Genomic DNA, 109,215 nt, shown 5'->3' with positions numbered 1-109,215 from the left:
GTTTTTGAGCTCGATGAGCTATCCTGACCATAATACGATCAACCGGTTCAGGGGTGTGCGTTTGAAAGATGCATTGCGGAAAATTTTTGAAGAAGTGGTGCTGTTATTGGCTCAGGAAGGGCTTTTAAGCATTGAGGAGGTCTACACAGATGGGACTAAGATTGAAGCGAATGCCAATAAGTACACTTTCGTGTGGCGGAAGGCAATTGCCACTAATAAGGAAAAGATCAAGAAGCAGTTAGCCCACATCTGGGAATACGCCCAAAGCGTGGCCACGGCCGAAGATAGCCTTCCCGATCCGCCCGATTTCACTACGATCAGCAAGGAAAAGGTCCAGGATACAGTTGATAAGCTCAATCAGGTGTTGGGCAAAAAGGAGAATATTGACAAGAAGATGAAGGCCAAACTGGGATATGTGACCAAGCATTACCCATTCAACATCGCCCGCTATGAGCAGCAGGAGGCTATTTTAGGTGATCGGAACAGTTATAGCAAGACCGACCCTGACGCTACATTTATGAGGTTAAAAGAAGATCATATGCGTAATGGCCAGCTCAAACCAGCCTACAATGTGCAGATATCAACCTCCAACCAGTTCATTGTAAATTATTCCTTACATGCTAACCCGACCGACACCAACACGCTGGCTGCACATCTTGACCAATATGAAAACAGCTTTGGCAGTTCGCTAAGATCAATAACGGCCGATGCCGGCTACGGATCGGAAGAGAACTACACGCTGCTGGAAGAGAAGCAAATCGCTGCTTATGTTAAGTATGGCCTCTTTGACAAGCGGCAGCATAACAGCTTTAACAAAAAGCATCCGTTCAGCGCCGACAAGCTTCACTACAATCCTCATGGCGATCATTACATCTGTCCAATGGGCCAGAAAATGCGATACATTGGCAACAAGATCAACAGGACTGCAACCGGCTTTGTGCAAAGTGCCCGGATGTACAAGGCTAGCAACTGCGGTAAATGTCCTTTGAACGGCGCTTGCCATAAATCCAAAGGCGACCGAATTATCCAGGTCAATGTCAATCTGCAAAGGCAAAAACAACAAGCGGACGAATTACTGAAAAGCGAAGAGGGAATCCAGAAACGAAAGAAACGATGCTTCGATGTCGAACCTGTCTTCGGTAACATAAAGCACAACCACAACTTTCGCCGGTTCATGCTTCGCGGTAAGCAAAAGGTTGAGATCGAATGGGGCTTGATTGCAATAGCACAGAATATCAGGAAAAAGGCAGCCTAGATAGGCTTGCTTGCCCTACTAGCAGCCCGCTCCGATCAACTTGCCCATAACTTCACAAAATTCAGAAAACGAATTTTCTATAAGGGGCTAAAAACAAAAGACCGCCCCAAATTGATTTGAGACGGCCTCTTTTATCTTTTTACTTAAAATAACTTTTACAGTACAGCATTCTCAAACCGTACCGATTCGATCGAAAACAGTGGTTTGGTGCCTGCTTCTGCATTTTTGAATACAAAGTATACCTTGTGCAGCTTGCCGTCGGCCGGTGCTTTCACGGGGATGCTGATGGTTTCGGATTTATCCACTTTGCCTTCGCCGATCTTCGCCCCTGTTGCGCCGTCGAGGCGAACTTCCAGTGTTCCTCCGGCCGAACGGCCTGCATTGCTTCCAACAACCACAGCGAGTTTGGAAATCTCGGTCAGGTCGATGTCGTCGAATGCGATGAAACCGCCGTCTTTCATGCCGATCACCATTTCGTTACCATTGTCGCCTTTGTATTTGAAGGTGCTTCTGGTCGTGTCGGCGGTGTTTGCCATCAATGTGGAAGGACGTAGTGCAACGGTTTTCGAACCGGTTAATGGGCCCATCGCGCCATTTCCTTTGTCGGTATAGCTGGCGGTGAAGATGTAAGAACCGTCTTTCTTTTTAGCCTCCGTCACATATGAGCTTTTCAACGGCTTTTTGTCAACGGCTTTTGTATTGTTCAAATCCAGAATGTACTTCACCATTTCCTCGATTTCCTCCGGCTTGTGCTGCGGGTGGCCCGGCATTGCCTGCTCGCCCCAAACGCCGCTTCCGCCTTTCAACACCTTGTCGGTAAGTGTTTTCAACGAGTTGCGTTCGCTGGCGTATTTCTTTGCTACTTCACGGTAGGCCGGGCCAATCGATTTTTTATCAATCGAATGGCAAGCCTTGCAATCGCTCAGTTCGATCATACGCTTACCGGTTTCGAAGCCGGTATTGGCCTGATGACCTTGCGCGAGTTGCGTTTTGTCAAATCCTTCAAGGTAGTTAATGGTCAGTGTAACCTCGTCTTCCGGGATTTTTTTAGTAGCCAAACTACCGTCTTCTTTATCGGAGACAGAAACTTCGTAGTTCACAGGTTTGTCATTCCAATAAAATGTCTTGTTGCCTTTAATGGCCACGTCCACCTTCGGGATCGCATTACCCACGCGCACGATCACTTCCGAGGTGTTGGAATTCCCTGCGTTATCGGTCACTTTCAAAATTGCCGTGTATTCGCCTGGCTTAGCGTACGTGTAGCTTGGGTTAGCAACCGTGCTTTTCGCCAGGCCTTTTCCAAACAACCATTCATATTTGATCGGGTCGCCATCGTAGTCCAATGAGCCTTTGGAAGAGAAATTCACTTTCAAAGGAGTCGCACCGGTAGTATTGGTAGCGGTTGCGACGGCCACCGGCACGCGGTTACCTGCATTGAATGTAATGTGGGAAAGGCTTGCTTCGTCGTTTTGGGCAAACCAGTTGGGGCCGTATTCCAATGTGTACAATGAACCGTCCTTCGCAAACTGCATGTCGATCGGGTGGCTGAACTTCGTGCCCGGCATAAACCGCTCGATGCTTTGCAGATCACCCTTTTCGTTCATGGTCACGATGTTGATATAATCGCGAATCCAGTCGTAGGCGAAGAATTTGCCGTTGTAGTACGAAGGAAATTTAACTTTACTATCCTGAAAATCAGTAGCATAATATACCGGTCCAGCCATTGCATTACGTCCGCCTTTGCCGACGATCGCCCCGAATTCAGGTGAATCGGCATAAGGATAGTAAATGAATGCAGGCTGAGCAGGCGGCAGTTCCTGTATACCGGTGTTGTGCGGTGAATTATTGATCGGTTTCAAAGGATCAAACGGCTTGCCGGAAGTACTGTCGGCGAAGTTGAAATCGATGTACGGCCTGTTGTTACCGATAAATAACGGATATCCGAAGTAACCCGCTTTTCTCGCCTGATTTACTTCGTCATAGCCTCTCGGACCACGTTTCGGATCGTCGTTCGACGCATCCGGCCCTACATCACCCCAATACAGATAGCCCGTGTGCTGATCCACCGAAATGCGGTAAGGGTTACGGGTACCCATTACGTAAATTTCCGGGCGGGTCTTGTCGGTTCCGGGAGGGAAGAGGTTGCCTTCCGGAATGTCGTACAGGTTGGTACCACCCGGCATATTCGCGCGGCGGTCGCCGTAACGCGGCTTGATGCGCAACACCTTTCCTCTCAATGAATTGGTGTTGGAGGAGGTATGCTGGCCATCCCAGCCTTCACGTCCCGGACGCTCGTCAATGGGGCCGTAGCCATTCGATTGGAACGGGTTCACATCGTCGCCGGTAGAAAGGTAAAGGTTACCCTTGGCGTCCCAGGCAATAGAACCGCCCGTGTGGCAGCAATCGGTGCGTTTTACGGGTACTGTTAAAAGTACCTCCTCGGTGCTCAACAGCACGGTATCCTTCACATCGTCATACTTAAATCTCGACAAATGCTGCGCTGTATCCTTCTCCGTCGATGGCGGCGAATAATACATATAGATGAGCTTGTTGGTTTTGAAGTTCGGGTCGATATTCAAGCCCATTAACCCATATTCCTGTTTGGTATAAACGGGTACTTCACCGACGAGCTTCACTTTACCGGTTTTAGGATTGAAAAGCTTCACTTTACCCTTACGCTCAGTGAAAAGTACACGTTGATCATCGAGAACAACCAGTTCCGTCGGCTCATCGAGCTTGGTAGCGAGTACTTTTTTGGTGAAACGGTTTTCTTCCGGACGTGATTTGGCATAATCCAGTTTCGAAGCCATTGCCCAGTTTAATCCGCCTGTGAGGTGTTTTACAAAAACCGGGTTCACAAACGTCGCATCTTCATGCCCGAAATTGGTATAGAATGCTTTCCCGCCATCGAACTCGTGGTACCAGGACATCGGGTGATTATCACCCATTTTGCCATCCTTGTAAGTTTTTTCATCAATCTTGACAAGGACATTCACCTTATCGTTGAAGTTCTTAAAATCGTAAAATTCGTCCTTGATCTTCCATTTTTTTGGAAAACCATCCATGGACGGGTGCTGATCGTTCACGACAAACGCCTCACCTTCCTGCACGTTGGGGTTGCCCGGGTGGCTCAGGAATTGCGCGCCTGCGAGTTTGTTGTACCATTGCCAGTCGTATTCGGTGTCGGTTGCGGCGTGGATGCCCACGTAACCGCCGCCTGCCTGGATGTAACGCTCGAATGCGTCCTGCTGCTTGTCGCTCAGTACATTGCCGGTAGTGTTCAGGAAGATGACGGCGCTGTATTTTTGCAGGTTTTTGTTCGTAAAAACAGCCGAATTTTCGGTCGTATCTACCGCGAAACCGGTTTCTTTACCCAGTTTCAGGATTGCAGTTTTCCCTGCCGGGATGGAAGAGTGCCGGAAGCCGACCGTCTTCGAGAATACCAACACGCGCTTTTCCGGCGTCACCGTCTGGGCCGTAGCCATCAGACTGCAACATGCCAGGGCCGCCACGCCGGCAATCCTGAAACGTTTCAATACTTTTTGAAAAGGGGATTCACTCATTATGATGATTGGTTACCATGGAAAAACCTATCTTCCAAAAGGAAGACAGGTTTTCAATATACTTGTACGATTGACAATTATAGGCCTAATACCTTACGGTTAAATGCCTCATCTGCACCGGTTCCCGCGAAATCATCGAATGCTTTTGTGGTCACTTCGATGATGTGGCTTTCGATGAACGGTGCACCTTCGGCCGCGCCTTGGACGGGCGATTTAATGCAGCATTCCCATTCCAGAACCGCCCAGCTGTCGTAATCGTATTGGGACAGTTTGGAGAAAATTCCACCGAAATCCACCTGGCCATCGCCCAATGAGCGGAAACGTCCGGCGCGATCGGCCCAGCCTGCGAAGCCGCTGTAAACGCCCTGCTTGCCGCTAGGGTTAAATTCCGCGTCTTTTACATGGAATGCTTTGATGCGGTCGTGGTAGAGGTCGATGAATTGGAGGTAATCCAATTGCTGCAACACGAAATGGCTCGGGTCGTAGTTGATGTTCGCACGGGTGTGGCCATCGAGGTAATCGACGAACATTTCGAAAGTAGTACCGTCGAACAGGTCTTCGCCGGGGTGCAGTTCGTACGCTACGTCCACGCCGTTTTCGTCATAAACATCCAGGATAGGCTTCCAGCGGGTAGCGAGTTCTTTGAAAGCGGTTTCTACCAGTCCGGCAGGGCGTTGTGGCCATGGGTACAGAAATGGCCAGGCCAATGCACCGGAGAATGTTGCCGAAGCTTTCAGTCCCAATCTGCGGCTGGCTTGCGCTACATATTTCAAATGCTGCGTAGCCCATTCCGCACGTGCTTTCGGGTTGTTACGAACCTCTGGAACGGCAAAGCCATCATACATTTCATCATAAACCGGGTGCGAAGCCACCAACTGACCGATAATGTGTGATGCCAATTCAGTGATTTCAAGGCCTTTGTCGGCCAGTTTACCTTTCAATTCGTCCGCATAAGTCTGCGATTCCGCAGCTTGCTTCACGTCGATCACACGCGGGTCCCAGGTAGGGAGTTGGAGGCCTTTGTAGCCAAGCCCCGCCATGTAGTCTGCAATTGTATCCAATGAGTTGAACGGAGCTTCGTCGCCAAGGAATTGGGCGAGGAAGATACCGGGGCCTTTAATTGTCTTCATATTGTTAATGATTGATTGAATGGATATAGATTCAAAAACAATGAGTGAATGGCCGTCAAGCTCATTCACTCATTCGCTCATTCAAAATTAGATTGTTACCCAAGCCTCTTTCTTGTTGCTTTCCAAAATCTTCTCGCAAATCAGCAACTCGCGGTATCCGTCTGCAAACGTTGGGAATGTTGGGTTTTCTGGTTGCTTGCCGGCAGCGATGGCGGCGTATACTTCCTTGAACATTTGTTTTGAAGTATCGGGGAAGCCTTCGTTGTGACCGCCTGGGAAAGTGATCGTCGAACGTACGTCTTCGTTTACGAGCGATGGGTCGCGGAGGAGTACTTCGTTCGCTTTATCGCGGTTACCGATCCACATTTCGTTCGGCGATTCGGAGCACCAGCTGAATGTCTTTTTAGAACCGGAAATTTCCAGCGACATACGGTTTTTACGACCAGCGGAAACCTGTGAAACGGTGATTACCCCTTTGTTTCCATTGTCGAAACGGAGCAACACGTTTGCGTGGTCTTCTGTGCTAATGGGTACATCGGCGTAGTCTTCCGGTTGGAGCATTTTACCCGAGTAAGTCTCAACGGCTTTCAAAGGCTTCTTGCGGGTTTTGTGAACGGTATTGAAGTCCGCAAAAACAGCAACGGTTTTCAGGCCGGTAATGTATTCCAGGATGTCCATGAGGTGGGAACCGATGTCCGCGATTGCGCGTGAATCGCCGGATTTGTCCGGTTCGAGGCGCCAGTTATAGTCGGTGTTGTAGAACAGCCAGTCTTGCAGGTAAGAACCGATGAACGAATAAATTTCGCCCAGTTCGCCTTTTTCGCGCATGGATTTCATCTGGCGAGCCAGTGGGTAGTAACGCAGGTTGAAGTGAACCGCATTCACCAGACCGGTTTTCGCGGCCAATTCCACGAGCTCTTCCGCTTCTGCGAGGTCTTTCGCCAATGGTTTTTCACAAATCACGTGTTTGCCGGCCAACAATGCGGCTTTCGACTGTGAGTAGTGCAGGAAGTTAGGCGTACAAATGTGGATAGCCTGGATGTCATCCTGTTTCAACAGTTCATCGAATGTGTAGGAACGTGCAATGCCAAGCGCGTCAGCTTTTTCCTTGGCCAGTTCTGCGGTCACTTCGCAAAGTGCGGCAACTTCTACATTAGGAAGACGTCTCAGTGCTTCAATATGTGCGGGGCCAATGAAGCCTGTTCCGACAACGCCAACTTTGATTTTGTTCATAAATGGGTATGGAATGATTGGTGAAAAACAGTCCGCTCTCGCGGGTTAAATTGAGATGTACAGTAATAAAAAGTGAGTATTCAGGATCAGAAATCGGTCCATTTGGTCTCCGTCTTGTTGGAAGCAATGACGGCGTCGATGAACTTCATACCCCTCAAACCATCCTGTGCAGTAGGGAAGTCGTAAACCGGATCGGCCTTTTTGCCTTCCCAGTACGCCCTCAGGTGGATCGCGAAGTTGCGGTAGAGGTTGGCGAAGGCTTCGAAGTAGCCTTCGGGGTGGCCGGCGGGGATGCGGGTATGCACCTGCGCGGCTTTGGACAGGTTGCCCACGCCCGTACGGATGATGCGTGTGCCCTGGTTGGTTTTGTGGATCAGCGTGTTAGGCTCCATTTGCTTCCATTGCAGGCCGCCTGTTTCGCCGTAGACGCGAATGTTGAGGTCGTTTTCCTCTCCGTTGGCGATCTGACTGTTTTGCAAAATACCTTTTGCGCCGTTGTCGAAGCGAAGTAGAATATTAGCATCATCATCCAGCAAACGGCCTTCCACAAATATTGTAAGGTCGGCGCAAATCTGGGTGATTTTAAGCCCGGTGATGTATTCGGCCAGGTTTTCGGCGTGGGTACCGATGTCGCCGAGCCCTCCCGCAGCCCCCGAACGCTTCGGATCGGTGCGCCATGCGGCCTGTTTGTTACCCGTAACTTCCACCAAAGTTGCCAGCCAGCCCTGCGGATATTCCACAATGACCTTTCTGACTTCGCCAATGGCGCCTGAGGCGATCATCTGGCGGGCTTCCTTTACCATAGGGTAGCCGGTGTAGTTGTGGGTAAGGCAGAAGACGAGGCCGGTTTTTTCTACCAGGGCCACTATTTCTTCCGCTTCTTCGGTGTTCAGTGTGATAGGTTTATCGCATACCACGTGGAAGCCGTTTTCGAGCGCGAGCTTCGTAGGTGCTGCGTGTACGTGGTTAGGTGTGACGATGGCAACAAAATCCATGCGTTCGCCCTCGGGTAGCTGCTTTTCTTTCAGGATCATCTCCTCAAAGTCGTTATAAACCCTGTTTTCAGGCAGATATAAGGCTTTTCCGGTTTCCTTAGATTTGGCTGGATCGGAGCTGAAAACTCCGCAAACCAGCTCAATTTCTCCATCCATGATCGCTGCACGGCGATGGACCCCACCAATAAATGCATCGAGGGAGCCGCCTACCATGCCCATTCTGATCTTTCTTGACATTCCAGTTGGTTTAAGGTTTTTGAAATAGATTATACAGGTAAGAAAGAGCCTTCGGAAAGACTCTTACTTCCTACAAATATAAATTTAAGACATAAAAAACATTGCTTAGGAATAGCGAAAAGCAGTAGAAATCCCCGGAGTTTGTTTTTTTTGTGAAATCTTTGGAAAAAAATAGTATCCCGAAATCAATCATCTAATTCAAATAATCAAACCCATTTAATCACATGTCCCAATCAGTTAACAGCGGAAGGCTCTTCAATGCAAGTTGTTTTGCGCTCATAACCACTGCATTCTCATTCAGTATCCGTGCAGGGATTCTGCCCCAGCTGGGCACCGAATTCAACCTCTCGGCCGAGCAACTGGGCTTTATCAACTCGATGTGGTTCTTCGGGTTCCCGCTCGCGATGATCATCGGCGGGCTCGTGTACCACACTATCGGTCCGAAAACGATCATGCAGGTGGCCTTCGTCTGCCACGCGATTGGTATCATCATGACGATTTATTCCGGCGGTTACACCGGCCTTTTGATTTCCACATTCCTCATCGGGGTAGGTAACGGCTGTACCGAGGCTGCGTGTAACCCGATGATCGCCGACTCTTACTCCGGCCTTCAAATGAGCAAAATGCTCAACCGCTTCCACATGTGGTTCCCCGGTGGTATCGTAGTAGGTGCGTTGATCTCGAATTTCATGACGCAGGCCAACCTCGGCTGGCAGGCGCAAATCTGGGTAATCCTTATCCCGACATTCATTTATGCATTCCTTTTCTGGGGACAGGCATTTCCTAAGCCTCACGTTGACGGTGTAACTTCAATCGGTGAAAACGTGAAAGCGATGTTCACGCCGCTCTTCATCTTCATCTTCGTTTGTATGGCATTCACCGCGATCAGCGAGTTCGGTCCGCAGCAATGGACAGGTTTGATCATGAGCAAAAGCGGTGCCAGCCCGATGTTGATCCTTGCATTGGTAACAGGTCTGATGGCGATCGCACGCTTCTTCGCGCACCCGATCGTGGCGGCTATCGGTCAGACCGGTATCCTTTGGGCATCTTCGATCCTCGCAGCCATCGGTATTTACCTGTTCAGCACGGTGACTGGTCCTGCGGCTTATGCAGCAGCGGTGATCTTCGCGATGGGCGTAGCGTTGTTCTGGCCGACGATGATCGGTTTCGTGGCGCAGAACGTGCCGTTGAGCGGTGCATTGGGTATGTCAATCGTCGGTGGTGTCGGCATGTTCTCAACGGCTATCTGGCAACCGTTTATCGGTAAGTGGCTGGATGATGCCAAAGCTGAAAAAGCGGCAGCGGGCCTTACCGGTGACGAAATGGAACTCGCCGCAGGGCAGGCGACGCTGAGCACGATGGTGATGTTCCCTGCGTTGCTGATCGTAGCATTCGCGATCCTGTATTTCTGGATGAAAGGACGTAAAACCGTAGCTACTTCTTCGGCAGCGGTTCACTGATCTATCTAATATGTTAATGCGAAACGGGCGCTCATTGAGCGCCCGTTTCGCATTGGTAGTATTTCAAAAAGACATCAACGAAGCTTCACGATCGTCACGCCCGCGCCTCCGCGATCCGCGTGCTCATCGTACATGCCTGCTACCTGCTTGTACCCGCGCAGGTGGTTGCGTACGAGCGTGCGCAGGATGCCGTCGCCCTTGCCGTGCACAATGCGGAGTTCGTCGTAACCGAGCATGATGGCATTGTCCATAAACTGATCCACCAGCCCTAATGCTTCCTCGCCGCGTTTGCCGCGCATATCGAGGTTAAAGCTGAAATTGAGCATCCGCTCGTTTATATCGACACCCTTGGAAACGGTTTTCAAACCTTTTTCGCCGGTAGCGGCACGGTAAGTTTTGCGCGAAACCTTTTCAAGGCGGTTCAGTTTTACATTCGATTTCAGGTCGCCAATGCGGATTTCGGCGTCTTTGCCTTTCAGGGAAAGTACTTCACCAATGGCCGTCTGCCCGCTGATGCGCACGTAGCTGCCAGGTACAATGTCGCCGCCTTCCGGTTCGTATTCTTCTTCCTCAGGTTGTTTTTCAGTTACTTCCGCCAGTTTCAGGTTGTTTTTACCAAAATTTTCAAGGGTAGTTCGTACCGTTTTGGTCTTCTCCTTCTCGGCTTTGTTTTCCTTGATTTCACGAATGGTATTCTCAATCAGCTGATTCGCGTCGGCAAGCAGGTTTTTGGCCTTTTGCTTCGCTTCATTGACGATCTTCTTCTCGTTGTTATCGAGCTTTTCCTTTAATGCGGTATAATCGGCAACCTGCTTGGTCAGCTTGCGCTCCTTAATGCCTATTTCAATGTTTTTCTCCGCAAATACGCGCCGTTCGATATCGAGCTCTTTCAGCAGCTTCTCAAAATTCACCTGCTGCGTACCCAATTTGTCTTTCGCACGGGCGACAACCGCCTTTGGTAAACCGATTTTCGAAGCGATTTCAAAAGCGAATGAGCTACCCGGACGACCGATTTCCAGCTGGTACAGCGGCTCCAAATGCTCACCGTCGAAGCGCATTGCCCCATTTACGAGTCCCTCGGTCTTATCCGCAAGTACTTTCAAATTGGTATAATGCGTGTTAATCATCCCGAATGCGCCCGATTTGGTCAGGTTTTCGAGAATGGCTTCCGCAATGGCGCCGCCGAGGCCCGGCTCGGTACCGGTACCAAACTCGTCGATCAGGAAAAGCGTCTTTTTATTCGCCATTGACAGGAAATGGCGCATATTGGTCAAATGCGAGCTGTACGTACTCAAATCGTTTTCCAAAGACTGCTCGTCACCGATATCGATAAAAATATTCTGAAAAAAGCCCATCGAAGAGCCTTCCAGCATCGGTACCAGCAGCCCGCATTGAAACATGTATTGAATGAGTCCCACAGTTTTCAGCGCAACGGATTTACCACCGGCATTCGGCCCGGAAACGATGAGAATGCGCTGTTTTTCCTGCAATTCGATATTCAGCGGGATCACCTTTTTGCCCTGTTTCTGGAATGACAAATGCAGCAGCGGATGCCGCGCCTCGCGCCAATCAATAAACTGCCGGTTTTCAAACGGCGGGTTAATGGCACCCATTTCACCGGCCAATCTTGCTTTCGCACGCAGGAAATCCATTAATCCCAGGAAGCCGTAAGCCTTCTGCAAATCAGGCACGAATGGCCTGATGTAGGCCGTCAGTTCAAGCAGAATGCGGTTAATCTCCCGGCGTTCCTCATATTCGAGCTCGCGGATTTCATTATTGGATTCAAAAACATCCGTCGGCTCGATGAATACCGTCTGGCCGGTCGCTGATTCGTCGTGAATGAACCCACGGAGCTTCCGCTTGTGCTCGGCGGCTACGGGAATTACCATACGGCCATTGCGGACGGTCAACGACACGTCGTCGCCGATCCAGCCGTTGCTTCTCGCGGATTTAAGGATGGTATCGAGCTTTTTACGGATGCCGGCCTGCTCCGAAATCAATTTTTTTCGAATACGCGAAAGCTCTGGTGATGCCGAATCACGGATCTGCCCGCGGTCGTCGATAATGCGGTCGATAGCGTCGGTAACGGCCTTTTCGACCCGGATCGTTTTGGCATATTCGCCCAGGATAGGGAATGCATCGGCCTCCTGGCTTTCGAAAAAGCGCAGGCAAAGGCGGATAGTCAGCAGCGACACTTTCAGGTCCGAAAACTCGGGCTGCGTCAACAGCATACCTTCGATAGCTGCCCGTTTCAAATAGGGTGTCGCGTCGATGTAATTCTGGGAAGGGAAGTTCTCGCCCAGTTCGAGTATACGCTGCATTTCGGCGGTCTGGCTTACCAGCTTCTCGACCATGCCGAAATTCTCTGAAAACCGGATTTTTTCGACAAATGCCTGTCCCAAAGAGCTGATACATAGCTCTTTCAGGCGTTCTCGCAGTTTATCAAATCCCAGTTTTTGTTCTAATGTATTGGGGTAAAGCATTTTCGTTGTCTGGTGCCGGCGGTTTATTGCCGGGCTTGGATATTGTTGATGTAAATTTTTGACCGCCGACGGCCGACCGCTGACCGCCGATTGATGCGCCTGCGGCGGACGATAGACGATGGTCTTTGGTCTCTTCCTTCTGTCCACGGTCGCATTCCGCACCGCCCCACATTACCGCGATCGGCGGTCGGTCGTCGGCGGTCAGCGGTCAGGCCGCAGGCCTAAAACACCCCGCGTATCTCCTCCTTCAAAACCTTCAACGCGTGCGTCGATGGCTGGATTTCTTTCTCGATCACGTGGGAGAATACCTTTTTGGCCAGGTCGGCGGCCGGGGCTTCGGCGCTTACTTCCGCGGCGGCCTGGTTCACGATTGCCACGGTTTCGTTCATCGCATTCACGATCTGTTCCCAGGCGTGCGTGCTGATGTAGAGCTGTTGCGCAACATTATGATTGTATTCCTCGCGAACCTCGTGGAGAATGATCGTTTGCAGCTCCAACGCGCTCATTGCCGAAGGTGCTAGCCGAAGTAACAGGTTATTAGGGGTAATACGTTCCAGAAACAGGCACATACGCTCATACGCCTGCAAGCGCAGGGGCAATGTGATCTCCACATTTTTGCTCCGCACATCGATGCGCTGTTTTTCCAAAAACTTGTCCGCAACGGTGTTCAGCATGACGCCTAATGCAAGTGTGAGGACAAGTCCGACCGCCAGAACTCCGAGTATCAATGTGTATTCCATGGTGTGAAATGGTAATTTTATGCCAAAATGAGGCACAAAACTAATCGATTAGCCGCATTTGGCAGATATTTATTTCAAAACGCGAATGGAACGGCGGGAGTTTGTGTTAACTGATTTATCGCAATCAAGAATAATGAGCAGGATGAATAACCCGATCCAACTAACCGAGGCAGCAAAGCTGGAAATCAGATCGACACTGGAAGCCAACAAAATTCCCGATACCTACGGGCTCAGGGTGGGGTTAAGAGGGGGTGCGTGCAGCGGATCTTTTCTGCTGGGGTTCGACACAGCCACAGAGCATGACCAGACATACCTCATCGAAGGAATTAAGGTACTGATAGACAAGCGCCATCTCATGTACGTGATCGGCGTGTCGGTGGACTTTGAAGAGGGTGCGAACGGCAGCGGTTATACGGTTTCCGCCGCTGAAAAACTCAAATAAGTACTTGGATCAATCTTCAACGGTTACATGCTTCCAGTTCTCGCCTGAACGGATACGGTTAAGCTGCGTGTGCGTAATCCCGAATTGCTTCGCGATCATTTTCAAACGGTTATTATCGTTTTTCAAAAGCTTCTTAATGATCCGGACTTTGCTTTCCGTCAGCTTGTAATTTTTCGTACGGCGAGGAATCACCCGATTGATGAATGCAGGGTTTTCACGGTTGTGGTCGATCATTTCCGCTTTCGTCACCCATTTCAGGTTTTCGTAGTGATTGTTTTGCTTATCGAAATCCAGGTGGATCACGAAGTTATGATCGGCATCTGGCTTGTCTGCAAAATGCTCTGCTACCAGCTTGTGCACGTAGCGGTTGATGGTTTTCCCGCCTGCCACACGGATATTCAATGATCTATAACCTTGAATGACAGACCCTTTGATGACAGCGCCCTCCTTGGGATTGTTCTGGAAGCTCTTCAATCTGCCATAGTTGGATACTTCGTAATGGGGAGCGTTCTCGATCTCGTCGAATAAAATTTTTGCCCACTTTTCGTTCCAGAAGCTCCGGCTTACATTTGATTCATTCATTTTTTTAAAAGCTATTATTACAGGTTATTACGGCGTACAGTTGGTCGTGGGCCCGTTCGCAAGGGAATCGGGAACGATCTTTTGGTGTTTCAAAAGCGTGTGTTATTAAATTGATTTGGCATGAAACGTACACTCATCATAGGAGCAACTTCAAACCCATCCAGATACGCTTACCTGGCTGCACAGAAACTCAGGCATTATGGTCATCCCATTTTGCTCATCGGACGCAGGAAAAGTTTTGCATTAGGAGAAGAAATCAACACAGACAAAACTGACTGGAAAGACGTAGATACGGTTACTTTGTATATCAATCCGAGCCACCAACCTGAATACTACGATTATATCGTTTCTCTAAATCCTAAACGCGTTATCTTCAACCCTGGTACAGAGAATCCTGAATTTAAGGATATTTTAATTGATAAAAATATCATACCAATCGAGGGGTGCACATTGGTAATGCTGTCGACCGGACAATTCTGACAGAATACCTTACCACCTGATCAGCGCGGAGGCCCATGTGAACCCGCTTCCGAAAGCCGCAAGGCAAACCAGGTCTCCTTCCTTCACTCTTCCCGTTTCCCATGCTTCGGTAAGCGCGATCGGGATGGACGCGGCCGTTGTGTTCCCAAAACGCTGTAAGTTATTGATAACCTGCGATTCAGCAAGACCAAGTTGCTGGCGGACGTAGTCGCTGATCCGGATGTTTGCCTGGTGTGGAACGAGCAAATCGATGTCGCCGGCAGCATATCCATTGGCTTCCAAAGCCTCGTGGATTACCTCGCCAAAGCGGATGATCGCGTGCTTGAAAACGGCATTTCCGTTCATATATACATTATGTCCTCCGCCTTCGATCACTTCCTGGCTCACCGGACGGCCCTCGCGGCTGCTGCCCGGATCTTTTACAAAAAGCTCCTCCGCGAACCGGCCGTCGGCGTGGAGGTGTGTAGATAATATACAATGTTGGGGATCGTCCGTGGCGCAAACCACAGCTGCGCCCGCGCCATCCCCAAAAATTACGGCGGTATTGCGGCCAGCCGTGCTCTTGTCGATCCACGACGACTGTATTTCCGAACCGACCACCAATGCCGTTTTGTACATACCCGATTTGATGAACTGGTCGGCAATGGAAAGCGCATACACAAAGCCCGAGCATTGCTCCCGGATGTCGATTACCGGCTTGCCGTCCATTCCCAATTCGCGCTGCATCAGGAATGCCGAGCCGGGGAAAAAATAATCCGGCGTGATGGTAGCATACACGATCACGTCGACGTCGTTCGGCGTTAGCCCCGCACGTTCCAATGCCTGCCGCGACGCTGCCGCAGCCATGCTGTAATTGGTATCTTTCCCGTATTCGAAATACCTGCGCTCCTGAATCCCGGTCCGCTCGCGGATCCATTCATCGGAAGTCTCCATCCATTGGGTAAGGTCGTCGTTGGTAATGATATTGTCTGGAACGTAAAAGCCGAGGCCTGTAATGCGGGAGAATGCCATGCTAGTGGGGATGGTTCGAAACTGCTGAGGGTTAAAGGCAGCAATGAACGGTATTTAATCTAAAATGATAATAATAAGCAACATACGTTGCCGGAAAGACTGCAAAAATGCAAAAAAATGATTGGGTTACCAATTCAGGCCTGCTTTTTCCTGGCGTTCGCAGCAATGGAAAGAAACACGTACACGATCAGAATGGCCGGTACTGCCAGGAATTTCAGGGTCGCAAGCAGCACAAGAGTGACACCGATCAATATGAACCGCGCTTCATTCCCCTTCCAGCCGAAATGCTTGAATTTAAGTGCGATCAGCGGAAGCTCCATCACCAGCGCATAAGACATCACCACACTTAATATCAGCAGGTTGTTGGTATTGATAATAATGTCTTTCCAAAAGTCGCTTTCGGTATGGACGATCAGCGGAAGCGAGGCGATCAGCATCGCATTCGCGGGAGTGGGCACGCCTATGAAAGAATCGGATTGCCTGGGATCATTATTGAACTTCGCGAGCCGGATCGCCGAGAAAATCGCGATGATGAATGCCGGATAGGCTTTCCAGATACCCAACAAATCGGGAATGCTTTGCATCAGCAACTGGTACAGTATAATCGCCGGCAAAAGCCCGAACGTAACCATATCAGCCAGCGAATCGAGATCGCGGCCGATGGGCGAGGTGACTTTCAGCAGACGGGCGATAAATCCGTCCAGAAAGTCGAATATCAGGGCAATTCCAATGAGTATGCAGGAAAGCAGCAGGTTATTGTGGAATGCTTCCACCACGCCAATGCAGCCACAAAGCAAATTTCCGCAGGTGAGGGCATTGGGGATGTTGCGACGGATCATAAGGCGCTATTTGAAGAAGGGATTATTTCTTTTCTCAAAACCAATGGTAGTGGGCTCCATATGGCCGGCGTACACGGTATAATCCTCGGGCAATGTAAACATTTGTTCCCGGATGCTTCGCAGCAATGTACCGTGGTCGCCGCCGGGGAGGTCGGTGCGGCCGATGCTCATACGGAACAGCACATCCCCGCCGATCACAAACTTGTCGGCATCGTTCACAAATGCCACGTGCCCAGGCGCGTGGCCGGGTACGAAGATGATTTTCAACGAGCTATTGCCAAACTCAACAGTTTCTCCTTCCTTGATAAAGCCATCGATCTCCGGCTCTTCAAATGCAGAAAAGCCATAGTTGGAAGCATAAGTCTTGACGGCTTTTAAAAGCGGCTCGTCGAGCTTATGCAATACAAATGGAATGTTATACTTCCTTTTGAGTGCCGCCACGCCAAGTACGTGGTCGATATGTGCGTGGGTGTTCACGATGCGAACGGGTTTCAGGCCGTGTTCTTCAACAAAAGCAGCGAGCTCGCTCACTTCGGAGCGGTCGTAGCATCCGGGATCGATGATGATCGCTTCGCCGGTCTCATCGTAAAGCAAATAAGTATTTTCAGAAAATGGATTAAAAACAAACGTCTGGACCTGTACCATTCCGGTAGGGATATTGTGGGTTAATGAATGGGCGCGAATTTACAAAACACTTTACAGTTCTTTGAACCGGGCAATGATGCGGTCAAAGTAAAATACCGTGGTATCCTTATAGTCCGAATCGGTTCCGGCATAGAACCATAGCTCGCCCTTTTCGTTGGAGGTAAGCGTAACGGGTTGTCCGTCATTGGAATACCTTAATATTGTATAATAGCGGCTATCGGGATTGGTACTGGTGATGTTCCCGCTGAGCAATACATCCTTTCCAACCTGGGTGCCGGTACCTTTATCGAGGTTAAATGCATAAATACCCGAGGTAAGCTTCGTCGTTACCGGTTCGATCCTGGATACACCCGCTTTAAAGGTAACCTTGTCGACAATGGCGCTTGCGCTGTATCTCGTCGCCAGATCCACTTGGAACGTCATTTCGTAAGATTTGTTGGGTGTGAAACCGCTTACCCGCTTTTTGAGATACGCGAACATATTGCCTTTGGAATACCTGGACAGGATGCGGTAACCGTATTGCGTGGTGTCAAGGCCGCGCGGCAGCAGCGCTGTCGCAGCCACCGTGTCCAACTGGGTGGTATCGGCTGTTGCCGCGTATCCCGCATATCCATGTATCCAGCCATCGCGACCCACGGCTGAGCTCTGGAAGTTGGAGTCCACGGTAATGCTGGCATCCAGGCTGTCCTCGTTACAGCTCCACAACCCCGCCGCTGCCAGAATGGCTATCAGAATGTATTTTTTCAAAGTGAATGCAGTTTACAAAAAGAACGAAAGACAGGCCGATATCCTTCTGCGCTGTAACCGGTAAAGTTAAGACAGCATTCATCAAATGTCTATCCGATCAGGAAAATCGCAGGGATTTTATGCAGATCGGGCTTTTGCGCCTTCCATTTGCGGACCGGCATGGTCCGGATCAGCTCGTCGGGCGCGGTTACGTTCGCGGCAATGCACAATGCGAGGTCGGGCGAGCAGGCTTCGATCACCGCTTCGAGCAACTGGTTGTTGCGGAAAGGCGTTTCCATGAATATCTGCGTCTGCTGGTACTGCCGCGCATTTCGTTCGAGGCTCTGCAATGCCTTTTTACGCTGCATTTTATCAATCGGCAGGTAGCCGTGAAAGGCAAACGACTGCCCGCTCATGCCCGAGGCCATCAATGCGAGCAAGATAGACGATGGCCCTACCAGCGGTACCACACGTATGCCCAACTCGTGCGCAATGCGCACAGCCACGGCCCCGGGATCGGCTACGCCCGGGCAGCCCGCTTCCGAGATGATACCGGCACTTTTCGAAAGGCTTCGCAACGATGCAACTGTCTCCGTTTCGGGCGTATCCTTATTCAGTTCAATGAATGTGAGCTCGTCGATGACCTTGCCGAGTTTCAGACTGCTGATGAAGCGCCTTGCCGTGCGGATATTTTCCACGAAGAAAACATCCAGGTGCTGCACGGCATCTTTGATTTGCGGCGAAAGGACATCGTTTTGGGTGCCTTCGGCCAGTATCGTAGGGATTAAGTACAGGGAAATCCCGGAATCGTTCATAGGTGTCTCATTTTTTTATTTTGTTCCAACCAAAAGACCTGATTGTGAATCTTCGGAGTAAATAAAATTATTTAATAAGTATGAAAAGACTATTATACATACCCCTCATTTTGGTGTGGTTATTGTCTTGTAAAAAGGATAGCTTCGACGATCTGGCTCCCAACGCCGCTTTCTCGGGCGTAACAGGCGTCTGGCACGCTATTGAAATCGAGCGGTCATCACTGGACAACAAAAGTACCTGGGAGCCCATTGCAGCTGCAAAGTCCGATTCACTGATATTCCGCGGCGACGGCGTGGTGCTCAATGTGGACGGAACTCCCCGCTGCTGCGCACCAGCCACCATGATCATCAACGGCCAGCTGGTGGACGTGAAGCCGCAGACAGCACTGCCGAATAATGCGCAATGCGAAAAACTGAATTGCGTTACCTGCCCTACCTGGGAAATATCCCTCAGCGACGACCAGCTCATCATAGGTACATGCAATGCGCCGCGAATGAAATACGTCAGATAGCCCCATTCAGGAATTCCAGCAGGGTGCTGACAAACGCCTTCGGCTGCTCAGCCTGCACCCAGTGCCCTGCTCCCTCGATCGTTTTTAGTTGTGCATTCGGAAACAGGTCGAGCATGCCTTCCAGGTCTTCATCCAGTACATAATTCGAATTTTCTCCCCGCATGAACAGCGTCGGGGTATCAATCGGTGCGTCGGATTTGATCTGCGCGCCCACATTAGCCATGTCGGTTGTAAGCAGCGGCAGGTTAAAGCGCCATGCGAAACCGCCCTCATCCTTTCTGTATAAGTTTTTAAGCAAAAATTGCCTCACACCCAGCAGTGGCTCGTACTCGCTCAGGATCTCGTCGGCCTGGTTGCGGTTTTCGATCTGGTCGATCGGGATCGCATTCAGGCCTTTGAGGATTTTGGTATGATGAATAGGGTAGGCTTTTGGGCCGATGTCGACCACCACCAATGCATCGAAAGTGCCCGGATAGATCACCGCATATTCCATCACTGTTTTTCCGCCCATCGAATGGCCGATCAGGATCGGTGATTCGATGTTTTGATGGTCCAGCAATTCCTTCAAATCGGCTGCGAGCGTGGGGAAGTTGAGCGGCGCTTCGTGCGGCGAGCGGCCGTGGTTGCGCTGATCGACGAGGTAAACGCGATAACCATGTTCCGAAATGGTTTTCCCAATCGTAAGCCAGTTGTCGAGAAAGCCGAAAACACCGTGGAGGATGATCAGCGGCTTACCCGTGTCGCCTATTTGTTTAAAGTTGAGTTGCATGGGGTTGTTGAATGGTAACGTTTTTTTGACGGCCGACCACCGACCGCTGACCGCCGATCGGTAGTAGACCATGGACGATGGACCATCGCCAGTCTATGGTCTTACTGTCCATCTTCGGTGGTCGGCCGTCCCTTTTGAAACATCGCAAAGGTTGTAAGGATTTCCGGGAAGGAAAAAATCCTGTATTGCTAAAATTTAACAATTTGGTAAACGCCGGTTACCTCGTGGTATAATAATTGCTGCCGGACAGATAAAAAATCTTTTTTTCTCCCTCAAATCTGCCATTCAAAAGCTTGCGGCCCTTCTCTCGATTTGTTAATAATTTGGTAAAATAGAAAATATTGAAGTATTGGTACACGAATGTGCATTATTCCAATAGATCAGCTAGTTATGAAGATTAGTATTGTATTTTAGTAGGATTTAGGCTTTTGCTTGTGAACCTAAAAACCTATTATTTTGCATCAATTATTCATCCTGCTAGAATGAATCCGCTAGTATTCTTACAAACCAAATCACCAAATTTATGAACGGGAAAAGTTTACTCTTCCGGGCGGTGTGCCTCGCGGTTACCGCATTTCTATTCTCTCTATTTGGACCGGCGGCGCAAGCCCAGGTTACTTCATCAGCAATTACGGGACGTGTTGCGGACGGCAAAGGAGAACTCCTTCCGGGCGCCACAGTCGTAGCGGTACACGAGCCGTCGGGAACAAAATACGGCTCGGTAACCAACGAGCAAGGACTCTACACCATCCCGGGCGTACGCGTGGGTGGACCTTACAAAGTGACGGTAAGCTTCGTGGGATTCAACGAGCAGTCGCAGGAAAACATCTTCGCTAACCTCGGTACCGCGGCCAACGTCAACTTCGAATTGAAGGACGGTTCCACCGAATTGCAGGAAGTAGTGGTTACCGGTGCCGGAAACGACATTTTCAGCTCCGACCGCACAGGTGCCGCCACGACATTCAACAAAGGCCTCATTACAAGCCTTCCTACACTCGGACGTACGCTGAACGACATTACCAAGTACAATGCGTACAGCAACGGCCGCTCTTTCGGCGGGCAGGACAGTCGTTACAACAACTTTACAATCGATGGCTCCGTGTTCAACAACGGCTTCGGTTTGGGTAGCGAGGCGCAGGCCGGTGGTCGTACCGGTTCTACGGCGATTTCCCTTGATGCGATCGAAGAGGTGCAGATCAACATCGCTCCTTATGATGTGCGCCAGTCGGGCTTCGCGGGCGCGGGTATCAACGCGGTAACGCGCTCAGGTACGAACGAATTCTCGGGTTCGGCATTCCATTTCTTCAAAAACAAGAGCCTGGCAGGAAAGAAAATCGACGGTACTGATTTCAAAGTTGCCGAGTTCAATGAAAAAACGACCGGTTTCCGTCTCGGCGGTCCGATCATCAAAAACAAACTGTTCTTTTTTGTGAATGGTGAGTTTGTAAAACGTTCCAGCCCTGCACTCGACTACGTGCTGAACCGCGGCCAGGGATCAGGTGGCAACATTTCACGCACCACACTGGCAGATATGGAAGACCTGTCTTCCTTCATGAAAGAGAAGTTTGGCTATGACGTGGGCGCATTGGACGGCTTCAACAACGAGAACACCAGCAAGAAATTCCTCGGCCGCATCGACTATAACATCAGCGACAAGCACAAGCTGACATTGCGTTACTCGCACCACGATTCGGATTCAGACGTACTGATCAGCCAGAGCAGCAGCTCCAACACGGCGGGTTTCGGTAACCGTACCAACTCGGCCCTCGCGATTTCTCCGCAAAACACAGGTTATATCATTCAGGACAACACCCGTTCATTCGTAGCGGAATTGAACTCGAACTTCGGCGGTAAATTCGCCAACAACCTGATCGCTACCTATAACAAGCAGATCGAAGACCGTAAATACAAAGCACCGATCTTCCCGACCATCGAAATCCAGAAAGACGGATCTACCTACACGACCATCGGTTCGGATCCATTTACACCGAACAACCGACTCGATTACTCGACGCTTAACATCACCGATAACCTGACTTATTTTGCAGGAAAACACACGCTTACGGTCGGTGCATCTTACGAATACTTCAAGTCGAACAACTTGTTTTTCCCCACGTCGAATGGTGTTTGGGTATTCAAATCGATCCAGGATTTCAAGAATGCGGCCAATGCATACCTGGCTAACAAGGACCTGACAACCGCTCCTGATACCGTGGTGCGTTTCAACTATCGTTTCTCATTGCTTCCGGGCGGTGCTGCTCCATGGCAGGTGTTTAAAACACAGACGATCAGCTTGTACGCGCAGGACGAGTTCCAGGCTACGCCTAATTTCAAGTTGACAGTAGGCCTTCGTGGCGACCTGATCACCATTCCTAACACTTCGGAGCAGTACTTCAACCCGGATGTAGCAAAAATCGATTTCCGCGATCCGGCTGGTGAAGTGTATAAAGTAAATACAGGCAATGTTCCGAAAGCCCGGGTTTACCTGTCACCGCGTATCGGCTTCAACTGGGATGTGAAAGGTGACCGTACTACACAGGTGCGCGGTGGAACCGGGTTGTTTTTGTCTCGCATTCCTTATGTGTTGATTTCCAATCAGTTGGGTACAAATGGCGTGAATTCTGCTACGGTCGCAAGAAACAACACGACCGAGTTTCCATTTACATTGGATCCAAGCCGCTACAATCCCAAAGATGCGGGACCGCTGACAGGCTACCAGGTGAATGCTTCGGATGAAAACCTGAAACTCCCCCAAATCTGGAAAAGCAATATCGGTATCGATCAGCAACTGGGCTGGGGTGTAGTGGCGACTGTGGAAGGTATTTTCAACAAAAACTACAACTCGCTTCGCTACATCGACGTGAACCTGAAAGCACCTAATGCGCAGTTCACAGGCCCTGACAGCCGCGACCGTTTCCCGGCTTCCGGCTTGCCGAGCGCGCAGGTGAATGCGGCCCGTCTGGTAAATGACCAGGTTTCTAACGTGTACGTGTTGACCAACACCAACAAAGGGTATTCCTACTCTTTGACAGGTAAACTGGAAAAAGCGGCTACAAACGGCCTCGGTGGAATGGTGGGTTATACTTACGGTATGGCGAAGGATGTCGCTTCGGTATCTTCTACCGTGGAAGGCAATGTGCCGGGTGTGAATGGTTTGAATTATCTCGACCTGGCTTACTCGGGTAACGACGTTCGTCACCGCTTTGTAGGCTACGTTTCTTACCGCAAGGAATATGGCGGTAAATTCGGTGGAGCTACGATGGTAACATTGGGTGGTGTTTCTTCAAGCGGTACTAAAATCTCTTACGCCAGCGCCACGGATTTGAACGGCGACGGTCAGAACAACGACCTGATCTTTGTGCCGAACAAAGCAAGCGACCTTACATTCCAGACGCTGACTACGGTTGTCGACAAGAAAACTTACACATTCTCGCCTGAGCAGCAGACAGAGGCATTCCAGAAGTACATAGACAATCACCCTTATTTGAAAGAAAGAAAGGGCAAATATGCCGAGCGTAATGGCGGTGCATATCCATGGCTGACCCGTTTCGATCTTACCGTAGAGCAGGATTTCTACGTAAAAGTGGGTAAGAAGGACAAGAAGAATATCATCCGCCTCCGTGCCGATATTTTCAACCTGGGTAACCTGATCAACAGCAAATGGGGCGTAGCCAACCAGGTAACTGCTGCGGCAAACACCACAACGTCCAACCCGCTCAACTTCGCCAGCGTAACCCAGGACGGAACGCCAACCTACCGCATGGGTACGCAGATTGTAAATGGCGAACCTGTTCTGTTGCGCGACGCATTCGTGAAGTCAAGAACGATCAACGATGTTTGGCAAGCACAGTTGGGTATTCGTTATATCTTTAACTAGGAATAGGCAGGCTTCTAATAGTAAAATGTCAGCCTGAGCAGACCGGGCCGCCGGAGCGGTCGAAGGTGTCCGGTATGGATGCCTTCGACTCCGCTTAGGCTGACATCTTTTCCTTCCCTTCCTTCCTTTCCTCCCTACGCGGATCGCCCTTTCAATCCTTCTTATAAAAAATACTCTGCACCAAAATCGGGTTATCCGTGCAAATAATGTCCGGCCCGCCCGTATCCCAGATCTTCTGGTACAATGGCCGCGATTCGGTGGTTTGGAGCGTGTCGATATTACCGTTGGTGCCCAGTGACGAGGCTACATTCAGGTCGTGAATGCGCTGGTAAAAGGGGCCGTCCTGCAATTCACGCGGGGTTAGGGCTACAAGCTGTTCCAATGGCAGTCCCGATTGTTCGACGGCATCGATGTGCTCGGGGCTGTTGAATCCGACCGCCAGCATGAGCTGCGGCGCGAGTTTGTGTGCCAGTTGCGCTTCTTTCAATGAGTAGCAGATCAGCACCGATTTGTAGAGATTACCCGTTCCTTGCAGCATTTTAATGGTTTGGGTAATGCTGGTTTCCGGCTTTTTGTCGACAATCAGTACCAGGTTTTTACCTGCCGACCAGTTCAATACATCCTGAAATGTGGGGAGTGCGTACTCCGTCATCGAGCCATAGGAATCTTTCAGCCTCAATTTGCTGACATCTTTCCACTTCTTTTTACTTAATAATCCCTTACCATTGGTTTTCAATGCGAGGTCGTCGTCGTGGGAAATGACCAGCAGGCTGTCTGCGGTAGCGCGGACGTCGATTTCCAGCAGTACGCAAGGTACTTTGGAATACGTGCGTTCAAATGTGGCCATGCTGTTGCCGGGAAAGCCGTCTTCGGTGCCGCCCTGATGCGCCATGATCAGCGGCTTGGTGCGCTTGCCGGGTTTCAGGTAGCTTTTCAGGGCCTCGGCGTCTTTAAACCGGCAATCGCCGGTTTGGGCCTGGACAGTGTGTGACAGGGCAGCGAGCAACAATGCTGTGCATATCTGCCGGGTTTGGTTTTTCATTCTTATGTGACATTGTTTGGTTCGGTGTGTACAGACCCATTTAGGGCCGGGCCGCGTTCGGCCGGGCCGCGTTCAGTCCGGCTGGTGGCTGCCGGAGGCGTAATTGCCGAGTCTCCGCCTTTTTCGGCATTCAAAATCGATTCCACGCCCGCTTTATAGCCTTCGATGATCAGCCGGGAAATGTCTTCGGAATTGAAGTGCTGCAAGTCGAGGAACAGCGGTGTTAATGGCCTTACCACAGTCATTTTCATGGGCTTGCCACGCAAATTGGAGCGATCCACGTACGATTCGGCCCATTGGATATTGTTGTTCACGATCTGGTTCACGGTAATGTCCCTTACGCGCTCAATTAGGGTGATCAGGTTGCGGGTATTGATGCCTTCCGGCTGGTAGAGCAGGGGAGAATGGCAGCCGATGAGGATTATTTCCGTCGCGCCGTCTTCGATGGCCTCACGTATGGGCGCCACCTCGCGCAAGCCGCCATCGAGGTACAGATGGTCGTTGATTTCCACTGCCGGCATCAGCATTGGAATGGACGAGCTGGCATACACAAAGTCCACATAATGCGGGTCCTGCGTGGATACGTATTTCATTTCACCGGTTTCGATATTCACGGCCCCGGCTTTTACCTTAATGGGGGTATCGCGGAGGTAATCGTCGTGCAGGTGCTTGCGGATGAGCTGGTGCAGCGGCGAGGGGTCGACGATGCCATCAAAACGGCTCATTAATGTATTCATTCCGAGCATTACCCGGGAGCGCAATGTGGAAATATCCTGTGGCTGAGTGATATTCTTGATCCAGAATTCGAGCAGCTTGCGGCCAGCCAGCGGCCAGTCTATCTTCTTATTTTCGGCCATTTGCTTGCCGGTTTCGTTCGCAAGGAACGTGGCATTGAGCGAGCCTACTGAAATTCCGTACACCATTTCAGGCTCGAAGCCGTTTTCCAGGACTGCCTGGATCACACCTACCTGAAATGCGCCTTTCATGGATCCTCCGCCAAGAACGAGTGCTTTCATATCGACTGGTTTACGTGGTTTAGTTTGTAATCCGGCCATCGGCCGTCGGGTTTCAGGCGTTTTGGACGCCCTTGCCTTTGTTCAATTCTAAACATTTTCGGTTTAAAATTGATATAAACAGAAGATTTTATTCCAAATTTGAAGATCAGAGTTCAGAGGGTAAAACGAACATATTCATAAACTCATGCCCCTGTCCGCTTCCTTTTAATATCAGGAGGGACCTTGAAGCCCTCGCACATGAATATGACCCTTTCAATAAAGGATATCCAGGCTCCTATTGCGGATGAAATGAAAGCTTTCGAGCAGAAGTTTCGCCAGTTTATGAAAAGCGAAGTAATGCTTTTGGACCAGATCATGAACTACATCGTGAGGCGGAAAGGTAAGCAGCTGCGCCCGATGTTCGTGTTCCTTTCCGCGGGAGTTTGTGGGGATATTTCCGAATCGACCTACCGCGGCGGCGCGATGATCGAGCTCCTGCATACCGCTACCCTCGTGCACGACGACGTGGTGGACGATTCCAACTACCGCCGGGGCTTTTTCTCCGTCAATGCTTTATGGAAAAACAAGATCGCCGTACTCGTGGGCGACTACCTGCTCTCGCGTGGTCTGCTGCTTTCGGTCGATCACGAGGAGTTCAAAATACTTAAAATCGTATCTACGGCCGTCCGCGAGCTAAGCGAAGGTGAACTGCTGCAAATTGAAAAGGCCCGCAGGCTGGACATTAATGAAGAGGTTTATTACGAAATCATCCGCCAGAAAACCGCCTCGCTGATTGCTTCCTGCTGTGCCGCCGGGGCAAGCTCGGTAGGTGCCGCCAAGGAAGTGGTGGACAAGATGCATGCATTCGGAGAAAAGGTAGGAATGGCATTCCAGATCAAAGACGACCTTTTCGACTACGGCGAGGACGAGATCGGCAAGCCGCTCGGCATCGATATCAAGGAAAAGAAAATGACGCTTCCGCTCATTTACGCCCTCAACCACGCCCCCTGGCTCGAAAAACGCCGCATTATCAACATTATCCGCAACGAAAGCCACAAACCCAACAAGGTAAGCGAAGTAATCGCATTCGTAAAAGAATCGGGCGGCCTGCGTTACGCGCAGGAAGTAATGGAAAGGTATGTGAAGGAAGCGCTCGCATTGCTCAACGAATTTGCAGACTCCCCCCACCGCCGCTCATTGGAGCAGTTGGTTCAATATACGATTGAGAGGAGTAAGTAATGAGCCGCCGTGGAATGAGTGAATGTGTGAATGTGTGAATGAGCCGCCGTGGAACGGGGAATGTGTGAATAATTTTGAATGACCGAATGATTGAATGATTGAATAGGCGGCCGTGGAACGGGGGATGATTTAATCGCGTAGCAATGTAATATCGGTAGCAAATGATGGCCGTGTGTTTTCAAAATCCCGTCAGGGATGCAACAACAATAATGACCGCAGGAGCATTGTTGTTACATGCCTGACGGCATTTGAACCTCATTTGCGACGATTTGCTACCAATATTACATGCCCAACGGCATTTATCTCATACAAGTCCCCACACATTCCCCGTGCCACGGCGGCTAATTCACTCATTGAAAATTCACTCATTCAATCATTCAATCATTCAATCATTCAATCATTCAAAATTACCTCGGATAGAAAATATATAAGTAAGTATAATAATATAACTAGCCTTTTAGTTATGTTTGTGTATTCACTTAATACTGCCTGTCATGAAAATATTCCTAACTGTTTTTCTTGTTGTTACGGGCCTTAACTTGTTGGCCCAGCCGGTTGTGTTAGTGCAAAAAGATGTTTCCAAAGAGCTCGCCCGGAAGCTTGAAAGGGAATACCCCACTATCGAAGGGCAGGTGCGAGAAAAGCCGCATAGCGTGCAGACGAAATTTGAAAAGGCTTACGAACAGGTCCTTCAAACGGATAAGTTCAAGGACTATACGATCTGGAACACGCTTTGCCTGAATGCAGAAGGAAAGATTGACTACCTGATGTTGACCGTCACACGTGGTTTCCGTGTTGCAGACGGTAAGCAGAAAGAAGATACCTCCGTGGCCGACTCGCTGGCAGCGATTATTTCCACTCGAATTGCGCCGCATCTCGCGGATTTCGTCTCGCGGAGGACCGTCGGTTCCCAAATGTCCATGGAAGTGTATGTAAGCTTTTATACCCGGGCGATTACCAAGCCGCATACAAAGAAGGATAGTGTGGTAAATGGCCTGGCCGAGGCATTGGCTACCAAAGACAGTTTAAAAGTGAAGACGCTTGGCCTTGCGCAAAATTTGCTCACGACCCTTCCGCAAGTAATATACCGCTTCCCTAATTTGGAGGAACTGTTTTTGTCCGACAACGATATCGAATCCATCGATCTCGATATGGCACGTCTGCCTAAATTGCGATACCTTGATCTGAGCAAAAATATACTGCGGGATAACAGCATCCGCATTGGTAAAAACAAATCACTGCAACTCCTTAACCTGCAAAGCAACCTCATTACCAACATTCCGCGAGCGGCACGCAGCTGCAAAAAACTGGAAACGCTGTGGCTAGGTAACAACCGGATGACCGGCCTGACCAATGCCAGTTTTCGGAAACTGAAACCCGTGAAGGACATCAATTTTTACAAAGCCGAACTCACCGCGTTACCCAAAGGCATCGGCAAGATGCGTCGTCTGGAAGTTTTGGATGTTTATTATAACAAACTCGAAGCCCTGCCGAAATCGATTACAAAACTGAAACGCCTGACGCATTTTGCAGTTTCGCACAACAATATCACCGAATTGCCGAAGCGCATTGATAAGCTGAAACGTGTGCACACGCTCTACGCGCATCATAACCATTTGAGCAAGCTGCCCGATCGCATCACGCGTATGAAAGAGTTGCGGATTGTCGATCTCGGCTACAACTGGCTGACTACATTCCCATCGCAGCTCGTAGCATTCACCAATTTGCAGGAGCTGGATTTATCGGGGAACAACTTCCCTGACTTTCCCGTGCAGCTTTTGCAGATCCGCAAGCTCGACAAGCTGCATTTACGCGGCAACCCGTTTTTGGGACAGGATGCCGAGCGTAAATACAGCGAGCAGTTGAGCCAGCTCAAACAAAAGAATATCGAAGTGTTTTATTAGAGATTCCACCAGTAGGTGAATTTCAGCACGATCGCCCGGTTTTTGACCTTAAAGTTTTCCGGAAGATAATTGTCGGTATAGACGATAAAAAGATCGGAAGCGGGCTTATAGCGCCATTGCAGACGGGCATTCAGGTTGATATTGTCAGCCTGATTGTTGTACTGCATGAATGTTGTGAAAAACAGGCTGTTGGTGAATGTCACGTCCACGCGCGGGCCCACGAGCCAGAGCTGGGTGCGTTTCCACGGTTCGGGCAGGCGGATATCGTTGTAGTTACCGGCCATCGTAATGGCGACGTAAGGCTGCACACGGTAACCAAGTTCCGCTTTGAGGTTGTTGCGCTTGCCATTCTGATAATAGCCACCCAAAATACCTGATGCGAGGTAGGTAAGCCGGTTCTGCGGGCCGGAAACAATGTCGAAACCGACGGCTTTCCAGTTATGCTCAGTACCGGTTGCCAACGTGGCGCCGCCGAGGTTGGTAGGGTCAAACGGGCGCAGCAGGCGCACGTAATTGCTCGAACCCCACAGGGATACCGTCGCCCGGTTGATGAAGTTGACATTGTAGGACAAAATGAATTCGCGGTCGCTCATATCGAACTTTTTGTCCCAGTAAGTATTGTTCACGAGTTTCGGCCCGTGGCTGATGATTTTCGGGTGTTTAATGAAAAACAGGTAGGCTACATTGGGACTGATCTTGTAATAGCCATTTCGCACTGCATTGGGCACATAACCCACTTCTGCATTGTAATTTTTTCCCACATACTCATGCTGCCATTGCCATATCAGGTTTGCCTTGGTGAATTTCAAATCGGCGGCATGGGTGAAATCGTCGGATGACTTGCCCGGTGTAAAGGATTTCAGGACCATTACTTTGCCTGTCCAGAGATTCTTCGCGCTCGCCAGGTTGAACTCCGCACCGACGTTCCGGTTGTAGCGGTTCGTCGCCGAATGCCGTTCGAGCGTGTAATTGGTCGCATCTTTATTGACAAAAATGAAACGCACATTGGAGCGCGCCAGCACTTGCCGCTGCAATGCGAACACGGCGTAGTTGTTATGCGGCGTAAGCGTATCGTTGGAGCCGGTTTGCACGTCCAGCACACCAATGCGCCAGTTTTTATTGATTTTACCGCTCATCCTCGCGCCAAACTGGATCGGGACGCCCAAACCGATGCGCCGCGAGAAAAAAGGGCGAATGGTAGCGTACCCGAAGTTGGCAAAAAGATCGGCGTTTTCGAGGAAGAACTGCCGGCGCTCCGGGAAAAAGAGTTCGAAACGGTCGAGATTCGTCTGCTGCACATCCACATCCACCTGCGAGAAATCCGGGTTGACGGTCAAATCGAGGTTCAGCGAAGGGGTAAGCCCTATTTTGACGTCACCGCCGATGGTGGGTTTGTATTTGGTAGCAATATCATTCTGGTGGTCCTTGGTCATGCGCATCGCCGCGTAAGGGATCACGGAAATGTTCGGGCCGGGCGTGGGCGGAGGTGTGTCCCACACGAGCACGCCCGTATAGGCGAGCGACGCGGACGGGAACTGGCGCGGCACGGGCGCCCACGACGATTTTTCGGAGATAGTAAGGTCCTGGCGGCTGAAATTGATCCCCCAGCGTGTGATACCGGGCTTATAGCGAATGCTTTTAAACGGAATAGCTGCTTCCCACACCCATTTATCATCCTCATTCTTCACGGAACTCACCCATTTGTTGTCCCAACTAAGGTCAACCGTACCGCCGTCGCCCTGCTGGCCGTCCCAGGGTGCGCCAGCCGCATTGGCACCGAATGAAAAACCGTTGGTTTTGTCGTCGAAGGTATCCATGAAAAGCAGGAAGTTGTCATTCTTCCCAAATGCAAAATCGCGTTTCAGCGATTCCACGATCAGCGAGCCGTTGATGGGTTTGTAGTTGACAACCAGGATGTAAAGGTTGTGTTTGTCGTAACACAATTTCACGTCCGTCAGCGCCCTGGAAAAGCTCGTATCCATGGGCGTGATCATGAAAAAGTCCTTCGCCGTTTCGGCCGCCGCCCACGCGGGATCGTCGGCTACGCCATCGATTTTGACAGGTGAAGTGGCGGAATGGATGTGGTACTGATAGTTTTCGTTCGGTTTCTGGGCAATGCTTTGAAAAATGATGAAACAGAAAATGAAAGGGGTTAGGATAAAGGTACGTAGCACTTGGTTCAAGGGGTGTTTAGGAATATAAAAGTTCAGGAAAACTCAATTTCTGAACCAGCGGGAATCTGCATAGAAAGTCCCGAAAGGTATCAGCGAAGAAATGAACGATAAGGCTGACTTTTTGAACGACCAGCTTTTTTCGGTAGCAACCTGGATAAGCAAAAGCACAAAAAGGACGAACAATATGCCGTGTGCCATACCGACGACGCGAACAGCTTGCGGAATGCCCACGAGATATTTGAGGGGCATTGCGATGCCCAAGAGTACGAGATAGGAAATGCCTTCAAGAAATGCGATGATACGCAGGCGGCCTAATGCCGATTTGATCAGTTCGGAAACCATAATGAGTCAGGATACGGAAAATTACATTTAACGGCAAAGATACATATCAACCGGCTTGGAATGCAGGAAGTTGATCAAAGCTTTTGCCTGTTGTCGTGTTTTTTCCGTACCCTGCTGCCGCTTTAAACGGCCATGATCTCCGCGGCCGCGAGTTCGCCCGTGATTACCGCGCCTTCCATGAAGCCCTGCCAGTCGGCCAGGTGCTCGCCGGCGAAAGAGGTGTGCAGAAATGGTTTTTGCAAAGCAGGGCGCGTGGTATACCATTGGTTGAGGCCGTACATGGCGTAGGCGCCCTGCGAAATCTTATCCGTTCCCCAGTAGTAATTAGCCTGGGATTCGATGAGTTTTTTGGCTTTCGGGAAATAGGGACTAAGCGTTTGCCCGAGCATTTGTTTCCGCCATTCGTCGTTTTGGGCGGAGATGAGTTCGGCCTTTTCGCCGATCGTGTAGGAAATCAATACGCCTTTTTGCGACGGCTGGTTTTTGGTGGCGTGATAAAAGTAATGGGGCGTCTGGTCGGTAATAAGGTCGAAGCTCTCGTCGTTCCAGAAACGCTTTTTGAACAAAATCGCATTCTTGTTGATGCGGGCGTATTGGAGCTCGTTGATAGCCTGTATTTTCTCGGTTGGAAGTCCCGGTTCCCATTGAATGTTCCGGATGGCGAATGTAGGAATGGCGCAGATGATCTTGTCGGCCTCAAAAGTTTTGCCGTTTTCGCAGGTCACTTTTACCGAACCCTTTTGCTCGATGCGTTTGACGGCGTGGCCGGTGAGAATGCTGCCTTCACCGATTCCTTCCGCGAATTTCTTCGCGAGCATCGAGTTGCCGCCCTGCATTTTTAGGTCCATTTCGTTTTTCTCGCTGCTTTCGGCGAATGTCGCCAGTGCGATGTAGGCGGATACATGCCGGATACTTTCGCCGAAATCGGTACTGTCGAGGAGCTCGCGGAAGATGAGGTCTTTGCCCTCACAGCCATTGTTGACCAGATAGCGCCACCAGTCGATGCTGTCGAGCTCCACTTTCTGCTTTTCGTCCAGCGTCTTGTAACCTTCCAGCAATGTCTTCATTTTCGTCTTCCAGTTATCCGAAAAATCCCAGGCATTGGCTTTGGTATATTGATTTTGGTAAATCAAATGGGTGTCAAACTGGTTGTTCAGCAATGGTATCTTAAACTGCTCGCACAATGCACGCACGCGCTCGTGGGAGTTGCCTACCCATTCGGCGCCGAGCTCTACCACGAGGTTTTCTTTGGGATCGATGGTGTGGGAAAATACCCGGCCGCCAATGCGGTTGCGCGATTCAAGTACTGTCACGTCCACACTTTTCTGTTTGAGGGCATAAGCAGCGGCCAACCCGGCGAACCCGGCGCCGATCACGATCACGCGGGTCTGTTTGCCAATGTAAATGCTTCCGAAGGAGCGGGTGGAGATGAGGGAGGCACCTGCTAGCAGGGCGGATTGGCGCAGAAATTCACGCCGGGAGGTTTGTTGCGGCTTGTCCATAATGTATTGAGGTCGATTGAGTTCCTCAAAACTATCCGGCTATATACGCAACTCAAATAAACCTTTAGTGAGAGGCAGGTTTACTTACTTTCTGGTATAAAAAACAACCGGCCCGACTGGAATGCAGCCGGGCCGGATTGTAATGTATTTTAAAAGGAACTGTTTATGCCGCCTGTACCTTTGGCTTAACCTTGGCCTTAGGTTCCGTAGCCGCGTTTTCTTTGTTACGCATTTTGACAAAATCCCTGAAACGGCGGACGGTAGCCATCACAAAACCGATGATCAGCACGAATGTACCGAGCCAGAGAATGTTGATTAATGGCTTTTCGGTCGCTTTCATGACGATGAAATCGCGCTGGGTCGTGTTCACACCGAATGTGAACTGGCCCGTCTGCGGATTGATCTCGTTGAACTGAATGCGCATGCCCAGCTCGTTGCTTACTTCCGGCTTGCGCGCCACCAGGCGGTCGCGGATCACGAATGATGGCGTTACCACGAACTCTTTGTCCTTATCCAGCACGCGGATGATCGCTTTCACAGCCGCATCGCCCGGGCCGAGTTTGATGCCTTCCACTTCTTCGGTACGCACTACATTGTCGAGAATGGCCACGTAGTCATTCACGAAGAATGTGTCGCGGAGGTTGATCGTAAAGTTCTCGCTTTGGGACCAAACCGGCTCGGCGGTAGGGTTGGTTACCATGGAAACGTAGGTGTACAAATCCTTATCGACCTTGCGCTGGATATCCGGGGAAGATACGATGCCACCCATCCGCGGGTTGATCTGCACGCGCGGGAAGAGGGTGAAAATCTTGCCCGAAGGCTCGCGGTATTCGATTTCGTAATAGAAGTTTTCAGGGAAAATTTCGAGGGTATCGCCCTTTTTATGGTACTTCTGGCCATTTACCTCGATGTCGCGCAATGCCACCGCGTGGAAATCGCCTTCTACGATATCAACCCAACTCTTCGGAATGTAACCCGGGATGTGGCGTGGCTCCACGCGCACGTCGCGCCAGGTGAGCATGTAATCACCCATTTTCTCCGGCTTGTTGAGCCAGAGGGTAATGTTCTCTTTATTTTCCTTGTTGTCGTTGGCTGTAAATTCCTCGCTGCGGGAGATCATCAGACCTGAGTTGTTGATCGAAACGATTTTCGTGTAAGCCGACGAGAACAATACACCGACCAACATAAGCGCTACGCCGATGTGCGTGATAGCACCGCCCGAAAGGTTGTAGTTACCACGGATGATGTTCAGCAGGATATTGCCGTTCGCCACGATCGCGAATATCGATGTGGTAAGCAATGCAATGTACTGAATGTCGCGCACCTGCTTGAATGTAATCACCGCAGCGCTGATCAGCAATGCCACCAGCAGTGGGTTGTACAATGTCTGCAACTTGCCTTTACCGGTTTTTTTCCACCAGAAATACTGGCCTACGCCCGTGAGGACGATGATCAATGCAAAGAACCAGAGCTGGAACTTGTTATAATGCGCTACCTGATCCGCAGGCAGTGCCATGTTGAGCACGGTACCGAATGCTTCGGCGATTTTGTTATAAACCGGAATGGAGGTAGTAGCGATGATCTGGAAGCCGGAAAGGCAAAGTACCGTTGCACCGATGAAAATCCAGAATTCCTGCGAGTAGGTAGATACTTCCTCTTCGTCGCTAGGCAGCGATTTCCAGCGTGCCACCAGCAAGCCGATTGACACGATCATGAATGTGAAAAGGTAGATGAGCAACTGACCGGAAAGACCCAAATCCGTAAACGAGTGTACGGAAGCATTACCAAGCACGCCGCTGCGGGTCATGAAGGTTGAGTAAAGCACCAGAATGAATGTCGCGATCGTAAGGATGAACGATGTTTTCAATGCGGTTGCATTCCTTCTGCCGATGATCATCACGTGCACGGCCGCTACGAGAATCAGCCAGGGCACAAACGAAGAGTTTTCGACAGGGTCCCAGTTCCAGTAGCTACCGAAGTTGAGCGTTTCGTACGCCCAGTAAGCGCCCATTAGAATACCCACACCCAAAACCAGCGCCGAAAACAGCGACCACGGCAATGCAGGTCGTATCCAGTCCTGAATGCGTCGGGTCCAGAGTCCTGCGATCGCGAACGAGAATGGGATGAGCGTGCTTGCGAAGCCGAGGAACAGGGTAGGAGGGTGGATCACCATCCAGTAGTTCTGCAACAGCGGGTTGAGGCCGTTACCGTCTTTCGGAATGAAATTCGGGTCCATTTTGTAAACCGGCAGGTCGGGCATTACCTCTTTCAGCAAAAGGAATGGCGTAGAACCGATTTTCAGATCGAGACCAGGGATTACCACACCCAGAATCATAGACGTGAGGAATGCCTGTACCAACGCAAAAACGGTCATTACCGGCGCTTCCCACGAGCGGTTGGTGAATATCAATGTCGCGCCGAGTACCACGTTCCAGAAAATCCAGAGGAGGAAGCTACCTTCCTGGTCCTGCCAGAAGCTGGAAATCGTGTAGCCAGTCGGCAAGGAGAGCGAGGAGTTTTTCCACGCGTAATGGTATTCAAAATAATGGTTACCGATGATCCAGTAGAGCGAGAACACTACGCCGATCACCGCGGCCAGATGCACCCAGAAGACGCTCCGCGCAAACTTTTTCCAACTCTGCGTCTCTTCCACCGTCCCGCCGGCGATACCCGCTTTAAAATAAGCGAACGTCGCCAGAATGGCCGATACGAATGCGACTATAACCAGCAGGTGACCTGCACTTCCGATCGTACTGTGAATCATGATTCTTTCGCGGTATGTTCCGTAGTTTCCATTTTACCGTTTTCGTATTTCGACGGGCATTTCATGAGGATCTTTTCGGCTGAAAACGAGCCGTCATGCATTTTACCCACTACTACTACCTGCTCGGATTTGTCGAAATCCTGCGGTTTGGTGTTTTTATAGACCACCTTCTGTTCTACATTGTTATTGTCTACCAATGTGAAAACGAACAGGTTAGGGTCGATTTCCGGCCGGTATTCCATTTCCAGGATCTGGCCTGTCGGATCTTTTTTGAGCTTGCCTACTACGTGAATGCTCTCGTTATCGCCGTCCGCAGCCATTTCTTTGGCTTTGGTAAAATCGACATAAGTACTTGCATCGCCGGCAGTTGAAACGATAATACCAATTGCAACCGCGATGATCACCAATCCGAATATCTGTATCTTTTTCATAGGGCTTACTTGATATTGAGGTCTTTTTCAATCTTTTTCAACTTAGAATCGATGCGGAAGAGATTCACAGCCAATCCTGCGAAAATCACGGCTACTACCGCCACCACGACCCATATTTTACCGTCGGCGCGGAGCTTGTCGGCCATTTCGACGGAGGTATCGCCTGCCTGCGCGAACGCGTTGCCGCAAATGGCCAGCAAGGTCAGGAGGATGAGGGAAATTCTTTTCATTGTATATATGGTGAACTAAACCTTAACGAAATTTTACTTTGAAACGTTTGTAAAAAGCCTGAATCGGGGCAAAATGATCAGAGTTTACCCGATTCGATCAATGCTTCTTCGCGCACCCGGTTGATCTGTTTAATGCGAATGCGAAGCTCCGCAATCCACAATCCGAGTAGTATATAACCGATCACAGCCGGGTAAAAAACGCGGCGGATGTTGTTGTCGAAATCATAAGAACCGAAGGTGCTGTTGCCGCCGCTGCCCGGGTGTAACGAATCCGTTAGTCGCGGCAGAATGTAAATGATCGGGATGAAAACGGCGAATGCGAAAATGTTGTAAACCGAAGAAATCCGCGCCCGCCGCTGCTCGTCCTCGAAGGAGCTTCTAAGCAGCAAATAGGCCAGGTAAATCAAAATGCCCACCGCCGCGCCATTCAGTTTTGGGTCGTTCGGCCAGGGGTCACCCCAGGTGTAATTGGCCCATACAGAGCCGGTTAGGCAACCCAATATGCCGAAGAAAATAGCGGCTTTCGCTACTTCGCTGGCGATATCGTCGTCTTTGATATTCCCCTTCATTAAATAACGGATGGAGAATACCATCGATAAAAGCAACAATGTGGTCATGGCAAGCCATAATGCCACGTGGAAGTACGTATTGCGGATACTTTCATTGATAATGGCAAGGCGTGGAACGGGACCGATAAAACCCCAGATGATCACGTAGAAGATGATCACGACACAGAGGATTTTCCACCAGATCTTTCTCATTTTTATACTAACACTTTAAAGTTGGGCCCTGTAACCTGCTGTTTTTCAGCTTCTCCATAAATATGGAAAAAGCAGGTAGGAGAGCGTAATTACTATCAGATCGATCGATAATAGTGTGGTGATTTCATCGGTACTGACCGACCAGTCGAGCCCGTCCATGGCATTTTTGGCCAGGCGGATCGTCATGAGCAGCATCGGCAGGATGATCGGGAAACTGAGCACGGCCATGAGCGTGGCGCTGTTGTCGGCCTTGGACGCAATGCCCGCGATGAGTGTGAGAACGGAAGCAAAACCGGTGGAAGCCAGCAGGATACAGATCGAAAACAGGCCGTTGTCCTGGATCGGGTTACCCATTACGAATGCATAAAATACAAATCCCAAAACCGACAACACGCCCATTACGAGTGAGTTATAGATGATTTTGGAAATGATGATAGCTTGCGGGCTGCACAAATTGTAATAGTATAGCAGCCGTCCGTGACGTTCCTGCGAGAAGCTTTTGGCAATGGCATTCACCGCCGTGAAGAGCAAAATAATCCAGAACAGCGTGTTCCAGACGATCGGCGTCAGTTGGTTGCGGCGGAGGTTAAAACTGAGGTAGCAGACGAATACGGTACTGACCACGTAAAGCAGCATTCCGCTGATGGCGTATTTCTGGCGCCATTCGAGCGTTACTTCTTTCCAGATCAGGGTCTTAATCTCGTTCAAGGTGATTGGTGCGGGCCGTCGGCTTGCGGCTTTCGGCTTCCCGTTTGCTGTTGTAATGTAACCAGCGTCGCTTTTTCCGGCTTTCGGTACTTCGTTTCGCGCTGCAAAAGTACGACACAAAGCCGGAGGGAAATAATAAAACGGTCACGATTTTGAATGATTTGGCGAACGGTGGGCACATTAGACGAAGTAAAGTTTGATTTACCGTCTGAGAGTGCTTTATTTGTACTTTAAATAAAATGAATCTAAATAAGGAACGTATGTCGGCTCGTACCGTTTCCCACCTCAAAAAGGGTGAAAAAGGCATAATCAAATCGTTTACAGACCGCGCAATGTCGCTCAAACTGCTCGAAATGGGCTGTTTGCCGGGTTGTGAAGTACGGCTGGATGCGATTGCGCCATTCGGTGACCCGATCTGCATCAACGTTGGCGGGAATTACAGCCTGTCGTTGCGTTTGAACGAAGCCGCAGTGATTGAATTAGAGTAAAGATTGCGTTCCGCATACAGCCTCTCCATTGAAACAGGGAAATATTAAAGTTGCGCTGGTAGGTAACCCGAATGCCGGCAAGTCTACGCTATTTAATGCACTCACCGGAATGCGCCAGAAAACCGGCAATTTTCCGGGGGTCACAGTCGAGAAAAAATCAGGGACATTCCGCATTGCAGGCGAAAATGGGCACGACGACGCCCACGTAACGCTCGTCGATTTGCCGGGTACATATAGTATCTATCCCAAATCGAAGGACGAAACCGTCGTGATGGACATTCTTGCCAATCCCAAACACCCCGATTTCCCGGACGTGGTGGTGATCGTGGCCGATGCTTCCAACCTGCAACGAAACCTGCTCCTTTTTACCGAAATCAACGACCTGGGTATCCCAAGCGTGCTGGCATTGAATATGCTGGACGTCGCCGAGAGCATGAAGCTGACTGTGAATGCGGTGCAGCTCGCCATGCAGCTCAATGTGCCCGTCGTGCGCATTAATGCACGTACGGGCGAGGGTATGAAGAGTTTGAAAGAGGCTGTGAAACAGGTCGTTGAACGCACGGAAAAACCTGTGTTGCAATATTTTTACGAACCAAAGGAGAATGAAATAGGGCTGATCAACGAGGTGAAGGAAATTCATCAGTTGGATAATGACTATGTTGCATTGCAATATGTTTGTCAGCATGATAACTTCTCTTTCCTGGAACAGCCCGTCCGTGCCAAGCTCGACGCGCTGATCGAGAAATATGGTTTCGACGAAAACAACTTCCTTGCCAACGAGACCGTTGCGCGGTATGAAAAAATCAAGCCTATCGTTTCCAAAGCCGTCAAATCGGAAGGCGTAACCGAACAGCCTTACTGGACGCGCAAGCTGGATAGCATTCTCCTGCACCGCGTTTGGGGGTATGTCACATTCGCATTGGTATTGCTGATCGTCTTCCAGGCCATCTTCGCATGGGCGTCCTATCCGATGGACATGATCGACGCCAGCACGGCCGCAGCGATAGAATGGGTAAAAGGCGCATTACCTGAAGGCGTGCTTAACGACCTCATTACCGATGGTATCATGGCCGGTATCGGTGGTATCATCATATTCATCCCCCAAATCGCCATCCTCTTTGCATTGGTGGCCATTCTCGAAGAATCGGGCTATATGGCGCGGGTTATGGTGATTATGGACAAACTCATGCGCCGTTTCGGACTGAATGGCCGCAGTGTGGTGCCCTTGATTTCCGGTGTAGCCTGTGCGGTACCGGCGATTATGACCACAAGAAGCATCAGCAGCCGTTACGAACGCTTGCTCACGATTTTGGTAACCCCGCTCATGAGCTGCTCCGCGCGCCTACCGATTTACGCGATCCTCATTGCGGTAGTGGTACCCGAAACAAAGGTATTGGGCATATTCAACATTCAGGGATTAGTACTTTTCGGTCTTTACCTGCTCGGATTACTCGGTGCGTTGGGCTCCGCTTGGCTGCTCTCACTGTTTATTCCAAGAAAAGAACCGAGCTATTTTATGCTCGAAATGCCTTCCTACAAGCTCCCGCGCTGGGGGCACGTCGGTTTTACGATGTATGAAAGTGTGAAATCGTTTGTGCTCGAAGCGGGTAAGGTCATTATGGCGATCTCCATTATCCTTTGGGTACTGGCATCTTATGGCCCCGGCGATAACATGGAAAAGGCCGAACAGCAGGTAGTAACATCGATGAGCGCCGCTCCACAGGAGGAAATCGACGCCGCAGTGGCGTCCGCGCGACTGGAAAGTTCCTATGCGGGCCAGTTCGGCCGGTTCATCGAGCCGGTGATCAGACCGTTGGGATACGACTGGAAGATCGGCATTGCATTACTGGCATCATTTGCGGCCCGTGAAGTATTCGTCGGCACAATGGCCACGATTTACAGCATCAGCGGCGATACGGAAGATGTACTTACTGTCAAACAGCGCCTCATCCAGGAAAAGAATCCTGAAACAGGCGGCCAGATGTTTACACCGGCCGTCTGCTACTCGCTATTGATATTCTACGTCTTCGCGATGATGTGTATGAGTACCATCGCGGTCGTATATCGCGAAACCCACGGCTGGAAATGGCCGATGATCCAGCTGGCATACCTGAGTGTACTCGCGTATGGGGCCGCGTTTGTGGTGTATCAGGTGTTGAGTTGAAAAGGGGTATTACCAACCCAGATGCTCCACGACATCCGACGCGATCAGCGCAGTCTGGCCCCGGGCTTCGGCGGCGCGGTCGCCGGCGAGGCCGTGCTGGTAAACTCCCAGGATGGCTGCGTCCGCAGGGTCGTATTTTTGGGCCAGGAGGCTGGTGATAACGCCGGTGAGGACGTCGCCCGTGCCGCCGGTGGCCATGCCCGGGTTGCCGGTAGCGTTGAAATGCACTTCGCCGTTTGGTAAAATGACTGCTGTATTGGCTCCTTTTAAACAGATAATCACTTTGTACCTGGCCGCAAATGCGCGTGCAATGGCCAGCCGCTCGAATTCATTGCTACTTTCTCCGGCAAGCCGCTGAAATTCCTTGGGGTGTGGGGTTAGGATCGTGTTTGCGGGAAGCTTGTACAGCAAATGCTGGTTTGTCGAGAGGATATTCAATGCATCGGCGTCGATAATGATGGGTACTTTGGCCTGTTCCAATACCTTTTCCAGCATTTTCGCGGTGGCCGCGTCCTGGCCCAATCCCGGCCCGATACCGATCGCAGTAGCGGAAGAGAGGTCCGGCACTTTTCCAATGTGCTTTTCGGCGTCGTCGACGGTCGTCATCGCTTCCGGAACAGAAATCTGCGCAATCTCGTACCCGCGGGCAGGCACGTGCATCGTGAGCAGACCCACGCCCGAGCGCAGGCAGGCTTTTGCCGAAAGAACGGCAGCGCCCATTTTACCAAAACTTCCCGCAATGAGCACGGCGTGGCCGAATGTGCCTTTGTGCGAGAATTTCTGACGCGGTTTGATGCGCTTTTCGGCTTCGGGCTTATCGGTGAAATGGTAAGGCGTTTCGGTGTTGTGAATGTATTCCGCGCTCAAACCAATATCTACCACGTGCCATTCGCCGACGTATTCGGCATTCTGCGGGAGCAGGAAGGCGAGCTTCGGCAGTTGAAAAGTGATCGTGTACTTTGGTTTAATAATGATATCCGCAGGATCATTCGGCTGGTCGGCATACAAGCCACTGGCAATGTCGACTGCCACAATGCGGTTGGGAATTTCATTTAAATAGCTAATTACAATGCGCAACAGCCCATCCACCGGCCGCGACAACCCGGAGCCGAGCAATGCGTCGATGCAAACGACCTGTTTAGGTAATGCCGGAAGATCGTTTTCCGACTGGATGCGCCGGGGTGTGAGATGATTACCGAGCCGCGAAAGGTTTTGCCGGAAATCTTCGGTCGCATTTAAAGTATACTCCACAATGAAAACCTGCACATCATAGCCACAGCCGCTCAGAATGCGTGCGATGGCCAGGCCGTCGCCACCGTTATTGCCCTTTCCGCAAAAAACAGCGACAGGCCGCGTATTGACATATTGATTACAAAAGCAGCGCACAAATGCCTGGGAAGCGCGCTCCATGAGATCGATTGAAGCAATGGGTTCGTGTGCGATGGTGTGGGCGTCCATCGCCCGGATCTGTTCTACGTTGAAAATCTTCATGATAGTCTCGCGAAAAGCTTTTACATGCAAAAAAATAGTGCTAGATTTGCACTCGTTTTCTCAAAAGCTGTTTTGAATGAAGGGGCGTCACCCCGTCCGCTGGGAGCAAGCTATCATTTTAAATCCATAAAATCACTCGTCATGAGCGAACTTATTAAACTCGTAGAAGCTACGATTGAAAATCGTAAATCCGAGTATCCTGATTTCAAATCAGGCGACACGATCAACGTTCACGTGAAAATTCGTGAAGGTAACAAAGAGCGTATCCAGCAGTTCCAGGGTACCGTTATGCAGCGTCGTAACGTAAACGGAGCTGGCGAAACTTTTACAGTACGTAAAATTTCAAACGGTATCGGTGTTGAACGTGTTTTCCCAATCCTTTCACCAAGCATCGCGAAAATCGAATTGATTCGCCGTGGTAAGGTACGTCGTTCACGTCTGTTCTTCTTGCGTGGTCGTCAGGGTAAAGCCGCTCGTATTAAAGAGCTTAAAACCACGAAGTAATCCAAAGGACCTTCGGGAACGAAATTTTAAAACCCTGCAAGCGAATTTTTCTTGCGGGGTTTTGTTTTTTGAACAAAATCAATCTGGATTTTATCTAAAATCCGTCAGTTGAAACTGACGGCAATAGAGAAAAAAGAGATCAATAATAGCAAGAGTCCGCATTCCGGATTATCGCCTTGCCGTCAGTTGAAACTGACGGAAATTGACTGAATCTACTACCGTCGGTTTTAACCGACGGATAACGACCAATATTTATGACTACCGCCTTTTATAAATACCAGGGTACCGGCAACGACTTCGTCATGATCGACGACCGCGGGTTGCAATTCCCGGTTTCCAAAGAACTGATCGCCTCGATCTGCCACCGCCGGTTCGGGGTAGGATCGGATGGCCTTATTCTGCTCCAAAATGCCGAAGGCTACGATTTCCGGATGGTATATTTCAATGCCGATGGCGGTGAAGGCAGCATGTGCGGCAATGGTGGCCGCTGTGTGGTGCGTTTTGCAAGCGACCTGGGGCTTTTTGCGGACAGTACCAAATTCATAGCCGTCGACGGCGAACACGAAGCAACGGTTTCCGGTGACACCATCCGCCTGAAAATGTCGAATGTGAACGGCGTGGAGCAATACGAGGAATATGATTTCATGAACACTGGTTCGCCGCATTATGTGACGTACGTCGAGGATATTCATGAAGCCGACGTGGTCAATATCGGCAGCGAAATCCGTTATGGCTCGGTGTACGGCCCGAAAGGCGGTACCAATGTGAATTTCGTGGAAGTAATCGAAGACAATCACCTGAGCGTGCGTACATACGAGCGCGGCGTGGAAGACGAGACTTACTCGTGTGGTACAGGCGTAACGGCCTGCGCATTATCCGCTCACATACGCAAGGGTTGGAATGGCCCCGTGCAGGTAGAAACTATCGGTGGAACGCTGGCGGTAGAGTACCAGGATGCCGGCGAAGGCCAGTACAAAGATATTTACCTGATCGGTCCCGCGGTGCGCGTATTCGAAGGAGCTTTGAAAGTTTAGAGTTTAAAGTAGAAAGTTTAAAATAAAGAGTAAAGCCTTGCGAATCATTAACTTGCAAGGCTTTGCTCTTTACTTTTTTAAACTCTTCACTTTAAACCACATTACTCAGATTCGATAATGCCGCCTTTTACGTGGTAAATCTGCTTGCCGGCCCATTCGGGGACGCGGCAGTAGTCCATTGCGGCGACTTTACTTCTCACGCCATTGGTGCAGATCACCACAATTGTTTCATAAGGCGCCACGAGTGGCCGTTTTTGCCTGATCTCGGACAGCGGAATATTGATTCCCCCTTCATTGAACTCCTCAAATTCCCAGGTTTCCCGCACATCCACGAGCACCGCATCCGGTTTTTTAATCAATGCAAGTGCTTTGCGAAGGTCGATATCGGAAAAGGTCTTTTTCGACATTACTTATCTCGAAATTGCGTAAGGATGGTCGTTTACTACCGGGATATTTTTGGCGATCAGCTTGTGGATATCTTTGAGAAACGCCTTTTCTTCTTTGTCACAAAACGACAGCGCAATGCCTTTCGCACCCGCGCGGCCTGTCCGACCGATCCGGTGAACGTAAGTTTCCGGAATGTTCGGGATTTCGTAGTTGATCACGTGCGTCAGGTCATCCACATCGATACCGCGTGCGGCGATGTCGGTCGCCACGAGTACGCGTGTGGTTTGGCTTTTGAAGTTTTTCAAGGCATTCTGGCGGGCGCTCTGCGACTTGTTACCGTGGATCGCTTCCGACGTAACGCCCGCTTTGCGCAATACTTTCACCACCTTATCAGCCCCATGTTTGGTACGTGTAAATACCAATGCCGTTGCAATCGATTCATCTTTCAGAATGTGCAGCAGCAGCGAATTTTTGTCTGATTTATCTACAAAAAACACCGACTGGCGAATGGTATCGGCCGTCGAGGAAACAGGTGTAACCTCTACTTTCGCCGGGTTTCTCAGAATGGTACCCGCCAATGTCACGATCGCCGGCGGCATGGTGGCCGAGAAGAACAGCGACTGGCGCTTGCTAGGCAACAGTTTGATTACCTTTTTTACATCGTGCACAAAACCCATGTCGAGCATACGGTCGGCTTCGTCGAGCACGAAAAATTCCAACTGGTTAAGTTTAATGAATCCCTGGTTGATGAGATCCAGCAAACGGCCTGGCGTAGCGATGAGTACGTCTACGCCTTTTTGCAAAGCGTCGGTTTGCGGTTTCTGGCCTACGCCACCGAAAATAACGCTATGCCTCACACGTGTGTGACGCCCGTACGCAGCGAAGCTTTCGCCAATCTGGATCGCCAGCTCGCGGGTAGGGGTCAAAATCAATGCACGGATACGGCTTCTTTCAAATTTCCCTACCGGGTTTTCGTGCAGCAATTGCAGCATCGGGATCGCAAAAGCGGCGGTTTTACCGGTACCTGTTTGTGCACAGCCCAGCAAATCTTTATTTTCTAAAATAACCGGAATAGCTTTGGCCTGGATGGGAGTGGGAGTGGTGTATCCTTCTTCTTGGAGAGCCTTTTTAATCGGCTCTATGAGTTTTAAATCCTGAAATGTCATTTGGTCTTTTTAATGGCTGCCAATTATTTTAACTCTTAAATGCAGCCCGGATAGTATATTTGGCCATTGTGACCGTGGATATAACAGAACTATATTTTTAAACGTTCAGTGGTTATATTCCGCAAAAGTACTCAGGAAAAGTCTAAATTCGATTATTAGCCATCAACACAACTACATTATGAACAGAATCGCTACGCTCACGCTCTTATTATCCCTACTCTTCACAGCCGCTCGCGCACAGGATGTCATGGTCCGAAAAAACGGTTCTACCATCGACGGAAAGGTGGTGGAGGTAGGAATCGACAAGGTTTTATACAAGATCAGCCAGGAGGCCAATGCGGCCAATTTCGCCATCAGGAAGAATGAGCTGCTGCGCATCGAGTTCGGGAACGGGCAGACGATCTGGTTCGATAAACGCGCCGAACGGAGCAGAGAACGCAGCCGCGAACGGAATGCGCCCATCGTGCAGGACGAAGAGCTGGGCAAGAATAAAATAGACGTTTCGCCATTCAAGGCATTGGACAGCGGGCCAGGCTTCGGGATCAGTTACGAGCGGATTCTTGACAAAAGAGGCTATTTCGGCCTGCTTTTGCCGTTCACGGTCACCATTCCCGACAGTTACTACATTCCCACGATCGGCGAGGACGCCGACGACCAGATGTACTACTTTTCACCCAGCCTGAAAGTGTACCCATTCGGTCAAAAGCGCGTTACTTATGCCGTAGGTCCTACACTTTTTACCGGGATCGGTACGAGGTGGCAATATAACAACCGGTACGATCCTACAACGGGTGTTACCACCAGCACAGAGGAAAAGCGGGATCGCTTCCGGATGGGGCTAGTCGTCAACAACTACGTCAATTTCCAGATTACCCCGCATTTCCAGATCGGGCTTAGTGCAGGCGTTGGGCCGCGTTATATAGATCGTGAGACCTACCGATCGAGTACTTACCGCAACAGGCGCATGGAAATCACGGGAGAATTCAATTTCAGCCTCGGTTTCCGGTTCTGATCACTTCACTACGCGGAAAACGGGATAGCGCATGTATTCCTTTTCCGCGTATTCCGAATTTTGGTAAATGAAATCCAGCTGGGCGTTGCCATCTTTGGCAAATGCGGCGTCAGTCTTACGTTTCTCGTCCAGTCTTGCTTTCAATGCAGGAGATTTTTTGAGTAAATCCGCAGCAAGATCTTCAAAAACATAGCCGGAATAATGCTCCTTGGCCTGTAAGATCGTATCAAAGAAATTCCATTTGAAAAACGAATCCACCGCTTTCGGTTCGAGCGTTTCGATAATGTAGCGGTTCGTGGATTGGTTGACCGGCACGTACCAGTCGCCCTTTTTAAATGCGAGCTTCTGCTTCTCGGTCCGCAGCTTCACCGAAGTATGCCAGTAATGTCCTTCAAATGGCTGTTTGGGCGTTTCCAGCTCATCAATGTAATACGTTTCCACATCCATTTCCGAATCCTTTTCAAGGGCTTTCATCTGCACACCGTTCAGCCGGAGTAGCGCAACCACGTTATGCCAGCCCTGCTGGATAATATAAGCCTCGGGCTTTGTCACTTCATCCAGCGGAATGTAAGTGTCGAAAAACGGAATGTCTTTGGTAAATGGTTTCGACCGGTCGTAATGTAATCTAGGCAACCCGCTCACTTCACTGGGAATGTATTCGGGTTCATACCCTTTGAATGCAATGGTTGATGGTTTCGACCTGTCGACCTGCCAGGTAATGGCAAACTTTTCCTGCTTCTTAACGGCTTCTTTCGTTTCGTTCCGCAGTTTCAGCAATGCTTTGCGATGTGCTGCCAGGAACTTGATATTTCCATGCAAATAGGCATAAGTCGATTTCACACGCTGGTCGTAAGGTTTCAGCATGTGCGTTTCGGTCATCACGCCAATGGTATGAAACAATGCCGCATAGCCAGTGGAATAGCGGGGCCAGTCGGGGAATTGCACAAAACCTTTATCGGGCGTCTGCCCCCAGGCATTCACGTAGGGCGTCGCTTCGAATCCGGCTTCTTTCAAATGCTTGTACATGTAAGGCAGGAAGACCTTGTTATTGAAATCGCCGAGCGGACCACCGAGCTTGTCTTTCTGGGCGTAGTCGAGGGTGATCACATACTGGTAGTCGGCGCCGTTGCTCACGTGCGTATCCGCGAAGAGATCGGGATCGAGGTCGTGGAAGATGGACGCGAAACTCCGTGCATTACGGGTGTCGGCTTTGATGAAATCCCTGTTCAAATCATAATTCCGGGCATTCCCCCTGAAACCATATTCTTCCGGCCCGGCCTGGTTGGTGCGCGTGGTACTGTTGCGGTTCAATGCGCCGCCGATGTTGTAGAACGGGATAATGGCCACCACAACGCTATCCAGCTCCGGGAATCTAGCCGGATTTACGAGTATATCGCGCAGAAGCATCATCGAGGCATCCACACCGTCGGGCTCGCCCGGGTGAATGGCATTGTTGATAAACAGGATCGCTTTCCCCTGCGCTTTCAGCTTTTTGATATCGAAGACCTTGTTTTTGGAATACAAAACCAAATGCAATGGCTTGCCGCTGTCGGTAGCGCCTTTCTCCTGCATTTGCACCTGCGGAAAGTTTTTCGCGAGTTGTCGGTAGAACGCGATGCCTTCCTCATAGGTCGGCGTTTGTTTGCCGCCGCTTTTTTCAAAACGGGTCTGGTACTGGGCCTTCGCGAGGAATGCAATGCCCAGTAGAAAAAATGTCAGATTGAAGCGCATGAACGGGGTGAAATGTCAGTATTTATATTGTTCGAGCAAATGCAGATAAGGGCGCAGGCCGTGGTGGATGAAAACTTCTTTGTCGGAATCCGGGAAATCCTTGTAATAGGCCTCGTCGGCGAATAGCAGGATCGTCGGGCCGGTGCGGACGTAATTGCTGCTTTTATAGAATGCAGGCGACTGGTATTCCGGCAAGTTCTTGGAAACGATTTTTCCGGCGAACCGCCCAAGGTATTTTTCGTAATTGCTCTGGGCTTTCTCGCTGGGCTTTCGCAGGCCCTTGTAAGCGTGCCGCATCCCGATGCGCGCAATGAGTTTCTGTTTTTTGATAATGCCGTCGATATTCTTGAATGGATTGGTATTGTTGAAATCGCTTAACGTCTGCACGGAAAAGGGCACTTCCGGCACCCAATCGGCCGAATTGACCACATTATAGCCCCAGCCGCCGTCTACGGAATGCTCGTATTCGTAAGCAAAGTAAGTATTACCCACCTTCGGCGCCGCGCTGGCGTAGGTTTTGAAACGGATATCCTTGGGCAGAATACCCTGCTTTTGAAGCGAATACAAATGCGCAGTCATCAGGTAACTGAGCGCACCGCCCTGGCTGTGGCCCATGATAAGGAAGTCCCTCACGCCAGCCTTATACAGCGAATCGACCTTCGGCATAATGTCCCTGGCCAAGTAGGCGGCGCCCAGCAGCCAGCCGATGTGCACGGCTGCCTTGGGATTGTCGGCCAAATGGTATTTGAATGTGTAGTCTTTCGTGACTTTCAGCTCGCCGCTTGCCGGTACCATCGCCGCATAGAAGTTTTCCAGCCAGCCTACGGCGTTCATCGTCGTGCCGCGCAGGTTGATCACGCCTATCGATGCGCTGTTTTTCCAAAGTCCCCACCGGTTGTCGAGCCCCATTACCGGCGAGGTGTACAACGAGTCGAATTTCGTCGGCCTGGGAATTTTGTTTTGATGCCGGTTGGTCATCGTGGTATCGTACAGCAGCGAATGCATGTACAGTAGCTCCTGGTATTCGGCTTTGTCAAAACCGGGCTTCAACTTGCCCGACTGCGCGAAGGTATTCTGAGAGCAATGTAAAACGGAGAGTAGGAGAAGGGTAATAATGGGTAATCTGGCGGGAAGCGGATGTATTGTTGCCATAGTCTTTTGCGATAGTAGTGGCGAAGCGTTGAATAACGAGGCAAACACTGGTTTACTAATGTAGGAAAACAATCGACACGAGCAGTTTTTCACACTTTCAAATCGCTTTTCCGGCACGTTTTTACACAGTTCTTTCAAATTAGAATACCATTAGAGTTTGCCTGCAACACCCGTTCCGCCTTGAATGCCTGCCCGGAATTCCCTATTTTTGGTTAGTCTAAAAAATATTTTCATGGAGCTGTATTACTCTTTTTCTGCATTAATCGTCCTCTCTGCGATATTTTCCTATCTCAATTCCCGGTTTCTGAAACTGCCTCCTTCTATCGGCGTCATGGTGATCGCATTGATGGTTTCGTTGGGGCTTATCGCTACCGACAGCATATTTCCACGCACATTTATCCGCATCTCCACGCTCATCGCGAGCGTCGACCTGACGGAAATATTGATGGGAGCAATGCTCAATTTCCTCCTTTTCGCGGGTGCTATCCATTTGCATTTGGAAGATCTCCGCGAGCAGCGCCTGCCGGTCATTATCTTCTCGACGGTTAGCGTGGTCATTTCCACATTCGTGATCGGGTTCATTATGTACAGCGTGCTGCCATTGCTCGGCATTACCATTCCACTTATTCAATGTCTCGTTTTTGGTGCATTAATTTCCCCTACTGATCCCATTGCGGTGCTCGGTATCCTCAAACAGGCGGGCGTACCCAAGTCGCTGGAAACGAAAATTGCCGGCGAATCGCTTTTTAATGACGGTATGGCGGTGGTAGTTTTCATTCTCATGCTGGCCCTTGCGCGGGGCGAGGAAGTAAATACTTCGTTTACAGGCATTGCCGGTCTTTTTGTAAAAGAGGCTATCGGGGGTATTGTCCTCGGGCTGCTGCTCGGTTTTTTGGGTTCCAAAATGATGTACCGGGTGGATGGCTACAATGTACACGTGCTCATTACGCTCGCGATCGTGATGGGCGGGCACCTGGCGGCGCAGGCGCTGCATATGTCGGGCCCGCTCGCGATGGTGGCAGCCGGGCTGGTAGTGGGTAATTACGGTAAAAACCCCGGTGCGGTTTCAGATACCGAGCGCGACTATATCGATAAGTTCTGGGAGCTCATTGACGAGATTCTGAATGCGATCCTGTTCCTGATCATCGGTTTTGAACTATTATTGATCCCCGACATGAAGCAATACGGCTGGGCAGGACTGGTAGCGATCGTGGTAGTGTTGTCGGCGCGATTCATTTCGATCTACATCCCGGTGAAACTGATCCCGTTCAAAACGCGCTTCGGGAAAAAATCGATTACGATTCTGGTTTGGGGAGGCTTGCGCGGAGGTGTTTCCATTGCGCTCGCATTATCCATAGATCATGACCTTAACAAAGACCTGCTGCTCGCGATCACCTATTTCGTGGTGCTGTTCTCGATCATCGTGCAGGGGCTCACGGTGGGTAAGCTCACCGACCGCCTCCCCGACGATGTGGAACCGGCCGTCTAGGCATTAGGACCGGCAAGTAGCCGGTTGATCAGCGCATTGACCTTGTTCAGCCATACCGTTTGCCCTTCGCAAGTCCAGTGAGAATCGCCTTTCAGGTAGGACGACTGGCCCATGCGCCGGAAATCGGCCAGGACGTCGATATAGGGAATGCTAAGTTTGGGATGATTGTAAACCCGCTCGATCAACTGGTTGTATTGGCCATAATCCGGGCTTAGTACGGAGACTTTGTTGGGGATAATGCTCAATACCACATTGTCGAAGCCGAGCGAATCTGCGAAACCGGCGCTTGCATTGAGGTTCGTGATCATCGAATCGAGCTCGGTGTTGCGGAAGGGCGTAAAAGAAGAGGTGGTTTTCGGCGTGTCGGTGTCCAGGTAGTACACAGCGTCGCGGTCGTCGTTCACCAGTGTAACGCCGGAGGCTTCGCGGCCGAAAATGCGGTGGTTAAAGTCGGACTTCCATTCCTTTACCCGCAATGCAAGGTCGTTTTGGAATAGAAAACCATCGAGCCTGTCGGCGGTATGCGTGCCTTTGAATGCCTCATCGAGCCGATGTACGAATTTTCCCGGCCCGGCTTTCGCTATGAAAGTGGTGCTGTCGGGAACGAGTATCGTCATTTTCGAAGCGAATTTTTCACGAAAGTGCCGCTCCACCGTTTCGATCAGCAGGATATTCTGCGCGGAAGTGTCGAGTTTAATGTGCAGGAATTCATCCCACCGCACACGGAGGTACTGGTCGACGGCAAAATCTTTCATCGTTACGCGCCCTTCCTCCGAAAAACTATCGCCAATGACATACAAATGCACCTTTTTACCCAATTGCGGCCGGGCAGGAGGCGTGTATCCCGTGCATTGCGTGCGTGGATCGCGGAACTCGGATAGCGTGGAGAGCTTGTATAAATCTCCATATTGGTAACCGTCTTCCACAATGCGTTCTTTCCAAAGCCATGGCAGGATGGTCGGGCTCAAACCCACGACCCATATCACGCAGAAGACGGCCAGAACGATGTATCTTAAAATTTTCATAGCATTATCTCAACTTGATCGACCAGACCTGTATTTTCTTCTCCGATCGGCTGAATATCAATAATTTGTAATAACCCGGCTGATAAGTAAGCTGCACCGGCATTTCCGACGGGATCGCCTTATCGCCAAGCCGCTTGCCATTCATATCGAACACCGTAGAATAGCTGCCCGATTTAATGGTAATAAACCGGTTATCTACCCCAAAGAAATGATATTGGATGGTCGCATTTGGTAAAATATCCTTGATCTCGAACAGCTCGCGGCCGTCTTTGGTAATAATAGCGGTTTTTGAATTAACCGAACGCACCAAAATCCAATCCAATGAGTTACGGTCGAAAAGAATGCGGAAACGCGAGCCCGGTTCAGGGCGCAGCAACTGGCGGCGCGAGGTGACCTTGCCGTCGAGACTAATGCGGATCAACTCGCCGGAAACGCTCACGCCCGCGAGCTCGGGCTGGCCGGTTTGCGGATTTTGCGCCCAGGTAAACGGACTCTCCGTCCGTGTGAGAATATCCACCGGGAAGCCGGATTTCACAGTCCCGTTTTCTTTCAGCAAATAGATTTTTCCGTTCTGCTGCGTTACGATGAACCCGCGGTTACCGATCTGGTTCAATGCGACCACCGGCCCCACAATCTTCTCGAAACGTACGGAATGGTTGAGCTTTTTAAGAGAACGCGTCACGCTTTCCCAGACGAACAGCTCTTCCGCCGCACTTTTCACGATAAACCGGTTACTGCCGTCCTCGCCGCCGTCGATGAGGTACAATGCTGAAATCGGATCGGAGCCGGGCAAATGAGCCTGGAATTTCGAAACATTGGTGGAGTCGTCTTCATCCAATGCGTACACCGTGCGGTCCGTCGCGAAAATGCGCTGCTGGCGGCCGATGTTCAGGAAGTCGACTTTGTAGGCCGCCGTGCTGATCGGCCCATTCAGTTTGGCGATAGTTTCCGTTTTTCCTTCGCGCAGGTTGTTCGTTCTGAGTAGGTTATGTTCTTTGTCGGTCAATAATATTTCGGAGCTTCCGTCGATCGGGTTTTGCAATGCGGCCAGGTCGGAGTCGTAAATATCTGGCCATTCGATGTCGATGTTCAGGAAAGTGCGGTTGAGCACCTTGCTCGCGGTCTGGCGTTTTTTAGGATGGAATGTCAGTTCCGGAAAAGCTTCACTGCCCTCGAAGCGGCATTGCAGCGTGATCGACTCCATTTTAGCGGTGAGATCACTGTATTTCTTGCTTACCTGCGTTTCCTCGCCCGACTGCGCTTTCCGCAGGTTCACGATCATCGAAAGCTGTGCTTCGTTATTCACATTGGTAAACACGCTGTCATATTCCGGCGATTGTTTCCAGGTGATCTGGTTTTCGTAATCGACAATGTAGTTTTGTAAAACCTGTGAATTGTTGCTGATCACCAGGTAAGGCGCAATGTAGGTAATGTAGCTGCGCGGGAAGCCTGTGAATATCGGCCCGTACAAACCTGCCGGGAGCTCGGGAATGGGTACGGAATAAATGTCGTAGCCCTGGTACTGATCCGCCGAGACGTTGCTTTCCTGGTTGGCCAGGTGCGCGAGTTTTTGCAGCACCGGCCGCACTTTGTCGTAGTTGGAAAACTCCGTAAGCAATATTTTTCCGTCAGTAATGCTGTTATTTTCTTCCAATTGGCATAACACAAACTCCGAACCGATGTTATCGATAAGCAGGTTGCTTTCCCCGGCAATGTAGTAGCTGAGCTTGTCCCACGCCGGTGATTTGTATTTTTTGTGCCATTTCAAAAAGGCTTCCTTGAATGCAGCCTTATCGGATGCCGCGGCGCGATACAAAAACGAAGTTTGCTGCGAGACATGCTTATGACCGAGGAACGGCGTGCCCGGGTTGTCTTTCAGGAGCTCGGCGAGGTAGTAATCCGGAGCGTCGGCCCCGTCCGATTTGACAGTCAGGTTTCCCTTATTCTCCGCTTTTTCAATGTGAAAATCCTGGTAGGTGGGGAAGCTCTTGCCGAACTCCGCCAGCGTGGCCACATTTTCCATCGACATCACCGACTTCCAGGCGTCGGTGCGCAGGTAAATGCTCGTGCCGTAATCAGAGTCATTGATATTCGAAAACCGCGAACGCAGCCTGAACGAGCCGATATTGAGCGACGAGGCGCGTACCGCATCTTCGATCAGATCACCGTAATAGCTGACGATCAGGAAATGGTCTTTAACCAGATACGAAAACAATGGCCGTGAATTGGCATCGATGGCGTCGGTAATGCGGTGGTCCTGGAAGTTGTGGTGCAAAAGCCGGATGTTGGCATGCTGCGGGCTGGCCAGCCATTTGGTTTCTTCCTCGGTAACTGGAATGTACATAATCACCCCCCATTCGGTGCTCGTGCGCGGGTGGTACGAGTAGGAGAGGGCTTTGCCTTTGAGGAATGTTTTGAGCTTTTTAGGATCTTTCGTCAGCAGGTTGAGCAATGTCAGGTTGTCGCTGGCGATGTCGAGCAGGGGAAGCCGTTTAAGATCGAGTGTTGCTTCCGTGGCCGTGTAGGCCGAATCTTGCAAATGCTCGCTGGTGATCACCACAACGGCATTGGACGGGATGAATTGCCAGGCTGCCGACGAGCCCCTCGACCATTTGAACAGGAAATATCCTGCTGATGCGATAATCACGACCAGCAGGATAGCAATCAGTTTTTTTTTCGACACAAGCCTGGTTTTTAAGCGCGGATCGCTTTCACTTTACCGTTTAGTTCGAGGCGGAACCGCAGGAGTTCTTTAAAGCTTCGGATACAAACTTTCCACAGGTTCCATTTCACGATCGAAACGGTGCCGGTTTCGCGGTCTTTGTGGGTGATAGGGATATCGAACAGCTCCTGTCCCGATTTTTTAGCCATTACCGCCAGGAAAATGTTCGGTGCGAACGGTTCCGGGTTGGGCAGCTGGTTCATCAGTTTTTGCAGGAATGTTCCTTTGATCAGACGGAACGGGATGTTACTGTCCATGATGAATGTACCATAAACAGTGGAGATCGTGCCGCGGAGGAATTTCGTGATAAAGAGGCGCACGCCGGCGTCGTGACGCACCTGGCGGTAGCCGAGTATGAATTGCGACTGGGTGCGTTTGTCCCAGAGTTTGTCAAAGTCTTCGGAAACGAACTGGTCGTCGCTGTCGGTCTGGAACACATATTCCGAGCCTACTTCCAGCGCTTTGCGGTAGCCATTTACAACCGCATTACCATGCCCGCCGTTTTTCTGGTGCACAACCGTCAGGTTATCGACCTTTTTGTCCAACTCATCCAGTAACGCTTTCGTATTGTCCTTTGACCCGTCGTTGATGACGATCAGGGTAGTGTTATCGTTGGGGAATTTTGTTTTGAGGAAGGAGGTCCAATTATAAACTACTTTTTCGATACAATCCTGCTCATTGTATGCGGGCATTACTATACTCAGAAGATATGACATGCAAAAGCGTATTTGGTATGGTTGCGCGAAATTAATAAATAAAGCCTGTAACCGGGCTATGGGGGTTCATTATTTAGTAAGCGTACTTGTCTTTCAGGGCATTAATCGGTTTCTCGAAGAAATGCCACGAAACCGACGCCACCATGATAGTGAGCGCCACTACGACCATTGCTTCGAACGCAATATTGCCTTCGAGGCTGGGGACATATTGATAGATTTTCCGGAAAAGCCTGACCGTCGGGTGCATGGGACCGCTGTGAAAGTGGTTGTATACAAAATTGTGGTACAGGTACAGGCCATAGCTGATTTTACCAAGATAAATACAAACGGGATTTTCAAGAAACGCGGCCATCCAACCCTTGAAACCCATCACAGCGCGTCCTATGAGCATAAACCCGAAAATGGACGACATGGTTCTGTCGAGTACCACGTACGGGAAGTTGAAGGGCTGCGCGAGCGATTTGGCCCACCATTGTACCAGCACCCAACCCAGCAAGCCGAGCAGTACCGGCCACGATTTGTTGAAGAATTTGACAAACAACTCGCTCTTATACAGCTGCATCCAGGCCATGAGCCCACCCAATGCGAACGAATCGAAGCACGCGGGCGTGGATACATACGCGACGGTCCATTCACCCATCGTGACGAAGTTGGTACCCGGTATTCTGCCGGAATAGAAAATGTAAGCGCGCAGTAGAATGCTGAAAATGCCCATTAAGCCTAAAACAGGCACCAGTTTATTCTTTGGAATGAAGAATATCAGGAATGGAAAGAAAAGGTACACCTGCTCTTCCACCGCCAGCGACCACAAATGGTCCACCGAGCCCATCCAGGTTTTGTGCAGGGCAATGTAAATGTTGGTACCGTACAATGCGAGCCACGCCAGCTTATCGCGGACGGGCGGCACATTGAGGATAAACAATATGGCGATGATGAGGTAGTAAACCGGGAAAATCCGGATCGTTCTGCGGATCAGGAACTTGCGGAGGTATTTTTTGAAACCGCCCGGCGTTCCGTACGTTTTTTCCTTGCTTTTAAGCAAAATGCGTGAGATCAGGAAACCGCTTAGCACGAAGAAAATCGTCACGCCCAGCGCACCGAACGGGATGATGTTGATCTCCACGATCAGGTGATCGAGCAGAACAAGCCCCACTGCAATAAAGCGCACGCCGTCAAGTTGAATAATGTGTCCTTCCGAATTGGTGCGCATGGTTACCAGTTAACTTTCACTTCTTTTTTACGCGATGCTTTGACGGTTACCCGCTGATCTTTGAACAAAATGCCGGTTTCGTTGCCCTGCTGATGGATGAGCGCCACTTTGTAAGTGCCTTTGTCCATTTCCGGGAACGGGATATCGGCGTAGTAGCCGGGGGCAAAGTAATATTGTTTCAGGAACAACTGCTTGCGGCTCGTGTTACGCGTGCGCAGCGCCGGGAAAATGTAATAGCTTTCATCCGAGCTGAGCAGTACGTACACCCCGCTGTCCTGCAACCGCTGGCTGGTGAACGAGGTGTTGTTTATTTTAATGGATGCGGTGTCGGTGGTGAATTTGGTTTTATCGTACAAATCGACCATCCCGCGTGAGCTTCCGGCGTAATTCTGGCGATCGGCAATGGCGATGAGCGGCAGCCATTTGTCGTAAATGACCGGTGTTTTCTGCACGATATTAGCCTCGAATGAGGTGTCCGCCGGGTATTTCAACGACTTGTCCGTGTAGGTCCAGTTGAACTGCGAGGTTACCATTTGCTTTCTCAGGTTATAAGCATCCACCAGATGGTAATGGTAGCTGAACACGTTGAATGTCACCGCCAACGCGACGATCGCAGTGATATAAGGCGAAAGGAAACTGCCACGTATCGGGACCACCACGTAGATGTAGGCGATGATTAGCAACAGCACCGAGTAAATTTTGATTTTACTCGCAATAAGCACATCGAACCCGAAACCCGCGCGGCCGTGAACGACAATCGCCGCTGTGCCGAGGATGAACAGGATCGCGCCCAGGCAGAAGAGATCGGTAGTCCGTTCGAATTTGTGGGAATATTTGTTTCGGACGATTCGGAAAAGTGTTGTGGAAGCAATGGAAACCGCGACCAGAAACAGCACTACACCGAGGAAAATGCAAACTTTCACGTGATCCAGCACGGGAATACATTCCGCAAACGAGCCCAGGAACGCCATGTAGCCTTTCGCGAGCTGCACGATACCGGCTTTCGATTCCGGGTTGTAATCAGGTTTTTTATACCAATAAAAATAACAGAAGATCTCCGCAATGCTGATGATCGTCCACAATGCAAAACGCTTCCGGTTGCCTGCCAGGAAAAGGAGTAATGCACCCAGCGGAAGTACCATCAGGCCATTGCCGCTCGTAAGAACGGTAACCACGCTGAGTAAGATAGCGACGGAAAAAGGGAGTACTTTGGGATTGATAACCAGGTACAAAGTCCAAAGCACGAGCGTTACCACCCCGAAATTCTGCACAGCCGACATGCCCCAATACATATTCTCCCAAAACGCCAGCGTCATCCACAGGAACGGGATGGGTACCAATGCAAAAAGCGGCTTTTTATTCTTTTTCAGCAGGTCATACCAGAGCGGAATGGCGGCCAGGAGCAATACGTTGCCCGCGGTCATCAGGTGCCGGTAGTTGAGGTGCCCGAAAACAGCATAGTCGATCCACGCGAATAGTCGCGTCAGCGCAATGCGGTGCTCGTTGTGCTGCCTGAAAAGTGCCTGGATTTTCCCCTGCCAGTCGCCAGCCTGCGCGTACTCGGCGATGAATTTTTTCAGCGCGTGGTCGTCCCACTTGGGAATATTGATGGCATAGTAATCCCATACCGTGAAATAAATGGCAACGGGTAACAGCAGGATCAGGCTCAGAATAATGGTAAAAGCCTTTTTCGTCATGCCGTGATCATTAGTTGGCTGATGCTCGACAAGATCGAATCCGCGTCGAGGCCGGAAAGTTTCTGGTGGTAGCTCTGGCTGCCGTAGCGGGCATTCGGATAACCTTCCGCCTTGATACTTTTAAATACCGAAGGGAAAATGCCTTTTTCCAGCAATTGCACCGAAAGCTGCTGAGCGAGCCCGCCCGTGCTGATATGCTCTTCGGCGACAAGAAGCGCCGGTGCTTTCCGGATCAATGCGATCAGTTCGTCCGTCAGTTCGAGCGGGAAATGCAGGGCAGTAACTACATTCACTTTTTCAGCGAGCTCCGGGGCGAGCCCCAATGCCGATAATACATTGTTCGCAACCGGTCCCAATGCGAAAACGGTCATTTCTGCATTAGCCGGCTGGTGTATTACTTTGAATGAGCCCGTGAGATAGCTGTTCGCAGGAGTGGTTTTGCCCGCTCCCAGGCGCAGGTACGCGGGGCGCGCGTCCGCGGCAATTTGCTGTACGACCGGTATTACCTCGTCGGCGAAGGCAGGCACCCATACTTGCGCATTCTGCTGACCGCTCAGGCACGCCAGATCTTCGATGCTATGGTGGCTGCTGCCCATGATGCCGTATCCGTAACCGCCACCGTTGCCTACCAGGAATACCGGTAAGTTGTTGAAACATACGTCGTTGCGGAACTGTTCGAGGCAGCGGTACACGATAAATGGTGCAATGCTGTAACAAAATACCTTGTAACCCTTGTGCGCAAAGCCGGCGGCTACACCTACCATATTCTGCTCTGCCACACCCGCATTGATAAACCGCTTGCCCATTTTGGCCTGCAAATTTTCCAATGCGTTATATCCTAAATCGCCTGTGATGAAGATAACGGAGTCGTCTGCTACCGCAAGCTCTTCTATGGCTGTTGAAAATTCTTTTCTCATCGTTAAGTGGGCGCTGCGCCGATTGAATGCTTAACTTAAATGGATTAGTTGCCTAGTCGGTTGATATTACGCAATTTAGCTACTTTCTCAGTTGTTTCACCAATGCGCGGATCTCGTCGGCGGTTTTATAAGCCTTCGGGCCACGGCGTATCCTGGTGCGGATGTACTTCGGCCGCTTCTTCGTTTCCTCGAATATTTTGGTAATGTATTCTCCCAAAAACGAAATGCCGAGGATGGTAAGTCCGCCGAAGAAGACTACCAATATAATGACGGTGCTAAGGCCTCGTGGCGTATCCGGATAGAAAAAGAATTTTGCCAGGATTTGCCAGACAATGCCCAGAATCGAGAGCCCGGTCAATGCAAAACCCGCATAACTCATTAATTCCAACGGAGCAAAACTGAACGAGAAGATCGCCTTTTTGGCCCACCAGATATTCTTCGTCCAGTTGTTGGTCGATACGCCGAACATCCTCTCGGGACGAACATAAGGCACACCGGTTTGTTTGAAACCTACCCACGCACGCAAGCCGCGCAGAAATTGCTCCGTTTCGGGCAAGTCCACCAATTCCTTCACCACTTTCCGGTCGATCATCGAAAAATCGCCGGCGTCACGCGGGATAGGAATGTAACTTAGCCCCTGGAATACCTTATAGAATGATTTATAGAAGAAATGAATATGCGGTTTCATTTCGCGCTGCACGCGTACGCCGTACACGACGTCGTAGCCGTCCATCCATTTTTCATAGAATGCCGGGATAATCTCAGGCGGATCCTGCAAATCGCCGTCCATGAGCACCACGCAGTCGCCGGTAGCGATCTCCATCCCGCTCAGGAATGCAGATTGTGAACCGAAATTTCGCGAATGGCTGATTCCCACTACATTAGGATCTTTGTCGCAAATTGCATTAATCACTTCCTCCTGGTTATCAGGCGAACTGTCGTTCACGAAAATGATCTCGTAGCGTACTTTCAGCTCGTTAAAAGTCTTCACCAGGCGCTCGTACATGAACGGGATCGCCTGCGCGTCCTTGTAACACGCTATGATGGCCGTGATAATCGGGTTAAGCTTCGGATTTTCGAAAGCGGGGATCAGGCGCGTTTCATATTGCACGGCGTCCTGCCATTGACTGTAACGCACCAGCCCGTCTTCCAACGAAGTTCTCGCTTTCCATCCGAAATCGTTTTCGAATGCGGTAGGGTCACCAAACCATTCGGCCAGATCCCATTTGCGGTTCGACATGCTGCCCCATTCCGGCTCTTTGGCAATGTTGAATGCCTTGCGGGTAACTTCCACAAGGTCGCCCATGGTCGTTTTACGACCCGTGGCGATGTTATAAGAGCGCCCGGATTTTTCGTCGTCGATTTTCAATGCCGCGTCCAGGAACGCCTCCACGCAGTCTTCTACAAACACGAAATCACGGCTGATATCGGGTGATACCAGCGACGGGAGTCCTTTTTTACGTGCATTCTCAATCAGGCGGGGGATCAGCCGGTCGGGCTCTTCCCAGTATCCGTAAATAGAGTAGAGGCGCAGGTTGAGCGTTTTCAGCCCCGCTACTTTGGCATAATATTCCAGCAAATAGGCCGCCGACACCTTGGAAACCGCATAATGGCTGTTCGGCTCCACGCGGTCCGTTTCCTTGGGCGAAGTACAGTTGAAACCATATTCCGAACTGCTCCCGGCATGGATGTATACCATCTCCTTCGTGCAGTTTTGCAGGATGTTCACCGTCCCGAGCACGTTCGTCTCGTAGGTCAGGTTTACATTGTTCTGCTTGCTGTACGCACCGTAAGCGGCAAGGTTGAAAATCGTTTGCGGTTTGTACTTTTCAAATACCTCCTTGATCGAATTGTCGGAAAGAATGTCGCAGTGAATGATGTTTTCAAACGGCACATTCAGGAGTTTCAGGCGCCATGCTTTGGTAGCGTCGTGCGTTACCGCGTAGCAATCCTTCCGTATTTTGAATATATCATTGAAGAGATTGGCGCCGATGAAGCCGCTGGCACCGAAAACAAAAACTGGCCCTTTTAATGCCGCTATTTTATCGCGGTAAACCGGTAAATGATCAAGCATTCGTCAATTCATTAAGATAACGTTCCTTTACTTCCAGTGTAGCTTGCTCATACTGGTCTTTATTCATGGGCAGGTAATGCCATTCCAATCTGTTTTCCATGTAAGAAACCCCTTTTCCTTTCACGGTATTGGCGATAATCGCTTTGGGTAACCCGTTCTTATGCTCTTTCAATTCGCTGATCGCCGCGCTGATGGCTTCAATATCGTGACCATCCACTTCGACGGTTTCGAAGCCGATCGCTTTCCATTTTTCAACCGAAGCGGTCTCGCCCAGTACTTTATCGGTGAACCCGAAGCCTTGCAGGCCGTTCTTATCGATGAACATGAAAAGGTTGTCCAGTTGGTTCTGAATGGCGTAATGCGCCGCTTCCCAGGTGGTTCCTTCATTGGTTTCCCCGTCAGACAGCAGCGTGAACGAATAGGTACCATCATCGGCCACCTTTGCCGCGTGCGCAATGCCGGTTGCAATAGGTAATCCGTGGCCCAGGGAGCCGGTGGCAAACGGGATGCCTTTGTACTGCCGCGGTGCCGGGTGGGCGGGCAATGTGGTACCGTCGAGGTAGAAAGTCGCCAGCTCATCGTCTGTGATTTCACCCAGGGTATTCAGGCACGCGTAAAGTGCCGCCGCTGCATGGCCTTTGGAAAGAATGAATGTATCGTCGGCCGATTTTTGGAGAAAAAGGACCGCGATCATCAGATCGATACAGCTGAGCGAGCAACCTATGTGGCCTGCATTGGCCTGGTGGTAAAGGCCCAGGATTTTCAGGCGAAGCTCGCCGCTCAACTGTTTAGGGTCTTTTAATATCTCTGCTGCTGTCATGCCAGATGTTGTATGTCGATGTAAGTAATTGCCTGCAAAATAACGGCCAGATCTTCGGTTTTAAGTCCGCAATATACGAAATGTTATTGGACGGCTCTGTTAAAACAACCTTGCCGCTTACTCAAAACCGTAACGTTTGCCGGTCAGTTTCATGATTTCCAGCGGCTCTGCCTGCCCTTGTTTTTTGATCCAGATCCGCTGGCTTTGGTCCATATCCATGACCTGCACATATTGCGCGTCTTTCGGAAAATAGAGGTTCGTAATCTGGGCATCGTGGATGGAATAGGGCAGGAATGTCCGGTCCATTTCGGAAAGGACTTCATAACGTGGGGCCGGGTAAAAGATCGTATCTCCTGGCTGGTAGCTCGCCTTTATCTTTTGGGCAGCCTCCCAGTAGGGGTTCGGCACTCGTGGAACCGCGAAATAGCCGTATTTCGGCGAGCGGTCCTCATAGAATTCTTTTAGCCTTAATCCCACAAAATAAAGCTGCGCGGCGAGGAACACGAAAATAAGTACCAGGAACTCATGCTTCAAAGTAGCGTAATATTGCAGCAAGAGGCTTAGCAGGATAATCACATACGGGAATGAAAAACCCGAATAGCGCTGCATAATGCCGTAGGTATGCCCGTTTTTGAAGGACATTAGAATGAGGAACAATGTAGGCACGAGCGCCATGATATACAGCAGCAAAAGGCGCGCCCGGTGCTCGCGGGTCGTATTTTTATGTAAATCAGGAATGAATGACAATGCAAACAGGCTGACGCTTAGAATGCTGAATTGCAGCTTATGATTGTTATAAAATAATCCTGCGATAATAATCAGCAAGTACGGAAACCGTGGAGTAAGCCAGGCCGGCGTGTTGATTTTGTCCTTGAAACGATACCACACAATGAGTATCAATGCCGCCAACAATGCTACCGCCACATTCTTTTTACCTCCTAATGCATCGGTAAGACCATTGGTGAAAATGATCAGGTCGGTAAAAATGGGCAGCGATTTGTTAAACACATTCAAAGGTGTTGCCGGTAATATATCGCCGAATACCTTGCCGCCCGTTTCGGCCTGGTACCGGTATCTTTCCGCCTGATGCTGCAAGGATGACAAAGTATAAACGCCACCTCCGAACAGCAGCCACCAGGTTACCCCGGAAAGTGTGAACACCGCCGCAATGGCCATCCGGACCCAGCCTTTGATCGTCCGCAGGAAGAACAATGCATATAGCGCATGTGCCAGCAATACAGCAATCACGAGAAAGTGACTAAGCAATCCCAGGCCGGCTGTGAAAACGTAGCCCACGTAAAGCCAAAGTTTGTTTCCCTTGCCCGGCTTGTCTTCGATAATTTGTAAAAAGAAATAGGTTGCTGCAAGCGTAAGGAAAAACGTGAGCGAATAGTTACGGGCCTGATGGCTGTAAGCGATAAAGAATGGCTCGATGGCTGTAATGCCCGCCGCGATCAACGCAGTATTGACCCCGAAAAACCGCTTTGCGAAAAGATAGGTCAAACCAATGATTAACACGCTGAAAATGACCGAGAAGAATCGTATGGAAAAGTCTGAAAAGCCAAAAATATCGATCCACGGGTGCAATAGCGCATAATAGAACGGACTGTTCCCGATATCGCTCCGCGTCATGGCCTCGTAATAGTCCTGAATGCTTTTAGGTGCCCAAAACTCGGCAGGCGTGAATGCTTTGGGAGTATAAATTTCGTTGGCCGTAAATGTGCGCAATACCTGCTGTTGCGGAAACGCCGGTGTAGTCCAGAAACGCGAATCGGAAAGCTCGCGGGACGCAAATGCCTCTTTCTGATTGGCCCCTTCCAACACAATGCCCTGGCTAACCAGCAATGTGCTCACTTCATCGAAGAAAATACTGTAACGATCGAGGTTATGAAGTCTCAACGCAAGACCTGCAACGAGAATAAGGAGGAGTATGAGCCTTGACCGCAGGGTTTCTTTGGTTTGGATGAGGGACATTATAGCGTTCGCTGATGGACGCCGCGAAAATAAGGAAATTTCCTGTTATAGGATATTTTTTAGATTTTAAGAATCGTAAACTCTACTCTGCGGTTCTTTTGGCGGGTCTGTTCGGTGAGGTTGCTGGCGATCGGGCGCGCTGGTCCCCACGCTTTGGTCTGAATGCGCTTGCCGTCGATGCCTTTGGATAAAAGGTATTTCTTCACCTGCTCCACGCGGTCGGCCGAGAGCTTCACGTTCTTCTGCACTTCGCCCTGGTTGTCGGTATGGCCTTCGAGCAATATTTCCATGGTAGGGTAGGTCTTCATTGTCTCCGCGACTTTGTCGAGCTCGGCAAAAGAAGCCGGGATCACCTCCGCGCTGCTTTGGGAAAACATCGTATTACTCAGCCTGATCTGCTGCCCGGCCTTGATCGGTTGCAGGTAAATGTTCTTCCGGATTGTGCGGAAGCCGGTCTCCGCACTCAGGTCCATATCTTCCGAAACCGGGAAAAAGCCCTCGCCGGAAGCGGTAATGCGGTATATTTCCTTTAATGGAAGGATCAGCCGGTACTCGCCGGTTTCGGGATCGAAATTAGCTGTTGCGAAAGAAGTATTGGAGTTCTTAATGTCGGCGGCAATGTCGGATTTGACCGGTTTATTGGTTTCCGCCTCCAAAACGCTTCCGCTGACCACCGCCACCGGATCAGGCTTGATTTCGGGCGTCATGCGAATGCGGAAAATATCTTCCTGCCCCAAAACTTTGTCGCTGGCGCTGAAATACGCGTAATCTCCCGTTGCGGGAATATTAATGAATGCATCCCAGAGCGGAGAGTTCACCGCCGGACCGAGATTTTCCGGTGTCGACCAGTTGAGCCACGTATCGTCGAGGCGGCGGGTAAGGAAGAGGTCGCCCTCGCCGAAGCCCGGATGGCCTTGTGAGGAGAAATATAAAGTTTTGTTGTCCAGCGCCAGAAACGGTGTCCCTTCGGTATCGGCTGTGTTGATCACATTACCCAGGTTACGCGGCTCCGACCAGGTGTTGTTTTTTTGCAAAAATGAAATGTAGAGATCCTTTCCGCCTTCGGAATCGAGCCCTTCGACGGACATAATCAATACATTTTCAAAGGGGGAAACCGTAATTTCAAGGCTTTTCGCCGATTTTATCAGGTTTGTAATCGGCCACGACCGCGGGAAGCCCCAGCCGGTTTTGGTTTTAAAAGAACGCGAAAACCCGAAGTAAAGGCTGCCGTCGGGACGGTACTCGTTGATGAGGTAAGCAGTTTTTCCGTCGGCCGAAATGCTGGTGATGGCATTATCTCCTGCATTGTTAATGGGCGGGCCGATATTCACCGCATTTGTCCATTGACCCTGGTCATTGAGCGTCGAATACCACACATCCTGATGGCCGGGCGAGCCGGTATTTCCTTCAAAGTTGTTGCGGGTAAAATACAGCGTCTTCCCATCCGGAGCGATAATGGGCGCCACTTCCTGTCCAATGGAGTTGATCGCCTTGCCCATATTCTCCTTTTGCGCTTTCAGCTGCGAAGCCACAAAATTGATTTTCGCTTCCACAGGCACCGCATCCGACGAAATGCCGATCGCGTCGATCTGATTGGCACCCGACACCTTGTCCGGCTGCAACACGATTTTCACCGCATTGGCCTGGATATTCTGTTTGGGAAAAATGTGCAGCATGCGGCCTCTCACAGTTTGCTGGGCTGCCTGCGTCTCCGAAACGAGGTATTCTTTACCGGCCTCATCGTATGCGTACACCCGCACGATCGCGCCGGGGTTGAAGTTCTCGGCAATGGCGATCTGTTTAAGCGGAATGGTTTTCTCAAAACCCACTTTAATCCATTCCTCACTACGCGCGTCGGCATCGGCCGGCGCCCAGGCGCACGGGCTGTCGCCCACATCGGGGAGCTTGTTCGGAATGCCGAGGATTTGTTTGGAACGATAAGCGTGGCCTACCTGCGACGGCCGGTATTCGGAAGAGTAGCCCAAAACCTTGTTGGCCCATAACACCTGCTGGCAGTACGCGGAAAGCGGCATTACCGCCGTAAGAATACCGAAAAAGGTGTTTTTAAATGTCAAGCGCATGGGGTGGTCAGATATCGGCCGGGCTATTCAATATCTGTTAATATATTAATAATACAAAAAAATGTCAATCTACTGCTTTGCGCCGATGAGGAGTATCCAGTCCCATTCCGGTAGCAGTTCGGGCGGCTGCACGATCGCTTCCTCTTCCAGTTTCAAATCCTTTCCGTTCCAACGCTTGCCGGTACGCGGGCTGTACCAAACCGCGCCGAACACACTCCCTTCCAAATGTTTGAGATCCAGGCGCACGGCACGCGAGGTAGGAAGGTAAAGCATGGCCATCTTTTTGTTCGAAAGCGAAACAATGCCGATGTCGGCCTTATCGAGCGAATCGATCAGCAAATCAGGCGTATCCGGCTGCATATACTCCCAGGGAATGCCTTTGAGGATCTTGACCAGCTGGTGAATGTATTCCGCACCGTCTTTGGTAATGTTGACTTTCCAGGTAGGGTTGAAGTTTTTAATCGTGCTCATGTGGCAGAATCCCGCCGCTGAGCTCAGAATGGATTGATACGCCTGGTTGCGAATCATCGTGGATTGATCGGTGAGCTCTTTCGGAAACTCGGAATTGGCGATCAGGAATGGTCTCAATGCGGCCTCGGCCGAGTTTTTCTGCCAGTTAGCCAATGCGGCATATTCGGCGGGCGTTACCGTCGAGTCGGGGATAATGAATTTGAGCTGCGAATGGTTGGGCGAATTGTCGTTCACGCTCGTGGGAGAGCAGGTATTGAGCGACGCTACAATCTGCCCGTCGGATTCCGCCCGGATGCCTTCGGAAATAGCTTTAAACTGCGATGCGCTCTGGTATTCTTCTTCGCTTACGATCCAGATGATGTTGGAATATTTGGCAAAATACTTTCCTACATAAGTGCCGTAGCTTTTCCATGCTTCCTCTTTTTGTGTATCAAAAACCGTGTTCCAGCTCTGCCGCGACACCACAATGCCAACTACAAGGTTCCGCTCCCTGGCTGCGATCACGATCTTTTCGAGGTAATCGAAATAGGGCTTGTTCGGTTTGGTCAGATTATTATTATCGAGAAACGGCGTTACCTTATTGAAATTCCGCTGGTTGGGCAATGCTGGAAGCAAATGCACCAGAAACGTATTGAACGACTGCGATTTGCGAACGTCCATATATTGAACCGCTTCGGTGTAGCTCAGTCGCCGCAGCATTTGCCAGGCCACGTCGGCCACCATCAGAAACGGCGTGCCGTTGTTGTCGGTAATGTGCCTGCCGTTAGGGCTGATTTTCAGCGGAAATTTTGCCGGCGCCTGATCCTCCTTCCGGAATGCAAATCCCATTGAAAGTAAGCAGCCGATCAAAACAACCGCCAGTAACCTGGCGTACAGCGATCTGTCAATCAGCGATTTAGGTATTTTCATTGGTGTCAGCTAAAAAGAATCCTAGCTGTTTCCCAGCTCGGAGATGGTTTGCACCGGGTCGGGCGAAGTAAAAACGAAGCTACCTGCCACCAGGATGTCCACACCTTCGCGCACAAGCCGGGGCGCATTGTTCAGGTTAACGCCGCCGTCGACTTCTATCTTGAAATTATATCCGAATTTTTTACGGTAAGCATCCAGCGTTGCGATTTTCCGGTAGGTGTTTTCAATGAATTTCTGGCCACCGAAACCGGGGTTAACAGACATGATCAGGATCAGCGAAACATCGCCCATAATCTCGCTCAAAACCTCCACCGGCGTGTGCGGGTTAAGCGCTACGCCCGGCTCCGCGCCGAGTTCTTTGATGTGCTGGATCGTGCGGTGTAAATGCGGACAAGCCTCATAATGTACGGTAAGGCCCGCTGCGCCTGCATTGCGGAATGCTTCGAGGTAGCGGTCGGGCTGCTCGATCATCAAATGTACGTCGAGCGGTTTTTGGGCGTATTTATGAATGGCCTCGCAGACCGGAAGTCCGAAAGAGATATTCGGCACGAACATGCCGTCCATGATATCGACGTGAATATAACCTGCGGAACTGCTGTTGATCATTTCGACGTCGCGTTGCAGGTTTGCAAAATCCGCGGCCAGTATAGAAGGGGCAATTTCAGCCATGAAATCAGAATCTAGTAATGATTAATGAGGCCAAAATTAGTGAATTTATGGGCAATGCGGGTAAATCAATGGGTTTGGCGAAGATAAATGAGTGATCAAAAATTAGGCATAACGCGTTTCACTGAAAAGTGTAGGTCCTTAAACATGTTCGATCGTACGATCTCCTCACCATTAAATGACCCAAATAATTCGAATTTACCATCGATAAGAGAGTAGACCTCGATGCAAATCTTTTCACGGAATACAATCCAATATTCGGAGACACCATGTTTTTCATAAATGTCCTTTTTAGTGATTGTATCTGCCTTTTTTGAGCTCGGCGACACGACCTCTACAACAAGATCGGGTACCCCGTCGACCCATTCTTTTCTTATGCCAGCCCTGCTGTTTGAAATAAAAATTAAATCTGGTTGTAGTTCCTGACACTCTTCGGCCAACACGACATCTAGGGGCGCGAAAAAGATATCACCGAGCCTTCGAGGGCCGACGTAAGCGTCGAGCACGCGAAATAAATTGGCTACGATCGCTTGATGAGGTAGTCTCGGGCTAGGCGACATGACTTCCTCCCCATTTATGATCTGTGTTAGATCCGGATTGTACCGGACCGGTGGTTCCAGGGTTTTCATAGGCTTGGCCGTTTTGAACGAAAATACAAAAAAGGTGTGACATACTGAGCGTGTGATCGATAGGTGAATGGCCTATTGATACGTCAGGATATGCGATTGGTAACACATTATTTATCCAATGCCCAAAATTTGAATTAAATCTTAAATTTGGGCCGAATCATCAAGCCGCCGTGACTATTATGAATCCCGAACAACGAATCCAGGAGCTTTCAGAAAAGCTGCATTACTATAATGACCGCTATTACCAGGATAGCGAGTCGGAAATATCGGATTATGACTTTGACCAGCTGCTCAAAGAGTTGCAAGCCCTGGAAAATGAATACCCGCAGTTCAGGCAGGAAGATTCGCCCACGCAGCGGGTCGGTGGAGCAGTTACCAAGACCTTCAATGCAGTGTACCACCGGTATCCGATGCTGTCGCTCGACAATACTTATAACGAGCAGGAGCTGCGCAGTTTCGACGACCGCGTGCGCCGTGGATTGGATGGCGAAGCTTACGAATACATTTGTGAACTGAAATTCGACGGTATTTCCCTCAGTTTTACTTACGAAAACGGCGTTCTCGTACGCGGCGTGACGCGCGGCGACGGTACGCGCGGGGACGAGATCACGAACAACGTCAAAACGATCCGCTCGCTGCCATTGCGGGTGAAAGCCGAGAATCTGCCGCCGGTATTCGAGATCCGCGGGGAGGGCTTTATGCCGATATCTTCCTTTGAGAAACTGAACGAGGAGATGGATACGCTCGGTGAAAATCAGTACGCCAACCCCCGGAATGCGGCTTCGGGCTCGTTCAAGTTGCAGGATTCCGCCGAAACGGCGCGGCGCGGGCTGGATTGCTACTTATATTACTTCTTTGCGGATACGGATGTGTTTCCAAGTCAGGAAGAGAGTTTGAAAGGCATGAAGGCATGGGGATTTAACGTGTCGCCCGGCTGGAAAAAGGTAGCGAATATCGATGAAGCTATCGAGTACATCCGCGAATGGGAGGAAAAACGGGCGCATTTGCCACTGGCAACCGACGGGATTGTGATCAAGGTGAACTCGTTTGCCCAGCAAAGAGAGCTTGGTTTCACTGCAAAAAGTCCGCGGTGGGCGATTTCCTATAAATATAAGGCCGAAAACAAACCGGCAGTGCTTCGTATGGTGACATACCAGGTGGGCCGGACGGGCGCCGTAACACCGGTGGCCAACCTTTGCGACCTTTCGGAGCGTGCATTGCCTTACAACCAGGTGAAGGGCGTGCATTTGTCGGGTACGCGTGTGAAGCGGGCGACGCTGCATAACGCAAACGAGCTGGAAAGGCTTGGTATCCGCCTGAACGACACAGTATTCGTAGAAAAGAGCGGCGAAATTATCCCGAAAATTACCGGCGTGGACGTTTCCCAGCGCGAAAAGTTCGAAACCGAAGCGATCGTTTTCCCGACGCATTGCCCGGAATGCGGCCACGAGTTGCAGCGTAACGAGGGAGAAGTGGCGTTCTTTTGCCCGAACGACAGCCATTGCCCGCCGCAGCTGAAAGGCCGTATCGAGCATTTCATTCACCGCAAGGCAATGAATATCGAAAGTTTGGGTGAAGGAAAAATAGAGCTTCTTTTCGACCTCGACCTCGTGCGTACGCCCGCGGACCTGTACGACCTGAATCACGACAAGCTCCTGGGCCTCGAAAAGAACCTGCTCAATGAGGAAACTGGAAAGGTTAAGAAGATCAGTTTCCGTGAAAAAACGGTAGAGAACATTCTGAAAGGCATTGATTTGTCGAGAACGGTGCCGTTCAAGAATGTGCTTTTTGCATTAGGTATACGCTTTGTAGGGCAGACTGTGGCCGAAAAACTGGCCGCTTATTTCAAATCCATGCGTGCATTGCGGGCGGCTAGTTACGATCAGCTTGTCGCCGTTCCGGAAATCGGCGGGCGTATTGCATTGAGCATCGAATCGTTTTTCAGCGTGCCGGAAAATCAGTTGCTCGTTGAGCGATTGGAACAAGCCGGTTTGCAAATGGAGAGCGACGAGAAGCCTGTCGAAATCGAAAGTGATGTGCTGGATGGCAAAACGTTTGTGATCTCCGGTGTTTTCGAAAACTTCGAACGCGACGAGCTGAAAGAAAAGATAGAGGCAAACGGCGGAAAGGTACTCAGCGGGGTGTCCGGGAAGCTTAATTACCTGCTCGCCGGTGCGAATATGGGGCCTTCCAAACTCGAAAAAGCACGTAAACTGGGTGTTACGATCATCTCCGAGGAAGAATTTTTAGCAATGATTGGAAATTAAGTAAAGAAAATACTCCCGGAAGGCTAACTTTGTGTTTTAAAATTCTAACAATTATATAAGTAAATAATGCCATTGGACCAACGTTTCAAAGGGGTAGGGGCCGCGCTGATCACACCTTTTGATGAACAAAATGAGATTGATTATCCGGGTCTGAAAAGACTGATCGACCTGGTGACGGAAGGTGGTACGGACTACCTGGTAGTACAAGGAACAACCGGCGAGTCGCCAACAGTTACTTCTAAGGAAAAGCGTGATATCCTGGCATTTACAATCAAAAATAACTCCAAGAAGCTGCCGATCGTTTATGGTATCGGAAGCAATAATACCCAGGAAGTACTGAATACCATTAAGGACACCGACTTTACGGGTGTGGACGCAATACTTTCTGTTTGTCCTTACTACAACAAGCCGACTCAGGAAGGCATTATCGCGCATTTCACAGCTATTGCGGACGCTTCGCCGGTTCCGGTCCTTTTGTACAATGTACCCGGCCGTACGGTAATCAATATGAAAGCGGATACAATCGTGAAACTGGCGGCGCATCGGAATATCATCGGTATCAAGGACGCCGGCGGCAGCCTTGAACAAAGTATGGAACTCGCCGCGCGCGCTCCGGAAGATTTTCTGCTGCTTTCGGGTGATGATAACCTCGTTACCACCATGGTAAGCGTCGGCTGGCATGGCGTTATTTCGGTGATTGCCAATGCATTCCCGAAAGAATTCCGTGCATTGACCTGGGCGGCATTAGAAGGTCGTTTCAAAGACGCTGCCAAGCTGCAACTCGCATTCCTCGAATTCGATACGTTGCTTTATATCGAATCGAACCCGGTAGGGATCAAGAAATGCCTCGAAATCAAAGGTATTTGCAGTTCCGACGTGCGTTTGCCGTTGCTGAAAGCTTCGAAAGAACTGGGCGAGAAGTTGGAAAAAGCGATGGTTCGCGAAGGATTTATGTGATTCGAAATGAGTCAGGAGTAGTCAGGAATGGTCAAGTGTTGTCATGAGTAGTCAGAGTTTCTGATTGACATTCGGACTTCAAAATAATATTTCAGGCATCACAGGTTTGGGGATTTAATTCCGGCCTGTGATGTTTTTGTTTAAACCAAAAATGAAATGCTATGATCACGTTTTACCCTGGGCCTAGTAAGGTTTATCCACAGGTCGAACAATATATTGCAGAAGCGTTTGCGAGCGGGCTGATCAGTTCCAACCACCGCAGCAAGGGCTTTATGCAGCTGCTGGAACAAACGATCGCCGATTTGAAGGTGAAACTGGACGTTCCGGCGGGCTATGAAGTCTATTTCGTGTCGTCGGCCACGGAATGCTGGGAGATCATCGCCCAATCGCTGCTGATCGATTCGAGCCTGCATATTTACAATGGCGCATTCGGCGAGAAATGGATGGAATACACCCACCGCATTTCACACCGCGCCAGCGATGCGGCTTTCGGGCTGAATGAAACGCTGCTCATGGATCGTTCCGCCGTGTTTTCGCGAAACGAGCTGATTTGCGTGACCTACAACGAAACCTCGAATGGTACCAAAGTGCCCGGGGATTTTCTGCTCGACATTCGTAAGAAAGTCGATAACCTGATTGCCGTGGATGCTACTTCGGCGATGGCGGGCGTGACTTTACCCTGGGAAAATGCCGATATATGGTATGCTTCGGTGCAGAAATGCTTCGGATTGCCGGCGGGCCTCGCGGTGATGATTGTGTCTCCAAAAGCCGTCGAGCGGGCGATACGGATAGGCGAGCGGAAGCATTATAACAGCCTGTTGTTCATCAGAGATAACTTTTTGAACTTTCAAACCCCTTTTACCCCCAACATTCTCGGCATTTATCTGCTTGGGAAAGTAATGCAGCAGGTGCCGCCCATCGAGGAGGTGGATAAGCAGACGCGCCAGCGGGCCCACGACTGGTATGCATTCCTTTTGGAAAACGGCTATGAGCTTGTGGTGGAAAATACGGCGGTGCGTTCGGACACCGTGATCGCCGTCCGTGCGGAAAAAGAAAGGATTGCATTTCTTAAAACCGCGGCGCAAAAGGAGGGCATTACGCTCGGTAATGGCTATGGGAAAGAGAAGGAAACAAGCTTCCGTATCGCCAATTTTCCGGCGATCAGCGACGAGGAAATAGCGCTATTGAAAGCGTTTTTGGTGAAAATGGCGCCTAATTGACGGAATGAGTAGTAAATGGCCTTCCTTGTATTTTTAACTAAAAACAAATCCACTCACCTGCGACTTACTAGTTGTGCGATTAGATATTTTAAAGCAATACCAGGCCCAGACCAAATGTCTGGTCGCGCTGGATTCGATTATTTTTGGTTTTGATGGCGAAGAGCTGAAACTGTTACTGGTAAAAAGGGGCATTGAAGACGAGCACCACACCTGGTCGCTGATGGGCGGTTGGGTACAGCCTGACGAAAGCCTCGAAGGCGCGTCGTCCCGCATTCTTTTTGAATTGACGAACCTTACCGACATTTACCTCGAACAACTTTACACTTTTGGGAGTCCCCAGCGCGACCCGGTTGAGCGAACGGTATCTGTCGCTTATTTTGCATTGATCAATGTAGAAGACTACGATCACAAGATTTCCAAAAATTACGAAGCGCAGTGGTTTTCGATGCAGGAGCTGCCCAAACTCCTTTTTGATCACGGTGTGATGGTCGATATGGCGATCCAGCATTTGCGCTACAAGGCCTCGCAGCACCCGATCGGTTTCGAGTTATTGCCCGAAAAGTTTACGATTCCGCAGTTGCAGAAACTCTATGAAGCGATTTTCGGAACGGAGCTCGATAAGCGTAATTTTAGTCGTAAGTTGTTATCAACCAATTTGTTGGTGAAACTGGACGAAAAGCAGAAAGGCTATTCCAAAAAAGGTGCATTCTTTTATAAAATCGACGAGGAGAAGTATAAAAAGCAGTTCAATACATTCCTGAACTTCCTGCCGGGAAGCGCTTCCTGATCCCGCTGATTTTCATGGCCGGAGTCATTTTAGGTTGTGTAAGCAGTCGGTTTTGAGCAACTTTGCGGGATAGAAACACCCCAAAGTGTAAGCCCATGTTCAATTTCAAGGAAATTATCTCCGTCACGCTGATCCTCTTTTCGGTGATCGATGTGCTTGGCTCATTGCCGATTATCGTCGATTTCCGGCGGAAGCTGGGCAAGATCGAGTCGGAGAAAACGACTATCGTGGCGGGGGCGATCATGGTGACATTTCTATTTTTGGGGGAACGATTGCTAAGTCTTTTCGGTGTGGATATTGCCTCTTTCGCCATTGCCGGTGCCATTATCCTGTTCCTGCTCGGACTGGAAATGATTTTGGGACGGGATATTTTCAAGCATGGAAGTGTAGATGTCGGTGTGGCGTCCATTGTGCCCATTGCATTTCCGATGATCGCAGGAGCGGCTACCATGACTACCCTGCTGTCCCTCCGTTCGACATACCAGATCCAGAATATCCTGGTCGGCATCGTGCTGAACCTCTTTTTTATTTACCTCGTATTAAAATCATCGAACTGGCTGGAAAGGAAGCTCGGACAGGGCGGTACGGATATTCTTCGCAAGGTGTTCGGTATCATTCTGTTGGCGATTTCTATCAAGCTCTTCAAAACCAACCTTTCGATGTAAGTGGCACCACGATGCTACATTTTGAGTAAAACAAATTTTTAAAACCATATAACAATGCAACAACTGGATAGCCTTAATCAAGTCGCGGATTTTCACAGAACTTTCAAACACCCGATCCTGGAAACGCCGACGATTCCCTCCGAAGAAAGAAGCCGCCTGCGCGTGGCATTGCTGGCCGAGGAGTTGAAGGAGCTGGAAGTTGCAATCCTGGAAAAGGACATCGTGGAAGTGGCCGACGCACTTTGCGACCTGCAATATGTATTGTCCGGTGCGGTGCTGGAATTCGGTCTTGGCGAGAAGTTTCGCACGTTGTTCGACGAAGTGCAGCGCTCGAATATGTCGAAAGCCTGCAACTCGGTGGAAGAAGCCGAAGCGACAGTGGCGCATTATCAGGCGAAGGGCACCGAATGCTATTTCAAAGAGGATAATGGCAAATACCTCGTGTACCGCACCGCCGATGACAAAACTTTGAAGAACATCAATTACTCACCGGCCGACCTATCGTCGATCATCGGTTAATCGTATTTCAAAAACTTCAATCGGTTCATTATGAGCTCTGTTCTCGAACGATTCCTGCGTTACGTGCAAGTCGATACGCAGTCGGACCCTAATTCGGAGACATTCCCGAGTACCGCCAAGCAACGGAATTTGAGTAACCTGCTCGCCGAGGAGCTTCGCGCATTAGGCGTCGCGGACGCGCACGTGGATGCGCACGGGTACGTGTATGCGACGATCCCTTCGAACTCCGATAAAACGAACATTCCGGTGATCTGCTTCTGCTCGCATGTAGATACTTCGCCGGATGTGACGGGGGAAAATGTGAAGCCGATCGTTCACCGGAATTGGAACGGTTCGGACATTATCCTGCCGGACGATAACTCGCAGGTTTTGAGAACAGGTGAGTTGCACGATCTCGATCAGCAGATTGGAAACGACATTGTTACAGCTAGCGGTACCACTTTGCTGGGTGCTGACAACAAAGCCGGGGTGGCAGAAATCATGGCTGCCGCCGAGCATTTGCTTGCAAATCCGCAGCTTAAACATGGTACCATTAAAATTCTTTTCACACCAGACGAAGAAGTAGGAAGAGGTACTGAAAAAGTTGATTTGCAGAAACTGGGAGCTGATTTTGGCTACACGGTCGACGGTGAGGCGATTGGTACATTAGAAGATGAAACATTCTCGGCCGACGGTGTGAAAATCACCATTCACGGCGTGAGCACCCACCCGGGCTACGCGATAGGCAAGCTGGAAAATGCATTGAAAATCGCTGCCGAAATACTCGCAAAGCTTCCGAAGGACAAACTTTCACCGGAAACCACGCAGGATAAGGAAGGTTTTATCCACCCGGTGCAAATGGAAGGCATTCAGGAAAAAGCGGTTCTGAGCTTCATCATCCGCGATTTTACAGAAAAAGGCCTGCATGAAAAAGAGGCATTGCTGAAAAGCATTATGGAGGAGGCTTTGAAAGTATATCCTAACTCTTCCGCTGAATTCAAAGTGCAGGAGCAATACCGGAACATGAAGGAAGTGCTCGACCAGCATCCCGAAGTGATCCAAAATGCATTGACGGCCATGGAGCGTGTCGGCCTGAAACCCATTCAACGCAGTATCCGCGGTGGTACCGACGGCTCACGGCTCTCATTCATGGGCCTGCCGTGCCCGAATATCTTCGCAGGCGAACACGCATTCCACTCGAAACTGGAATGGGTTTCGGTGCAGGATATGGAGAAGGCGGTGGAGGTGATTGTGGAATTGGCGCTGGTTTGGGAGAATAATAGTTAATGAGTGAATGAGTCAATGAGTGAATGAGTGAATAGCATTAAGAATATTCACTCATTCGCTCATTCACTCATTCAAAATTCGCTCATTTAAAATTGACTCATTTAACATTGAAAAAGACCAAATACTACGTCGTCTGGCAGGGCCGGAAGACTGGCGTTTTTACGGATTGGAAGGAATGCGAGGCACAGATTAAGGGCTTCGAGGATGCACGCTATAAATCTTTTGATTCTTTGCAGGAAGCGGAAGCGGCCATTCAGCGGAATTACTGGGAGTTTGTGGCCAAAAAGGATTCCAAACCAGCTGTACAGGAACCGCCTGCTAATGTGGGACGACCGATTAAAAACAGCATTGCCGTGGATGCGGCGTGGAATACCGCTACGGGCGATATGGAATACCAGGGTATGTACTATGCAACCGGTGACCGCATTTTCCTGCAAGGCCCATTTAAGGATGGTACTAACAACATCGGCGAGTTCCTGGCGATCGTGCACGCATTGGCCTATTTGCAAAAGAAAGAGAGCGATTTGCCAATCTATACGGATTCAAAAACGGCAATGGCGTGGATAAAAAAGAAGCACGCGAATACCAAACTGGCTTTGACGCCCCGTAACAAGCCGTTGTTCGAAATGCTGCAACGTGCTGAACGTTGGCTCGCGACAAATACTTACCCTAATAAAATATTGAAGTGGGAGACGGAATATTGGGGGGAAAACCCGGCTGATTTTGGACGAAAATAATAGATAAAATGCCTCGTAACGCCCATTTCCGGTTCAAGCAGTTTACCGTACGGCAGGACCAATGCGCCATGAAAGTATGTACCGACGCCTGCGTGCTGGGTGCGTGGGCGGATGTGGAGGATGCCGACCGCATTCTCGATATCGGTGCCGGAACCGGGCTGCTTTCGCTCATGGTCGCGCAGCGTAACACGTACGCGATGATCGACGCGGTGGAGATCGATGCGGAGGCATTTTATCAGGCGGGCGAGAATGTGGAGCAAAGCCCCTTTCACGATCGCATTACGTTGTTTCATTCGGCTGTGCAGGAATTCGTGTCGGACCATTTGTACGATGTGATTATCACCAATCCGCCGTTCTTCCAGTCGGACCTGCTTTCGCCGATTGATAAAAAGAACATCGCGCATCATGCCAAATCCCTTGATTTTGAGGAGCTGCTGACCGCCATCGCACGGCTTTTGAAACCGGAGGGTAAATTCAATATTCTTTTTCCGGTTGACGAAGGCGAACGCTTTGCCGGGAAAGCAGAAAATGCGGGCTGGAAATTGGCACGAAAGCTGACATTGTTTCACCAGGAAGACAAGAAAGCATTCCGGTTGCTCATGCAGTTTCAGCGAGCTGAATTTGCTCATAATCTGACGGTTGAGCCGGATTTATACATTTATGAGAAGGATGGTACTACCCATGATCCGCGTTTCAGGGAACTGCTAAAAGCTTTTTATTTGAAATTTTGATCAGGAAAAACACGAACTTTGCGGCAAATTACCGGCAAAGCATTGTCACTGAAACCGTACATGACCGACCAAGCTATCCAGATTTCCGTTGTTATCCCGCTTTATAATGAAGAAGAGTCGCTTCCTGAGCTCTGCGAGTGGATTGCGAGGGTCATGGATGAAAATCATTTCACGTACGAAGTGCTTTTGATGGATGATGGGAGCAAGGACCGGTCGTGGGAAGTGATAGAGCGGCTTTCGCAGGAAAATCCAAATGTGCGGGGGATGCGTTTTGTACGGAATTATGGCAAGACTGCCGCATTACAAACCGGTTTTCAAGCTGTAAAGGGCAATGTTGTGATCACAATGGATGCCGATTTGCAGGATAGTCCGGACGAAATTCCGGAGCTGTACAATATGATCGTCGGTGATCGTTACGATCTGATTTCGGGCTGGAAAAAGAAACGTTACGACCCAATTACGAAGACCTTACCCACGAAGCTTTTCAACGCGGCTACCCGCAGTATTTCAGGGGTTTATTTGCATGATTTCAATTGCGGCCTGAAAGCTTACCGCAGGGAAGTCGTTAAGAATATTACTATTTATGGAGAGATGCACCGGTACATTCCGGTGATCGCGAAATGGAATGGTTTTACGAAGATCGGTGAGAAGGTGGTACAGCACCGGGCCCGTAAATACGGTCACACAAAATTCGGCCTCGAACGGTTCATTTTTGGCTTCCTGGATTTGCTTTCGATCGCCTTTGTGAATAAGTTTGGACGGAGACCGATGCATTTGTTCGGCAGTCTGGGAACCCTTATGTTTTTTCTTGGAAGCCTTATAGCTGTGTGGCTTATCGGGAAAAAGATATATAACATTTACAATTTATTGCCCTACCGGAATGTTACGGAAAACCCGCTGTTCTTTCTGGCACTCGTAGCGATTATGGTAGGCTCTCAATTATTTCTCGCAGGATTTTTGGGTGAATTGTTTGTGAAGCAATCTGTTTCAAAAACAGGGGATTACACTATTGCCGAAAAGGCAGGATTGTAAGAAATCAAGATCAGTATTCAACGTATTTAAGTTTAAAAGTTATTACCTATTACACAACTAATGATCGCTAACGTACACAAAGCACATCCGTGGCACGGAATTCCGATGGGTGACAAAGCACCCGAACTAGTGACTGCATTTATTGAGATTGTTCCTACCGATACCGTAAAATACGAAATTGACAAGGCCACCGGTTACCTCAAAATCGACCGCCCTCAGAAATATTCGAACATCGTTCCCGCATTGTACGGCTTCATTCCCAAAACCTATTGCGCCGACAAGATCGCTGCATTGGCGCGGGAACGTTCCGGTCGCGATGTGACCGAGGGCGATGGTGACCCGCTGGATATCATTGTATTATGCGAAAAAATCATTTCGCATGGTAACATCATGTGTGAGGCGAAGCCTATCGGCGGTATCCGTCTGATCGACGGCGGCGAGGCGGATGACAAGATCATCGCCGTGCTGAAAGGCGACGAAGTTTACGGCCAGTTCGATGATCTGAGCCAACTGCCGGAAGGGATCGTGGAACGTCTGAAACACTACTTCCTGACTTACAAAAACCTGCCTGGTGAGAAAGCGCATATCGAAATTACCAATGTTTACGGTAAGGAAGAGGCGCACGAGGTGATTCTTACCTCGGTAGAGGATTACAAGCATTCCTATTATTGAGCCGACGTATTTGTAACGTCAGCTGACGGAATTTAGAGCCGCTCCTGCTAGGGGCGGCTTTTTTTAATTCGTATCTTTGCGCAAATTTTGACCAACCATTTGGCACTCGCTGCCAGGCATATATGAGTAATTTACAAGAGATTAAGAAGCGCCGCACGTTCGCGATTATCAGCCACCCCGATGCCGGGAAAACCACATTGACCGAAAAGCTGCTCCTTTTCGGAGGTGCGATCCAGACGGCGGGCGCGGTAAAGTCCAATAAAATCAAGAAGACCGCGACGTCCGACTTCATGGAGATCGAGAAGCAGCGCGGTATCTCGGTGGCGACATCGGTAATGACGTTCGAATACAAGGATCTGCTGATCAACATCCTCGATACCCCGGGTCACAAGGACTTTGCCGAAGATACTTACCGCACATTGACCGCGGTGGATAGCGTAATCCTCGTGGTGGACTGCGTGAAGGGCGTCGAAGAGCAGACCGAGCGGTTGATGGAGGTTTGCCGTATGCGCAATACGCCGGTGATCGTGTTCATCAACAAGCTCGACCGCGAAGGGCAGAATCCATTTGAACTGCTGGATGAGCTGGAAAGCAAGCTCAATATCCGTGTTCGTCCGCTTACCTGGCCGATCAATATGGGTGCCAATTTTAAAGGTGTTTACAGCTTGTATGAGCAAATGCTGTATTTCTTTAAGATCAATAAAACCAAAATTGAAGCGGACGTTGCGAAGGTGAACCTGGAAGACGAAAAGCTGGAAGAGTTGCTAGGAGAAAGGGATGCCAATCAGCTGACGGAGGATGTGGAGTTGGTAGAAGGCGTTTACGATACATTCTCGGAAGAAGCTTACCAAAAGGGCCAGCTCGCGCCGGTATTCTTCGGAAGTGCGATCAATAACTTCGGTATCAAGGAGTTGCTGGATACATTTTGCGACATTTCGCCTATCCCGCAGCCGCGCCCGACGGATGTACGCGAGGTAGAACCTACCGAACCGAAATTCACCGGTTTTGTATTTAAAATCCACGCCAACCTCGATCCCCGTCACCGCGACCGCATTGCGTTCCTGCGCATTTGCTCGGGAAAATTCGAACGGAACAAATTTTATAAGCATGTGCGGCTAGGCAAGGATGTGCGTTTTTCCAGCCCATTTACATTCATGGCTTCGGATAAGAGTGTGATGGATGAGGGCTTCCCCGGCGATGTGGTAGGTTTGTATGATACGGGTAATTTCAAAATCGGAGATACATTGACCGAGGGCGAAAACCTGCAATTCTCCGGCATTCCCAGCTTCTCGCCCGAGATCTTCAAGGAGCTGATCAACATGGACCCGATGAAATCCAAGCAATTGGAAAAGGGTATCCAGCAGCTTACAGACGAAGGTGTTGCGCAGCTCTTCACGCTGGACCTTGGCAATAGAAAAGTCGTAGGTACCGTTGGAGAACTTCAATTCGATGTAATCCAGTACCGCCTCGAACACGAATATGGTGCTAAATGTCGCTGGGTACCGATGAATATCTCCCGCGCCTGCTGGCTCACCGCCGACGAGAAGCCGGCTATGGACCAGTTTATCCGCCTCAAAGGCAACCAAATCGCCTACGACAAGGACCGCAACCCAGTTTTTCTCGCCGAATCTGAATGGATGATCCGCATGAACCGCGAAAACAACCCGGCCATTCACTTCCATTTTACATCGGAATTCAAGACGGAAATGGCGCTTTGAGACTGATTTTGAGTTAGGTAGCTTTTATTATATTTGATTAAATCAAAATGATAAAAGTATGTCACTTGCGAAAATCGATCCTGAACTGATTTTTGAAGAACTCGACGGACACTCGCTTTGCTATAAGGGCTATAAGGATGTGTTAGACGGGGTGAAATCTTTGGAGGAGATTACAGGAAATGGCATTTTTAAGGCACTTGTCACAAGTATTACCAGCTGGTATATTGCAGAAATACTGCGAAATGAACCATATTGGGTGCTTTGTAACGAGGCCGGACTGCACATTTCACACGGAAACAACCTGGTTACCGATGTTGTGGTTTTTGATAAGGCGTTGATTAAGGATGTTTTCTCAAATAAATATGCGGATGTGCCGCCGAGATTAGCTATCCAGGTTGACGTAAAAATCGAGGCAGACCACTTTTCCGACGAGAATGCTTACATGTTCCGCAAGAGTGAAAAGATGTTAGAATTCGGCACTGAGCGTGTAATCTGGATTTTGACAGAAGATCGTAAGATTATGGTAATGGATCGCTCGCGTGAATGGTCGTCTTATGAATGGAGTGAGATGGTTCCTGCTTTTGATCAGTACCAGTTCTGTCTGAATAATCTTTTGGAGGAAGAAGGAGTTATCTAAGCATATTTTACTACACAAAAAGCTGCCTCACGCATATGAGGCAGCTTTTTGTGCTTTTCAGGCTATCGGTTTTAGTTTCTCGGTCCTCCGCCGCCACCGCCACCGCGGTTATTCCGGCGGTCTTCGAGCCAGGTTTTGTATTTTTCCTGCTGTTCTACGGTCAGGATCTTGCCGATTTCGGTGTTGAATGTTTCCATCGAAGCCCGCATTTGCTCGCGGTCCATGTTTTGAGCGTCGCGTAGTTCCTGCATTTTCTTGGCGCGGGCCAGGCTGAGGTCGTATACCTTTTTCTGCTGATCATCCGAAAGTTTGAGGTTTTCGGTCAAAGTTTTGGTTTGGTTCTCGGCGCGCTGCTCGGGCGTAGCGTTTCCGCCGCGCTGCGCGAAAGTTGTGAAGCTTACAAAGGCCAGTAAGATGGCCAGCAATGATTTCCTCATGGTCAAAAAAGTTTAGATACCCGGATTAGATGTAAAAACTGGGGTCGAGTTTAACCTGCTACTACTTAAATTTTTGGCTGAGTATCTGAACCGCCAATGCGACGGCAATGGCACAGGTGTAGCTCATCAGTGTTCCTACCAGTACATACTCCGATTTCTTGCTGATATAAGCCGGCGGAATGCCCGGTTCGGTCGATTTGTCGTTGTACCGCAATAGTGATTTGGCCGCGATCAGAAAGCCAATAGCGGAGTATTGATTCACCAATACAAAAACAAAAATGAGCAAGCGCTCGGACATACCTATCCAACGGCCAGCATTTGCGAGGTTATCGTCGGCTCCGGGGGCGAGTTTGCTGAGTTCTTCCCGCCAGGGTTTGGTAAGAATGCCCACCAGGAATGAAACAGGCGATAGCGAAAGCAATGCTCCGGATAACCTTGCCAGTGTTTTTGGGGTATTGAACCATGTCATAAATGCTTCAAAGCCAAGCGTTATGTTGCTTGTAAGCACAAGCGCGGTAAGTGCAATGGTGGCCAGATGCGCCGCCTGGTCGGCGATGAACCAGGTGAGCGATCCCTTCCTGTCGAATGAGATTTTAACAAGATCGATGGCGCCATGTGCAATGCCTAATGCAATGGCTGGAAAAGGGTTTTTCCATTGATGCAGGGCAATGTAGGATACAACTATGACCAGTAACGTGTGGAGATACAAATAGCGGGATTTGTATTTTTTCTCCTTTTTGTCTGTGACCCATCGGGTGGGTTGCCAGTAAAAATCTACGAGAACGTGTGCCAGAAGCAACAGCAGAAATTCTGTCATAATATTTAGCGTTTGGTGTATAGTGATAATTGCTTTGGAAAGGTAGCAATAAAACTGTCAATTGCCCACCATTTGGAAGCCGCAACCCGCTGACTTGCTGCCGACTGGCTGATAGATAACATCTCGGCGATCTGTGTTACATTTTTGCCCAGCAACAGCGCTTCAATCACCTGGCTCTGCGCGGCCGTCCAGCTCTCGATGACCGTTTCAAGTAAATCCAATGTCGCCGATAAAGGCTCCGATGGCTTGGGTAATGCGATGCCGATCCGGGCTTTTTGTTGACGGATCTTGTCGGCCAGGTGCCCCGAGAGCCTGAATGCTTCGCCATCGGAGGTGCCGGGGCGGTCGGTAAGTTGTTCTGTATGGCCGATGCCGATGGCTATGCGCATATCCGCGTTGGGTGCGTGCTTGCGCATACATGCACGTGCGAGAATAGCCATGCGCATTACCTGATCGGTGTTTTTTAATACCGCCTGGAAGCTGTCCCCGCGGTATATTTCAGGTTTGAGCGCCCATTTAAAAGCCGGATTTTGGTGCAAAATAGCCAATGTTTCTTCCAGCCAAACAGTCGCATCTTCACGCGAAAACTGCGTATAATTCACCATATCGGCAGTTATGACCGCTCGGAACGCTTTCATGGACATAAGGTTTTTTACTTATAATTATCAAATATAAGGTAAAAGCCTTATATTTTAATTATATAAGCTAAAAACCTTATATTGGTCATATATAAGGTAAAAACCTTATGCCTTTTGCAGGAACGTATTGGCCAGATGCGCCCATTCTTCTTTTAGGCTTCCTCTAAATACTTCTGAACCAGCACGTCGGTACCAATATCCCGCATTGAAAGTATCGCCTTCCACGCGATGGAGATAGGCGTGAAGGCGGTCGTAAGCCTGCGTGCCTTCCTGGCTTTGTGCAATGTTATGGGCTGCTTCCCAATCGCCATTGGCGTCGTGCCAAAGCGCCTCGAGAAGCACGGAAATGCCTTTGGGCGGTGCAGGCTGTGAAACCGACTCCTGGAATTGTTCGAATGTCATGGTGGCTGGGATGATGTTGAATAACAGTGAAAACAACCGCAAGATACGCCTCAGAGCCCTGATTTACCGATTTTACTTGTATATTGTAAGGCACAATTGTAATTAAGACAACAATATATGTTTAAACAATTATCAACGATATTAGGCTGCATGACGCTGGCGGTGTATTGCCACGCGCAGGAGACCTTCCCGAGAAATGGTGCTTATGATGAAAGGACAGGGCGTTACGCATTCACGAATGCCACGATCGTCGTAGATCCGAAAACGACCATCGAAAATGCGACAATGCTGATTGAAGACGGGGTGATCCGGGAAACGGGTAAGCAGGTCAAGATTCCTTCCGGTACGGTGACCGTCGATCTGAAAGGAAAATTCATTTATGCATCGCTCATCGAATTGGATTCAGATTATGGAATGCCGGAGGTGAGAAGGGCGCAGGGCGGCGGCGGACGGCAGACTCCCCAGTTGGAATCGAACAAGAAGGGTGCATTCGGCTGGAATCAGGCCATTCAGCCTGAAACGGATGCCAGCATGCTCTTCACGCCGGATGCGAAAAAGGCGGGCGACTTGCGGAAAATCGGTTTCGGAACGGTGCTGGTGCATTCGCATGACGGCATTGTGCGCGGAAACGGTGCGCTTGTGACCCTCAGCGACGAACCCGCGAACAAGGCAATGCTGAACACCAAAGCATCGGCGCATTTCTCGTTCGGGAAAGGAAGCTCAGCGCAAACCTACCCGTCGTCGGGAATGGGCGTGGTAGCGCTTTTAAGACAAAATTACTACGATGCCGACTGGTACGCGAAAGGCGGGAGCAAAAAAGAAACCAACCTGTCGCTCGAAGCATTCAACCAGATCAAAGGGTTGCCTTCGTTCTTTGAAGGCGGGGATAAATACAGCATCTTGCGGGCCGATAAAATCGGGGACGAGTTTGGAATACAATACATTATCCGCGGCGGAGGCGATGAATACCAGCGCATTCGGGAGATTAAGGAGAGTAAGGCAACATTGCTGCTGCCGCTGGTATTCCCCGATGCCTATGACGTGACCGATCCGTGGGATGCGGAAGTGGTGACCATGAGCCAGCTGAAACACTGGGAGCTGGCGCCGCGGAATGCCTCCGAGGTAGCCAAAGCCGAGATTCCCTTTGCATTGACTACCGTAGGATTGCGTAACAAAGCCGATTTCTGGAAAAACCTGCGGACCGCCGTCGATTATGGTTTGCCGAAGGACAGGGCATTGGCGGCGCTGACTACGCTTCCGGCTTCGCTCATTAAGGCCGACAACAAGATCGGGAGCCTGAAACCGGGGATGCTCGCGAACTTCATCATCACCTCGGGGGATTTGTTTTCAAAAGACAATGTGATTTATGAAAACTGGGTTCAGGGCAAGAAATTCGTACTTACCGCGCTGAATGCGCCGGATATCAGAGGTACTTACTCGCTTTCGCTGAACAACCAGCCTGCCGGAAAATTGCAGATTACCGGCTCGCCCGAAAAACCGGAGTATAAGATTGTGGTACAGGATTCCATCAAGATCACTCCCAAAGCGATCCTCGCTGACGCATTGCTGACATTGACCTACCAGCAAGATAAAAAAGTGGGCGGAACAACACGCCTCACCGGCTGGATCAGCGGAAACGGGCTGAGCGGAGAGGGGGTACTGCCGAACGGGACCGTCATTCCATGGAATGCTACGCTGGCAGAAAAGCATACCGCCGTTGCAGCGGCCGACACCACGAAGCCTAAAAGCATCGAAACCGGGCCGATCGTATACCCATTTGTAGGCTACGGAAACGAAACAATTCCCACGAAGGAAACCGTCCTGATCAAAAACGCGACGATCTGGACCAACGAGAAAGAAGGCATCCTGCAAAATGCCGACGTAATTGTCCAGAATGGGAAGATTACCAAAGTAGGGAAGGGGCTGGCAGCACCATCCGGTGCCAGAACAATCGACGGAACGGGTAAGCACCTTACCAGCGGCATTATCGACGAGCATTCGCATATCGCGCTTTTCAGCATCAATGAAGGCGGGCAATCCAGCACGGCCGAGGTGCGTATGAGCGATGTGATCAACCCGGATGATATTAACATTTACCGCCAGTTGGCGGGGGGCGTTACTGCCTCGCATTTGCTGCACGGATCGGCTAACTCGATCGGCGGGCAGAGCGCGATGATCAAGCTGAAATGGGGTGCGAACCAGTCGGAAATGCTGATACCTGAGGTAAAAACAATCAAATTCGCATTAGGAGAGAACGTGAAGCAGTCGAACTGGGGCGATGTGCAGCGCGTGCGCTTCCCGCAGACGCGCATGGGTGTGGAGCAGATCTATTTTGACCATTTCCTGCGCGCGAAAGAATATGCTGCAAGCTGGAAAAGCTACAATGCAAATGCCAAAAAGCAGAATGCGGCACCACCACGCCGAGACATAGAGCTCGATGCGCTGGCTGAAATTCTGGGTAACGAACGTTTTATCACCTGCCATTCCTACGTGCAATCGGAGATCAACATGCTAATGCACGTGGCGGATTCATTGAACTTCAAAATCAACACATTTACCCACATCCTCGAAGGTTACAAACTGGCCGACGGCATGCAGAAACGCGGTATCGGCGGCTCCACATTTGCCGACTGGTGGGCCTACAAAATGGAGGTGAAAGAAGCGATCCCGTACAATGCGGCATTGATGTACCACGAAGGTGTAACCGTGGCGATCAACTCCGACGACGCCGAAATGGCCCGCCGCCTGAACCAGGAAGCAGCCAAAACGGTGGAGTATGGCGGTGTACCGGAAGAAGAAGCCTGGAAAATGGTGACATTGAACCCCGCAAAATTGCTCCACGTCGACGATCGGATGGGAAGTGTGAAACCTGGTAAAGACGCCGATCTGGTGCTCTGGAACACGAGTCCTCTTTCAGTATATGCACGCCCCGACTTCACGATGGTGGAGGGTGCCATTTATTTTGATCGGAAAAAGGATGAGGAGAAACAGAAATCCATTATTGTAGAACGCGAAAGGCTGATCCAGAAAATGCTGGGCGAGAAGGCGGAAGGCAAGCCTACCCAGAAGCCGGAAGCTACTAAGCCGCATATGTGGCATTGCGAAGATGTGGTAGGCATTCACGCGGAGCACGCTCACACCGATGCCGGCAAGTAATACTGTTTCAAGACTTTCAAATTGATTCTTATGAAAAAATATAAACTGATCGCCGGTATTTTGCTTGGAATAGCAGCCGGAGTACAGGCGCAAAATCCGGCCCCGGCAAAGCCGCAAACTAAACCGGTGGTACTCACGGGCGCTACGATTCACATAGGGAATGGACAGGTGATTCAAAATGGCGCCATTGCATTCGACAAGGGCATCATCACACAGGTAGGGCCGGCGGCCTCGGTAACCAGCCCTGCCGGCGCTGAAACCGTGGATGTGAAGGGAAAGCATGTTTTTCCGGGCCTTATTTCATTGAATACGACTGTCGGGTTGCAGGAAATCGCATCTGTAAGGGCAACGCTCGATTACTATGAAGTAGGGCAGATTAACCCTCACGTGCGCGCACTCGTGGCTTATAATACCGATTCGGAAGTGATCCCGACATTGCGTGGAAATGGTATCCTGCTGTCGCAGGCCGTTCCGCAAGGTGGCGCGATCTCCGGTTCGTCATCGGTGTTTTACAGCGACGGCTGGAACTGGGAAGATGCCGTTTTGAAAAAAGATGATGGTATATGGCTAACCTGGCCGCCGTTTCTGGCCGGGAATTTTGACAATGAGACTTTCACTTACAGCGTCAAGCGCAACGACAAGCGTCAGGAAGCGATCGATCTTTTCAAAAAGACATTCGCGGAGGCCAAAGCATATGCGGAAATTGCCAACCCGAGCCCGATAAACCTTCGCCTGGAAGCGATGAAGCCGCTTTTTGCTGGTACTGCAAACCTTTACATCCGTGCGGATTATGCGAAGGATATCATTGAATCCATTCGTTTTGCACAGGAAGCGGGCGTGAAAAAAATCGTGATCGCAGGTGGCAATGAAGCCCATAAAGTGACTTCTTTTTTGAAAGAGAATCAGGTTCCTGTAATTATCAACACCACTCACCGGCTGCCGGATGGCGTAGACGAGAACGTTTACCTGCCCTACGAACTGCCCGGATTGCTGCACAAAGCGGGTGTGAAAGTAGCAATCACTTACGCCGACGAATGGTGGCGCACGCGGAACCTCGGCTTTCTGGCTGGCACGGCTGCCGGTTTCAGCGGTGTAACGCCCGAAGAAGCATTGCAATTTGTAACGCGTAATGCCGCCGACATTATCGGCGCCGGGCAGCAGGTAGGAACGCTCGAAAAAGGCAAGCAAGCATCACTACTCGTCTCCGACGGCGATATCCTCGATATGCGCGGCAATATGGTCCAAATGGCTTACATCCGCGGCGGCAAAGTCAATCTGGACGACAAGCAGAAACGGCTTTATGAGAAGTATAAGGACAAATATGGCAAGAAGTAAATAACCTGAATGCCAATAGGTCAGGAATTGAAAAGCCATCCGTTTTGTAGCGGATGGCTTTTCAGTTTTTATTTGGATTGATGTATTTCAAAATTTCAACCTTCCGTAATCAGCGAGATGATCGATTCGTTGTCCAAAATCCCGTCCATCAGCATTAATCCGGACTGAGGTAATGTGGCATTCAGATACTTAATAACAGCACTGGTGTCGATTAGATATCTCTCCTCCATTCATTTCTAAGTGTGTTTAATTGAGAATCAATTTCCTGATTTGTCATCGGAGATTTGATTTGTTTTCGCAACTCCGAAAGCGGTTGCCGGTTTCGAATCACCTTGATCAAATGCATTTCTTCCATATCCAATAGAAGCTTCATGGCTTTATCATCAGTGATTTCTATTTCAATGGTTTTCATGTTTTGACCGGTTTATTTGATCTTAATTTACAAAAATATCCAATCAATCCTGCCCAATCAGGTAAATCCCATCATCCGCAATGCGGATAATGCCCTGCTTGTACAAGCCGCCAATCGCTTTTTTGAAGACTTTTTTACTTATTTTTAACCTATTATAAATATCCTCGGGTGACGAGTTGTCGGAAAGGTTCAAAAAGCCCTTTCCTTTTTCTATTTCTTCCAGAATCTGCTTCGCTACCGGTTCTACCACTTCATAGCCAGTCTTTTGCAGGCTGATATCGAGCTTGTTTTCTTCGCGGATCTTTTTGACATAACCTTTCAAAGAATCTCCAATCTGCAACGGTTGAAACACTTCGTTCGCGTAAATGAGGCCTTTGTGGTACTGGTTTACGACGACGTTGTAGCCTAAATCGGTTTTTTGCCATACCAGCAAATCCACTTCATCGCCTTCCGCAACGGTGAGGCGATCGCTTTCGAGGAATTTGTCAATTTTAGCGGAGGCCAGCAGGCGTTGCGATTTCTGGTCGAGGTAAAGGAACACGACGTGCCATTCACCGATCTCCATTGGCTTTGGCTGCTCGCGGAACGGGACGAAAAGATCTTTGATCAGGCCCCAGTCCAGGAACGCGCCGTATTCGGAAACATCCTTCACTTCCAGGAATGCAAACTCGTTGCGGATGATTTTGGGCGTTTGGGTGGTTGCTACGGGCCGATCTTCCGAATCGAGGTACACGAATACCTTGATCTGGTCGCCGACTTGCATATCGTCCGTAATATATTGGTTGGGAAGCAGTACTTCTTCACCTTCCACATCGCTCAGGAACATCCCTACGCTGGTAACCCGCTCGATGGTCAGGTAATTGTATTTTCCGATAAATAGCATTATTCAAATAACGAGGTTCGGATACAAAGGTAGTGCATTCACGCCGATTTACTCTTCGTCGTTCATTTCACCTTGCCTATCCGTTCTCTCCTTCTCTTTCGAGCGGTTCAGCCGGTAGGATAATGTGACGAGAAACTGCCGTGGCCGCCATTGGAACACCGAATAAGAATAGTAGCCCGCATTTTCGGTAATGCTCCGGCGTTTCTGTGAATTAAGTAAGTCGCGGACGCTGGCGGTAAGCGTGCCGCGGCCTTTGAGAATGTCTTTAGATAAGCCGAGGTCGATGAAATAGATCGACAGATCCTTGCCCTGTGTCGTGCGGCGCGGTGCGCGGTAGTTGAACGACGTCTGGAAATCCACCGCACCGAACAGCGTAATGCGAGACGATAGCCGACTGGTCCAGGAATAAGTGTCGCTTTTGTATAGTTTGTCGTTATAGTAACCCTCATTCATCGCCCGGAAAATATTGGCGTTGGCTGTCAGTTTCCACCAGGGCGCCGGATCGTAGGTAAGGTTAAATTCGAAACCATACGAGTCACCGGTCGACAGGTTGATAGGGGTAATGGTGGTAAAACCAATAGAATCGACGGACGTGATATTCTCCACCACACCCAGCCTGTGACGGTAGTAAATGCTCGAAAGGAGCGTTCCCTTATTCATATTCAGCAAATGCCCGGCCTCGAACGAATGCGTAAACTCGGGATTCAGGAGCGGGTTACCTGCGCGGAACACGCGGGAGTCACTGAAATTGGAAAAGGGCAGCAGGTCGCGGAAATTGGGCCGGCTCAGACGGTAGCTGTAACTAAGCTGCAATGTCTGGGCGTCTTGCAGCTTGTAGGATAAATGAATGCTCGGGAATACATTGAAATATTGCCGGTGATTTGTTTTAGCGGTCTTTTTCAGTTCGGTCAAAATATCGGTATACTCGCCGCGCAGACCAGCTTGCACGAAAACCTTTCCAAACTGGTTGCTCGCCATCAGGTAGGCGGCGTGTATTTTCTCGTCGTAGGCCAGGCGGTTGTCATAATCGGGCAAAATGACCCAGTAATCGGGCCCTTGCGCCTGGTGCACGGAGAAATCATTGTCCAGCAACCGGATGGACGTTTTCAAACCGGCTTCAATCTTGCCTTCTTTACCGAACGGGTGAATGTAATCCAACTGGGCGAGGAAATTCTTTTCGTCCTCGGTATTATAAGAGCGCTGACGGATATCGACCGTATTGTTATCGGCAACTTCATGGTATTTCGAGGCCTCCGTTTCGTCGCTGAGAATGTATTTCGCGTCGAACGACAAGCTTTGTCCTTTTTTCTCAAAAGTCTTCCTGTAATTCAATGCCGCCTCAATGTTGGTTCTGGGTTCGGTCTCGTCTTCGTTGCGCGTGACTGTGCGCGTGAGGATGTTATTCATGTCGAAATCCCGGTATTCGAGACGCGATTTGTTGTCATTCTGCGATTTCCGTACCGAAAGCGTGGCGGTAATGGTATTGTAGTTATTCAAAAAATAATCCAGGCCCACGCGGACATTGTTCGAATATCCGGCGCGGTTGCGTCGGTTGGTCTGCTCATATACAAAACTGGTGTCGGCGCTGTTGTACTCCTGCCGTGAATGCCCGCGTCCCGGACCGTCGCGGTACATCCAGCCGTAATTGGCGATGAGGTTAACCTTTTTTCTGCGGTAGTTGACATTGAAGGAAGCCCCAAAATTGGAAGGATAACCAGCCGTGCCCGTAAACGTTCCATTCAGCCCGTAGCGGATATTTTTCTTCATCACAATATTCAAAATCCCCACTTCACCTTCTGCATCGTAGCGCGACGACGGGTTGGTAATGATTTCCACGCTCTCGATCAGGTCGGCCGGAATCTGGCGCAATGCCTCGGCGGGGTTCAGCCCTACCATACCGGATTGCTTGCCGTCGATGAGAATGCGGACGTTCCCGCTGCCACGAAGCGCCACATTGCCCTCCACATCCACGGTTACCGAAGGCATATTGTTGAGAATATCCGAAGCATTACCGCCGATATTGGCCAGGTCTTTTCCTACATTGAAAACACGCTTGTCCAGTTGCAGGTCCATCTGGCTTTTTTCGCCCTGTACCACCAGTTCATCGAGCAGGCGCGAGTTCGAAGTGAGGGTGATGGTACCCAGCGCGACCGGTTGGGCCGCTACCCGCACATTAGGGATGATTTTTTCATCCATGGCGAGGAAAGTGATTTTGACCAGATAGCTGCCCGGCTCCGCGGGTATATTGAAAAGACCGTTTTCATCCGCAGTACCGCCGCCGATCAATGCGGAATCTTTCGCGGCAAGAAGCGCCACATTGGCGAATGGGACCGGCTTTTTGTCCGAATCTTCGAGTTTGCCGGTGATGGGGTAGGTTGTTGAAGGCTCATCCTGCGCGTAGAGTTGGATGCACAGGAAATTCAGGAGTGAAACGAACAGTAGTAATTTCTTCATGACGGCAATGACCACAACACCGCGCAACGCACGGCATAATGTTAGGTTGAAGGTGAGCCGGTTAGATTGAAAAGCCGGGTAAAGGTTTAATGACTTTTTAATCTTTTATGGGAAAAATTACGTGCCAGCACCGCTACTCCTGCGAAATCGTTAGCTGGCTCATCCGGACGGGATTAATCTGGAAATCGATGCACGGTTTGGGGAAAGTTTTTGGCCAAACCGTGCCTATGGCATTATTGTAGCGTATTGCTGAGCCTTTTCAGCTCAATCTCAGCAGATTTGGCGGCAAAGTTCAGGTTGATGAGCCGGTAACCGGCTTCTTCAAAACTGCGTTGCGCTTCGCGAACGTCGATAATTGTTGCTTGGATCAGTTCGAAACGTTGCAGGGTAAGGTCGAGCAGTTGCTTGCTCAGCGCGTAGTTTTTCTTCTGGTTTTCGAGCTGTTCGATGGAGCTCTGGTAAGTCTGGTACATTTTCACGGCACTGGCACTGTAATCGCGGAGCAGTGTGCTTCTTTGCAGTTCAGCCGTTTTCGTATCGATTTCGGCGGCCTGCTTCTGGCGTTTGAATGCCGAGCCGTTGTAAATAGGAACAGCCAGCGAGAGTCCCGCCTGCGGACCGGCCACCCGGTTGAGCAATGTAAGACCCGCTGCCGTCTGGTTGCGGCTGAAATTATAAGCTGCATTGAAACGAACCGTAGGATAACGGAGCGCAGCCGTTTCTTTTACAATCAGTTCATTGATTTTAATTTGATGATCCGCTGCTTTAATATCCGCATTGGAGGCCAGCTTGTCTACTATGGACGCGAGTTGCAAGTTGTTATCCACTGTAATCGTATCCTTAATGGTCAGGGCCGATTTCGGATCGAGCGTGAGCGTGCGGAGCAGTTCTGTTTTAGCTACCTGCGCTACCATTTGCTGGTTCAGCAGCGTCTGGTTGAGTGTATTCAAATCGATTTCTGCCTGGAAAATATCCGCATTGTTGGCCATTCCGGCTTCTTTCCGCACCCGCAGGATTTCGAGACGCTTTTCGGATGCAATAATGGATGTGCGGATCGTATTGATATAACTCAGCTGCCGCACCACATCGTAATAGCTCGTCGTGACCAATGCGATCGTGTTCTGAATTTGCGAGTTAAGTACTTCGGAACTTTGGTATTGCAGTTCGGCCAACCGCTTTTTGGTAGCTACTACACGTTTACCATTGTACAGGAGCATTCCTACGGCAAGGTTCGCCTGCGTGTTGTTACCGGCAGCGGCGTTACGGCTGATCTCAACACCGGTATTCAGTTTCTGATTTACCTGGGTGATCTGCTCCGTATTCGTAGCATTCAGGGAGACGGTCGGCAGACCGCCAGCTACGCCATAGTTGTTCATGATGGTATTGGCATCGACATTATTTTTGGCAATCTCGATTTCGTAGCTGTTTTTGAGAGCGGTAGCCACTGCCTGTTCGAGCGTAAGCGCGAGCGTATCGGCGGGAACGCCCGCCCAGGCGGAGCCTGAACAAAGCAGAAGTAATAGGAATGCGTAATTGTATTTTTTAAGAAAGGTGAGCGAGCCCATGTAAAAAACAATAGTTGATTTTGTATGAAAAATATTCTCTAAGCCACAAGCTCCTCTGCCATTTTCTGCTCTTCCGTAACCTTGTGTTTTTTAGGTGAAATGAATGTATAAATCGCCGGGATCACGAACAACGTCAGAATCAGCGAGAACATCAGGCCACCTACAATTACTACCCCCAGCGGAACCCGGCTGGTTGCCGCCGCACCAAGGCTCATTGCAATCGGTAATGCACCGAATGCCGTCGCAAGGCTCGTCATGAGGATCGGGCGCAGACGTTGTGTAGCCGATTCGACCGCCGCTGCCATCCTGCCCATGCCCTGCTCCCGCTTCTGGTTGGCAAATTCTACGATGAGGATACCATTTTTCGTCACAAGCCCGATGAGCATGATCATACCGATTTGTGAGAAAATATTAATGGTTAATCCAAATAAATAAAGGCTGAGCAATGCACCTGCCAATGCGAGCGGCACGGTGATCATGATGATGAACGGGTCGGTGAAGCTTTCAAACTGGCCTGCGAGTACGAGGTACACAAGCAAAAGCGCCAGCCCGAAGGCGAAGCTGGTGTTGGAAGAACTTTCTTCAAAGTCGCGGGACGGGCCGGTAAGCGACGTCTGGAAGGATTCGTCCAGCAGTTTGGTACCGATCCGACGCATGGCTTCCACGCCGTCGCCGATCGTTTTGCCTTCTACAAGTGACGCGGAAATCGTAGCGCTTTTGTAGCGGTTGTAGTGGTAAATGGTCGGCGGACCGCTTTCTTCCTCCATATGCACCACGGCCGTCAGCGGAATGCTCTCACCGCGGTTATTCCGTACATATAGTTTATCAATATCGGCCGGTTTGTTACGTTCCGAACGTTCTACCTGGCCTATTACCTGGTATTGCTGGCCATTCATGATGAAATATGCCAGACGCCGTCCGCTAAATGCAGCTTGAATGGTGGCCGCGACGTCGGAAGTTGAAAGGCCCAGGTCGCGCGCTTTGAGGCGGTCAATGGTCAGGCGTACCTCCGGTTTATTGAATTTAAGGTTAACATCGACGTTCTGGAATGTCGGGTCTTGCCGCGCTTCATCGAGAAACTTGGGTAACACTTCGCTGAGCTTGTCAAAGTCGAGGTTTTGCAATACAAATTGAACGGGAAGTGAACCTCTCGAACCGATACCCACAGAAATAGTCTGCTCCTGCGTTGCGAAAATCCTCGCGTCGTTAAACCGTGACATCTTTTTGTTAATCTCTTGTGCGATGTCGTTCTGACTTCTCTTGCGCTCTTCGGATGGTACCAGACCGATACGCGCGGTGGCACTGTTCACGCCGCCGCCGCCGAAGCCCGGTGTAGCCGAGAATGTAAAGGATTTTTCAGGAATAGAATCATTCAGAAAGTCGCTCAGCTGGTCCGAAACTCCCTGCATTTGGTCGAAACTCGTTCCTTCCGGGGCCGAAACACTGAAACGGATACTATTCCGGTCTTCCATCGGCGCGAGTTCGCTTTGCAAATGGGTGTAGGTAAACCAGATCAGCACACCGCAGGCAACGACCAGCACCCAGGCAACCCACCGTGCTTTCATAAAGCCGCGGAGCATGCGGTTGTAGCCGTCTTCCATGCCGGTGAAGAAAGGCTCGGTTTTGTTATAAAACCAGCCGTGGCCCGAATCCTTGCGGTTTAGCACCACATTCAGTACGGGGGTAATGGTAAGTGAAACGAATGCGGATATCAATACCGCGGAGGCTACCACAATCCCGAATTCCCGGAAAAGGCTCCCTACGAAACCTTCGAGGAAGATTACCGGGAGGAATACCACAGCGAGCGTAAGCGATGTCGAAATAACCGCGAAGAAGATTTCCCGGCTACCTTCCAATGCCGCTTGCCGGATCGGTAGGCCGCTTTCGAGCTTGCGGAAAATGTTTTCCGTGACCACAATACCGTCATCGACCACCAGACCTGTGGCGAGTACAATGCCGAGCAGTGTCAGGATGTTGATCGAAAAGCCGCACATGTACATGACGAAGAATGTCGCGATGAGCGATATCGGAATGTCGATCAACGGGCGGACGGCTACCAGCAGGTTCCGGAAAAAGAACAGGATCACGATTACCACGAGCGAAAACGCGATGATCAGCGTTTCTTCCACCTCTTTGATTGATTGCCGTACGAGGCGCGTATTGTCGATCAGGACGCTGAATGTGATATCCGATTTATTGGATTTCTGGATTTCCGCGAGGCGTTTGTTGAACTCATCGGAAATCTGCACATAGTTGGCACCCGGTTGCGGGATTACCGCAAGGCCCACTGCATACATGCCGTTGTACTTCCAGCTTTGTTCCTCGTTTTCTGGCCCTAATTCTACTTTGGCCACATTGCCGAGCCTTACAATTCCAGTGCTGTCGTTGCGGATCACGAGGTCGTTAAACTCTTTCTCGCTTTTCAACCGGCCCATCGTACGGATTGTTAGTTCGGTATTGTCGCCATAAATCTTACCGGCGGGCAATTCCACGTTCTCAGCCGCGAGGGTGGTAGTTATGTCGTTGAAAGAAATATTATAAGAACTCATCTGGTCGGGATTCAGCCAGATGCGCATTGCATATCTTTTTTGACCAAAAATATTGATCGCGCTCACACCGTCGATCGTCTGCAAGCTTTGTTGGAGCACGTTTTCGGCATATTCGCTCAGTTCGAGCAAACCTTTCGAAGGGCTTTGAACCGCCAGGAGGAGAATGAAGTCGGAGTTGGCATCGGCCTTGCTCACTACCGGCGGGGCATCGATGTCCTGGGGGAGGTTACGGACGGCCTGGCTTACCTTGTCGCGCACGTCGTTGGCGGCGCCTTCCAGGTCGGATTTAAGATTGAATTCAACAGTAATGTTACTGGAACCGATCTGGCTGGAAGAGCTGATACTCTTGATACCGGGGATACCGTTGATGCTCTTTTCGAGCGGCTCGGTAATCTGGCTCTCGATGATGTCGGCATTGGCACCGGTGTAGCTCGTCCGCACGTTCACGATCGGCGGGTCGATGGCCGGGTAATCCCTCAGTGAAAGAAAGTTATATCCTACTATACCAAAGAGGATGATGAGCAGGTTCATCACGACCGCCAAAACGGGCCGTTTCAGGGATAGTTCTGAAATATTCATAGCATGGGTTTCAAAGGGATGGTCATTGCAACAAGCACCGCGAAGGCATTTGCTACTTACTCGCTACATTCAGGTTTCTAACACTTCTCACTTTCACAGGAGCATCGGGACGGGCAAAAAGTACGCCCGAAACAACCACCGTATCGCCTACGCTGAGGCCTTTGGTCACTTCTACTACATCTTCCCTGCGGTCGCCGGTTTCTACCTGGGTAAAAACCGCCTTGCCGCCTTTCACCGTCACCACTTTCTTGCTGCGTGCTTCGGGGATAATGCTGTTGGAGGGGATCAGTATGCTATTTTTATTATTGCTGGCAGTGATATAGACCTTTGCAAAGGAACCCGGGCTGGTATTGCCCGAACTAAGCACCGCGCGTACCGTGAGATTCCGGGTGGTCTGGTTTACCTGCGGTTCGATGGCCAGAATGTGGGCGGTTTCATATTTGCCGGAGGCCTGGTCGAGCATTACTTCTACTGTACCGCCTTTGTTTACATACTGCTGGTAGCTTTCAGGAACCGTAAAATCGATCCGCAAGTTGGAGAGCTGCTGCATGGTGGCGATAATGTTTTGAGGCGTCACATAGGAGCCTTCGCTTACCTTGCGCAAGCCTACCACGCCCGTGAACGGCGCTTTGATGATCGTTTTGTCGATCAGCGCCTGGGTGTAGGCCATGTCTGCTTTGAGGGTGTTGACATTATTAAATGCCAGATCATAATCCGCCTGGTTGATACCATTCACCGCGATCAGCTGTTTAAGCCTTTTTTCGGTTGTTTCGGCAAGGTCGAGCTGTATTTTCGACCGGTTGAGCTGGGCAAGGAGGTCGGCGTTATTGATCCGCGCGATGACGGTGCCTTTTTGTACGGTTTTACCTTCGGGAACGTCTAGAAAAGTGAGTAACCCGCTTACTTCCGGCCTTAATTCCGCGAATTCGTTGGCCACGATGGTACCGTTCACTTCGACCTTGTCACTCACCTTTTCGGATTTCGCAACGATCACATCAACGATGGTAGGGCCACCGCCGCCTTTTTGTTGAAAAGTATCCTTTTTTTCTCCGCACGAAAGCGTAATAAAGAGTGAACCGGCAATGAAAAGTGAAGACAGAGGTTTGGTTAAACTGGGCAGTCCTTCTGCAAGGGCAGATCTGGCGATAACATTCATAGGGTTTGTTAACCTGGGCTTAAATGGTTTAGGAGTCCAACAGGACTAAATGCGTCCTATTCAGAGGTTTGTCAAAATTAGATATTAATCTCGAACCGATTAGACTTTTTAACCCTATAAAAGTTTAATGCCAGCTAATTTTTTTATAAGGAGCTGCCGATTACTTTTAGCAAAGTATCGCATTTCAGCTCCGTTTCGAACCATTCCTGCTCAGGTACAGAATCTTCTGTGATCCCGGCACCGGCAAAAAATGTCGCAATGCCGTCCTTAAACCGCACTGTGCGGAGGTTTACGAACAAATGCGTGTCGCCACCTACCTGCGCCGGGCCCAGGAAGCCGCTGTAATAGGAGCGGTTGTAGCCTTCCACATCGTTGATGAATTGCAGGCTGGGTGCTTTTGGAACACCGCAAATGGCCGAAGTCGGGTGCAGCAGTTTGAGCATTACCGAAGCCAGCTCGGGGAAGTTGAGCGCCACGGTGTCCACTTCGAAAACGGTTCTGAGATGGTATAGATTACCCGCCAGCACGGTTTTTGGCCCTGTTTCCAGGTATTCGCGCAAGCGTATTTTTTTGAAGCATTCAATAATGTAGCGACTCACCAATGCCTGCTCCTCAATTTCTTTCTCGCCCCAGCGTATGTCGTACCTGGGTATGAGCTCGCCGGACGCGTCGCGTGCGCCCTGCGTGCCTGCGAGGGACATGGTTTTGAAAGTACCAGCGGACAGTTGTTCCACCAGCAGTTCGGGGCTTGCGCCCAGCCACATTTCGTTTTCTTCAGAGAGGTTTACCAGGGAAACGAATGCGTGCGGATAGGCTTTAACGAGCCGCTGAAAGGCTTGTGCCGGCTGGAATGCATCGGTATACCGAAAATCTTTGGTACGGGAAAGCACCACCTTTTTGAACTGGTTCTGCCGGATGGCCGCTACGGCGAGTTCCACCGTCCGCTCGAAGCGCGATTTGGCATCGAGATAGCCGCTTAATGGTTGCAGTGGGCTGGCGGGCCGTTCATCCCCGTTTTCGATCGCATTGGTTTCGGATGCGAGCTGCACCAGTCTTTTTACGTCCGGGTGCTCCTCCCCGTGCTGGTTATCGATCCGGGTGATCCGGTTATCTTCCGTAAACGTGAGGATGATGTCGCCTTCCAGGAACAGTACTTCCTGGTCGTCTTCCCAGTAAAAATTGCTCACCACAAAGCCCGGACTCATTTTTTCGAGCTCGGGAAGGCATTTGCGGGTGCCGTCCTGAATGGAGATGAGCAGTTTGATTTCGTTGGTATGCGGCAGGCGCCATAATGCAGACGGGAAACCCATCATTTTGGCAGCGTGCCAAAGCTCCTGAATCTGTAATCCTTCAAATATCGAAATCCCGGTGTCGGTCTGTACTGATAGCATTTATAACGAATGGGCGTGTCCCGTTAGGTCAATTTTCTGCAAAATAATGTTAGCGGTCTGCATTCACAATAGCTACCGTGAGTCTGCTGATGCAAACGAGTTTGTTTTCTTCATTGGTAATCCGGATGTCCCAGATATGCGTGGTCCGGCCGATATGGATCGGTCGGACGGTTCCGTAAACATACCCTTCCTTCACCGGCCTTAGGTGGTTTGCATTGATTTCCAGCCCCACCGCGTGCTTGTTTTCGTTTTCAGGTATCGTTAAAAACGAAGCGATACTCCCTAGCGTTTCCGCCAGCACTACCGACGCGCCGCCATGCAAAATCCCGAATGGCTGGTGCGTCCGCTTGTCCACCGGCATTTTGGCTGATACATAATCTTTTCCGATTTCCGTAAACTCTATCCCGATATGATGGGCGATACTGTTTTCTCCAAAAGATTGTAGTGAATCGACGGTGACGGTTTTAGCAAACATATCTAAAAAATGTATAAATTTGTATTGGCTTTGCGGATAAAAAACAAGGTTTTTGTAAATTTTATATTTAAATTATCCTATTACTTTGAAAAGAAAATCGATTTACCTCATTCGCCACGGTGAAACTGATTTGAACCGCAGGGGAGTTGTTCAGGGAAGTGGTGTTGATTCCTTGCTGAATGAATGGGGAGAAGCTCAGGCCGAAGCTTTTTTTAATGCTTACCAACATGTTCCGTTTGACAAAATTTATACCTCTGATTTAAAGCGAACACATCAAACCGTCCGCGGGTTCATCAGGCTCGGTATACCGCATGAAAGCTATTCCGGATTGAACGAAATATCCTGGGGCGTCCGCGAAGGCCGCGAACCCAACACGGGTGACAATAACTATTACCGCGAGCTGGTAAATGCCTGGAAGGTAGGCGATGTGAACCTCGCAGCCGAAGGTGGTGAAAGTCCGGAAGATGTGCGTGAGCGACAGATCCCTGTCATCGACGCGATCCTCTCGCGCCCGCACGAGCGTAATATCCTCATTGCCATGCACGGCCGCGCCATGCGTGTGTTGCTGACAACGCTTTTCAACCAGCCGCTCGTACGTATGGACGACTACGAGCACAGCAATCTTTGCCTCTACAAGATCAACTACTCCTACGACACCCAGCAGTTCGAGCTGGAAGTGCGCAACGACATCACACACCTTCTTTCCATCGAAATCCCGCAAACGATATAGCAGCCGTTTGTGTAGATTCGTTTCCATTGGTGTATTAATGTACCTCTCCTGAGGGGGCATTAATACATTTGTGGCTTTTCAATACATCATTAGCGTTCCTATGTTCATGTCCAAAAAACGCATCTATTGGACTCTGCAAATTCTTGGCTGGACATTGATCATCATGTTCGAATACATTCCTTATGTATTGGAATACGGTTTTAAGCTGACTGAATTCTATTCTGCGCTGGCTAACATCCTCTTAGGCATTTGCCTTACCCACACCTACCGACTGGTGATCAGACGGTGGAACTGGTCGTCGTTGCCGCTTCCCAGGCTGGCGTTTCGTGTGGTAGGGTCGGTGTTGTGGCTGGGGCTGATTATGACGATGATCAACCAGCCGATGGATCGCGAAATTCTTGAACAAAACCTGTTCAACCAGCCACTGATTTTCTGGTCGTACTATACCAACTGGTGCAAGATCCTGCTGGCGTGGATTTTGTCCTACACGGTTTACCATTATATAGAACAAAACAGGCTGGCCGGTTACGAGAAGATCATGCTCAAAATGTCGATGCGCGAAGCGGAGGCGAAAGTGCTTCGTTCACAGCTCAATCCGCATTTTACATTCAATGCATTGAACAGCATTCGCGCGCTCGTTTACGAGGACCCGAAACGTGCGCAGCTCAGCATTACGCAGTTATCCAATATACTAAGAAACTCGCTGCTGGCGGACCGTCGGAAGACCGTCGATTTGCAGGAAGAGCTCCGGACGGTAGAAGATTACCTCGAACTGGAAAAGGTGCGGTATGAAGACCGCCTTTGTTACAGCATTACCACCAATCCGCAGGCCATTTACTGGCAGGTACCGCCGATGATGTTGCAGACGCTCGTCGAAAATGGTATCAAACACGGCGTGGCGAAGCAAATGGGAGGTGGATTTATCGGTGTAAAATCGGAAATTGCAAATGAACTGCTCGTGATCACCATCCACAACTCGGGAAACCTGGGCAATACGGAAGTGAATGCAGGCAACCTCGGCAACACCGAATCGGGTGGGGTAGGTTTGAAAAACACCGCTGAGCGGCTGTCGATACTGTATGGTAAGGGAGCTACATTCCGGATTTTTCAGGAGAAAGAGAATGTGGTGTGCTCGGAAATAAAAATCCCGATGCTTTCCGAAGAGGTGATGATGGTGGGGGACGGGTCCGAGAAACAGAACTAATGACCAAATCAATATACTATCTATTTATTATTCCTAACTGATCCATCCGCCATGAGGACCTTAATTGTAGATGATGAGCGCCTGGCGCGCAACGAGTTGAAGAGATTGCTTGAGCCATACACTAAAATTGAAATAGTAGGAGAAGCCGCCAACGCGGATGAAGCATTGAAGCTGATCGAAGAACAGCAGCCCGAGTTGCTTTTCCTTGACATTCAAATGCCCGGCAGGAACGGTTTCGAACTCCTTTCGGCGATCGAAGGCAAAAGCCCGGAAGTTATTTTTACAACCGCATTCGATGAGTATGCAATTAAGGCATTCGAATTCAATGCATTGGATTACCTTTTGAAGCCGATCGATACCGAGCGTCTTAAAGAAACCATTCACCGTATCGAGGAAAATCAGGCCCAGCCCGAATCTCCCGCGCATACCAACGAGCGGGCAGAGAAAGTACTCGGTGAAAATGACCAGGTATTTGTAAAAGATGGCGAGAAGTGCTGGTTTGTGAAACTGGGTAAAATCCGCCTGTTCGAATCGATGGGTAACTATGTACGCCTGCATTTCGACGATCAGAAGCCATTGGTACTGAAATCGCTGAACAACCTCGAAGAGCGCCTGGACCCGAATACTTACTTTCGCGCCAACCGCAAGCACATTATTAACCTGCATTGGATCGAGAAAATCGAACCGTGGTTCAGCGGCGGGCTGCTCGTAACCTTGCAAGGCGGGGACAAAATCGAGATCTCGCGTCGTCAGGCGATCCGTTTCAAGGAACTGATGAGCCTTTAATATCTTCCCGAATCATATTAAACCAAAAACTATGGGTTTGAAGCAAATCGCTGCCCTCATGCTCGGAGCTTTGCTTTTTGGGGCATGTAACCAGTCGTCTAAAAAGGATAAAACGGCTACGGGCATCGGCTACCAGGCGGGCGAGGTGAAAAAGGAGCAGTTTGGCGGTTGCGATACAGTTACGAATAAAGGGGTTTCTGTGATCATCAGCCTTTGGCAACCGACCGATTCAGGAGCCGTCGCTACCCAAATCAGGGAGATTCTGACGGATAAGACCGTTAAACGGTTGAATTCTTATGGTGATCCTGCCAGTGCCACGGCGCGTTTGGAGGCCATAAAAAGCCCGAAAGCCGCATTTGAGGATTTCCAAAAGAACTACAACGATTTCAAAAAGGATTTTCCCGACGCACCCGGATGCTGGGAAGTGGAATTGCATGGTGATACCGTCATGACTACCCCGAAAGTGCTTTTCTACCAACTGGATCATTATGCATTTACGGGCGGCGCGCATCCGAACAGTTTCACATCCTATCATGCATTCGATGGCAAGACCGGCAAGGAGCTCGAAATGAAAAGCTTTGTGGCCGATTCCGTGGCATTGCTGAAACTGGTCGAAAAGAAATTCCGTGAACTGGAAAAACTGGCACCGGGCGTAGACCTGGAAGATGCGGGTTATTTTCTCGCAAACCACAAGTTCTTCATTCCTGCCAATTACGTGTTTACCCCGGAAGGCGTTTTGTTTTTTTATAATCCTTATGAAATAGCCGCCTACGCCCGCGGGCCGATCGAACTTACGATCCCGTACGAGGAGCTGAAAGGTATTATTCGGAAAGACGCGGTGTTTTGATCACAATTCGCCGGAATCTTTGAAACTATAATAGCCGTCATCGGTGAAGATCATATGATCCTGAACAGGCAGGTCGAGCAATTGGCCTGCCTGCATCATTTGCTCGGTAAGTAACTTGTCGGCCAGGCTCGGTACAAGCTGCCCCGAGGGGTGGTTATGTACCAGTATAAGCGAGCTGGCCATATGGTCGAGCGCGATTTTGAATATCGTTTTAATGTCCGCCGTAACGCCGGAAATGCCCCCCACGCTCACCTGTATCGCCCGCATCACATAATTTCCCCGGTTAAGCAGCAAAATCCAGAACTCCTCGTGCGTTTTGTCCATCAAATAAGGGCGCATGGCTTCGTAGACAGGTTTGGAACTGTTGATTTTGAGTCTTTTATCGGAAATGATGTCTTTGCGCCGCCGGCCCAGTTCCAATGCGGCGAGGATAGTGAGCGCCTTCGCTTCGCCTATTCCCTTGATTTTCGTCAGGTCCCGGACATTGAGCTTGGCGAGTTCATTGATATTGTTGCCAACCGAGGCCATCAGTGCTTTGGCGAGGTCGACGGCCGTCATTTCCCTCGTGCCCGAGCGGATCAGGATCGCCATTAGTTCCGAGTCCGAGCAGGCGGCCCGGCCTTTGTTCATGAATTTTTCACGTGGTTTGTCATCATCGTGCCAGTTGATGATCACTTTCGGATTGTCGCTCTTTTTTCTGGGCATATCGAAGGTTGCATGAATGCTTACGTCCTTGATACGCTGAAAGTGCGTTTTGGTAACAGGTGCTATTGGCCCAGTTCGGTGAGGGCAGCACGGGCTTTGTTGTCGATGCTGTTCTTGTATTCGTGCTTTTTAAAGCTCATAGCTCGTTTGAAGTACGCCACAGCTTTTTGATTATCAGCCTTTTGTTGGGAGATATAGCCCATTTGCAATGCGGAAGAAGCCGCAAAGCCACTGGCGGCCGGGTCAGTCTGTCCGAGCATCAGCGCGCGGTCGTAAAATGGCACGGACTCACTGATACGGCCGGATTTTTGAAGAATTCTCGCCATACGATAATTGAACTCGGCCTTTTCGTAAGTTGTGCCAAAACTTTTTTCAGAAACAGCCTTCATCAAATCCGCAGCCTTTTGAAAATAGCCGCCGTCTGTCGCGTACCTGGCTTTGTATAGCACCTTTTGCCTTGGACTGATTTTGCCCTCACCATATTCCTTTGCAATTCTTTCCGCAAACTGATCGGCCTCCACAATGGTACTGCCGGTTTGGGTAACTTTTTGCAAATAGGTTGCTGCTTCCTGGTCACGCCCGGCTAGCCAGCGGCACATAAACATTTTCGAATAGCTGTCCTTGATGTAGTTGAACCCCGCATATTGTTTGAGAAACCGGTTGTAAAAAACAAATGACTCTTCATAATCACCACTTTGCAACGCGATTTCCCCGCGCAGGTAATTGAGGAACGGGAATGGCATATACTCCTTGCCGGCGGGCGCATCCGCAAGGAAATGCGAAGCTTCTTCGCTGCGGTTTTCTTTCATTAAAACCGTTGTAGCGAAGAAATGCAGCAGCAGGTTGTCCGGCTGTTCTCTGGGCCATTGGCGTATCCGTGCCTGTTGTTCAGGGCTGAGCTGCAACGAATATGCGTGCAGCAGCAAGTCGATCAGCTCCGCTTCCTGTTTAAAAAAGGGTTCTTCTTTCACCACCTCCCGCAACTCGCGGATACCTTGTGCAATGTTTCCTTTCAATCCGAGGATTTTGACGATCCACGTATAGTTTTCAGGAATCGAGCCGATCAGGACGTGCAGCAGGCCAAGTGATTTGAGGGTAGGGGTAAATGCGGGAAATTTCTTGCGGTTGTCTTCCAGAAGCCGGTAGGCCTTGATGATTTCCCAGGAGCCGCTGACCTCATTGCCGAATTTGAGCTTGGCAAATGCAGAATGCAATCGGATATCCGCCTGGAACAGCCTTTTGTACGGCGATTTCTCGGAAAGTTTCCCCACCAGGTCGAGGCGCTTGTCCTGCTGTTGGGTGAAAATTTTGTAGCGTGTCCGATCTTCGGCAATAAGGAGGTAATGCAGGTCGGCGTAACTGTCGAGGTAGGCGATGAACGGATTTGCGGCATTAATCGCTCTTTCATCGTCGATCAACTCGCGGGCTGCCGGTAGTCTCAGTTTTTGTATTTCAAAATAGGCCTTTTGCAGTTTAGGTGAAAAAATGACGTCGCTTTGCTCGTCGATAGCTGACACAGGCCGGGAGGTAAGCAAGAATAGCAACAGGCACATTAGTAACCTGAATGCCGCATATTTAATCTCCGAATGACTCCTGCTCATGGTACTGCACATAAAAAAAGGTTGTCCGGATAAGACAACCTTTCAAATTTAGTATTTAAAATCCTAGCGGCGTTGGTGAACCGGCTGAACGCTTTCCACGTCGGCGAGGATACGTCCGCAGTGCTCGCACACGATCAGTTTCTTACGCTCGCGGATATCAGCCTGACGCTGAGGAGGAACGATGCTGAAACATCCGCCGCAAGCGCCACGCTGTACATGCACAACGGCCAGACCGTTGAGTGAGTTGTCGCGGATTTTTTGGTATGATTTCAGTAGGCGTTCTTCGATTTTCTTGATATGCTTTTCTCTTTCAGCGATCAGCCCTTGTTCTTCGGACTGGCTTTCAGAGGTAATTACCGAAAGTTCGTTTTTCTTTACTTTCAGGTCTTCGTTTCTTTCATTCAGGATAGATTCCGCACGGTTGGCGTCTTCTTCGATGAGGCGAATGCGGGCTCTGGCTTCGTTGATCTTCTTGTCGGCCAGTTGCATATCGAGTTCTTGCAGTTCTATTTCTTTGGTGATGGCGTCGTATTCGCGGTTGTTGCGGACGTTCATCTGCTGATCTTTGTATTTTTTGATCAGTTTTTCCCCTTCTTTCTGTGCATTTTTGAAATTGTCGATCTCTGTATTCAGATTGGCAATTTCAGATTTAAATTTTCCTAAACGCGTTTCGAATCCTGCAATCTCGTCTTCCAGGTCCCTTACTTCTTCCGGTAGGTCCCCGCGGGTTTTTAGTATTTCGTCAAGGCTTGAATCGATTTCCTGAAGTTTCAGGAGAGCATCTAGTTTTTGTGCGATTGTGTTTTCCATGTATGTCTTTTATGGACTTGTTTCAATGCTTGAAATGTGAGGTAGTCAGCCCTAATTTAAACAGATTATCAGCAGAATTCGTTGTCAAAACCGGTTTTCAGGAAAAATACCGCACCGGATTGGTACTGATTTCTGACAAACAGAGTGCGAAATTACTAAATTTTCCTGATATATAGTCATGCAATAAATTTTTCGTAAACACTTCACTTTCGTAATGGCCTATGTCACAGATCATAATGCGGCCTTCGGCATCGAAAAATTCGTGATACTTGTAATCTGCCGTGACAAAGACGTCCGCGCCGGCTGAAACTGCATTACGCAATAAGAAACTGCCCGCCCCGCCGCACACCGCCACACGGCGGACCGGCCTGCCCGTTGGCTCAGTGTATTTGATTACCGAAGCTTCCATACCAGCCTTTAAATAGCCCAGAAAGTCTGTGGCATCCATTGGCTCCGGAAGTTCACCGATTGCGCCGGCGCCTACATACTGGTTTTCATTTTCAAGCGCCGACAAGTAATAGGCGACTTCCTCATACGGGTGCGCACGCTTGAGCGCACTGAGCACATGCGCCTGTAAGTGGGTGGGCAGCATTACCTCCACGCGATGCTCTTTCACGGTTTCCAGTTCGCCCCGTTCGCCAACGGCCGGGTTCGCATTCTCGCTAGGGAGAAATGTGCCGGCCCCCTCGCTCCGGAAGCTGCAATTGCGGTACTCGCCGATCTCGCCGGCACCCGCTTCAAACAATGCTTTGAGCACCTCTTGTGTATTTTCGACCGGGCAGAAAAATGCCAGTTTGGCCAGGATTTGTTTTTTGGGTGCCAGTATTCTGATATTTTGAAGTCCCAGGCGGTTCGCGATTTGCCAGTTTACGCCGCCCGTTACGTGGTCCAGGTTGGTGTGGGTAGCGTAGAGTGCAATGTCATTTTTAATGGCTTTGATCACCGTCCGCTCCACGTAATTCTTACCATTGAGCTTTTTGAGGCCTTTGAAAATAATAGGGTGGTGGGCTACGATGAGGTTGCATTGCTTATTAATGGCCTCCTCTACGATTTCCTCGGTAATGTCGAGCGTGAAGAGGATACCGGTAACTTCGGTATCCGGTGACCCGACTAGCAATCCGGCATTGTCGTAATCTTCCTGGTAAGGCAGCGGAGCGAGCTTTTCGAGTTCGGTTAAAATTTCTTTGATGAAAGTCATAAATTTTCTCGTGGTTCAACTATTTCATTTTCAGAATATTCTTAGTTGAAGGGTTATTATTTCACAAATAAAATAACTAAATTGCTGTGTAGGGTGTTGCAAACCTAAATATTAATGGTAGTTTTGCACCACGTTTTACAAAAACGATTGTGAAAACGATTCGGTTTGGTAGTTCAGTTGGTTAGAATACATGCCTGTCACGCATGGGGTCGCGGGTTCGAGTCCCGTCCAGACCGCCGAAAAGTTGAAATAATGGTTTGGTAGTTCAGTTGGTTAGAATACATGTCCGGTCCCGCCTAGGGTGTCACGCATGGGGTCGCCGACGGATGTCAAAATCGCACAGTTCTTTATTTAATGGTTTGGTAGTTCAGTTGGTTAGAATACGTGCCTGTCACGCATGGGGTCGCGGGTTCGATTCCTGTCTATATCGCCGAGTTGTTTATTTAATGGTTTGGTAGTTCAGTTGGTTAGAATACATGCCTGTCACGCATGGGGTCGCGGGTTCGAGTCCCGTCCAGACCGCACAAAAGCTCAGAGAAATCTGGGCTTTTTGCATTTTAAGGCTAGTCGGAAGTGCTCGCGGGTTCGAGTCCCGCCGGAGTGCCGGCCCAGCCAGACCGCACAAAAGCTCAGAGAAATCTGGGCTTTTTGCATTTTAAGGCTAGTCGGTAGTGCGCGGGTTTGAGTCCCGCCGGAGTGCGGGCCCAGCGGAATGCCGCCCAGCCAGACCGCAAGAAAGCTCAGAGAAATCTGGGCTTTTTGCATTTTATACCTATCTCGTTTATTTACACATCTCCCGCGTTGGTACGGTTTTCTTTTCGCGAAGCATTTTACATTGCTTCAAAACAAACGACAAAAACTATGGCCAATCACCAATTTCAAGAATGTATCGACGCCTGCCTTTCCTGTGCGCAGGTTTGTACCCATTGCGCCACTGCGTGTTTGCAAGAAGAAAATGTGGCGCATCTCCGGAAATGTATCCAGCTGGATATGGAATGTGCGGCGATATGCCGTGCGGCTGCGGAGGTGATGACGCTTGTGAGTGATTTCAGCGCGCATATGTGCCGCGTTTGTGCGGATGCGTGTAGCGCATGCGCTAATGAATGTGAGGAGCATGCGGCGATGGGGGATCAAGACCAAATGTTGTGGAGCACCTTGGATTAAGCATATAACTGGGTAAGGCGGTAAAGGAAGAATTCTACATTCCTGACTCCTCTGAACTGCGCCCTGAACGCTTTGATCTTCGCATTGAAAGATTCAGCGGATGCATTGGTGCTTCTGTTATCAAAATAGTTAACAATGGTCTTGTAGTGATTCTCAATCGAGCGGGCAACGGTATTGAATGATTTGAAGCCGGATTGCCTGACCTTTTCGTGCCACTTAGCCAGCCTGGTCAGTCCGTATATTTTTTCTTTTGTAGTCGTGAAAATGTTACTGAGCTCCAATGCCAGCTCGTATGCCT

The 109,215-nt window shown here is 50.0% G+C and carries 93 protein-coding genes and 3 tRNA genes; 37 read left to right on the top strand and 59 right to left on the bottom strand.

The genetic code is table 11. The annotated features are described in order from the left end of the window. Nucleotides 1-1,255: IS1182 family transposase (locus tag BLQ88_RS32985; protein WP_090157294.1), on the top strand; the 1,255-nt coding region annotated here is incomplete at its 5' end. Between the two features lie 155 nt (nucleotides 1,256-1,410). Here BLQ88_RS32985 and BLQ88_RS32980 read toward each other — a convergent pair. The 4 genes from BLQ88_RS32980 to BLQ88_RS32965 form a co-directional block, all read right to left on the bottom strand. Beyond that, complete coding sequence (locus BLQ88_RS32980) at nucleotides 1,411-4,818, bottom strand: ThuA domain-containing protein (protein ID WP_090157280.1); 3,408 nt, start codon at nucleotides 4,816-4,818, stop codon at nucleotides 1,411-1,413. Between the two features lie 77 nt (nucleotides 4,819-4,895). After that, a complete protein-coding gene (locus BLQ88_RS32975) occupies nucleotides 4,896-5,948 on the bottom strand; it encodes a sugar phosphate isomerase/epimerase family protein (protein WP_090157279.1) in 1,053 nt (350 codons plus the stop codon). Between the two features lie 87 nt (nucleotides 5,949-6,035). Beyond that, a complete protein-coding gene (locus BLQ88_RS32970) occupies nucleotides 6,036-7,181 on the bottom strand; it encodes a Gfo/Idh/MocA family protein (protein WP_090157278.1) in 1,146 nt (381 codons plus the stop codon). Nucleotides 7,182-7,267: 86 nt separating this feature from the next. Beyond that, nucleotides 7,268-8,395: a Gfo/Idh/MocA family protein gene (locus BLQ88_RS32965; RefSeq protein ID WP_090157293.1), complete on the bottom strand. Its 1,128-nt coding sequence runs from the start codon at nucleotides 8,393-8,395 to the stop codon at nucleotides 7,268-7,270. 242 nt (nucleotides 8,396-8,637) lie between these two features. On the opposite strand from BLQ88_RS32965, the gene BLQ88_RS32960 reads away from it, so the two are divergent. Then, on the top strand, nucleotides 8,638-9,873 hold the full coding sequence (locus tag BLQ88_RS32960; protein ID WP_090157277.1) for an MFS transporter: 1,236 nt from the start codon (nucleotides 8,638-8,640) through the stop codon (nucleotides 9,871-9,873). A 74-nt stretch (nucleotides 9,874-9,947) separates the two neighbouring features. On the opposite strand, the gene BLQ88_RS32955 is transcribed toward BLQ88_RS32960, so the two are convergent. Further along, complete coding sequence (locus BLQ88_RS32955; RefSeq protein WP_090157276.1) at nucleotides 9,948-12,356, bottom strand: endonuclease MutS2; 2,409 nt, start codon at nucleotides 12,354-12,356, stop codon at nucleotides 9,948-9,950. 221 nt (nucleotides 12,357-12,577) lie between these two features. Next, complete coding sequence (locus BLQ88_RS32950) at nucleotides 12,578-13,096, bottom strand: DUF7935 family protein (protein WP_090157275.1); 519 nt, start codon at nucleotides 13,094-13,096, stop codon at nucleotides 12,578-12,580. 133 nt (nucleotides 13,097-13,229) lie between these two features. Between BLQ88_RS32950 and BLQ88_RS32945 the strand changes: the two genes are divergently transcribed. After that, nucleotides 13,230-13,538, top strand: a complete 309-nt coding sequence (locus tag BLQ88_RS32945; RefSeq protein ID WP_310590162.1) for a HesB/IscA family protein — start codon at nucleotides 13,230-13,232, stop codon at nucleotides 13,536-13,538. Nucleotides 13,539-13,547: 9 nt separating this feature from the next. Here the strand turns inward: BLQ88_RS32945 and BLQ88_RS32940 are convergent, their stop codons facing one another. Then, on the bottom strand, nucleotides 13,548-14,120 hold the full coding sequence (locus BLQ88_RS32940; RefSeq protein ID WP_090157273.1) for an NUMOD4 domain-containing protein: 573 nt from the start codon (nucleotides 14,118-14,120) through the stop codon (nucleotides 13,548-13,550). Between the two features lie 120 nt (nucleotides 14,121-14,240). On the opposite strand from BLQ88_RS32940, the gene BLQ88_RS32935 reads away from it, so the two are divergent. Continuing rightward, a complete protein-coding gene (locus BLQ88_RS32935) occupies nucleotides 14,241-14,600 on the top strand; it encodes a CoA-binding protein (RefSeq protein WP_090157272.1) in 360 nt (119 codons plus the stop codon). A gap of 9 nt (nucleotides 14,601-14,609) precedes the next feature. Here BLQ88_RS32935 and BLQ88_RS32930 read toward each other — a convergent pair whose 3' ends face one another. From BLQ88_RS32930 to BLQ88_RS32910, 5 genes are all read right to left on the bottom strand, one after another. Beyond that, complete coding sequence (locus BLQ88_RS32930) at nucleotides 14,610-15,611, bottom strand: 3-oxoacyl-ACP synthase III family protein (RefSeq protein WP_090157271.1); 1,002 nt, start codon at nucleotides 15,609-15,611, stop codon at nucleotides 14,610-14,612. A gap of 134 nt (nucleotides 15,612-15,745) precedes the next feature. Continuing rightward, on the bottom strand, nucleotides 15,746-16,450 hold the full coding sequence (gene pssA, locus BLQ88_RS32925; RefSeq protein WP_090157270.1) for a CDP-diacylglycerol--serine O-phosphatidyltransferase: 705 nt from the start codon (nucleotides 16,448-16,450) through the stop codon (nucleotides 15,746-15,748). A 6-nt stretch (nucleotides 16,451-16,456) separates the two neighbouring features. Then, nucleotides 16,457-17,095, bottom strand: a complete 639-nt coding sequence (locus BLQ88_RS32920) for an MBL fold metallo-hydrolase (RefSeq protein ID WP_090157269.1) — start codon at nucleotides 17,093-17,095, stop codon at nucleotides 16,457-16,459. Nucleotides 17,096-17,146: 51 nt separating this feature from the next. Further along, entirely contained in the window at nucleotides 17,147-17,842 is a 696-nt protein-coding gene (locus tag BLQ88_RS32915) for a hypothetical protein (protein ID WP_090157268.1), read from the bottom strand. Nucleotides 17,843-17,931: 89 nt separating this feature from the next. Continuing rightward, nucleotides 17,932-18,636 carry an SAM-dependent methyltransferase gene (locus BLQ88_RS32910; protein WP_090157267.1) on the bottom strand — a complete coding sequence of 235 codons (705 nt, stop codon included), beginning with the start codon at nucleotides 18,634-18,636 and terminating at the stop codon, nucleotides 17,932-17,934. 80 nt (nucleotides 18,637-18,716) lie between these two features. Here BLQ88_RS32910 and BLQ88_RS32905 point away from each other — a divergent pair, with 80 nt between their 5' ends. Next, entirely contained in the window at nucleotides 18,717-19,148 is a 432-nt protein-coding gene (locus tag BLQ88_RS32905; RefSeq protein WP_229212967.1) for a hypothetical protein, read from the top strand. On the opposite strand, the gene BLQ88_RS32900 is transcribed toward BLQ88_RS32905, so the two are convergent. After that, nucleotides 19,141-19,917, bottom strand: coding sequence for an alpha/beta fold hydrolase (locus tag BLQ88_RS32900; protein ID WP_090157266.1), 777 nt, complete (start codon nucleotides 19,915-19,917; stop codon nucleotides 19,141-19,143). The two genes, BLQ88_RS32905 and BLQ88_RS32900, sit on opposite strands and share 8 nt — an antisense overlap. Before the next feature lie 523 nt (nucleotides 19,918-20,440). Between BLQ88_RS32900 and BLQ88_RS32895 the strand changes: the two genes are divergently transcribed. Further along, complete coding sequence (locus BLQ88_RS32895; RefSeq protein WP_176885182.1) at nucleotides 20,441-23,794, top strand: TonB-dependent receptor; 3,354 nt, start codon at nucleotides 20,441-20,443, stop codon at nucleotides 23,792-23,794. Between the two features lie 151 nt (nucleotides 23,795-23,945). Here BLQ88_RS32895 and BLQ88_RS32890 read toward each other — a convergent pair whose 3' ends face one another. Continuing rightward, nucleotides 23,946-24,836 carry a glycerophosphodiester phosphodiesterase family protein gene (locus BLQ88_RS32890; protein WP_090157265.1) on the bottom strand — a complete coding sequence of 297 codons (891 nt, stop codon included), beginning with the start codon at nucleotides 24,834-24,836 and terminating at the stop codon, nucleotides 23,946-23,948. Between the two features lie 2 nt (nucleotides 24,837-24,838). After that, entirely contained in the window at nucleotides 24,839-25,852 is a 1,014-nt protein-coding gene (locus BLQ88_RS32885) for a patatin-like phospholipase family protein (RefSeq protein ID WP_090157264.1), read from the bottom strand. Between the two features lie 243 nt (nucleotides 25,853-26,095). Between BLQ88_RS32885 and BLQ88_RS32880 the strand changes: the two genes are divergently transcribed. Together BLQ88_RS32880 and BLQ88_RS32875 are read left to right on the top strand one after the other, a co-directional pair. Further along, the gene (locus tag BLQ88_RS32880; protein ID WP_090157290.1) at nucleotides 26,096-27,070 is read left to right on the top strand and encodes a polyprenyl synthetase family protein; all 975 of its coding nucleotides are present in this window, start codon (nucleotides 26,096-26,098) and stop codon (nucleotides 27,068-27,070) included. A gap of 494 nt (nucleotides 27,071-27,564) precedes the next feature. Next, nucleotides 27,565-28,974, top strand: coding sequence for a leucine-rich repeat domain-containing protein (locus BLQ88_RS32875; protein ID WP_229212966.1), 1,410 nt, complete (start codon nucleotides 27,565-27,567; stop codon nucleotides 28,972-28,974). Here the strand turns inward: BLQ88_RS32875 and BLQ88_RS32870 are convergent. From BLQ88_RS32870 to BLQ88_RS32835, 8 genes are all read right to left on the bottom strand, one after another. Then, nucleotides 28,971-31,148 carry a DUF5916 domain-containing protein gene (locus tag BLQ88_RS32870; RefSeq protein WP_090157288.1) on the bottom strand — a complete coding sequence of 726 codons (2,178 nt, stop codon included), beginning with the start codon at nucleotides 31,146-31,148 and terminating at the stop codon, nucleotides 28,971-28,973. The genes BLQ88_RS32875 and BLQ88_RS32870 overlap by 4 nt on opposite strands. A 42-nt stretch (nucleotides 31,149-31,190) precedes the next feature. Next, nucleotides 31,191-31,490: a DUF3817 domain-containing protein gene (locus BLQ88_RS32865; protein WP_090157263.1), complete on the bottom strand. Its 300-nt coding sequence runs from the start codon at nucleotides 31,488-31,490 to the stop codon at nucleotides 31,191-31,193. A 122-nt stretch (nucleotides 31,491-31,612) separates the two neighbouring features. Continuing rightward, a complete protein-coding gene (locus BLQ88_RS32860) occupies nucleotides 31,613-32,992 on the bottom strand; it encodes a flavin monoamine oxidase family protein (protein WP_090157262.1) in 1,380 nt (459 codons plus the stop codon). A 163-nt stretch (nucleotides 32,993-33,155) separates the two neighbouring features. After that, complete coding sequence (gene ccsA, locus BLQ88_RS32855) at nucleotides 33,156-35,756, bottom strand: cytochrome c biogenesis protein CcsA (protein ID WP_090157261.1); 2,601 nt, start codon at nucleotides 35,754-35,756, stop codon at nucleotides 33,156-33,158. Then, complete coding sequence (locus BLQ88_RS32850; protein ID WP_090157260.1) at nucleotides 35,753-36,187, bottom strand: cytochrome c maturation protein CcmE domain-containing protein; 435 nt, start codon at nucleotides 36,185-36,187, stop codon at nucleotides 35,753-35,755. The genes ccsA (BLQ88_RS32855) and BLQ88_RS32850 overlap by 4 nt, the downstream gene beginning before the upstream one ends. A 5-nt stretch (nucleotides 36,188-36,192) precedes the next feature. Continuing rightward, nucleotides 36,193-36,417: a CcmD family protein gene (locus tag BLQ88_RS32845; protein WP_090157259.1), complete on the bottom strand. Its 225-nt coding sequence runs from the start codon at nucleotides 36,415-36,417 to the stop codon at nucleotides 36,193-36,195. Between the two features lie 77 nt (nucleotides 36,418-36,494). Further along, a complete protein-coding gene (ccsA, locus tag BLQ88_RS32840) occupies nucleotides 36,495-37,178 on the bottom strand; it encodes a cytochrome c biogenesis protein CcsA (RefSeq protein ID WP_090157258.1) in 684 nt (227 codons plus the stop codon). A gap of 45 nt (nucleotides 37,179-37,223) precedes the next feature. Continuing rightward, nucleotides 37,224-37,886 (bottom strand): heme exporter protein CcmB, encoded by a 663-nt coding sequence (locus BLQ88_RS32835; RefSeq protein WP_176885181.1) that lies wholly within the window; start codon nucleotides 37,884-37,886, stop codon nucleotides 37,224-37,226. Between the two features lie 260 nt (nucleotides 37,887-38,146). On the opposite strand from BLQ88_RS32835, the gene BLQ88_RS32830 reads away from it, so the two are divergent. Next, entirely contained in the window at nucleotides 38,147-38,374 is a 228-nt protein-coding gene (locus BLQ88_RS32830; protein WP_041735487.1) for a FeoA family protein, read from the top strand. 28 nt (nucleotides 38,375-38,402) lie between these two features. Next, nucleotides 38,403-40,538 (top strand): ferrous iron transport protein B, encoded by a 2,136-nt coding sequence (feoB, locus tag BLQ88_RS32825; RefSeq protein WP_090157257.1) that lies wholly within the window; start codon nucleotides 38,403-38,405, stop codon nucleotides 40,536-40,538. A 9-nt stretch (nucleotides 40,539-40,547) separates the two neighbouring features. Here feoB and BLQ88_RS32820 read toward each other — a convergent pair whose 3' ends face one another. Then, nucleotides 40,548-42,029, bottom strand: coding sequence for an NAD(P)H-hydrate dehydratase (locus BLQ88_RS32820; protein WP_090157256.1), 1,482 nt, complete (start codon nucleotides 42,027-42,029; stop codon nucleotides 40,548-40,550). Nucleotides 42,030-42,170: 141 nt separating this feature from the next. Between BLQ88_RS32820 and rplS the strand changes: the two genes are divergently transcribed. Both rplS and dapF read left to right on the top strand, forming a co-directional pair. Then, the gene (gene rplS / locus BLQ88_RS32815; protein ID WP_015814531.1) at nucleotides 42,171-42,533 is read left to right on the top strand and encodes a 50S ribosomal protein L19; all 363 of its coding nucleotides are present in this window, start codon (nucleotides 42,171-42,173) and stop codon (nucleotides 42,531-42,533) included. A 254-nt stretch (nucleotides 42,534-42,787) separates the two neighbouring features. Continuing rightward, nucleotides 42,788-43,567: a diaminopimelate epimerase gene (gene dapF, locus BLQ88_RS32810; protein ID WP_090157255.1), complete on the top strand. Its 780-nt coding sequence runs from the start codon at nucleotides 42,788-42,790 to the stop codon at nucleotides 43,565-43,567. Between the two features lie 101 nt (nucleotides 43,568-43,668). Here dapF and BLQ88_RS32805 read toward each other — a convergent pair whose 3' ends face one another. Then, nucleotides 43,669-43,974, bottom strand: coding sequence for a rhodanese-like domain-containing protein (locus BLQ88_RS32805; RefSeq protein ID WP_090157254.1), 306 nt, complete (start codon nucleotides 43,972-43,974; stop codon nucleotides 43,669-43,671). Nucleotides 43,975-43,977: 3 nt separating this feature from the next. Continuing rightward, a complete protein-coding gene (locus tag BLQ88_RS32800) occupies nucleotides 43,978-45,120 on the bottom strand; it encodes a DEAD/DEAH box helicase (RefSeq protein WP_090157253.1) in 1,143 nt (380 codons plus the stop codon). Nucleotides 45,121-45,298: 178 nt separating this feature from the next. On the opposite strand from BLQ88_RS32800, the gene BLQ88_RS32795 reads away from it, so the two are divergent. After that, nucleotides 45,299-46,132: a hypothetical protein gene (locus BLQ88_RS32795; RefSeq protein ID WP_090157252.1), complete on the top strand. Its 834-nt coding sequence runs from the start codon at nucleotides 45,299-45,301 to the stop codon at nucleotides 46,130-46,132. Here the strand turns inward: BLQ88_RS32795 and BLQ88_RS32790 are convergent, their stop codons facing one another. Beyond that, nucleotides 46,133-47,863 (bottom strand): M14 family metallopeptidase, encoded by a 1,731-nt coding sequence (locus BLQ88_RS32790; protein WP_090157251.1) that lies wholly within the window; start codon nucleotides 47,861-47,863, stop codon nucleotides 46,133-46,135. It lies immediately after the preceding gene. Between the two features lie 15 nt (nucleotides 47,864-47,878). Next, the gene (locus BLQ88_RS32785; RefSeq protein WP_090157250.1) at nucleotides 47,879-49,015 is read right to left on the bottom strand and encodes a lipase family protein; all 1,137 of its coding nucleotides are present in this window, start codon (nucleotides 49,013-49,015) and stop codon (nucleotides 47,879-47,881) included. Between the two features lie 232 nt (nucleotides 49,016-49,247). Between BLQ88_RS32785 and BLQ88_RS32780 the strand changes: the two genes are divergently transcribed. Continuing rightward, entirely contained in the window at nucleotides 49,248-50,504 is a 1,257-nt protein-coding gene (locus BLQ88_RS32780; protein ID WP_090157249.1) for a cation:proton antiporter, read from the top strand. Here BLQ88_RS32780 and BLQ88_RS32775 read toward each other — a convergent pair. The 13 genes from BLQ88_RS32775 to BLQ88_RS32715 form a co-directional block, all read right to left on the bottom strand. Further along, nucleotides 50,501-51,529, bottom strand: coding sequence for an alginate O-acetyltransferase AlgX-related protein (locus BLQ88_RS32775; RefSeq protein WP_090157248.1), 1,029 nt, complete (start codon nucleotides 51,527-51,529; stop codon nucleotides 50,501-50,503). The genes BLQ88_RS32780 and BLQ88_RS32775 overlap by 4 nt on opposite strands. 4 nt (nucleotides 51,530-51,533) lie before the next feature. After that, nucleotides 51,534-54,212 (bottom strand): DUF3352 domain-containing protein, encoded by a 2,679-nt coding sequence (locus BLQ88_RS32770; RefSeq protein WP_090157247.1) that lies wholly within the window; start codon nucleotides 54,210-54,212, stop codon nucleotides 51,534-51,536. Nucleotides 54,213-54,223: 11 nt separating this feature from the next. Continuing rightward, on the bottom strand, nucleotides 54,224-54,967 hold the full coding sequence (locus BLQ88_RS32765; protein WP_090157246.1) for a glycosyltransferase family 2 protein: 744 nt from the start codon (nucleotides 54,965-54,967) through the stop codon (nucleotides 54,224-54,226). Between the two features lie 73 nt (nucleotides 54,968-55,040). Next, a complete protein-coding gene (locus BLQ88_RS32760) occupies nucleotides 55,041-56,177 on the bottom strand; it encodes an acyltransferase family protein (protein WP_090157245.1) in 1,137 nt (378 codons plus the stop codon). Nucleotides 56,178-56,179: 2 nt separating this feature from the next. Further along, a complete protein-coding gene (locus BLQ88_RS32755; protein WP_090157244.1) occupies nucleotides 56,180-57,874 on the bottom strand; it encodes a hypothetical protein in 1,695 nt (564 codons plus the stop codon). After that, the gene (locus BLQ88_RS32750) at nucleotides 57,871-58,791 is read right to left on the bottom strand and encodes a transketolase family protein (protein ID WP_090157243.1); all 921 of its coding nucleotides are present in this window, start codon (nucleotides 58,789-58,791) and stop codon (nucleotides 57,871-57,873) included. The genes BLQ88_RS32755 and BLQ88_RS32750 overlap by 4 nt, the downstream gene beginning before the upstream one ends. Before the next feature lie 79 nt (nucleotides 58,792-58,870). Beyond that, a complete protein-coding gene (locus BLQ88_RS32745) occupies nucleotides 58,871-60,865 on the bottom strand; it encodes an NAD-dependent epimerase/dehydratase family protein (RefSeq protein ID WP_090157242.1) in 1,995 nt (664 codons plus the stop codon). Continuing rightward, entirely contained in the window at nucleotides 60,858-61,685 is an 828-nt protein-coding gene (locus BLQ88_RS32740; RefSeq protein WP_090157241.1) for a transketolase, read from the bottom strand. The genes BLQ88_RS32745 and BLQ88_RS32740 overlap by 8 nt, the downstream gene beginning before the upstream one ends. 117 nt (nucleotides 61,686-61,802) lie before the next feature. Continuing rightward, entirely contained in the window at nucleotides 61,803-63,659 is a 1,857-nt protein-coding gene (locus tag BLQ88_RS32735) for a glycosyltransferase family 39 protein (protein WP_229212965.1), read from the bottom strand. Nucleotides 63,660-63,718: 59 nt separating this feature from the next. Further along, complete coding sequence (locus tag BLQ88_RS32730; RefSeq protein WP_090157240.1) at nucleotides 63,719-65,740, bottom strand: OmpA family protein; 2,022 nt, start codon at nucleotides 65,738-65,740, stop codon at nucleotides 63,719-63,721. 69 nt (nucleotides 65,741-65,809) lie between these two features. Beyond that, nucleotides 65,810-67,120, bottom strand: coding sequence for an apiosidase-like domain-containing protein (locus tag BLQ88_RS32725; RefSeq protein ID WP_090157239.1), 1,311 nt, complete (start codon nucleotides 67,118-67,120; stop codon nucleotides 65,810-65,812). Between the two features lie 21 nt (nucleotides 67,121-67,141). Continuing rightward, the gene (gene rpe, locus BLQ88_RS32720) at nucleotides 67,142-67,789 is read right to left on the bottom strand and encodes a ribulose-phosphate 3-epimerase (RefSeq protein WP_090157238.1); all 648 of its coding nucleotides are present in this window, start codon (nucleotides 67,787-67,789) and stop codon (nucleotides 67,142-67,144) included. 95 nt (nucleotides 67,790-67,884) lie between these two features. Next, on the bottom strand, nucleotides 67,885-68,415 hold the full coding sequence (locus BLQ88_RS32715) for a Uma2 family endonuclease (RefSeq protein ID WP_090157237.1): 531 nt from the start codon (nucleotides 68,413-68,415) through the stop codon (nucleotides 67,885-67,887). A 179-nt stretch (nucleotides 68,416-68,594) separates the two neighbouring features. On the opposite strand from BLQ88_RS32715, the gene ligA reads away from it, so the two are divergent. The 13 genes from ligA (at nucleotide 68,595) to BLQ88_RS32650 (ending at nucleotide 81,623) form a co-directional block, all read left to right on the top strand. Further along, entirely contained in the window at nucleotides 68,595-70,682 is a 2,088-nt protein-coding gene (gene ligA, locus BLQ88_RS32710; protein WP_090157236.1) for an NAD-dependent DNA ligase LigA, read from the top strand. A 66-nt stretch (nucleotides 70,683-70,748) separates the two neighbouring features. Continuing rightward, complete coding sequence (gene dapA, locus BLQ88_RS32705) at nucleotides 70,749-71,639, top strand: 4-hydroxy-tetrahydrodipicolinate synthase (protein ID WP_090157235.1); 891 nt, start codon at nucleotides 70,749-70,751, stop codon at nucleotides 71,637-71,639. A gap of 161 nt (nucleotides 71,640-71,800) precedes the next feature. Continuing rightward, nucleotides 71,801-72,859 (top strand): aminotransferase class V-fold PLP-dependent enzyme, encoded by a 1,059-nt coding sequence (locus BLQ88_RS32700; protein ID WP_090157234.1) that lies wholly within the window; start codon nucleotides 71,801-71,803, stop codon nucleotides 72,857-72,859. A 73-nt stretch (nucleotides 72,860-72,932) separates the two neighbouring features. Then, the gene (locus BLQ88_RS32695; RefSeq protein WP_090157233.1) at nucleotides 72,933-73,646 is read left to right on the top strand and encodes an NUDIX hydrolase; all 714 of its coding nucleotides are present in this window, start codon (nucleotides 72,933-72,935) and stop codon (nucleotides 73,644-73,646) included. 95 nt (nucleotides 73,647-73,741) lie between these two features. Next, nucleotides 73,742-74,311 carry a MarC family protein gene (locus tag BLQ88_RS32690; RefSeq protein WP_090157232.1) on the top strand — a complete coding sequence of 190 codons (570 nt, stop codon included), beginning with the start codon at nucleotides 73,742-73,744 and terminating at the stop codon, nucleotides 74,309-74,311. Nucleotides 74,312-74,365: 54 nt separating this feature from the next. Further along, complete coding sequence (locus BLQ88_RS32685; RefSeq protein ID WP_090157231.1) at nucleotides 74,366-74,830, top strand: pyrophosphohydrolase domain-containing protein; 465 nt, start codon at nucleotides 74,366-74,368, stop codon at nucleotides 74,828-74,830. 30 nt (nucleotides 74,831-74,860) lie between these two features. Continuing rightward, nucleotides 74,861-76,096, top strand: coding sequence for a peptidase T (pepT, locus tag BLQ88_RS32680; protein WP_090157230.1), 1,236 nt, complete (start codon nucleotides 74,861-74,863; stop codon nucleotides 76,094-76,096). Between the two features lie 107 nt (nucleotides 76,097-76,203). Continuing rightward, complete coding sequence (locus tag BLQ88_RS32675; protein ID WP_090157229.1) at nucleotides 76,204-76,833, top strand: ribonuclease H1 domain-containing protein; 630 nt, start codon at nucleotides 76,204-76,206, stop codon at nucleotides 76,831-76,833. Between the two features lie 8 nt (nucleotides 76,834-76,841). Beyond that, nucleotides 76,842-77,564 carry a tRNA1(Val) (adenine(37)-N6)-methyltransferase gene (locus BLQ88_RS32670; RefSeq protein WP_090157228.1) on the top strand — a complete coding sequence of 241 codons (723 nt, stop codon included), beginning with the start codon at nucleotides 76,842-76,844 and terminating at the stop codon, nucleotides 77,562-77,564. 60 nt (nucleotides 77,565-77,624) lie between these two features. Next, nucleotides 77,625-78,596, top strand: coding sequence for a glycosyltransferase family 2 protein (locus BLQ88_RS32665; RefSeq protein WP_090157285.1), 972 nt, complete (start codon nucleotides 77,625-77,627; stop codon nucleotides 78,594-78,596). A 60-nt stretch (nucleotides 78,597-78,656) separates the two neighbouring features. Further along, nucleotides 78,657-79,268: an inorganic pyrophosphatase gene (locus BLQ88_RS32660; protein WP_176885180.1), complete on the top strand. Its 612-nt coding sequence runs from the start codon at nucleotides 78,657-78,659 to the stop codon at nucleotides 79,266-79,268. 122 nt (nucleotides 79,269-79,390) lie between these two features. Next, a complete protein-coding gene (locus BLQ88_RS32655) occupies nucleotides 79,391-80,986 on the top strand; it encodes a peptide chain release factor 3 (RefSeq protein WP_090157227.1) in 1,596 nt (531 codons plus the stop codon). 58 nt (nucleotides 80,987-81,044) lie between these two features. Then, on the top strand, nucleotides 81,045-81,623 hold the full coding sequence (locus BLQ88_RS32650) for a PDDEXK family nuclease (protein WP_090157226.1): 579 nt from the start codon (nucleotides 81,045-81,047) through the stop codon (nucleotides 81,621-81,623). Between the two features lie 71 nt (nucleotides 81,624-81,694). On the opposite strand, the gene BLQ88_RS32645 is transcribed toward BLQ88_RS32650, so the two are convergent. From BLQ88_RS32645 to BLQ88_RS32630, 4 genes are all read right to left on the bottom strand, one after another. Further along, nucleotides 81,695-82,060, bottom strand: a complete 366-nt coding sequence (locus tag BLQ88_RS32645) for a DUF4890 domain-containing protein (RefSeq protein ID WP_090157225.1) — start codon at nucleotides 82,058-82,060, stop codon at nucleotides 81,695-81,697. 61 nt (nucleotides 82,061-82,121) lie between these two features. Next, a complete protein-coding gene (locus BLQ88_RS32640) occupies nucleotides 82,122-82,877 on the bottom strand; it encodes a DUF3307 domain-containing protein (RefSeq protein WP_090157224.1) in 756 nt (251 codons plus the stop codon). A gap of 5 nt (nucleotides 82,878-82,882) precedes the next feature. After that, entirely contained in the window at nucleotides 82,883-83,515 is a 633-nt protein-coding gene (locus BLQ88_RS32635; RefSeq protein ID WP_229212964.1) for a SatD family protein, read from the bottom strand. A 105-nt stretch (nucleotides 83,516-83,620) separates the two neighbouring features. After that, on the bottom strand, nucleotides 83,621-83,917 hold the full coding sequence (locus BLQ88_RS32630) for a hypothetical protein (RefSeq protein ID WP_090157222.1): 297 nt from the start codon (nucleotides 83,915-83,917) through the stop codon (nucleotides 83,621-83,623). A 117-nt stretch (nucleotides 83,918-84,034) separates the two neighbouring features. On the opposite strand from BLQ88_RS32630, the gene BLQ88_RS32625 reads away from it, so the two are divergent. Both BLQ88_RS32625 and BLQ88_RS32620 read left to right on the top strand, forming a co-directional pair. Then, nucleotides 84,035-87,073 (top strand): amidohydrolase family protein, encoded by a 3,039-nt coding sequence (locus BLQ88_RS32625; protein ID WP_090157221.1) that lies wholly within the window; start codon nucleotides 84,035-84,037, stop codon nucleotides 87,071-87,073. 30 nt (nucleotides 87,074-87,103) lie between these two features. Next, a complete protein-coding gene (locus BLQ88_RS32620) occupies nucleotides 87,104-88,408 on the top strand; it encodes an amidohydrolase family protein (RefSeq protein WP_090157220.1) in 1,305 nt (434 codons plus the stop codon). Between the two features lie 95 nt (nucleotides 88,409-88,503). Here the strand turns inward: BLQ88_RS32620 and BLQ88_RS37435 are convergent, their stop codons facing one another. The 9 genes from BLQ88_RS37435 to BLQ88_RS32580 form a co-directional block, all read right to left on the bottom strand. Beyond that, entirely contained in the window at nucleotides 88,504-88,638 is a 135-nt protein-coding gene (locus BLQ88_RS37435) for a PIN domain-containing protein (RefSeq protein ID WP_143016988.1), read from the bottom strand. After that, a complete protein-coding gene (locus BLQ88_RS32615) occupies nucleotides 88,620-88,820 on the bottom strand; it encodes a hypothetical protein (RefSeq protein WP_090157219.1) in 201 nt (66 codons plus the stop codon). Before BLQ88_RS32615 ends, BLQ88_RS37435 begins: the two co-directional genes overlap by 19 nt. A 43-nt stretch (nucleotides 88,821-88,863) precedes the next feature. Next, nucleotides 88,864-89,703 (bottom strand): CvfB family protein, encoded by an 840-nt coding sequence (locus BLQ88_RS32610; protein ID WP_090157218.1) that lies wholly within the window; start codon nucleotides 89,701-89,703, stop codon nucleotides 88,864-88,866. Nucleotides 89,704-89,751: 48 nt separating this feature from the next. After that, the gene (locus BLQ88_RS32605) at nucleotides 89,752-92,157 is read right to left on the bottom strand and encodes a TonB-dependent receptor (RefSeq protein WP_090157217.1); all 2,406 of its coding nucleotides are present in this window, start codon (nucleotides 92,155-92,157) and stop codon (nucleotides 89,752-89,754) included. A gap of 233 nt (nucleotides 92,158-92,390) precedes the next feature. Beyond that, entirely contained in the window at nucleotides 92,391-93,722 is a 1,332-nt protein-coding gene (locus BLQ88_RS32600; RefSeq protein WP_090157216.1) for a TolC family protein, read from the bottom strand. Between the two features lie 38 nt (nucleotides 93,723-93,760). After that, nucleotides 93,761-96,850 (bottom strand): efflux RND transporter permease subunit, encoded by a 3,090-nt coding sequence (locus tag BLQ88_RS32595; protein ID WP_090157215.1) that lies wholly within the window; start codon nucleotides 96,848-96,850, stop codon nucleotides 93,761-93,763. A 52-nt stretch (nucleotides 96,851-96,902) separates the two neighbouring features. Next, complete coding sequence (locus BLQ88_RS32590) at nucleotides 96,903-98,006, bottom strand: efflux RND transporter periplasmic adaptor subunit (RefSeq protein ID WP_090157214.1); 1,104 nt, start codon at nucleotides 98,004-98,006, stop codon at nucleotides 96,903-96,905. A gap of 143 nt (nucleotides 98,007-98,149) precedes the next feature. Further along, nucleotides 98,150-99,397, bottom strand: coding sequence for a chorismate-binding protein (locus tag BLQ88_RS32585; protein ID WP_090157213.1), 1,248 nt, complete (start codon nucleotides 99,395-99,397; stop codon nucleotides 98,150-98,152). 49 nt (nucleotides 99,398-99,446) lie between these two features. Beyond that, nucleotides 99,447-99,872, bottom strand: coding sequence for a hotdog fold thioesterase (locus BLQ88_RS32580; RefSeq protein WP_090157212.1), 426 nt, complete (start codon nucleotides 99,870-99,872; stop codon nucleotides 99,447-99,449). 85 nt (nucleotides 99,873-99,957) lie between these two features. Here BLQ88_RS32580 and BLQ88_RS32575 point away from each other — a divergent pair, with 85 nt between their 5' ends. The 4 genes from BLQ88_RS32575 (at nucleotide 99,958) to BLQ88_RS32560 (ending at nucleotide 103,439) form a co-directional block, all read left to right on the top strand. Further along, complete coding sequence (locus BLQ88_RS32575; protein ID WP_090157211.1) at nucleotides 99,958-100,602, top strand: histidine phosphatase family protein; 645 nt, start codon at nucleotides 99,958-99,960, stop codon at nucleotides 100,600-100,602. 106 nt (nucleotides 100,603-100,708) lie between these two features. Beyond that, nucleotides 100,709-101,806 carry a sensor histidine kinase gene (locus BLQ88_RS32570; protein ID WP_090157283.1) on the top strand — a complete coding sequence of 366 codons (1,098 nt, stop codon included), beginning with the start codon at nucleotides 100,709-100,711 and terminating at the stop codon, nucleotides 101,804-101,806. A gap of 51 nt (nucleotides 101,807-101,857) precedes the next feature. Then, the gene (locus BLQ88_RS32565) at nucleotides 101,858-102,592 is read left to right on the top strand and encodes a LytR/AlgR family response regulator transcription factor (RefSeq protein ID WP_090157210.1); all 735 of its coding nucleotides are present in this window, start codon (nucleotides 101,858-101,860) and stop codon (nucleotides 102,590-102,592) included. Between the two features lie 31 nt (nucleotides 102,593-102,623). Beyond that, complete coding sequence (locus tag BLQ88_RS32560; protein ID WP_090157209.1) at nucleotides 102,624-103,439, top strand: PdaC/RsiV family protein; 816 nt, start codon at nucleotides 102,624-102,626, stop codon at nucleotides 103,437-103,439. Here BLQ88_RS32560 and radC read toward each other — a convergent pair whose 3' ends face one another. The 4 genes from radC to BLQ88_RS32540 form a co-directional block, all read right to left on the bottom strand. Next, the gene (gene radC / locus BLQ88_RS32555) at nucleotides 103,440-104,144 is read right to left on the bottom strand and encodes a RadC family protein (protein WP_090157208.1); all 705 of its coding nucleotides are present in this window, start codon (nucleotides 104,142-104,144) and stop codon (nucleotides 103,440-103,442) included. A gap of 62 nt (nucleotides 104,145-104,206) precedes the next feature. Then, nucleotides 104,207-105,745: a tetratricopeptide repeat protein gene (locus BLQ88_RS32550; protein ID WP_229212963.1), complete on the bottom strand. Its 1,539-nt coding sequence runs from the start codon at nucleotides 105,743-105,745 to the stop codon at nucleotides 104,207-104,209. 63 nt (nucleotides 105,746-105,808) lie between these two features. After that, nucleotides 105,809-106,555 carry a zinc ribbon domain-containing protein gene (locus BLQ88_RS32545; protein WP_090157206.1) on the bottom strand — a complete coding sequence of 249 codons (747 nt, stop codon included), beginning with the start codon at nucleotides 106,553-106,555 and terminating at the stop codon, nucleotides 105,809-105,811. Nucleotides 106,556-106,652: 97 nt separating this feature from the next. After that, nucleotides 106,653-107,753, bottom strand: a complete 1,101-nt coding sequence (locus BLQ88_RS32540; protein WP_090157205.1) for a Nif3-like dinuclear metal center hexameric protein — start codon at nucleotides 107,751-107,753, stop codon at nucleotides 106,653-106,655. Nucleotides 107,754-107,915: 162 nt separating this feature from the next. On the opposite strand from BLQ88_RS32540, the gene BLQ88_RS32535 reads away from it, so the two are divergent. From BLQ88_RS32535 to BLQ88_RS32520, 4 genes are all read left to right on the top strand, one after another. Beyond that, nucleotides 107,916-107,989, top strand: a tRNA-Asp gene (locus BLQ88_RS32535). Between the two features lie 120 nt (nucleotides 107,990-108,109). Further along, nucleotides 108,110-108,183: transfer RNA gene (locus tag BLQ88_RS32530), tRNA-Asp, on the top strand. A gap of 18 nt (nucleotides 108,184-108,201) precedes the next feature. Next, nucleotides 108,202-108,275 (top strand) — tRNA-Asp (locus BLQ88_RS32525). 339 nt (nucleotides 108,276-108,614) lie between these two features. Beyond that, nucleotides 108,615-108,917 (top strand): four-helix bundle copper-binding protein, encoded by a 303-nt coding sequence (locus tag BLQ88_RS32520; RefSeq protein ID WP_090157282.1) that lies wholly within the window; start codon nucleotides 108,615-108,617, stop codon nucleotides 108,915-108,917. Here the strand turns inward: BLQ88_RS32520 and BLQ88_RS32515 are convergent. Next, a partial coding sequence (locus tag BLQ88_RS32515) for a transposase (RefSeq protein WP_218132980.1) occupies nucleotides 108,914-109,215 on the bottom strand: 302 nt, incomplete at its 5' end. The genes BLQ88_RS32520 and BLQ88_RS32515 overlap by 4 nt on opposite strands.

The organism is Dyadobacter soli, from assembly GCF_900101885.1.
Lineage (GTDB): Bacteria > Bacteroidota > Bacteroidia > Cytophagales > Spirosomataceae > Dyadobacter > Dyadobacter soli.
Note: the sequence above shows the minus strand (reverse complement) of the source record. Positions and strands in the feature narration are given on the sequence as shown.

What these genes read in the sequence shown, in the direction of transcription:
- BLQ88_RS32980 (WP_090157280.1), bottom strand. Translation starts at nt 4,818, where the DNA reads ATGAGTGAATCCCCTTTTCAAAAAGTATTGAAACGTTTCAGGATTGCC.
- BLQ88_RS32975 (WP_090157279.1), bottom strand. Translation starts at nt 5,948, where the DNA reads ATGAAGACAATTAAAGGCCCCGGTATCTTCCTCGCCCAATTCCTTGGC.
- BLQ88_RS32970 (WP_090157278.1), bottom strand. Translation starts at nt 7,181, where the DNA reads ATGAACAAAATCAAAGTTGGCGTTGTCGGAACAGGCTTCATTGGCCCC.
- BLQ88_RS32965 (WP_090157293.1), bottom strand. Translation starts at nt 8,395, where the DNA reads ATGGGCATGGTAGGCGGCTCCCTCGATGCATTTATTGGTGGGGTCCAT.
- BLQ88_RS32960 (WP_090157277.1), top strand. Translation starts at nt 8,638, where the DNA reads ATGTCCCAATCAGTTAACAGCGGAAGGCTCTTCAATGCAAGTTGTTTT.
- BLQ88_RS32955 (WP_090157276.1), bottom strand. Translation starts at nt 12,356, where the DNA reads ATGCTTTACCCCAATACATTAGAACAAAAACTGGGATTTGATAAACTG.
- BLQ88_RS32950 (WP_090157275.1), bottom strand. Translation starts at nt 13,096, where the DNA reads ATGGAATACACATTGATACTCGGAGTTCTGGCGGTCGGACTTGTCCTC.
- BLQ88_RS32945 (WP_310590162.1), top strand. Translation starts at nt 13,230, where the DNA reads ATGAGCAGGATGAATAACCCGATCCAACTAACCGAGGCAGCAAAGCTG.
- BLQ88_RS32940 (WP_090157273.1), bottom strand. Translation starts at nt 14,120, where the DNA reads ATGAATGAATCAAATGTAAGCCGGAGCTTCTGGAACGAAAAGTGGGCA.
- BLQ88_RS32935 (WP_090157272.1), top strand. Translation starts at nt 14,241, where the DNA reads ATGAAACGTACACTCATCATAGGAGCAACTTCAAACCCATCCAGATAC.
- BLQ88_RS32930 (WP_090157271.1), bottom strand. Translation starts at nt 15,611, where the DNA reads ATGGCATTCTCCCGCATTACAGGCCTCGGCTTTTACGTTCCAGACAAT.
- pssA (WP_090157270.1), bottom strand. Translation starts at nt 16,450, where the DNA reads ATGATCCGTCGCAACATCCCCAATGCCCTCACCTGCGGAAATTTGCTT.
- BLQ88_RS32920 (WP_090157269.1), bottom strand. Translation starts at nt 17,095, where the DNA reads ATGGTACAGGTCCAGACGTTTGTTTTTAATCCATTTTCTGAAAATACT.
- BLQ88_RS32910 (WP_090157267.1), bottom strand. Translation starts at nt 18,636, where the DNA reads ATGAACGATTCCGGGATTTCCCTGTACTTAATCCCTACGATACTGGCC.
- BLQ88_RS32905 (WP_229212967.1), top strand. Translation starts at nt 18,717, where the DNA reads ATGAAAAGACTATTATACATACCCCTCATTTTGGTGTGGTTATTGTCT.
- BLQ88_RS32900 (WP_090157266.1), bottom strand. Translation starts at nt 19,917, where the DNA reads ATGCAACTCAACTTTAAACAAATAGGCGACACGGGTAAGCCGCTGATC.
- BLQ88_RS32895 (WP_176885182.1), top strand. Translation starts at nt 20,441, where the DNA reads ATGAACGGGAAAAGTTTACTCTTCCGGGCGGTGTGCCTCGCGGTTACC.
- BLQ88_RS32890 (WP_090157265.1), bottom strand. Translation starts at nt 24,836, where the DNA reads ATGAAAAACCAAACCCGGCAGATATGCACAGCATTGTTGCTCGCTGCC.
- BLQ88_RS32885 (WP_090157264.1), bottom strand. Translation starts at nt 25,852, where the DNA reads ATGAAAGCACTCGTTCTTGGCGGAGGATCCATGAAAGGCGCATTTCAG.
- BLQ88_RS32880 (WP_090157290.1), top strand. Translation starts at nt 26,096, where the DNA reads ATGACCCTTTCAATAAAGGATATCCAGGCTCCTATTGCGGATGAAATG.
- BLQ88_RS32875 (WP_229212966.1), top strand. Translation starts at nt 27,565, where the DNA reads ATGAAAATATTCCTAACTGTTTTTCTTGTTGTTACGGGCCTTAACTTG.
- BLQ88_RS32865 (WP_090157263.1), bottom strand. Translation starts at nt 31,490, where the DNA reads ATGGTTTCCGAACTGATCAAATCGGCATTAGGCCGCCTGCGTATCATC.
- BLQ88_RS32860 (WP_090157262.1), bottom strand. Translation starts at nt 32,992, where the DNA reads ATGGACAAGCCGCAACAAACCTCCCGGCGTGAATTTCTGCGCCAATCC.
- ccsA (WP_090157261.1), bottom strand. Translation starts at nt 35,756, where the DNA reads ATGATTCACAGTACGATCGGAAGTGCAGGTCACCTGCTGGTTATAGTC.
- BLQ88_RS32850 (WP_090157260.1), bottom strand. Translation starts at nt 36,187, where the DNA reads ATGAAAAAGATACAGATATTCGGATTGGTGATCATCGCGGTTGCAATT.
- BLQ88_RS32845 (WP_090157259.1), bottom strand. Translation starts at nt 36,417, where the DNA reads ATGAAAAGAATTTCCCTCATCCTCCTGACCTTGCTGGCCATTTGCGGC.
- ccsA (WP_090157258.1), bottom strand. Translation starts at nt 37,178, where the DNA reads ATGAGAAAGATCTGGTGGAAAATCCTCTGTGTCGTGATCATCTTCTAC.
- BLQ88_RS32830 (WP_041735487.1), top strand. Translation starts at nt 38,147, where the DNA reads ATGTCGGCTCGTACCGTTTCCCACCTCAAAAAGGGTGAAAAAGGCATA.
- BLQ88_RS32820 (WP_090157256.1), bottom strand. Translation starts at nt 42,029, where the DNA reads ATGAAGATTTTCAACGTAGAACAGATCCGGGCGATGGACGCCCACACC.
- rplS (WP_015814531.1), top strand. Translation starts at nt 42,171, where the DNA reads ATGAGCGAACTTATTAAACTCGTAGAAGCTACGATTGAAAATCGTAAA.
- dapF (WP_090157255.1), top strand. Translation starts at nt 42,788, where the DNA reads ATGACTACCGCCTTTTATAAATACCAGGGTACCGGCAACGACTTCGTC.
- BLQ88_RS32805 (WP_090157254.1), bottom strand. Translation starts at nt 43,974, where the DNA reads ATGTCGAAAAAGACCTTTTCCGATATCGACCTTCGCAAAGCACTTGCA.
- BLQ88_RS32800 (WP_090157253.1), bottom strand. Translation starts at nt 45,120, where the DNA reads ATGACATTTCAGGATTTAAAACTCATAGAGCCGATTAAAAAGGCTCTC.
- BLQ88_RS32795 (WP_090157252.1), top strand. Translation starts at nt 45,299, where the DNA reads ATGAACAGAATCGCTACGCTCACGCTCTTATTATCCCTACTCTTCACA.
- BLQ88_RS32790 (WP_090157251.1), bottom strand. Translation starts at nt 47,863, where the DNA reads ATGCGCTTCAATCTGACATTTTTTCTACTGGGCATTGCATTCCTCGCG.
- BLQ88_RS32785 (WP_090157250.1), bottom strand. Translation starts at nt 49,015, where the DNA reads ATGGCAACAATACATCCGCTTCCCGCCAGATTACCCATTATTACCCTT.
- BLQ88_RS32780 (WP_090157249.1), top strand. Translation starts at nt 49,248, where the DNA reads ATGGAGCTGTATTACTCTTTTTCTGCATTAATCGTCCTCTCTGCGATA.
- BLQ88_RS32775 (WP_090157248.1), bottom strand. Translation starts at nt 51,529, where the DNA reads ATGAAAATTTTAAGATACATCGTTCTGGCCGTCTTCTGCGTGATATGG.
- BLQ88_RS32765 (WP_090157246.1), bottom strand. Translation starts at nt 54,967, where the DNA reads ATGTCATATCTTCTGAGTATAGTAATGCCCGCATACAATGAGCAGGAT.
- BLQ88_RS32760 (WP_090157245.1), bottom strand. Translation starts at nt 56,177, where the DNA reads ATGCGCACCAATTCGGAAGGACACATTATTCAACTTGACGGCGTGCGC.
- BLQ88_RS32755 (WP_090157244.1), bottom strand. Translation starts at nt 57,874, where the DNA reads ATGACGAAAAAGGCTTTTACCATTATTCTGAGCCTGATCCTGCTGTTA.
- BLQ88_RS32750 (WP_090157243.1), bottom strand. Translation starts at nt 58,791, where the DNA reads ATGAGAAAAGAATTTTCAACAGCCATAGAAGAGCTTGCGGTAGCAGAC.
- BLQ88_RS32745 (WP_090157242.1), bottom strand. Translation starts at nt 60,865, where the DNA reads ATGCTTGATCATTTACCGGTTTACCGCGATAAAATAGCGGCATTAAAA.
- BLQ88_RS32740 (WP_090157241.1), bottom strand. Translation starts at nt 61,685, where the DNA reads ATGACAGCAGCAGAGATATTAAAAGACCCTAAACAGTTGAGCGGCGAG.
- BLQ88_RS32735 (WP_229212965.1), bottom strand. Translation starts at nt 63,659, where the DNA reads ATGTCCCTCATCCAAACCAAAGAAACCCTGCGGTCAAGGCTCATACTC.
- BLQ88_RS32730 (WP_090157240.1), bottom strand. Translation starts at nt 65,740, where the DNA reads ATGCGCTTGACATTTAAAAACACCTTTTTCGGTATTCTTACGGCGGTA.
- BLQ88_RS32725 (WP_090157239.1), bottom strand. Translation starts at nt 67,120, where the DNA reads ATGAAAATACCTAAATCGCTGATTGACAGATCGCTGTACGCCAGGTTA.
- rpe (WP_090157238.1), bottom strand. Translation starts at nt 67,789, where the DNA reads ATGGCTGAAATTGCCCCTTCTATACTGGCCGCGGATTTTGCAAACCTG.
- BLQ88_RS32715 (WP_090157237.1), bottom strand. Translation starts at nt 68,415, where the DNA reads ATGAAAACCCTGGAACCACCGGTCCGGTACAATCCGGATCTAACACAG.
- ligA (WP_090157236.1), top strand. Translation starts at nt 68,595, where the DNA reads ATGAATCCCGAACAACGAATCCAGGAGCTTTCAGAAAAGCTGCATTAC.
- dapA (WP_090157235.1), top strand. Translation starts at nt 70,749, where the DNA reads ATGCCATTGGACCAACGTTTCAAAGGGGTAGGGGCCGCGCTGATCACA.
- BLQ88_RS32700 (WP_090157234.1), top strand. Translation starts at nt 71,801, where the DNA reads ATGATCACGTTTTACCCTGGGCCTAGTAAGGTTTATCCACAGGTCGAA.
- BLQ88_RS32690 (WP_090157232.1), top strand. Translation starts at nt 73,742, where the DNA reads ATGTTCAATTTCAAGGAAATTATCTCCGTCACGCTGATCCTCTTTTCG.
- BLQ88_RS32685 (WP_090157231.1), top strand. Translation starts at nt 74,366, where the DNA reads ATGCAACAACTGGATAGCCTTAATCAAGTCGCGGATTTTCACAGAACT.
- pepT (WP_090157230.1), top strand. Translation starts at nt 74,861, where the DNA reads ATGAGCTCTGTTCTCGAACGATTCCTGCGTTACGTGCAAGTCGATACG.
- BLQ88_RS32670 (WP_090157228.1), top strand. Translation starts at nt 76,842, where the DNA reads ATGCCTCGTAACGCCCATTTCCGGTTCAAGCAGTTTACCGTACGGCAG.
- BLQ88_RS32665 (WP_090157285.1), top strand. Translation starts at nt 77,625, where the DNA reads ATGACCGACCAAGCTATCCAGATTTCCGTTGTTATCCCGCTTTATAAT.
- BLQ88_RS32660 (WP_176885180.1), top strand. Translation starts at nt 78,657, where the DNA reads ATGATCGCTAACGTACACAAAGCACATCCGTGGCACGGAATTCCGATG.
- BLQ88_RS32655 (WP_090157227.1), top strand. Translation starts at nt 79,391, where the DNA reads ATGAGTAATTTACAAGAGATTAAGAAGCGCCGCACGTTCGCGATTATC.
- BLQ88_RS32650 (WP_090157226.1), top strand. Translation starts at nt 81,045, where the DNA reads ATGTCACTTGCGAAAATCGATCCTGAACTGATTTTTGAAGAACTCGAC.
- BLQ88_RS32645 (WP_090157225.1), bottom strand. Translation starts at nt 82,060, where the DNA reads ATGAGGAAATCATTGCTGGCCATCTTACTGGCCTTTGTAAGCTTCACA.
- BLQ88_RS32640 (WP_090157224.1), bottom strand. Translation starts at nt 82,877, where the DNA reads ATGACAGAATTTCTGCTGTTGCTTCTGGCACACGTTCTCGTAGATTTT.
- BLQ88_RS32635 (WP_229212964.1), bottom strand. Translation starts at nt 83,515, where the DNA reads ATGAAAGCGTTCCGAGCGGTCATAACTGCCGATATGGTGAATTATACG.
- BLQ88_RS32630 (WP_090157222.1), bottom strand. Translation starts at nt 83,917, where the DNA reads ATGACATTCGAACAATTCCAGGAGTCGGTTTCACAGCCTGCACCGCCC.
- BLQ88_RS32625 (WP_090157221.1), top strand. Translation starts at nt 84,035, where the DNA reads ATGTTTAAACAATTATCAACGATATTAGGCTGCATGACGCTGGCGGTG.
- BLQ88_RS32620 (WP_090157220.1), top strand. Translation starts at nt 87,104, where the DNA reads ATGAAAAAATATAAACTGATCGCCGGTATTTTGCTTGGAATAGCAGCC.
- BLQ88_RS37435 (WP_143016988.1), bottom strand. Translation starts at nt 88,638, where the DNA reads ATGGAGGAGAGATATCTAATCGACACCAGTGCTGTTATTAAGTATCTG.
- BLQ88_RS32615 (WP_090157219.1), bottom strand. Translation starts at nt 88,820, where the DNA reads ATGAAAACCATTGAAATAGAAATCACTGATGATAAAGCCATGAAGCTT.
- BLQ88_RS32610 (WP_090157218.1), bottom strand. Translation starts at nt 89,703, where the DNA reads ATGCTATTTATCGGAAAATACAATTACCTGACCATCGAGCGGGTTACC.
- BLQ88_RS32605 (WP_090157217.1), bottom strand. Translation starts at nt 92,157, where the DNA reads ATGAAGAAATTACTACTGTTCGTTTCACTCCTGAATTTCCTGTGCATC.
- BLQ88_RS32600 (WP_090157216.1), bottom strand. Translation starts at nt 93,722, where the DNA reads ATGGGCTCGCTCACCTTTCTTAAAAAATACAATTACGCATTCCTATTA.
- BLQ88_RS32595 (WP_090157215.1), bottom strand. Translation starts at nt 96,850, where the DNA reads ATGAATATTTCAGAACTATCCCTGAAACGGCCCGTTTTGGCGGTCGTG.
- BLQ88_RS32590 (WP_090157214.1), bottom strand. Translation starts at nt 98,006, where the DNA reads ATGAATGTTATCGCCAGATCTGCCCTTGCAGAAGGACTGCCCAGTTTA.
- BLQ88_RS32585 (WP_090157213.1), bottom strand. Translation starts at nt 99,397, where the DNA reads ATGCTATCAGTACAGACCGACACCGGGATTTCGATATTTGAAGGATTA.
- BLQ88_RS32580 (WP_090157212.1), bottom strand. Translation starts at nt 99,872, where the DNA reads ATGTTTGCTAAAACCGTCACCGTCGATTCACTACAATCTTTTGGAGAA.
- BLQ88_RS32570 (WP_090157283.1), top strand. Translation starts at nt 100,709, where the DNA reads ATGTCCAAAAAACGCATCTATTGGACTCTGCAAATTCTTGGCTGGACA.
- BLQ88_RS32565 (WP_090157210.1), top strand. Translation starts at nt 101,858, where the DNA reads ATGAGGACCTTAATTGTAGATGATGAGCGCCTGGCGCGCAACGAGTTG.
- BLQ88_RS32560 (WP_090157209.1), top strand. Translation starts at nt 102,624, where the DNA reads ATGGGTTTGAAGCAAATCGCTGCCCTCATGCTCGGAGCTTTGCTTTTT.
- radC (WP_090157208.1), bottom strand. Translation starts at nt 104,144, where the DNA reads ATGCCCAGAAAAAAGAGCGACAATCCGAAAGTGATCATCAACTGGCAC.
- BLQ88_RS32550 (WP_229212963.1), bottom strand. Translation starts at nt 105,745, where the DNA reads ATGAGCAGGAGTCATTCGGAGATTAAATATGCGGCATTCAGGTTACTA.
- BLQ88_RS32545 (WP_090157206.1), bottom strand. Translation starts at nt 106,555, where the DNA reads ATGGAAAACACAATCGCACAAAAACTAGATGCTCTCCTGAAACTTCAG.
- BLQ88_RS32540 (WP_090157205.1), bottom strand. Translation starts at nt 107,753, where the DNA reads ATGACTTTCATCAAAGAAATTTTAACCGAACTCGAAAAGCTCGCTCCG.
- BLQ88_RS32520 (WP_090157282.1), top strand. Translation starts at nt 108,615, where the DNA reads ATGGCCAATCACCAATTTCAAGAATGTATCGACGCCTGCCTTTCCTGT.